The sequence below is a fragment of the Halobacillus sp. Marseille-P3879 genome (genome assembly GCF_900240285.1).
Classification (GTDB): Bacteria; Bacillota; Bacilli; order Bacillales; family Halobacillaceae; genus Halobacillus_A.
Map to the genome: position 1 here is coordinate 746,379 of NZ_OESS01000001.1, position 115,343 is coordinate 861,721.

Below are 115,343 nucleotides of genomic sequence, written 5' to 3' on the forward strand. Positions count from 1 at the left end.
AAAGGATGGGTCGAAATTGATCTAAAGGATATATGGCATAGAACGAAAGAGTTGCTCGGGAAGGTCATTCATAGTGTGGAAAGCACGGGGTCTGTGGATGCAATCTCGCTTTCAACCTTTTGTAACTCTTCTGTTTTTCTGGATGAAGCAGGGGAACCGCTGTGCCCTGGAATCATGTATCTGGATCAAAGAAGTAAAGAAGAAGCAGAATGGATTAAAGAAGCAGTGACGGAAGAAAAAATCTATGACATTACTAAAAACAGGCTTGAACAGGGAATGTACTCAGTGACTTCCCATCTATGGTTTAAGAATAACCGTCCTGCTTTGTATGAACGAACCCATAAATGGGGAAATCTCTCGACCTACATACTGAACAAGCTCACAGGGAGTTTCGTCATGGACTGGACTCAAGCTTCTTTTTCAGGGATGTATAACATTGAAGAATATAGCTGGTCCGAAGCCATCTGTGAACAGGTGGGGCTTGAGATGGAGAAACTCCCTGAAGTCGTAGATCCATGTTCGATTGTAGGCGAGTTAAATTGTTCAGAACTGTCTCTAAACGGTATACCTGTTGCAGCGGGCGGAGCTGATACAGCCAGCTCCACCCTAGCTTTAGGCATCCAGCCTGGAGGAGTCTTTGAATCGGTAGGTACTTCGAATGTACTGACCGCATGCACCGAGAATCCTGGTAATTTAGATAAAAGGTTTCTTAATCGGTGTCATATTAAAAGAAACCAATGGTTATCCCACGGTGCGATGTCTTTTCCAGGAGCGGCCATTCAATGGTTCTATGAAGAATTCCTGAAAGAAGAAAACGAATCCAAACAAATTCTTGAAGAACTTCCCCAGCAATCCCCAATCGGTTCGAATGGAGTATTCTTCCTTCCTTATATGCAGGGAGAACGATCACCGATATGGGACCCTAATGCCCGCGGTACATTCGCAGGGATATCATTGAACACGAAGAAAGCAGATATGATGAGAGCGATTTTAGAAGGATGTTCTTTTGGATTGAGACAAATCCATGACATCCTTGTAGAAACGTATAAAATTGAATTTAAGAACCTTCCGTCTATTGGAGGCGGGTCCACAAATCAAACCTGGGCCCAGGTGAAAGCCAATGTTTTAAATAAGAATATTGAAATGAAAAGTATATCAGAAACGGGCGTTTACGGAGCATGTTTAATAGCGGGAATTTCTGCCGGGTTTTATAAAACATTGGAGGAAGCGTCAAACCTTGTCGCTAACCAAACAACGCAAGTTATCCATCCGAACCTGGATGAAGTGAGCATTTATAACGAGCACTTTAACGTTTTTAATGAATTGTATCCTTCATTAAAGCAATTCTTCGCTAAAAGTATAAACCTCTAATAGTTAAAATTAGAGGATAGGGAGGAGATCACTAGTGAAAAGCTCCATCTATATTACCAGAAGACTGCCTGATTCCATCGTAGAAAGTCTGGAAGCCTACTTTGAAATTAAAATGTGGGAGGAAGATACTCCTGTACCGAGAGAGGTTTTGTTGAGGGAAACTCAGAATGTGGAAGGAATCTATTGTCTGCTTACAGATACAATTGACGAAGAAGTTATCAAAGGAGCTCCAAATTTAAAAGTGATCAGCAACATGGCCGTTGGATTTAATAATATCGATGTAGAAGCCGCTGAACAACGGGGAATCGTTGTCACGAATACGCCCGGAGTATTAACGGAAACTACAGCAGATTTAACATTCGCATTACTAATGAGTACAGCCAGGAGAATCCTAGAGGCTTCCGATTATTTAAGAAATGGAGACTGGGATACATGGTCACCGATGTTACTTACCGGCCAGGAGGTACATGGTTCTACGATTGGAATCATTGGCCTCGGAAGAATTGGAGAAGCGGTTGCGAGAAGAGCCAAAGGTTTCGGGATGAATCTTCTCTATTATAATCGAACAAGAAAAATTGAAAAAGAAGAAGAAATCGGCATTCAATATAGGGAGTTAAATGAGTTATTAGCAGAATCCGATTTTGTGTGTGTGATGATCCCCTACAGTCCCAGCGTTCATCATTTCATAGGAAAAGACGAGTTAGCCCAGATGAAGACCAACGCGATCCTAATCAACACGTCAAGAGGTGGAATCGTTGACGAAGAAGCCTTATACGAAGCGCTGGTGAACAAACAAATATGGGGAGCAGGCTTGGATGTATTTGAAGAAGAACCTGTGTCTCTCCATCATCCTTTGCTGTCTTTGTCTAATGTTGTCACGCTTCCTCACATCGGCAGTGCAAGTGTAAAAACAAGATTGAAAATGGCTCAATTAGCAGCCGATAATATCATTCACGTGTTAAACGATAAATCGCCTCTTACCCCGGTGAATAGCTAGAAGACTATCTTATGTAAGTACAAAAAGCCTGATTCGACCTCAAGAATCAGGCTTTTTTCTCCGTAGAAATCCTTCAATTGATTGGAAAGATAATCTCTTAAATTCATATGGTTAATCTCTTCAGTATGGATCTGATCCCTTCGTTTTACATAATTCTGTCGAGAAAAATCGACCGTATTTCTTTAGTATGGCAGGCTTGCAGCGGAAAATGGTTATTTCTATTTATCTTCCTTTATTTAGGTTTTATCGTCCAGGTTATGGGAATTGAACTACTAACTTTATGGAGGAGGTTTTTAATAGAATGGGCATGACTGTCAGTGAAAGGTTAAATACGCCAGGGGTGGAGAATCTGCGTCAGGCTGCGGTGTTGGAGTTTACGCATGAGGTATTTGAGTCAGATAATTTCCGTTCGTTAGAGGTGCTGACGGCAGATCAGCATCAGCTTTTTATTGTGAATCGTAATGACCGCACACTAACCGTTCTCAGCATTGATCCGACCATGAACGTGACCAAGGAAACGTTGCTTACGGATCGAATCATTTCCATGAAGGAATATTTTGAAGAGTACAGCCTGGTTGATAATACGCCGCCTAAGAAGCTGGAAGTTGTGTTGCCTGAGGGCCGTGTCGTAGTGATTGAACCAGGCCTCACACTCACCCAGGAGAAAAGCTACCTGGATCCGGACATACAGAATCAAATGAATGAGGATTTTGAAATGTTGATCAATGCATTAAAGAGTACTGTGATTCTTTAATATGACGAATACAGGAGAAGACGGCAATGGGCCGTCTTCTTTTTTTAGGTTATGGTACATATAAATGACTAAATGTACAATATATGTTGCAAAAAGACGTGAATAGTATATAATGGAATGAGAAGGAAAAAGATGTTCTGCCGTGGTTTTAACTTACATGACCAACAGGAGGATGAGTATGAAATTCTCATGGACGAAAAGGAAAGAACTAGACGAGCGAGTGACGATTTTACAAAATAAAATTTACCGTGAGCTTTATACGCTTGTCGTGATGATTTGTGGAGGTTCGTTAGTGTATAAAATTTTTCAGGGGGAAGCATCGACGGGCAACATTTGGCTGGAAATGGTCATCTTAGTTGCGGGAGGGATCTACTATCTTGCCAGAGCGTCCCACTTAGGAATTTTTACAGATGAAGTGGAAATGCATGATCGATCAAGCAGAATAAAGCTAAACACGAAGAATTTAATTCTCAGCCTTTCATTAGGGGCAGGGATCTCATTATTCTTTGCTGTGAGGAATTCATTAAAATATGGCGAAGGCACCATGGAAACAACGATTTATTTTTTCCTCATTTTGATCACATCTTTCGCGATTTACATTCCTGTCTTATTTGGCCTGATTGTGGTACCCTCTCTCATAGCCAAGCAGAAAAGCGAACGCATGAATGAACGCGATTTAGAATCTGCAGACGACGAAGATGAGCGGTGATCCTAATGAAAAATAAGAAACTGAAAATGGCGCGGGCGGAACACGATCTTTCCCAGCAGGAGCTTGCCAAGAAGGTTGGTGTCTCCCGGCAGACGATTGGTTTGATTGAAGTGGGCAAATACAATCCGACGCTTCAGCTCTGTTTATCGATTTGCTGGGCGCTGGATAAAACGTTGGATGAATTGTTTTGGCAGGAAGAGGCGTAAATGCTGCGCTCTTCCTTTTTTTATGGGTGCTATACAGAGGACGGCCATTGGCTGTCTTCTTTTTTTTCGTGGAGGAAGACAAAAATTTTAAAAAAAGTTTTAGGTTTTTTGACACCAAAAGACCCCCTGCGAACGATTATAGATATGCAGGGGTTTTTCGATAAGCCCTCATACTATAGAAGGAGAGTGGTTGTATGAATTATTTAAAGGAGATCAATGCGTTTCATGATGAGGTGGAGCTGAATTCGCTTACTGCTTTTGCTTCACTGCTTTGGCACGTGCTGATGCAGTTCAACAACAAGACAGGATGGAAGAAGGAGTTTACCGTTCCGACGGCTGTGATTTTAGCGAAATACGGCTTAAGTGAGAGCTCGTTTCTTCGCGCGCGAAAAGAATTAGAGGAGAAGGGATATCTGACCTTTCAGTCCGGGAGCCGGTTTCAGGCACCAACCTATCAAATGATTTCCCAGGTGAAAGAGCAAGTGATGGATGATGGGGAGGATACAGTGAAGGACGATGTGACGGATAGGGTGAAGGATGAGCCGGAGGATAGGGTGGAGGTATTATTTAAAAGAAAAGAAGTGAAACGAAAAGAAAGAGTAGTAGGTGGGGACGCGCCGCCTCACGCCTTTTACGAACAAAACATCGGAATGCTCTCTCCCTTTATCGCAGAGAAGATCACCGATTGGTGTCATCAGCTCTCCGATGAACTGGTGATGGAGTCGATGAAAATGGCGGTGCAGCATAACAAGCTGTTTTTCAATTACTGCGAGGGGATCTTACGACGCTGGGAGAGTCAGCAGGTGCAGTCGCTAGACGATGTGCGGCGGATTGAGGAACAGAAGACGCGATCGAAACAGAAGAAGAAGGAGAAGGAAGACCGGACGTCTGTGTTAAGCCGCATGTTTGAGAATCATCGAAAGGGGAGTCTGATATGAAATATGAAGAAGCTGCAGAAGTACTGGAAACCATCGAAGAATTATTCCCGGAGAAGTTTGTGATTACGGAGCGGAAGATTGCTGTGTTTATCCCTGAGTTGATGAAGATGGATTTCGCTTCTGTGATGGACAAGCTGTTTGGATATGCTGCTCGTTATCCTTTTCCTCCAACACTTGCTGACATCGCCTCCTATCCTCCAAAGCCTAATGATTACCTGGAGAAAAAGAAGCAGTGGGACGAAGAAGCGGCGAAAGTGCCGCAAGAGACGAAGCGTCTTTTTGAAGAGAAGTTCGAGGCGCTGTTGAAGAAGGTGTCGAAATGATTCACAACAGAGAAGCGGAACAGTCGGTCATCGGTTCGGTCCTGCTGAAAGGGGATCTGATTAAAGACGTCACACTCAGAGAGGAGCATTTCTACGAAGCACGCCACCGCCTGATTTACCAGGCGATGCGCAAGATTGATCAAGTGGGCGATCCGGTCAACTTAGTGACAGTAACAACAGAATTATATAAACGCATCAAAGAAGTCGGAGGCGTCAGTTACTTAAGCAACCTCGCTCAGTCCATTCCTTCAACGGAAAGCCTGAAGCATCATCAGCGGCTCGTGCTGGATTCCTACCGCAACCGCAAAACGATGGAACAGGCAAGCCGCTACATTAATGACCCCACCGAAGAAACCCTCGATACGCTCATGAGCCGCCTAGAAGATTACCGCGCGGAAGGCAGAGTCCGGGAAGAACAGACAACGTACGAAGCGTTAAAAGAGATTGCCGGAGAAATCACGAACCCGCCAGCCGACGGAATGACCGGATTTGCCACCGGCTACAGCGAAGTCGACGACATGACCGGCGGCAGTCAGCGCGGCGACTTGATCATCCTCGCCGGCCGCCCGTCAATGGGAAAAACAGCCTTCGCCTTAAACCTCGCCGCCCACCACTGTAAAAGCGGCGGCACCGTTCACCTCTTCAGCCTTGAAATGGGACGCAAATCTCTGCTGAAGCGCATGCTCTCGTGCGAAGCGGAAATCAACGGACAGAAATGGCGCTCGATGAATTTTTCCCACGACGATTACGTTCACTGCCTGGAAGCGATGGGAGAGGTCAGCGACTGGCAGCTTCATATCCACGAGCATGAGCGCACCGTCACCGACATAAGAGCCAGGGTGAGGCAGTCGATCAAGAAGGAAGAAGTCAGCCAGCCGCTGATCATCATTGATTACCTGCAGCTGATGGCCACCACCGGCCGCTACGAACGCCGCGATTTAGAAATCGGAGCCATGACCCGCGAGCTCAAGCAGCTGGCAAGGGAGCTGGATGTACCGATCATCCTCCTCTCCCAGCTGTCGCGAGGGGTGGAGCAGCGCAAAGACAAACGCCCGATGATGGCAGACCTGCGGGAATCCGGCAACATTGAACAGGACGCAGATGTGATCGGCTTCTTCTACCGGGAGGATTACTATAACCGGGAGGCGAACGATAACGAAGAGGTGGAATTTTTGCTGAGCAAGCAGCGTAATGGTCCGGTTGGAAGTGTGAGGCTGAGGTTTATGAAGGAGTATGGGAAGTTTGTTGGGACTCATAAGATCGTAAATAACAAGGAGGATATTTGACATTTTGACTTGAATTATGAAAAAGAGTTGGAAGTATTTTTTGATGTGATCGATATCGAACAATTATCTGTTTTCGGATTATAGTTAAAAAACCACGATTCCTTTACACAGCAATCGTGGTTTTTTCTTTACTCAATTCTTTTTTGCGGGTATGAATATTTTATTGAGTAATAATGATAGCGACCAATAGAGTCAGCTGACATAAGCTCTTCATATACATAGTCAGGTACACCAGAATACTCGTATAAACCATCTTGAAATCGAATCAATAGTTTGCAAGTCACGGGATTATAAGCCACAGCTTTTAGATGAGAAGATTTAACAGGAATCATATTCAAGACTAGCCACCTCCTCCCCTTACTTTAAAACTGAAAAAAATACATTCCACTTTTGAAAATATGTTGGAGATAGTAAAGCTAGAACTTGTTATTTATCATTCATTTGAATTGGAGAGTATTAATGGAAATGGACGAGTGACAGTAATAATACCGTTAACCTTATGAGTTGGCTTAGATCTGAAATTTGAGTCTCTGCCCGTGGACGGCCCAGAAGAAGATTTCGCCGCTTTCAACGTCGGGTTTCCCTGGGGATGAAAAGAAAGAGGATAGGGAGGATTTTATGAAAGTTCCTTTCATTTTTGCAATGTCATAGGAATAACTTTCCCTTTGATTGGGTAGAAGCCCCCTCAGGCTGAGGAGGCTTTTTGAATTATTGCCCGTCCATATCCGGAAGAGCTTTTTGCATGTTTTGAACAGGTCGGCTTTGTCTTGCTCTTTGCGTTAGTTGCTGCATTCCACCATTGCGGTTCATACGAGAAAACCCATACATTGCTGCAGCACCAATAGCCCCAGCTGTACCTAAAGCTAACCATGAAGTTCCATTTCGTCTGCCATTCATTTGTTGATCACCCTTTAATGAAGAAGTTTTAAGGTCCTTGTTAGGAACACGTTTAGTTTATCTATCTAAAGGCTCTTTAAACAGGTGATATTTATCTAAAACATCTGTATTTTTCCAGTTTAGTCCCAACAACAAAATTGATGGTCACCTATACTTTTTAAAATAAAACAGAACCTGGCAGGTTAGAGTGTTTGGCGCAATGAGCCCACACAATGAATAATCTCTCCTGTTTATTGGCACATTATACGGATGGAGAGGTTAGCATGGATAGCTTCCGCATACCATTAGATTCTTCTGTTTCATTGGACGACTAAATGGCCTTTGTGATACTTTCATTCTTCGGCCCTTTCTAAGATAAACGCTTTCATAATTCTGAAAAAAATACTGTCCGGCCGCTTTAAGTCAGGAAGTTAAAGGACTTGAATTCCAAATCTTATAGACCTATTTCTGCACTTCTTTCATTAACTTGTCGATTTTCTCCAATTTGTTCAATTTCTTCTAAACTGCGACCGCGCGTTTCAGGAACACGTGTCCGGATAAATAGAACTCCGAGTAAACAAATAACGCCGAAGATGGCAAACACAGCTTCTTGAGCCATCGAAGCGGTCATAATTGGAAATAGCAGTCCCACTAAGAAAGATCCGATCCAGTTAAAGGAGGAAGCTAATCCTGACGCACTCCCGCGAATGGCCAATGGGAAAATCTCCCCAACGATTACCCAGGTTAAAGGAGCCCACGTGAATGAATAAAGGGCTACATAGATACTTAAAAACACAACCACCATCATAGGGCTGGCATTAGGAATGACTAAATTCAATACGGACGGCAGAATAAAGGACAGTCCCATAATGGTTCCGCCTACGGTTAGTAAAGTACGACGATTAAATTTATCAGCAATCACGAGGAACAGTAAGGAACCCAGTACGAGAATAACTCCTTGAATAATTGGCCACATCAACGCTGAACTAGCTTCATGCCCTGTTGCATTTTCTACAATCAATGGAATGTAATAAAAGATTGCATTTGCCCCCTGGAATTGTTGAAAAGCAGCAACGCCTAAACCGGCAATGACTAAATAACGGTATTTATTACTTAAGAGCGTACTCCATGACACTTTTTGATTACGCTTTTGTTCTTCTCTGGCCATTTCCTGGATTTGTACAATTTCAGAATCAATTTCTTTTTTGTTAGAGCGAAGATAGCCCAACACCTTACGAGCTTCATCAAGTTTATTGTTCTTAATTAAAAAACGTGGTGATTCAGGTAATCTTAACATACCGAAGTATAAGACCAGAGCAGGTACAGCAGCCATACCAAGCATCATCCGCCATGCCATGGTTACCGGCAGATCTTTCAATAAATAATCAACAATGTAGGAAAGTAACATTCCAGAAACAATCATAGTTTGATTAATTCCTGACAGTCGTCCCCGTAAACGGGCAGGTGCCATTTCTGACATATAAGCTGGGACGAGGGCAGAAGCCGCACCAACGGCCAATCCTAATAACACACGAGCAACCACTAGAAATAGGATCCCATTATGAGGAGCTATTCCTGAGAAAATAGATCCAACGACAAAAATAACAGCAGATATTAAAATCATCTTGCGTCGTCCTAAACGGTCAGAAAGCTTCCCGGCCAGGAAACCTCCAAAGATAGCTCCCAACATCACCGAAGAGGTAATCCAGCCAATGGCCCCTGCACTGTTTTCAAGGTTCCAGTCATTTTGCAAGAAGGGTAATGCCCCTGTCATAACACCGATATCATAACCGAAGAGAATGCCTGCGAAAGCACCAAAAAAATATATGAAGCGACTGGAAATTTTCTTTTCTTTTTGCATGATAGTTTCCTCCTCAACCCTCACGTTTTAACAAATTCAATGCTAAAAACATAGTTTCACACCGAAATATGAAGCGTTTTCAACTTTTTTTAAAAAAATAGAATCCCGCTCCCAATTTGAAGCATCTGCTGACTGGAATACTTCTATCTACCTCCAGGAAAGCCGCAGAACTTTCCTGGAGGGTAGAAATTTTACTTGATGGTTACGTAGTCCAGGTCCACCAGTTTTGCGTAAGCAATAATTTGATCTGTTGTCAGATTTAATGAAACCACGGTATGGTGGCCGCCCCCGTTTTCTATCCAGGCTTTCACCCCATCCTGGAAGTTTGGCTTAACATCCCAGAGCACGCGGGCTACTGGAAGCTTTGGAGCTTCAACAGTGGGCTCAAATGCAGAAACTTCGTTGATTAAGAGCTTGTAATGAGTACCAAAGTCAGCCATTGAAACAACGACGCCGTCACCTGCTTTGCCGTCAAACACTAAACGTGCTGGATCTTCTTTATCGCCGATACCTAGAGGAGATACGATGATTTTTGGTTTGCTGCTTGCGAGCGTTGGATCCACTTCAAGCATATGGGATTGAAGAATTGATTCTTGACCAGCTGCTAACTCATAAGTGTAATCTTCCATAAAGCCAGTGGACTGGTTATGGCTCATCACTTTTAGTAAACGATCGAGCGCTGCCGTCTTCCAGTCACCTTCCGCTGCAAATCCATATCCCTGCGCCATTAAACGTTGAACAGCAAGGCCGGGAAGCTGTCTCATCCCGTGTAAATCTTCAAAGTTAGTGGTAAATGCGTTGTAGCCGCCTTCATCAAGGAAACGTTTAATCGCAATTTCATAGCTTGCCTGTACTTTTACACTTGCTTCCCAGTCTTCTTGACTATAAGTTCCATAATCAAACTCATAAAGTTCTGCATATTCGCCAAATAGAGCATCAATTTCCTCGTCTTTAACAGCATCCACGTATTGAACTAGGTCGCCAATGCCATAGTAGTCCACGGTCCATCCAAATTGAATCTGCGCCTCAACTTTATCCCCTTCAGTCACTCCAACGTGACGCATATTGTCACCGAAGCGAGCGACTTTGATGTTAAAACTCTCGTTAAAAGCAACCGCTGCGTCCATCCATTCTGCAATTTGCTTCTGGACTTCCGGACGTTCCCAATACCCGACGACAACTTTATTGTTTTTCTTCAAACGGGCATTGATAAACCCATATTCACGGTCACCATGAGCCGATTGGTTCAGGTTCATGAAATCCATATCGATCGTTTCCCATGGAATACTTTCGTTGAATTGTGTGGCTAGATGGAGCAGGGGTTTTTGTAATAGTTTGGTTCCGCGAATCCACATTTTCGCAGGGGAGAAGGTATGCATCCATGTAATAACACCTGCCACCTCGTCACGATAATTGACTTCTTTCATTACATTTGTAATCTTATCTGCACTCACAGCTAAATCCTGCAACACAACGGGGTAAGGTAAAACACCGCTTTCATTTAAGGCATCTGTCATGGTTTGTGCGTGTGCTTTAACTTCTGCTAATGCTTCCTCCCCATAAAGATGCTGTGATCCTACGACCAACCAAAATTCTTTGTTTTCTATTGCTGACATAGTTATCCTCTTTTCTTTATTTAATAATTTGGTTTACTTCTGCCCGTAATAGGCATTTTCTCCATGTTTTCGTAGATAGTGTTTATCTAAAATCCGCTGTGGCAGCTCTTGAGCAAAATGATTTAATTCGCGTGCAAATAAATTCATTTTCGAAATTTCCTCCAGCACCACACTGTTGATGACCGCTGACTTTACATCTTTGCCCCAGGTAAACGGAGCATGTCCATGAAGTAAGACACCTGGAACTGCTAAAACATCCAGGCCGCGCTCTTCAAAAGTTTCGATGATCACGTTGCCGGTTTCAGCTTCATAACTACGGTCAATCTCTTCCTGTGTTAAGTATCGTGCACATGGGACGGAACCATAGAATGTATCCGCATGAGTGGTTCCCATAGCTGGCACATCAAGCCCAGCTTGAGCCCAGATGGTCGCCCATGTGGAGTGGGTGTGTGCGATACCGCCGATTTGTGGATAATGCTTATAAAGTACGGCATGCGTCGGGGAATCCGATGAAGGATTTAATTCTCCTTCGACCACATTGCCATTTAAATCAACTACCACCATGTCACTGGCTTTCATAGTTTCATAGTCGACACCACTTGGTTTAATCACGAACAGGCCGCTTTCACGATCAATCGCACTTGCGTTTCCCCACGTGTATTTCACCAGTCCCTGCTTTGGTAATTCTAAGTTCGCGTGAAACACTTCTTCTTTTAGTTGTTCTAACACGTCAACCCCTCCAGTTCTCCACTAGATTTTCTACAGCGCTCCGCTCAATCACTAATCCTTCTTTATATCGTTCAATAAATGTTTCAAATCCTTCCACGTCAAATCGATCCGGGTGAATTTCTTGTACTTCAACCTCGGAAAAAACTTTTTGATCGAGGAAATCTTCTAAACTTTCATCATGATCTTTGTTCGTCATATAAGAGGCTAGAACAGCCATTCCCCAGGCCCCTCCTTCTCCTGCTGTTTCCATAACGGAAATCGGAGTATTCATGGCAGCTGCCACGATTTTTTGCCCGACGATAGGGGTGATAAACAAACCACCATGCCCCAGGATGCTGTCCACAGACACATTTTCTTCTTTCATCAGAATATCCATCCCAATTTTTAAAGCACCAAAAGCCGTAAAAAGATGGGTGCGCATAAAGTTGGCTAAGTTAAAGTTACTCTCAGGCGAACGAACAAATAGGGGGCGGCCTTCCTCTAATCCCGTAATATTCTCCCCTGAGTAATAACCGTAGCTAAGCAATCCACCACCATCCGGATCAGCTTTCAATGCTTGATTGAACATCACCGTGAATAATTCATTCGTTTCAACCTTTTGTCCCATCGCTTCATAAAATTCTCGGAACAATCCGATCCAGGCATCGATATCGCTTGAACAGTTATTCGCGTGAACCATGGCAACCGGAATCCCGTTAGGCGTAGTGACCAAATCGATTTCGGGATACACTTTAGAAAGTTCCTTCTCTAACACCATCATGGCAAAAACTGACGTTCCTACTGATACGTTTCCTGTCCGTTTCCGCACACTGTTTGTAGCAACCATCCCTGTCCCTGCGTCTCCTTCAGGCGGGCAGAAGGGGATGCCTGGTTGTAAATTTTCTGATCGATCTAGAATTTTTGCTCCGATATCCGTCAATTCACCGGCTCTTTCGCCAGACAGATAAACGTCAGGCAGAATGTCTTTCAGCTTCCAGGAGTAGCCTTTGGGCGCGATTAACTCATCAAACTGCTTCACCATCGATTTATTGTAGTTCTGCGTTGATTCATCAATCGGAAACATTCCCGAAGCATCTCCAATCCCAATGACTTTCTTACCAGTCAGCAACCAGTGAATAAATCCAGATAATGTGGTGATGTAGTCCACGCGTGGTAAATGTCTCTCTTCATCTAAAACCGCTTGATAAAGGTGGGCAATGCTCCAACGTTCCGGGATATTGTATTGAAATGTATCCGTTAATTCATCTGCTGCCACACTGGTTGTTGCATTACGCCAGGTCCGAAATGGAACAAGCAGCTCCCCGGTCTGGTCAAAAGCCATATAGCCGTGCATCATCGCCGAAATTCCGATCGAACCGATTTTCCGAATCGTCATTCCGTAATTGCGTTCCACTTCTCGTTTTAATTCACTATAAGCGGTTTGCAGTCCAGTGATTAGATCTAATAAGTTGTACGTCCAAATTCCGTTTTCCAATCGGTTTTCCCAACCATAACTACCCGTTGCAATTGTTTTAAAATTTTTATCGACCAACACTGCTTTAATACGTGTCGACCCTAATTCGATTCCAAGTGTTGTCTCGCCATTAGCAATCTTTTGTTTATTTTTCAAGGTAATCTCCTCTCTGGCAGCGGTTTCAATTTCTTTAATAATAAGAAGACGCTTTCCGTTTTTGCTGAAGGTTAATTACAGATTCAGTATAATTTCTGTACGTACATATGTCAACAAACAAAAAAATATGTACTTACAATTGATCCTGGAATGGTCCTGTTAACTTCTCGTTTATATTTGAACAGTAGTGAATCATACACATGGGGGACGTATAAATTCATTTAAAAACATGGTATAATATGTACGTACAAATAATCAGAACAAACAAAATGGAATCGCGATCAAATAAGAAATAGGTGATTGAAATGAAACCGAAATATCAGGTCCTCATTGATGATATAAAAAGTAAAATCCTTGCAGGAGAATACGACATTGGAGAACGAATCCCTACGGAAACCGGGCTGCAGGAAATATACAGTGTGAGTCGACAAACCGTTCGAAAAGCTATTCTGGAACTGTCAAATGAAGGATTCTTAAAAAGTGAAAAGGGATCAGGGACGTATGTAAGTAATCAATATCAGTCAAAATCCAGTGGGAAATCCACTAATAAATCCATAGGGGTCATCACCACTTATATTTCGGATTACATTTTTCCCTCTATCATTCGAGGTATTGAAGGAAGGTTAAACGAGGAAAATTATTCGTTGCTGTTAGCCAGTACAAATAACGATGTAGAACAAGAAAGAAAAGCTCTGGAGATGATGTTGTCATTCGGAGTGGATGGGCTGATTGTGGAACCTACGAAAAGTAATTTATACAATCCTAATATTGCTTATTACCTATCGTTTAAGGAGCAGGATGTGCCTTTTACCATGATTAATGCTTATTATGAAGAATTAGAGGTGCCTTTCTTCTGTCTTGATGACGTAAAGTCAAGCTATCTCGCAACAAGCGAGTTGATTTCCAAGGGCCACACGCAAATTGGATTAATTTCAAAAAGTGATGATTTGCAAGGGAAATATCGAATGAAGGGCTATATCAAAGCGCTTGGAGAAGCCAAACTACGGTTTCAACCAGAGCACGTGCTTTCTTTCGATACTGAAACAAAACTGGACTTATACACTAACTTAAAGAAGTTTCTAACCGAGAATAGAGACGAGTTGACTGCCATCGTCTGCTACAATGACGAAGTTGGGTTAGAAGTAGTAAATGTATGCAACCAACTTGGCATTTCGATCCCTGATGAATTGTCAATCATTGGCCAGGATAACTCTTATATTGCCAGAAATGCTAATATCAAACTAACCACCCTCACACACCCCCAGGAACAAATGGGGCGTGAAGCAGCAGATTGGGTGATTAAAAAGCTACAGGGAAACAAGGATTTACCCAATGAAACTTATTATCAGCCAGAGTTAATAGAAGGCGTTACTGTAAAAAAGTTAAACTAATTGATAATCGGCAGCAGAAGTAATACAGTCTTGAAACTACTAAGACTGAATGAGGGCTGAGTCGTATGTTCTTAGATAAATAACCCATCCTTTTCCTGATTGGGTAAAAGGCTGGGTTATTTCTATTCTCAGGTGGATCAATTTTATGAGGCTTGAATAAGTCAGATATACTAACCATCTCATCCACTCTTTGAGGGGCATTACTACAAAAGTAAATACTAGAGCTTCTTTTGCAGGAAATGAGAAGGACGATTATAAGGATGCTCCCTAAAACCAAAGGAACTGGGGTATAAGTAAAGCAGTGATGTCAAAAACGAACGCTCGTATAAACGCAGGTCATTAGCGTAGTCAAAATTCGCAGACTCCTGTGGGAATAGCGCGAGCGGAAGATCCCGCAGGAAAGCGCTCTTTGCTTTCTGAGGAAGCTTAAGGCCGTGCCCACTTAAAAGCGAAGTATTTTGACGAAGCGATGGTGTGAATTCTCTTTATCAGCAATAATCCGAATGATTTATTCAGTTTTGTCCCAGCCTGCTGACTTTTACTCTATGCTTTTAATGAATTATAAACACGAACTCATAAGTTAAACTTTTTCAATCTGTATTGTAAGCTTTGCCTGCTGATGCCAAGAATTTTTGCAGCCCTTGAGATATTATTGTTATTTTTGGCAAGAACCTGCTGCACGTAATATTTTTCAACCTCTGTCATCTTTTCGCGTAGTGTTTTAGTGCTTTCGGATGGTTCACTTTCCTCTATAGATGGCTCTTTCTCCCCCTGGTACTTGGTTCTAAATCTTCCAGGCAGGTCCTGGATGGTGATTACTTCTTCCCCCATAATTAAATTCATCGTACCTTCTATGGTATGTTCCAGTTCCCTGACATTGCCCGGCCATTCATGTTGCTGCAGCAATTGGTTGACTTCTTCGCTGATCCCTTTGATATCCATATTAAATAAGTCATTATATTTATCTATAAAACTCTGAGTCAACTGCGGAATGTCTTCCTTTCTTTCGCGGAGTGGGGGAATGAACAACGTGACTACACTAAGCCGATAGTATAAGTCCTTTCTCAGCCGGTTGTTGGCAACGGCGTCCACGGGATCCTCGTTAATTGTAGCAATGATACGCACATCCACCTCTTTATCTTTCATATCTCCGACTCTTCTAATCGATTTATCCTGAATGACTCTTAATAGTTTGGCCTGAAGGGCAGGCTCTAATGAGTTGACTTCGTCTAACAGCAGTGTACCTCCGTCCGCCTGTTCAAACAGACCAGGTCGATCGATTGCTCCGGTAAAAGCTCCTTTTTTTGTACCAAACAATAAACTTTCCATTAAGCTGTCAGGAATGGCGGCACAGTTTTGAGAGATGAAAGGGGCCCTTGATCGGTCACTGCCATTATGGATACTCTGAGCAAATAACTCTTTGCCTGTTCCTGTTTCCCCGACTACCAGCACAGATGATGAGGTTCGTGTTGCTCTTTTTGCCTCATCCACTACCGTATTTATCAAATGGCTCTGGCCGATAATTTTATCAAAGGTAAATTTCCCATTTTGCTTATTAATCACGTTTTCTTTAATGACTCTTTCTAATTGTGTAACGTCTTTCGCGATTTCAATAGCTCCGGTAATTTTCCCCTCCTCTTTTATAGGAAAGGAATTATTGATGGTGGTAATTTCTTTTCCTTTGTTATTGAAATAGGTTTGTTTCACGTTTTGGGTCGTTTTCCCGGTTTTTAATGCATTCACAAGGGTACTATTTTGGCTGTCGCTGAATTTAAAAACATCCAGTAGATCTTTGTCGAGCACATCTTCGCTCCCCATAGCTTCAATCTCCATCATTTTTTTGTTGTAAATGATGGTCTTTCCTTTGTCATTAATCACGTGAATCCCGACGTCTACTTCATTTAATAGATTTTCATATAATTGATTCATTCTAGCTAATGATTGGACATCTTTGGTGTTCATGTTAACCATCATATCCCGCCCTTATATGCTTGATATGTTTATTTTAATAGAACGAGCGTCTGACTGCAAAATAAATTGGCGGGTGTTTCAGCTCTCCTCGCAGACTTCGCAAAATTATTTTGCGTTATTAGTCTTCCTTTTTTATAAAACGCTTTCAAATCAAAGTTTATGAAGTTGGCATGAATTTTGCATTAAAAGCAGGTGAGAGCAAAATAAAGGAGGAGTACGATGAATACGGCAATTAAAACAAATGAGGTTATAAGTCAAACGGCACAATATGGGGCCAATAACTATCACCCCCTTCCTATCGTTATATCAGAAGCTGAAGGGGTGTGGGTTAAGGATCCTGAAGGAAATACCTACATGGATATGTTAAGTGCCTATTCAGCAGTAAATCAGGGTCATCGACATCCTAAGATTATTGAAGCCTTAAAAGCCCAGGCAGACCGGGTGACCTTGACTTCACGCGCCTTTCATAATGACCAGCTGGCCCCATTTTACAAAAAAGTCTCCGGATTAACGGGCAAAGACATGGTTCTGCCTATGAATACAGGGGCAGAGGCTGTCGAGACCGCTGTAAAAGCAGTTCGCCGCTGGGGTTACGAGAAGAAAGGAGTGGCCGAAAACAAAGCCGAGATTATCGTTTGTGAAGGCAACTTTCACGGCAGAACGATGACAGCCGTGTCTTTATCATCCGAAGAGGAAGGCAAACGCAGTTACGGACCTGTCCTGCCGGGAATAAAGCTGATTCCTTATGGGGATATCACGGCTTTAAAAGAGGCGATTACACCCGATACAGCCGGATTTTTACTCGAACCGATCCAGGGGGAAGCTGGAATCGTCATGCCGCCGGAAGGGTTCCTGAAAGAAGCATTTGAACTGTGCAAGAACGAGAATGTTTTATTTGTGGCCGATGAAATTCAAGCAGGACTCGCTCGCTCTGGTAAAATGTTTGCCTGTGACTGGGAAGACGTGAAGCCGGACATGTATATTCTAGGAAAAGCGCTTGGCGGCGGCGTTATGCCCATTTCATGCGTCGCAGCCAATAAAGATATTTTAGGAGTGTTCACTCCAGGGTCACACGGCTCTACTTTCGGCGGAAATCCACTCGCAAGCGCTGTAGCGGTAGCCTCATTAGACGTAATTGAAGAGGAAAAATTAGCTGACCGTTCTCTCAGGCTCGGGCAGTATTTTCAAGGTAAATTAAAGGAAATTGATAATCCGGTCATTAAAGAAGTACGGGGAAAAGGTTTGTTTGTCGGCGTTGAATTACATGAACACGCACGTCCATACTGTGAAAAACTCAAAGAAGAAGGTTTGCTTTGTAAAGAAACTCATGAAAATGTGATCCGCTTTGCGCCGCCCCTTGTGATTAAGGAAGAAGACCTTGAATGGGCTGTTGAGAAAATTACTAAGGTGCTATCCAAATAACAAAATTAACTTATAATCCCGCGGAGGTATAAAAAATGGCTGCGACAGATCTATCAAATGACCAACAGCAAAAACACAGGCAGGAAGAAGAGTCGCTTGAACTCTTCGAATCGACACAGGTTGTTATTAAGGAGGCTCTCAGTCATTTAGGTTATCCAGGAGAAACCTTTGAACTATTGAAAGAGCCGATGAGAATGCTTACCGTCCGCATCCCTGTTCGAATGGACGATGGAAAAATAAAAATCTTCACCGGCTATCGTTCACAGCATAACGATGCGGTCGGTCCTACAAAAGGTGGCGTTCGATTTCACCCCGAGGTCAATGAAAAAGAAGTAAAGGCTTTATCGATGTGGATGAGCTTAAAATGCGGCATCGCTGATTTACCTTATGGTGGCGGAAAAGGCGGGATTATTTGTGATCCGAGAGAGATGTCTTTTCGAGAGATTGAAGGGGTAAGCCGCGGCTATGTCCGTGCTATCAGCCAGATCGTTGGACCGACAAAAGATATTCCGGCTCCCGATGTGTTTACCAATTCGCAGATCATGGCATGGATGATGGACGAATACAGCCGCATTCGCGAATTTGATTCCCCGGGATTTATTACAGGGAAACCAGTAGTCCTCGGTGGTTCCCATGGTCGGGAAACCGCTACGGCAAGCGGTGTAACCATTTGCGTAGAAGAAGCCGCCAAAAAAATGGGTATTCAGTTAGAAGGCTCCCGAGTCGTTATTCAAGGATTTGGAAATGCCGGCAGTTTCCTGGCTAAATTCTTGCATGATGCGGGTGCCAGGGTCGTTGGCATTTCTGATGCTCATGGTGCCATATACAACGAGAACGGTCTTGACATTGACTATCTGCTTGACCGTCGCGATAGCTTCGGCATGGTTACCAATCTATTTGAGCATACGATCACAAATAAAGAACTTCTTGAAAAAGATTGTGATATTCTCGTGCCTGCTGCGGTTTCTAATCAAATTACTCTCGAAAATGCTAAGGATATTAAGGCATCCATCGTTGTAGAAGCGGCAAATGGGCCGACTACCCTTGAAGCGACTAAAATCTTAAGCAAACGCGGGATTCTGCTGGTTCCCGATGTTCTTGCCAGTTCCGGCGGTGTCACGGTCTCCTATTTTGAATGGGTGCAAAACAATCAAGGATATTACTGGACGGAAGATGAAGTTTCAACAAAGCTGCGCCAGGTGATCGTAGATTCATTCGAGAAGGTTTATTCTGCAGCCGACAAACACCAGGTCGACATGCGCTTAGCTGCTTATATCATCGGTGTTCGAAAGATGGCGGAAGCTTCTCGTTTTCGTGGATGGGTATAAGCATCGGAACGAAAAAAAGTTTGTGTTCAACATCATCCTATCAAAGGAGTGAAAACGATGAAGGAAGTGCTTCAAAATGTTTACAGCCCTTGTGATGGAACCATTAAAGAAGTTTTTGTAAACCGTTCCTCTTATGTGTATGAATGGGAACCTTTGTTGCTGATTGAAACAAAAGAACAAAAAGAAATAGAAGTATCGGTAGGGGTCAGTGGAACCGTTACATCAGTGGAGTTTTCCCAGGGTCAGAGCGTTACTTCAAATACGATTGTAACCACACTGTTAGATGACATGGAAATCACCGGTAGTGACTAAAGGATCCGTTCTAACGGGGGAATCTTATCTCTACTTTCCCCCTCCCATTAATCTATAGTCACTGTAAGTTGGCATGAGTAGAAATGATTACGCTTACAAAAAAGGGGGTTCTTCATGAACGATTCTGCCCAAAGGAAAGAACAATATTATTCACCAAGCCATGAAACGAAAGCATTAGAGCAGAGTAACACCTTGAATGTTCTGAAATTCATGATTCCTTCTCTGATTGGAATCCTCTTGTTTATGGTACCTTTACGTATCCAGGGCGAAATTACAATTCCAGTCGCTTTACTTGCAAGCTGGGTCCAAAGTACATTCACCGGGGTGTTACCGGGGTTTATAACGGTCATTATCGTGTTCACGGCAGTACTTACGGTGGTGACAAAGGCGTATAAACCGCCATGGATTCTTAACAGCCCTTTTTTAAAAGGACTATTTAATATATCCAGGGTCTGGGTTTTTGCAAGAATAGCAGCCGCGGTTTTTGTTGTGATCACCTTTTATGAAATCGGTCCCGAGTCTATTTGGTCAGACGCGACAGGCGGCTTACTCTTTAACGATCTTATCCCCGCCTTATTCGCCGTGTTTCTATTTGCCGGTATACTCTTGCCGCTGCTGTTGGACTTCGGACTGCTGGAACTATGCGGAGCTTTATTAACAAAAATTATGAAGCCTGTCTTCACGTTACCTGGTCGATCTTCTATCGATTGTCTTGCTTCCTGGCTGGGAGACGGTACCATCGGAATCCTTTTAACCAATAAACAGTACGAAGGTGGTTTTTATTCAAAGCGAGAGGCTGCAGTGATCGGGACAACCTTCTCCGTTGTTTCCATCACATTTACTATTGTAGTGTTAACGTTAGTGGAGCTGCAGCACATGTTTTTCCAATACTATCTAACCATTATTGTAGCCGGACTGGCTGCTGCGTTGATTTGTCCGCGCATACCACCGCTGTCAAAAAAAGAAAATCAATACTATGAACAGGCTGACAACCAATATGATGAAAAAATTCCGGGCGATATCTCCTCATTCAAATGGGGAATCAATCAAGCCGTAGGAAAGGCCAAACATACTAGGTGGGCCCACGTCTTAAAGGGTGGAATGCAAAACGTACTGGATATGTGGATGGGTGTGATTCCAATAGTTATGGCCATTGGAACGGTGGCGTTAATCGTCGCCGAATATACACCATTTTTTGAATGGATTGGCGCGCCGTTTATCCCTCTTCTTCAATTGATGCAGGTTCCTGAGGCTGCGGCTGCAGCACCATCCATGGTCGTTGGATTCGCGGATATGTTTCTGCCGGCAGTCTTAGGAAGTGGTATTGAGAGTCCGTTAACAAGATTTGTGATCGCCTGCGTATCGGTCACACAATTGATTTACATGTCTGAGGTAGGCGGACTGTTACTGGGTTCGAAGCTTCCTGTTACATTTATGGATCTGGTCATCATCTTCCTTGAGCGTACGCTGATTACCCTGCCAATTGTTGTGCTTATGGCACATTTATTCTTTTAATTAAAACTGGATGATGTACTTATGGATCCAGAAGAATAAGTCGAGGGAATGACATGGGTTCTAATGACAGGCATTGTTGAACGTCTGGAGAATATGATGTAAGAGGGATGAACAGCTGATGAACATCAAGAAAAATAAAGTAAGATTCGTAGTGACTCACGATAAATCTATTAATTTAATTGACATGAAATATGTAAGCGGTTACTCTAATAATAGTTATTTAGTTTTTAGAAGAGAGTGAATGTTAATGCTTTTGCAGGTGGACCGGAGAATAGGCAAGCAGGCGATGTTATTGGTGCTGAACGAACCAACTGAAAACGATCCTGAGTTTAATAAGCATATTGAACGCCAAAATTGGCGGTATTGCACAGGGAAAGTAGGTTCGATGGATTCTCACAAGGTCGTTGCAGCCATTGAAACAGCGGCGAAAAAGAACGGTATAATCAAGACTGATTATTACCGTGAAACGCACGCTCTGTATCATGCGATCCTCGAAGCGTTTCACGGTGTGACCCGCGGGCAAGTCCAGCTGGGTACTATATTACGGACAGTCGGATTGAGATTCGCACTCGTACGGGGAAATCCATACGATAACGAAGAGGAAGGCGAATGGTTGGCTGTAGCACTTTATGGAACGATTGGTGCTCCTGTTAAAGGATTGGAGCACGAAACCATTGGCCTGGGAGTTAATCACATATAATGAAGCCCATAGTCATTAGCGAATAGGGGGCTATATCGGTGAAATCTTTTTGATTTCTTCGATATAGCCTCTTTTTATTTTCACTTTATTATGGTAAAGGAGAGGAGCATACAATGATTACATTAGAAGGACATTCCTTAACATTAGAAGATGTCAAACATGTGTTGTATGAAAACGAAAAAGTGCAAGTTTCAAAAGAGAGTTGGGAACGTGTCAACAAAAGCCGCCAGGCCGTAGAGAATGTAGTCAACGAAGGAAAAACGGTTTACGGCATCAATACCGGATTTGGCAAGATGAGTGACGTATTAATCGAAAAAGAAGATGTCGAAGAGCTTCAATTGAACTTGATTCGAAGCCATGCTTGCGGAGTCGGCGAGCCGTTTCCTGAAATCGTCAGCCGGGCCATGGTGCTGCTGAGGGCAAATGCGCTTTTAAAGGGGTACTCGGGTGTAAGAAAACCATTGATTGAGAAATTGTTAGCCCTGCTGAATGAGGGCATTCATCCCGTTGTTCCTCAGCAAGGTTCACTTGGAGCCAGCGGTGATCTTGCTCCGCTTTCCCATTTGGCATTGGTCTTAATCGGAGAAGGGGAAGTCTTCTATAAAGGTGAGAGAACGTCGACCATGAAAGCTTTTGTCACTGTTGGAATCACACCGATTACTCTAACTGCTAAAGAAGGCCTGGCGCTGATTAATGGTACGCAAGCCATGACAGCGGTAGGAGTGGTTTCTTACTTGGAAGCGGAAAAACTCGCTCGGCAAACTGAAGCTGCGGCTTCCATGACGATGGAAGGGTTACGCGGAATCATTGATGCCTTTGACGAAGATATCCATATTGCAAGAGGGTATCCAGAACAAGTTGATGTGGCAGAACGGATGCGTCGGTATCTTGATGGAAGTAATCTCATTACCAGACAAGGGGAGGTCCGTGTTCAGGATGCTTATTCACTACGCTGTATTCCTCAGGTCCATGGCGCAACATGGCAAACTCTTAACTATGTGAAAGATAAGCTCGAAATCGAAATTAATGCAGCCACAGACAACCCGCTTATTTTTGACGGCGGGAAGAAAATCATCTCAGGAGGCAATTTCCACGGTCAGCCGATTGCATTAGCCATGGATTTTCTAGGCATTGCAGTCGCCGAGCTTGCCAACATCTCAGAGCGCCGTATTGAAAGGCTGGTTAATCCACAGCTGAATGATCTGCCTGCGTTTTTAAGCGCCAAGCCGGGCCTGGAATCTGGCGCGATGATTATGCAATACAGTGCGGCTTCCCTCGTGTCAGAAAACAAAACACTGGCCCATCCAGCCAGCGTCGATTCAATTCCGTCATCAGCTAACCAGGAGGATCACGTCAGCATGGGAACGATCGGAGCCAGACATGCGATGCAGATCATAGCTAATACAAGAAGAGTGGTCGCGATTGAAATAATCTGTGCAATGCAGGCTGCCGAGTTTCGCGGTGTCGACCTCATGGCTCCACATACCCAGAAGTTACACAGAAAAGGGCGTGAGGTGGTTAAAGCCATTACAAAAGACCGCGCTTTTTCTAAAGATATTGAGGCCGTGGCGCTATGGATGAAGCAAGGAAAATGGGATTCAATTCTACATCCAGTGTTAAAAGAAAAACAATTCATATAAAGGGAGAGAATCATCATGGCAGAGGTAAAGACAAACATTCGTGCACCAAGGGGAACTACATTAAATACGAAAGGATGGATTCAGGAGGCTGTTTATCGGATGCTGATGAACAATCTTGATCCAGAAGTGGCTGAAAAACCGGAAGAACTTGTAGTATATGGCGGGATCGGAAAAGCGGCCCGCAACTGGGAAAGCTATCACAAAATTGTCGAAACGTTAAAGACATTGGAAAATGATGAAACGATGCTAGTGCAATCCGGAAAACCGGTGGCCGTTTTTAAATCACATACCGATGCACCGCGTGTATTGCTGGCCAATTCTAATATTGTTCCAGCGTGGGCAACCTGGGAAACGTTCCGGGATCTCGAGAAAAAAGGCTTAATGATGTACGGTCAAATGACAGCCGGAAGCTGGATTTATATCGGCTCCCAGGGGATTTTACAAGGAACATATGAAACGTTTGCGGAAGCAGCACGCCAGCATTTTAACGGCTCACTTAAAGGGAGGTTAACAGTTACGGCAGGACTCGGGGGCATGGGTGGAGCTCAGCCTCTTTCCGTCACGATGAATGAAGGGGTAGTCATTGCTATTGAGTGTGATAGAAAGAAAATTCAGCGCCGAATCGATACGAAATATTGTGACGTGATGGCAGAGTCGTTGACTGAAGCGCTCGCGATGGCGAAAGAAGCGATGAACGAAGGAAAGCCGCTGTCGATCGGTCTTCTAGGAAATGCGGCTGAAATTCTGCCTGAACTCGTTCGTCGTGGTGAAATTCCGGATCTTGTGACAGATCAAACCTCTGCCCACGATCTATTAAACGGTTACTTGCCAAAAGGGATGTCTTGTGAAGAAGGCGAAGAGCTTCGTCAAGCCAATCCTGACGACTACTTAATAAGAGCGAAATCAAGCATTAAAGACCATGTTCAAGCGATGCTCGAGCTGCAAAAGGCGGGAGCTGTTACGTTTGATTACGGCAACAACATTCGACAGGAAGCTTACAACGAAGGTTTAAAAAACGCGTTTGATTTCCCAGGGTTTGTTCCGGCATTTATCCGCCCGCAGTTTTGTGAAGGAAAAGGGCCTTTCCGCTGGGTGGCACTTTCAGGAGATCCAGAAGATATTTATAAAACGGACGAAGTGATCTTAAGAGAGTTTGCTGACAATGAGCATCTCTGCAAGTGGATCAAAATGGCAAGGGAGCAGGTATCCTTCCAGGGGCTGCCTTCGAGAATCTGCTGGCTCGGCTACGGAGAAAGAGCAAGGTTTGGCAAAATCATTAATGAAATGGTCGCATCTGGTGAAATTTCAGCACCGATCGTCATCGGCCGCGATCACCTTGACTGTGGTTCGGTTGCATCACCGAATCGGGAGACAGAAGGGATGAAGGACGGCAGTGACGCTATTGCCGACTGGCCGATTTTAAATGCAATGATTAACAGTGTGAATGGGGCCGGCTGGGTTTCCGTCCACCACGGCGGTGGTGTCGGAATGGGGTATTCGATGCACGCGGGAATGGTTATTGTGGCCGATGGAACGGAAGAAGCGGCGAAACGGCTGGAACGCGTTCTTACCTCAGACCCGGGTATGGGTGTTGCCCGCCATGTTGATGCCGGCTATGATCTTGCCATTCAAACCGCGAAAGAAAAAGGTGTTCATATACCAATGATGAAATAGACATTACGGGTGTGCAGGCAGGAATACTGTCTGCTTCCCATTATCTTTTACAGGGAGTGGAGAATAATGACACAAGAAGCAGATGTACTATTATATGGAATCGGACAATTGTTAACGATGGATCGCAGCGACGGTCCGGTAAAAGGCGAGAATATGAGCAAGCTCGATGTTTTGGAAGATGGAGCTGTTGCAATCAAAGACGGCAAGGTCCTTTCTATTGGAAAAACGCACAACTTGAAACATATGGAGGCAGAAGAAAAAATCGACTGCAAAGGAAAACTAGTGACACCAGGACTCGTCGAGCCGCATACGCATCTCGTTTTCGGCGGCTCGCGTGAACACGAAATGGCATTGAAACAGCAAGGCGTCCCCTACCTTGATATTTTAAAACAGGGCGGAGGGATACTTTCGACCGTCCAATCCACGCGTGAAACGCCAGAGGAAGAGCTTCTCGAAAAAGCGAGATTTCACCTCAACCGGATGATGTCCTATGGGATTACAACAATGGAAGCAAAAAGCGGATACGGACTTGACTACGAAACAGAAATGAAACAAATGCGGGTGGCGAAACAACTTCAGGAGGAACACAAACTTGATATGGTTTTGACCTTCCTTGGGGCCCATGCGATTCCTGAAAATTATAAAGGCAACCCTGATGCTTTTTTAAATGAAATGATAGCGATGCTTCCTGAGATTAAAGAAAAGAACCTCGCTCAATTTGTTGATATCTTCTGTGAAACGGGGGTTTTCAGCGTTGAGCAGTCCCGTGAATTTTTACTAAAAGCAAAAGAGGCCGGGTTTGACGTCAAAATTCATGCTGACGAAATTGATCCTCTCGGAGGAGCAGAAATGGCTGCGGAGGTCGGGGCGATATCAGCCGATCACCTCGTCGGTACAAGTGACAAAGGCATGCGAATGCTGGCGGAAAACAACGTGATTGCTACATTGCTTCCCGGAACCTCGTTTTACCTTGGGAAAGAAAAGCACGCAAGAGCGAGAAACATGATAGAAGCAGGTGCATCAGTTGCACTTTCGACCGATTTCAATCCGGGCAGTTCCGTAACCGAAAACTTGCAATTCATTATGAATCTGGCTGCCTTAAACTTGAAAATGACGCCTGAAGAAATTTGGCATGCGGTGACGGTAAATGCTGCTCACGCAATCGGACGTGGGGATCAAGCAGGTAGAATTGCTGTGGACAGGGCGGCTGACATCGTCATATGGGATGCGCCTAACTACTTATATATTCCTTATCACTATGGTGTGAATCATGTGAACACGGTGTTTAAAAATGGGGAAAAGGTGGTTGAAAAAGGTGGGTGATTTCCCCCATTTATATCCTGCGGGAAAAGCGACGTTCAAAGATAGTGGAGTGACAAAGGCACACGAACTCCTCGTGCCATGGAAGGGTTTTGGTATTCTTGGTGCTCCGCTTTCCAATCCGTCTATTAGTCATTCTGGTGCGTCGAGTGCACCAGGGGCCATTCGGTCTGCTTTTTCTTCCTATACCACCTATGCCATTGAGGACAAATCAGTCGATATGGACGTATTGGATCAGGCATTTGCACCGGGGGACCGGGAGGCATGGACAGTGAAACACTTCTGCAAGCGGCTGCATTTCTTGGAAGCGAAAAAATGGTAGAAGCCATTGATAGAGTTTGAAATTGATCCTGCTATTGATTTTCGCAATATGACAAGCCGGTTGCAGCGCATGTAGTATTACAATTTTTGAAGGGGGAACATTGATGGAATGGGTTGTTATTATTTCAGTGCTTGTCCTCGTAATGTTAAGTTTACTGAGGGTGAACGTCATTTTAGCTCTAATTGTAGCTGCTGAGGTAGCGGGTCTTCTGGCCGGCCTTTCCTTAACAGAGACAACGGAGCTTATGATTTCCGGTATGGGCGGCTTAGCCGACACTGCATTAAGCTATATTTTACTGGGGATTTTCGCTGTCATGGTCGGGTTCTCAGGAATCATAGGTTTCTTGGTGAAAAGACTTGTGAAACTAATGAGTGGAAAGCGTTCGATCCTTTTACTAGTGATTGCAGGAGCAGCGTGTTTATCTCAGAATGTCATACCTGTACATATTGCGTTTATTCCCATACTCATTCCACCGTTACTGCACCTGTTTGATAAGATGAAGGTGGACCGCCGTGGTGTAGCGGCAGCGTTAACTTTTGGTCTTAAAGCACCTTATTTAACGATACCAGCAGGGTTTGGTTTGATTTTTCAGGGGATCATCGTAAGTGAAATGTCGGCTAACGGCATGGATGTAGCTCTTTCAACTGTGACGAAAGCGATGATCTTTCCCGGTATTAGTATGGTAATAGGCCTGCTATTCGCCATATTTATTACCTACAGAAAAGACAGGGAACCTGGTGCCATGAGCAATTTCACATCTGCAGAAATGGAGAGTGCGGCATCAGCGGAACACGAACACCTTGTATTTTCAAAACATCATTTCCTTACATTGATCGCCATTGCCGCCGCCCTCGTTGTTCAATTAATTACGGAGTCCCTTGTTTTGGGGGCGCTTACAGGTATTATTTGTATGTTTGTGCTTGTCGTTGTGCCGTTTAGAGACGGAGAACGTTTTGTAAACGAAGGCATTCAGATGATGGGTATGATTGCGTTCGTCATGCTGATTGCTTCCGGTTATGCAAAAGTATTGACAGATACAGGGGCAATCAAAGGACTTGTTACTTCGGCCTCCGAACTTTTGGGTACCAGCCACCTTGTTATTGCGTTTGTAATGTTGCTTGTTGGGCTATTGGTCACCATAGGGATCGGCTCTTCATTCGGAACCATTCCAATTATTGCTGCCTTGTACGTGCCGATTTGTTTAGAAGTCGGCTTTTCACCGATGGCTACTGCTGCTTTGATTGGGACGGCGGCAGGATTAGGGGATGCAGGATCACCGGCTTCCGATAGTACGTTAGGACCTACCTCCGGGTTAAATGCGGATGGAAAGCACCATCATATTTGGGATACATGTGTTCCGACATTCATGCATTACAACATCCCGCTGTTTATATTTGGTGTGTTGGCTGCAGTGGTGCTTTAATAAATTCACGGTAGATTAAGTGTTTTTTAAATCAAGAAGAGGGGAGTAGGTTGGCCAATGGAAAAATATATATTATGGAACGGAGACATCATTGACTCTAAGGAAAAGGACGGACTGATCTCATTCGATGACCGTGGCTATCAATTTGGTGACGGAGTGTATGAAGTCATTCGTATATATAAGGGTGCCTTGCATTTGCTTGATTTACACCTGGATCGTTTATTTCGTTCGATGAAGGAATTAAACATTACGCCTCCGATTTCGAGAGAACAATTTATTGATGAACTGGGGAAGCTCATCGGGCATAATCAATTTGACCAGGACGGCAACCTGTATGTGCAAGTGACACGCGGACTTCAGCCGCGAGCTCACATTTATAACCCGGGATCAAAGGCGGTCTACTATGCAAAAATCGACCACTTCCAAAAGCCTGTGGAAATACTCCAGAACGGTGTGAGCGTTACGGTGCAGGAGGATATTCGCTGGTTGCGCTGTGACATTAAATCTCTGAATTTACTCCCGAATATTATGGCTATGACGAATGCCTATCATAACGGTTTCTATGAACCCCTTTTTGTCCGTGATGGCATTGTTCGCGAATGTGGAGCTTCTAATTTCTTTTTAGTGAAAGATGGTAAGGTCATCACACATCCAGCTAACCACTTCATCTTAAATGGGATCACAAGATTGCACGTTCTGCGTTTAGCGAAAGAATTAAACCTCCCCGTGGAAGAACGTGAAATCGACCGAAATGAACTATATACCGCAGACGAGTGTTTTTTGACGGCCACCCCGCTTGAGGTTGTTCCCATTACCCACATTGATGAACACAAGGTGAACGGGGGAGAAGTCGGGAGAATAACCAGAAAACTTCAGAAACGGTATGAACAAAGCATTTCCAACGACTTATATACATTTTAATTATAGTTTTTCGGAGGATTCCAGCCAATCGAGAGCTAAGGCTTGAGTCCTTCCTTTCCCCACATGACTCCTTACGCGGAGGTGGAATCAAGTATTAACGGGAGTAGAACTACCGAAGAAGAGCCTTAACCCCTCTTTTCATGTTTGAACTGCGTTGAAGAAGTTTCTTATATCGACTGAATTGTTCATAACAGGCTTTCAAATATTGATATTTTACTCAGAATGTGCCTATATATTTCCATTCCCATCTTGCAGGAGCACGTGATTTTAATAACTCCCACCTTTATATACATCTGCCCGGACCCCATATTGCAATAGCTGGCTCGACTCCGGGCAATTTTTTCGTCCTTGTATTCGTGTTACCGTGCATTGGTTTTTTGTAGCTTTGAAATAAAGTTTGATCATTTTCTTCCTACGTTGTTCCACAATCGCGCCCGTTAGTGGTATTAAAAAAACAAATAAGAAGCCACAGGATCATTTAACCTGTGGCTGATTTACAAAGGTGTTTAGTCTGTGACAGCCCCTTTCGAAGCTGAAGATACATGCTTGGCATATTTGGAGAGAATACCTCGCTTTGCCTTCAATTCCGGCTCCCGCCAATTTTGCCTACGTTGCTCAAGTTCTTCATCGGAAACATTAAAGCTGATTTCAAGCTTTTCAGCATCGATTGTAACCATATCGCCTTCTTCGAGTAATGCCATGGGGCCACCAACTTGCGCTTCAGGAGATGCATGCCCGACAACAAGACCATGAGAGCCCCCAGAGAAACGCCCATCTGTCAACAGGCAGACCGATTCGCCAAGGCCCTTGCCTACAAGAATTGAGGAGGCCGAAAGCATTTCCGGCATACCAGGTGCCCCTTTGGGTCCAGCATAACGGATAACAAGGACATCGCCAGGTTTAATTTCATTATTTAATATGGCATTCGTTGCTTCTTCCTCTTTATCGAAGACGCGAGCTGGCCCCGTGATGTGAGTAACACTCAATCCAGAAATTTTTGCGACTGCCCCCTCAGGTGCAAGGTTGCCTTTTAAAATGACAAGGGGACCTGTGGCATGTTTGGGATTATCAAAATCGATGATCTCCTGGTCGTCAAAAAGAGACGGTTGATCGGCGAGATTCTCGGAGATGGTTTTACCGGTCACAGTCAGGCAATCTCCATGAAGCAAGCCTTTATCGAGTAACAACTTCATGACTGCGGGCACCCCGCCTATATCGTGTAGATCCGCCATAACATACTTGCCGCTCGGACGAAGGTCTGCAATATGTGGCACACGCTTGCGGGCATATTCAAAGTCATCTAGACTTAGATCAACATCAATAGTGTGTGCAATCGCCATCAAGTGCAGAATGGCATTTGTCGAGCCACCCAATGCCATGACGACAGTGATGGCATTTTGGAATGCTTTTTTCGTCATAATGTCTTTCGGATAAATGCCTTTCTCAAGCAGGTTATAGACAGCCTGTCCGGCTTTTCGGCTATCCCTAGACTTATCCGCTGAAACTGCAGGGTTAGAAGAACTGCCAGGCAGGCTCATCCCCATTGCCTCAACAGCGGAGGCCATTGTGTTTGCAGTAAACATCCCCCCGCAGGAACCCGCCCCGGGACAAGCAGCACATTCAATTTGATGCAATTCATCTTTGTCAATTTCACCATTGTTGTATTGCCCTACACCTTCAAATGCAGAAACAGCATCAAGATTTTTCCCGTGCAATTTCCCAGGCAAAATCGTGCCACCATAGACAAACACCGATGGTAGGTTCAAACGAGCAATCCCCATCATACAGCCAGGAATGTTTTTATCACAACCACCAATAGCAACAACAGCATCAAGATTTTCAGCACCGACAACGGATTCAATTGAATCGGCTATAAGATCTCGACTTGGAAGGGAATAACGCATTCCATCCGTACCCATGGAAATCCCATCAGAAACTGTTATTGTATTAAAAATGAGCGGTGCTCCCCCAGCCTCACTAATTCCTCGTTTGGAATCGCGAGCAAGATCCCCAATATGTATATTACATGGGGTAACCTCGCTCCATGTGCTTGCGACACCAATCATTGGTTTTTTGAAATCCTCGTCTTGAAACCCAAGAGCGCGAAGATAGGCTCGGTTCGGTGTACGGTTTTCACTCTCACTAATTGCTTTGCTTCGAATTCGCAGGTCTTGTTTTTCTTCTGTAGATTCTTTCCTCTCCCGACTCATAATGATAGCCTCCTATAATAAAAGACACCGATAAATGGTTTACTCATCTCTTCTTCTTCCACCCCTGCCCGCAATAAACTGCGGTGCCTCGTTTTACTATTCAAATGAACCATCTCGATTTTATTTAATAAATGCATACAGTTCGTGCATGGGCCGGATAATGTTTTGTTTCATCCTCACGGCCGCTTCTTCCGCGTTTTGTTGCTGTAAAGCATTGATGAGGGAATTATGTTCTTCGACAGACGCCTTCGTTGCGTGCCACTTTTCTTTTAAGAACACATACTTGAATCTGCGAATGTGAATTTGCAGCGATGCGCTAAATGAAGCAACATATTCATTTTCAGAGAGTTCTACAATCAGGTTGTGGAACTGCTCATCGGTTTCCATGGCTTCGAACGTAAGTCCATTTTCGATCGCTTGCTCGAACTGTATATTCAGCTTTTTCAATTGATCAATGTGGTCTGACGAAACACGTTGGGCAGCGTAATCGGCTCCCAAAGCGTGAAGGGATGCCAGGGTTGGATACAATTTTAGAATGTCGTCTTTTTCAATTTGTTTCACCCGGGTTTCTTTGCCGGGATACATCGATACCAGCCCTTGTATTTCCAAGAGTTGTAATGCTTCCCTGATCGGCGTTCGGCTTACGGCAAGCGTTTCCGCAAGTTCTACGTCCATGATTTTCTCCCCGGGTTGAAGAGTGCCGTCAATGATCCATTTTTGAATTTGCGCGAATGCTCTTTCTTTTGCTGATGTTCGTGCCGGTAATGCAAAATTTTTGGGTACAGGCATGGTGACCTCCTTTTTTAAAATATATTATATGCAATATATCGCATACGGAATATTTTTTCAAGCGTTCTTAAAGAACTACTCAAATACGGTGCAACTTTTTTACAAACAGTTAAACTTTATTTTAAATCCACACGTACCAACATAAATACTGGTGGCTGAACTAGAAATCTTTTATTGTATTCATATCACTTCTCTACATATAATAAGAACAAAAGTTCCCGTGGCCATCTTTCATGATGCCAGAACACATAGAAATACTTAAAGAGATGTGGATAGAAGACAAACGGATAGAAAAGCCTGTCATGGATGAACAACAAATAGAGGAAAACAGCTTTGCATTGCAACGATCCATGGCTGACGGATTGACTGTAAAGGTTAAATATCATAATGGCTTTGATTTTAGTTACGCAGCTATCAAAGTCACGGACATGAATCCAAGTACCAAGAAAGTGAGAGGCATTGACCCAAAATCGAAAGAGGTCATCTATCTTTTATTTGAGGATATTGCCGAGGTTGATATTCTTTGATTCAGCATCTTCCAAGCACTCTGACTTGTAAGGGGAAAAGTCATAAAAAAGACTTACTATTTATTAAAATAATAAGTCTTTTTGTTTTGCTGGTTACTTTGCCTTCTCGTTAATACAGTTAAGGGGTTGCGAAGAGAGGATAAGAAAATTAAGTGGCCAAGATAATAGGAAATGTATCTTTGAGAAAAATCTTTTGATCTGCACTCACTTTTGCTGAGTAATAAAGCATACCGTCAACTTCTATGCGCTTTCCGTTTTGTATAGAGAAATGGTGTTGTCCCGTTCTCACTGTAAAAATCACATCTGCACGCTTATTTCCTTTTTCGTCAAGAACTAACCAAGTTAACGTATGAGAGTTGTCAGATATGTTGACCGGCTTAGCTATAAGTTTCGGGTCATCTTTAAACATAATCCCTTCAGCTAATGTTTTAAATTGCTGTATAATGTCCTCTCTCCAGTTTATAAAAACTCCAAATGTTTCTTCGTATAACATTAATTAATCCCTCTTTCTTCACGTATTTGATCAAGTGAATATTTAGCGTAATTATCCATTTTTATTAATTATTAGCAACACACTTTTCCTTACTTCGTATGTAAGCTTGAACTTCATGTACAGACAGACCTAACCTCTTTGCTTCTTTGTATGAGCTCGATCCACTCTGGATCTAATAAAGAAAGTTGTATTTCAATCGAAGACTTCTTCTCTCCTTATCTGGAAAAATATAGCTAATAATAGCACAAGGAAATAATCAAATTTTGTTGCTTTTTGTAAATCAATTAAAAAAATATATTATTTTACACTTGTTATTTGCTACTAGAACGTAAAAGCACTAGTACTAGTAAAAGTATTAGTGCTAGCAAAAGCATTAGCAACAGTAAATGCTAGCACTTGGATAGTGCTAGCAAAACAAAAAGGAAGTGATTTTAACATGCAAGTCTTTATTCTATACATTGGAGCTCATATCCTTGGAATGTTCATCCATATATAGTTGGATCCAAGATGACTTTCCCATTGTGAGGAATGTTCGTGTTAAATGACTTCCCCTAAAGACAGCAATTGCACTCCCTAACCAAAAAATCCAGGATGTGGTAATTTGACACACAATGGATTTTGTCTATCGTAGTGAGTTTAAAAAAGGTACCTTAAAACTAATACCACCGCAAGCAACTGATCGTACAGTTTTAATATAGAAAAAAGGAATGTGAGTCCTTCCTTTTTTCTTTCTGCTTATTTGAAAAGTTTGTTTTAGAGCATAATATACGCTTATTTACAAAGAATAATCATGATATAGCCTTAGGGGGTTAACATGATGAATCAAAATAAAATCTATTTAACTTCAGCTGAAATCGGTTCTCTTTGGACTTCGTATATGAATAGTAGTATGGCTACATGTATCTTAAAATTTATGCTCAAACACATAGAAGATACAGACATAAAACCTGCTGTTCAATTTTCCTATGATCTTTCATCGAGTCATTTGGATTTTTTGGTCCATCTTTTTGAACAAGAAAAGTATGCCATTCCTAACGGTTTTACTGAAAAGGACGTGAACATGGACGCTCCTTGGCTATTTTCTGACATTTTCTGTTTAACCTATGTGAATCATATGTCAAAAGTGGGCATGCTGTCATACAGTGGGTTTGTTGGTATGAGTGCAAGAGAGGATATTTGTGATTTCTATACCCAAGGGTTAATGGATATATCCACGCTCTATAATCAAACCAATAAAATTGCTAATTCAAAAGGGGTACATCCCAGACATCCTTATATTGAAGTTCCAAATGAATCGGATTATGTGGATAGTAAGAAGTATTTAAGTGGATTAAATCCCTTTACAAACAAAAGACCATTAAACGCTATTGAAATCGCTCACTTATATATGAATGTCTTAACCAATTCCGTGGGAGTAAAGTTGTGTTTGGCTTTTGCTCAAACCTCTCCATCTAAAGAAATTCAAGATTATATGTTACGCGGCAAAAAAATTTCTAATAAACATATCAATGCCTTTCATTCGATTTTGCTTGAAAATGATATTGCCACTCCTCGATTGCCGGATATCAGTGTAAGCCATTCGACGACTAAAACCTTTTCAGACAAGTTATTAATGTTTCATATGACTCTTTTAGCTTCGGCAGGGATCGGGAATTACGCCACGGCTGCTGCGGCCAGCCAACGAAGTGATTTAGTGGCTAATTATGAAAGGTTCTCCTTAGGAATCGCCCAATATGCCAAGGATGGGGCTGATATCATGATTAAAAACCATTGGCTTGAACAGCCACCTGGAACAAAAGACCGGGAGAAGCTAGCCAGAAAACAGACATAACACAAAAGAGGGAATACCATGACAAAGGAAAGGCAAATGGAGATAATCCTTTGGAGTATTGCTTTCCCTGGGTTTTTGTCAATTTTTAAATGGTCAGTTTCTCAAGGGACTGCTTTTCATTCTATTAGAAGTTGTCATCAATATTCAATACAACTTCAACCAAGTGATTATATACAGCTTTCAGGGGGATATTCAATCGGCGATTGAGTATACCAATTATCAATGGTTAATGTTTTATCCGTATATTTATATGTTTGCCATATGGGATGCCTATAAAGACGCTGGTGGTGCCTTTAGTGCTTATTTCCTCACTGTAGGATTGATCTATTCATCCAGATTGGAGCTATTTTTAAGATTTATTACGCTTGGTGACCGCCAATTTTAGTATTACTTTTAGGTATAATGTCTCCTCTAAAATTACTTCTTTGTATTTTCGGGTCTATGATCTGATTTTGTCTAGTCATGACTAGTCTTGTCTAAGCTATTTCAATTAAAACTAAATCCCTCCATAATAAATCTCATGTTATCTCAAGAAAACAGGAGGATTTTATATTTTGAAGAAGGCAGAAGAAAGGCTCTTGCAGGACATAAATAAAAAAAGACAGAAAATGATTAATTTAGCTTTACACAAGGGATTCACAAGTAAAGAGGCTGTTAAATGTAGTCAAGAGTTGGATCAGCTATTGAATTTATACAGGCCCATTTATCAAAATGTATATTATGGGCAGGCAAGCAGTTAAACACTACTACATAACCTGTTTACTTTTAAATTGCAACATAGACGCTCTGAGAAACAGTCACATTTAGAACTAAATCCAATTATTTTATATAGGAAAGGAGAAACCTATTTATGAAAAGTAGAGATGAATGGATAGAGAAAACGATAGACTCTCTTTTTGAATTATTACCTGACGAATCTGTCATGGGGGAACCATTCTGGACAATTATGGAGAAGGCTTCAAGTTATGAACAGGGTGTGAACGGTAATTATATTCGAATGGAGGGTAATGTTATCCCCTTATTTTTTTCTAAGAAAATGGCAATTGAGGCCTCTAAAAGGTTAAGAAAAGAAGGGGTAGTTAGGGGAGTTTCTCAAACCCATTTGAAACATCTTATTGCACTATCGGAGGAAAAAACAGGAGACATGAAACTCTGTTTAATATTATTGGAAGAAACAAAAGCGATGGTAGTAGAACCCAAGTTTCTAACTGATTATTTTTTGCTTGATCAGCATGAAAGCTTTCAAAATTCTGCCTATCCATTCAAGAGAAGAGCTTTAAAACAAACCCTCAAGGAAGAATATTGGGCTTTAAATCAAAAGTTTATCTAAACACTTAATCATGTAGCAGGTTTTTATCGATCACAAAACATAGATCCCCAAGAACTTTACCATCCTTTAAAAGACCCTAAACTCGGGTCTTTTGAAGGATGGTAGCATGGTTAATTGACCAATAGGTTTGTTAAATCAATAATTTTGTGAAAAGCTTTCTCTCTAGCTGTTATAGATAAATTTTCATCCTGAAATTGCGAAATCCAACTTTGAATTTCCTTAACAAGGCATAAATCATCCATATTGTTGAGTTGGTCCTCTTTTTCCTTCGAAAAATGAATTAGACTATCTCGCATAGGAATCCCCCTAGGAAAATCACTTCTGTTTATTTTATGCTTCATATCCCATAAGAATAAACATTCTTGGCTAGTCACCCAGCGTGTCGATGTTAAATTTTTTATTTATGTATTTTATGAAGGAAGTATTCCCGTTTTACAGATCTTGTAATTTTATGATATTTGGTTTCTCCTATTTTGTAAATATAGTTTCTGAAAATTAAGACTAAAGACCAGATTCCTGATAATTTAAATTGTTACAGTTCTTCCTTTTCTCCTGTTACTCAAGTTGTTCAATCTGAGTACACTCTGTACAGACAAATTGAAACACTGTAATATCAAGGTGTAAAGTGTACATTCAGGGGTGTTCAACCCGATTGAGATGAGCTGGAAAAGTGAATTAGATAAAGGAATTTACAGAAAAGTATTCTATAATTAAAGTTTGGCGATTATATAAGAATTTTAATTTTTAATGTAAAGAAACTTGGGTTTAAAAACACTTTATCTATAAAGAAGGTGCTTAATATAGATTATAAACGGATGGAGATACCAAGAATTGATCCTTCAATGTTTCGGATGGAAATCCCAAAGATTGATCCTTCAATGTTTCGGTTGGAAATCCCAAAGATTGACCCCTCAATGTTACGGATGGAGATACCAAGAGTTGATCCCTCAATGTTTCGATTGGAAAGCCCAAAAATTGATCCTTCATTATTTCAGGTGAAGATGCCGAGAATAAATTCCTCTTTTTTTGAAATGAAAAAAGTCGTGAATTCAATACCATCTTTTGATAACCTGGATTTTTCTTCTTTAGAGCACGACTTAGGTGAGACATTTGTTAAGGAGAGTACTAAAGACGAGCCATATAATGTGGTATCCAATAAAATATTTGTATTTATTTTACTGTTGCCCTATGCTTTCTTTTATTATGGAAATTCCATTAACTGGGATTTAACTTCTGCTTGGGGAGATGTTTTATTTGCTTGTTTACTCCATATGGCTGGAGAAGTAAAAAAGGATTATATGAAAAAAAGCGAAGAGTAATCCTATCTTCTAGTAGGGGTACCACCAGCAAAATGCGGAATTAATAAAAAATAGTAAAGGCATAATCGTAATATAGGATTGTGTAATTGAACTATTGTTTCTTTCTTGTTCCTAAATAACGGTAGAACGTAGCTCTTCCTATACCTGTGGCATTTAAAATTTCATTTATGCTATATTCTTTACTATCATACATGCGAAAGGCCATATCCAACTTGGATTGGTCTTTTTTTGGCCGTCCACCTTTTCGTCCCCGAGCTCTTGCAGCATCTAATCCTTTACTTTACTTGACGGTACTAATAACACGGGAACGAAGCAAAGATGGAATGTCCCTCGAAGATCAAGCTAGGCTGTTTGAACGTTTAAAAACAGAAAAGTTGAAAAAAGACTTTTTTGTTCTTTACCTAGATGAAAAAGCCATGGAAGATATGGAGGTTTTAATTGGACCAAGAGCAAATTACGTCCAAAAACTAATCATAGAAAGTATTTTCAATGGTTTGAATCCAACTACCTTAATAAAAGAAAGTAGTCTTAGGATACATTAAGTCTGGAACTTCAAGGCTTATAATTTTTACTCCTAATCCAGCTTCTTTTTGGGCTTTTCCTTATGCTTTCTATTTTTAACCTCGGTAAACAAGTTATCCGAGGCACCGGATTGAGCATTCGACGTATCATTTTGTGGTTTAGCCTGCCGGGCTTCAATCAACGATTTGAGCATTTGAATATCCTCCTTCGTCGCATAATCCTTATCAGGCTTCAGCATATACCCTAACTGCCCATTGGATTCTATGGTCGCCCATTGCAAATCAGAAAAATGCTTGATGTTCTGCTGTCGCATACGTACCTCAAGCATATCGACCGTTAAGCGCAATTTTTTTAAATTTGCTTCATTAATCTGGCCGTTTTCGACGACTAGAAGTGACTTTCCATAGATGAGGGTTTCCAAAGTATTTGATCTCAGAACCACATACTCAATCGATAGAAGAGTCAAGACCATGAGAAAGGTGATCGCCATGGTAATCCAGATGTTCCGGTCGCCAACCGGCTGAATAATCAAGGATCCAACCGCAATCATCATGACCGTCTGGGCTACCGTAAGCTGGGAGATGGACTTTCGGCCGGCTAACCGTAAAATAAGGACACCGCCAACCACCACGACAATGGCTTTCCATATGAAGTTAAAATCCATAAGCATCTACCTCCTTGGCCATCCATTTGGCTTTTTATTTTTCTCCACATTTTCTAGCGTTTTTCCCGGGGGAATACGATATAACCTGCTCTTAAGGCCGTAAATTTTTTGAGAAGACCATAGTCCGTGATGTCCTGAAAAAAGATAACTGACTAAACAGGCCACCAAAAAGAACTCCAGTCCTTTTCCGTCAAACATCTCCATCGCTAAAAGGAATGCGGCCAAAGGGGTGTTGGCCCCTGCACAAAAGGCCGAAATTAATCCTAGGGCTGCAAGAAAAGACAGGGGCAAGTCAACAAAGGCATGTAAAGCATTGCCCAGTGTGGCACCAATGAAAAATAAAGGAATTGCTTCCCCGCCAACAAATCCGCTGCCTAAAGTTACCGCCGTAAATACCAGCTTCGCCAGGAAGGCAAAGGGAGGAACGTCCTCCTGAAAAGATTGTTCAAGCATCTGTAATCCCCGGCCGTTATAATCTTGGGACCCCGCGAGGAGTGTGAGTCCTACAACAATCAGTCCTCCCACGAAGGCTCGTTTCACATGATTTTTATTAAAAAGTTTCTCAGAAATATTCTGGATTCCGTTCCTCAGCTGACAGTAGCATACGCTAACCAGGCTGAATATGACAGCTAATAGAATCACCTTCATAAAAGTAATCATCGATCCTTCCGGCACGCTCTGGAGGATGAATGATTCGTGCTCATGTCCCCATGCTGCCGTCGTTACATAGTGGCCGACGAAGCTTGCCGTCAGACAAGGAACAAATGCTTCCAATCTCAGTTTTCCTAATGCCGTCATTTCCATGCCAAATACAGCACCGGTGATGGGTGCCCCGAAGGCAGCTCCAAAGCCGGCGCTTATTCCGCTCATCAGCAGCGTTTTTCTGTCCAGTTTGTTTAACTTAAAGAATTTATTGACGGTAGCCGCTACACTGCCGCCCATCTGGATAGCTGCGCCTTCCCTGCCCGTTGATCCGCCAAACAGAACGGTTATAAAGGTACCGAGATAGACGATTCCCCCCATCCGCCGCGGCACTTCTTTTTTCCCATGAATGGAATCGATCACCAGATTATTTAATTCCGCCGTGTCATTTAAGGTGTTATTCAGAAACACCTTGCCGTAGTTCATATACACATATCCTATGAGAGCTCCTCCAAGGGGGAGGAAGTAGATGAGCCAATCTCTTTTTAACCGAACCTCATCTCCAAGAAAATCGTTCACTTCTAAAAGGAAAGTGGTTGCCGAGCCGACGATTAAACCAATTATGCTCCCGAAGAAGATCCATAATCCCAGAATTGAAAAGAAGTTTTTATACTTTAGAAGCATCCACCAATCACCTCATTTGCATCTAGTGGGAATGTCGGTTCTAGTTTTGCCTAATGGAATAGAATTATGAAAACATGGGTGGAATAAATGGGGGTTAGAGACTGCGATTTCGAAGATCTGGGCCAGGCATAGGATGACCGAGAAGGAATTGATTTAGCTATGCAGAAAGGATAGAAGTTTGGTCGTCCAAACGCACAAATTACCGATGCTTTTATGGAAGCTTATAATGGGGTAGCATCAGGAAAATGCGTATTTACAACGCTAAGCATATCAATTTCCCTTTACACATCCAACACCATGTTTTATCTGCTTTATCTCGAAAGTGAGTCTTCTACTTAAGGGCAGTTATCTGGAAGACTTGAATTTAAGATAATCACCAATTTTGAAACTAAACTGTATTGAATTCGTATGTATAATATTGAGGTTTTAAATAGAGGAACAAGGAAGGTAATTGAAATTCTATAATGGAGATGCTAAATCGTCTGTGAATAATGGAAATCAGCATAAACCAAAGAGGGGAATTGTAACACAAGGGCAATTGCTTGGTTCGTTCACAAGCGTTTTTAGACTTATATTATTTAAGGGTGTAGTAGTAAAACGTTTTAATCAGGAGGTATTAAAGTTTTTACTTGTAACTACTCAACTATCAATTTGGTAAGGTGTATTGCGTTGAGACAATAGAATTGTGAATGATTATAAAATTCTAAATCACTTAAAGTGTTATATTCACGATATATTTCCTGAATTTAATTTAATCCTATGTGTACTAATAAATGGAAAAATATGGTATATTAAACTTGTAAATTACATATAGGAGGAAGATGTTATGTTAAAAAAGTCCTTGTTCGTTTTATTAGCTATGATTTTGGTTTTTTCGACAGTAAGTCCTTATACTGCGCTCGCTCAAAAGGGAGGAACAAGTCAACCAACACAAAAATTAATTAAGGAAGCAGATGATGAAGTAATTTATCAATTAGCTATCGATGAAAAGACTTACGAATTTCATGAAAGAGTTAAGGAAGTAGGTAATAACAAAGAGAAAGTGAAAATAAAAAAGTATGAATTGGTGGGAGATAAAAAGAAACTAGTAGATACGGAGGTTCAATTTATTGAAGATGATGGAGAAGACATAAAAGTCACAGATGATAGTAAGAAAGAGATTACAAGTGTACCATCCAACCCAGAGGAGAATAGTGGTTTAGTAAGTGCTGCTTCGTATGTAACAAGTTCAGGAGGTTCTTATGTGGCCGATATTAGATGGAAACAGTACTCAGATGGTGATGCTGTGGCTATTATTCCTACGGATCACAAATTTACTAGGACCACTAATTATAAGTATAGAGACTTTAGGGCAGCAGCAAATAACGTGAGGTCGGCTGAATATGACATTATATCCCTGGGGATTACTGGTCTTCTCGACGCAGTAGTAGCTGCCGTAAGAGGTGGAGATTTGCTCTCATGGACAGTTGCTAAAAGGATAGCGGGTAAGTTTGCTAAGGCTATCCCTGGAGTTGGAACGATTTGGACAATAATTACTTATAGTCAAAAGGTAAATGCAGCACATAGAGAATTTAATCAGATTTAAAATTAAGTAGTTGGGGCTATACAGTAGTTCCGACTACTTTGCTATTATAAGGAAAAGGAGTTGATGAGTTGGGACACTTAGTTATTGGGGTAATATTAATAATTACGTATTTACTTATAGTGCTTATTCTCTCTAAAAACGTTAGTGGGAAACTTAGATTAAAAACTGACGATAATTTAATTAAGAAATTTCCAGTGTGGCTTTTGGTGTTTGCTCTCTCATTGGTCTTTTTAACTCTATCTAAAGTATTAAATACTACTGGTGGATTAGTTTTTGAATTTGCTACTTATTTGATGGGTGTAATTATTATATGCGGTATAATTCTTTACGTTTTAGTTCGCCCTCTAAATCGAAAAGTGTATCAATCAATTACAAGTCGATTATAAAGGTTAGCTGTCAAAAATAGTTAGTTATGTGTTTTAGCACTCTAAAAGGAGTGCTTTTTTATTGTGTTTTTTTATGGAATGTCTTATTATCTATTCTTAAAGTAATGGGGACTTTAAATGGATTGATTGTCTCTGATTAATAAAAAACGACATTAAATTTTTCCAGTGAAATGATGGTTGAAGATGATCATTTTCGTACCATTAACTATTTCTATATTATTGTTGGCTTTGAAAGTCGGAAATACAGAACAAGGAAAATAATAATATACAATTTACTTTTTTTCAGCAATGCAAGGTAATAGTAGTGACTTGTACTAAAGTGATATTATCTTGACTTCAAGTCTTACATAATCGGGAGCGATAGTTGCATAGTGGCTATCGCTTATTGTTCTAACGGATCAGGTTACTACCCTTCAAAACATTGATGTAGACCTATATGTATATAATAAAAGGAGTAAAACTCTAATCGTAGAAATTAATAACCAATGTTACTGTTTAATTTGGCCATTGTTTTTTAAAACTTGTTCTTTTGCAATTTGATACACTTCTTTTTCTGAATTGTTTTTGTTAGCTATTACATTGGTTTGATAAATTTTTCCCTTGATTGTTACTTTGATTATATACTCGTACATTTTGTTCTTCCTCCTTCCTTGATACTTATATTGTAAATGTGATTTTTTAAGTTTTGATAGATTTTACGTAAAGGTTTATTGAAAATTACCGTCCAAAGTGTGATCTTTTTATAAAAGAAGTTCGTTCATTGTATAAAATAAGAGTGTGTTTTTATGTTTTGTACATTCCACATTCCTTTTTAGGTATCTTAATTCGGGAAATGCCAAATTTTTGATCTGGCTTTAACTGTTGATTAAGTCGAAGGCAGAAATAGTAAGAATCGACTTCGGTTACCACGTAATAAGGGGAGCCTTTAAAACAAATCACTTTATTCAAAATCATCACCCTTTCTCCTAAATAACAATTCATTATATGCAAATCTCTTTCTGTTATAATCTCTACCTTCCCAGATCAAAAAAAGTAGGGTCTTGAATATATAACCTTTAATTTGATGGGTATAAAGTTATGAGGTAGTGAAGATAAGCCGAAAATTATCCTATATAGGTACATTAATCAATTTCATGGATTCACTAATCGTTTTGATCATACTAAACATTATTAATGGAAATCTATACCTTCTACAGAACATCTATTCAAATGTCATAAAATAACAAATTTGAGCGATTGTTCAATTTGGAAGACCGTTTTTTATTTACGAGTAAGTAGAGGTAAAATATAAGAAGTGAAAAGGTGGTATAAAAAATGATTAAAGTGAAATTCGGAATATAGCAGATGGAAAAATAATTCATTTTGCTATAGGGGATCATGTGAGGCAAGGTTTCGGACAGGAATTTGAGTGCTCGATGATTTACTTATTAAAGCAATAGAGAAATCTACGGTTTAATTCAGTTTAAGAAAAACCTTCTTTTTTCAGTAAAGCTTAACTGGCAGGCAGCCTCACAAGCCGATATAATGGTTGTAGAATAAAAAACAAAGGGTGATGATGGCTATGATGCCTTATATTGCAGCAAATCATGCAAAGTCTATTGGTTAGACGGGCGATGCTTTGCATGAGGTGATCATTCGCTTAGGATCGCTTTTACAACACTGACCACAGACTTTGTACCTTCCATTTATGTATGTAAGTAAAGAGAAGGGGCTGTCTGTATGAATTATGTAAAAGCTAACGAGGTCCTGCCGCAGGAGCTCATTGAAGAAATCCAGAGATATGTCCAGGGAAAGACTCTCTACATTCCAAAGCCGAAAGGTGCTTATGAAAAATGGGGAGCTCGTTCTGGGGCGAAAGCTTTTATGAAAGAGCGCAATCTTTCGATAAAATCAGACTTTAAAGCTGGGATCTCCATCGATGAACTTATGGAGAAGTACTATCTATCCGTAGAAACAATAAAGAAGATTGTTTATACGAAATAAAGTGGAAGACCTGCTGTCAGGGTCTTCTTTTTTATGTCATTTTTAATTCTAAAGGAAAGTCTGCATAGGAGCTCTAGGGAATTTTTCGTAAACTTAAATGTATCACAAAAATAAAGGTGGAGTTTGTATGGAACCGTTTTTGGCCCCTTATCAATATCATTTTCTAAAGTATCAAGGTCTTAAACTAGTGAATGCACGGATCAGCTCCACAGACACTAATGTCATCAAAGCGGTCCGGGGAATAGTTGAGGACAGCATTTTGCATCAATTTCAGCATTGTGCGAAGGAAGAGATGCAGCTGGTGGAACGGATGAATGCTGTTAAGGATGAGCGTGAGGTTGAGCAAATATTAGCAGAGATGCATCCATTCATAATTCCTTTTCAAGCGACAGAAAAGCAGATCAAAAAGCTTTTTCCTAAAGTAAAAAAGCTTAAAGTCCCTGATTTGGACGGTATGGATACAAAGCTGATCACATATCTTACGTGGTGGGACCCGGGTACCCATAAAAAGTTTATCGTCACAGTAAGGGAAGGAAAACTGTGGGGTGTGTATGGAACTTTTCAGAAAGCAGCACAGAAAGGGATTTGCTCGATTTGCGGGCGGTATGAAAAGACCGGGCTTTTCTTAGTGGAACGAAAGGGAAAAGAAATAGGTACGTACAAGAAAAAAGGAAATTATATTTGCAGTGATGGAGAGGCTTGTAATCAAAATCTGACTCGTCTTGATAAGCTGGATGAGTTTCTGTCTCATTTAAGTCGTTAAATGTTTGATTATTTAGAAGCAATTAAATTCGATCGAAAAATTGGTGAATTGCATTAAGTCAATCAAAAAAGCTGAAGGTATCTACATGTAAGAGTATACTCCTTTTGAAAGGGAAGATATTGTAATTAACGGTTATGATTAGACAATAAGATGAATGATGACTTACATTAAAAGAATTGATGATGGCTGGACCACTATTTGGGGAGAATGTTGCATTTGGAATAGTTGCAGGTTGTTTGTTTAGATGGGGTGGCGTCAGGAAAATGCGGATTTACAACGCTAAGTATCATTTTTCTTTTCCTTTTGGTGTTTTAGGTAAGTAAAGTACGGTTTTGGACACTAATTTCAAATACAGATTGTAGTGTTCCAACACCATAATTTATCTGCTATATCTTGAAATCGATCTTCTAGTATAGGGCAGCATTAGTTGAAGACTTGAATTCGAGATAAGGCTAGTTTTGAAACTAAATTGGGTTAGTATCGTATGTGAAATAAGAGCACTGATTTTTGGTGGAATTAGAGAGTGGGAAGTACTGGTGAAAATACTTAGAATGATTTTGGCGACTGTTGTAGTAGCTTCTATGTAGTTATGGTTTGATCACTGGAAAAACTGGATTAATAATACCTTATGTTTTGCTATTACTGGGTGGATTACTTCTTGTTATGGGGATTACTGAATTTCAAAAACGAAAACCAATCGCTTTCACAGCTTTACTTGCAGCTGGATTTAGTTTTTTTGTTGGTATTTATACTTTATAAAGCAAGTGAAAAATGTTTATAATTTATGTTCTGTAATATTGGAGGGTGTCATCTTGAGGACTTATTCAATTCTGTTTATTGTTGTTTTTTTAATGCATACCATAACCCTGGTAAATGTAACGATATTTAATGGGGAGTGGAACGGGTTTGTGTTGCTCTTTTCTAATATCTTATTTCTGATTGCTGTTTTCTATTTTGGAGTAGAATATCGAGCAAATAGAAAAACTGAAGCTTAGATGTCTCGAACACAAGCCTTTCGTTAACGGGAGCGATTGTTCATTATGAGCAATTTCGCATTTTTGGCTAATGGGGAGAATAGTTGAATACTCAGTTTCGAAATAATAAACTAATTTTGCTTGGTGTCGTATAGCCCATGGCATAGCTAATTTAGCTTAACTTAACTAACTAGCAGGAGTGGGAAGACTTGAATTCGAGATGATAAATAAGCAACTTGCTAAGACTCAAGTTGCTTATTTAATAATAATCCTTATTAAGTTACATTTCTCTTATCAATAAACTATAACTATTTTTCTGATATAGATGTTCTGTTATTGGTTTGTCTTATCAATTCAATAAGTATTAAGAGAAAAACAATGGCCATTATTGTACCATCAAAGTAACTATGGTTTAAAAAATTTAAGACTGATACATAAACAGATAAAATCATGGAAACAATTAGTAATAATTTTCGCAAATTCTCACCCCTTATCTTTAATCCAAAGATGTGTCTTTTTTTATATTATCGCGTATACAATCCCTTGGGCAATATAACCACAGCTAGTAGCAACCCAGTCCCAAACGTATGGCTTTAAAGAATTAGCAACGTTAGTTTTAACTTCATCTAAAGGCCCCATTAAAATATATGTATTCCAAATACCTACCCATTTTGCCTCACTAACATCACTTTTAAGGGCTTTAGGGAAAGCTTTGTATATTTTTTTGGGTAGTTTTGATTTGACATAACTTTTACCAAAATGTTTGGTAAGCTTTAGAAGTAGAGTACCTCCTGCCATTGTTGTAAATTCGCCATTATCTACTCTTGGGGCTTCCAAATTAATTTCATGGGCTGTTTCCTGAATTATTTTATCCATTTCTTCTTTACTTAATTTTTCTTCACTTTGTAGTTCGGCATCTTGATTTACAGTTGCACTAACTGAAGGCGCTGATGCAGAGAATAAAATTACAGCGGCACAAAAAATAGAAATTATTATTCTCCAATTACCGTTAATTATTTTCTTCATTATTATTCCTCCCTATAATATATTTACAAAAAACATAATAGAAATACCATGAACCGTGTCCAACCTTACTATATTTCATAGAATTTTTCATCGAATTTATGTAAAATAAGGAAAAATATACTATTTTTGTTTTTATAATTTTTACCACGGTATCTTATATACTATTTTTAGTAAAAGGTGAAGATTACTAAATAATCATAGAGCCCCACTTCTATAAATATGTTGGTAATAGAACCTTGAAACTGAGTCTTAAACAAACGGGGATCGATTGCTCAATATCAATAATTGTAGAAGGAGGTGAAGGTTGAGAAATAAACAAGTTATGTTCTGAAGTAAAATAGCTGTGATTCTAGTATTGGTATGGCTCTTCTTAAAGTAATACATAAACAATTTAGAATTTTATAAGCGAAGGAAAATATCTCGAAATCAAGTCTTATAAAAACGGGGGCTATCCTTGAATAAAAGGGGTAGTGCTCTTTGCTTTTAGAGGACCAGATTGTGGAATATGGAAGGAATTATTAGAGAGTAAATCGAAACTTAAGTTAATGGTACAAGATCATAAGGTGCTAAAATTGAGGTGTTATCAATGATATTAGTGAGTTCTTGTTTAGCAGGGTTAGAGGTAAGATATGACGGCAGACATAGTTTAGATCATAAGATCAGTAAACTAATAGAAGAGAATAAGGCAATACCTGTATGCCCGGAATTACTTGGTGGATTTTCAACCCCCAGAGAACCTGCTGAAATAATAGGGGGTAGCGGGGGAGATGTATTGGATGGGAAAGCTAAAGTAGTCGAGAAGTCAGGTAGAGACGTTACGGAATTATGCATAAAAGGAGCTTACACTACTTTAAACAAAGCTAAAGATATTAATGCAACAGTAGTTGTTCTTAAGGAGAATAGTCCATCCTGTGGAAGTTCAATGATTTATAATGGTGAATTTATAGGAGAGAAAATTGCAGGAAATGGAGTTACAACTGCTTTGCTCAAAAGAAACGGTTTACGAGTAATTTCAGAAGAACGGTTTGCCGATAATTTTGATGAGATAATATAGTTTATCTTCAATTAAAGGGGAGCGATAGTTCAATAAGAGCAATTAAGTCCACGATTCTGGATTCGAGATAATTAATTGTTATAACATCAAGAGGACTGGTAATTTATTTCTCCATTCAAAGTAGCCAGACAGGATGAATTTTTCACCTTTAAGAAGCATTCATAAATGCTCTCGGCACAGCTGTAAGCTGGTTCCTTCCTGGATTATAATGTTACCAGCTCTAGGACTTTTAGGAGGTAATAAGTCATGAATAATAAACCTATTTCTTTTCGAGCATTTGAAACGAAAGATATTCGCGAACTCCACCGTTGGTTTAATGATCCAGTGTCCTTACAAACGGTTGGGAGAACGCCACTAACATACGAAGAAACGGTAACGCACGTTGAACAAAAAAGGCAAAATGGTGATCTTTTATTATCGATTGAGGATAAAGATTGTGAACTAGTTGGATGGATCTTCCTTCAAAATATCGAATATGGCCATGGTAGAGCTAGCTTAGGAATCCTACTTGCCCCTGAGTCTAGAGGTCAAGGAGTAGGTAAATATGCGATAGAAGAAATTCTTAATATTGGGTTTAACCAACTTCGCTTAAACAAGATCTATTTAACAACGAGAGGAAAAAATGAACAAGCTTATGGTTTATACAAAAAAATTGGTTTTGTAAAAGAAGGGGAACTAAGGAACCACACTTATATCGATGGGAAATATTACGACACCTATTTTATGGGCCTATTAGCATCGGAGTGGAATAAGTAACATTTTCCAGTAGGGGCTAGACTTCAATATAATATTTAAGAGGGAGAGTGGCTTATGGCTCGATGTGCAAGCTGTAATTTCAAGTGGTCAATATGTGATATTTAGTCATTAGGGTTTTCGAAGAGCGGAAAATCCTACCCTACTGTGGTAATTCTTAATACATTTCAGGGCAGACACAAAAGATTTTCACTCTAGGATATTGGAATATGTCTTTGATTGTATTATTGCCGTTCTTCATTACATTGAGTAATGTTCAAGAGGACTTATATAACTAAAAAATACACTGAGATGAAGGAGAATCCTGTTAATAACTTGGAATCGAGTCTTTCCGTAAAGGGGAGCTACTGTTTAATATATTTAATTCTGCTTACGGTAGTAAAGGAAGGTGTTTAAAGTGGAAGACGACTTTTATTTAATTAATGCATTTACAAAAGATCCGTTTAAGGGAAACCCCGCGGCAATTGTTTTATTGAATGAAGAAAAGTCAGATGAATGGCTGAAATCCTACGCGCAAGAGATTAATCAACCAATAACTACCTTCGTAAAAAAGGATCAAGAAGGTTACAACCTGAGATGGTTTACACCCATAAGTGAAATTGCTTTATGTGGACATGGAACCTTGGGAGCAGCAAACGTATTATTTGAAGAATGTGTAAATAGTTCTATTATTCAATTCAATACGGAAGCAGGTACACTTTACGCAGAGCAAGTAGAAAACAAAATTAAACTAACGTTTAAGATTAAATATGCAGAATCAGTAGAGGCTGCTGATCATTTTAAATATGTAATAAATCATCAAATTAAAAAACTAGCCTGGGCAGAAGATCGTTATATTATTGAATTGGGATCAGATACGGAGGTTAAAAGTGCTATTCCTGATTTAGAAAAAATTAAAGAATTAGATGGTACAGGTTTGGTAATAACAAGTCGAAGCTCCGAGCCATATGATTTTGTCTCAAGATATTTTGCTCCTAAGATTGGCATAAGTGAAGACTATGTCACTGGGTCTGCACATTGCGCATTAGCCTCCTACTGGAAGGATATTCTACAAAAAGATAGGTTCTTAGCATTTCAGAATTCTTCCCGTGGTGGAGAAATTGAAATGAACGTCACAGGAGACCATGTAGAGTTAATTGGTGACTGTGTAACTTTAATTAAAGGGCATTTTCACAAAAGAGTTAATACATAATCGGGGGCAATTCTGTATTACGAATTGATAATAAATAGAATAATCGTTAATCGAATATTTAAGCGATGTGTAGAATTAATTTGGAGGTCCTATATGCTAAAAGAGGCGACAATATCAGAAGTAAAAGAAGTTGCTCACCTTGCCTTACTGCTTTGGCCAGATCACACTTTGGAGGAATTTATACAAGAAATAACGCATCTTATTGCTCAGCCTGAGGCAACGGTTATTTTAGCTTATCATAGCAGTGAAGCAATTGGGTTTGCACAATGCCAACTGCGCTACGATTATGTTGAAGGGACCAGTTCAAGTCCGGTAGGATATTTAGAAGGACTTTACGTAAAAGAAGCCTTTCGTAAACAAGGCTTTGCTAAAAAATTAGTTAGTGCTTGTGAGAATTGGGCTAAGAAAAAAGGTTGTGATGAGTTTGCTAGTGATTGTGAATTAGAAAATGAAGAAAGCGTAGCAATGCATCTTAAATTGGGATTTAGTGAAGCAAATCGAATTATTTGTTTTAAAAAGCTGTTATAAGACGGATGTAAATTGAGGTTTCTTCAATCAACCAGCTAATTATTGTTTATTCAAGAAACGTGAGCGATTATTTAATAAGAGGTGTCGCCAATCCTTGTTGACACTTTGTCGATAAGGTCGTGAACCTTGGATTAACTCTTTTGGAATGAGCTGTGACTTCCAATTGATCAATTGTTACATAAGGAAAACGTTCGTCTGTTTCTTTTTGACGGTGATGAATTCATTCTGATATTATCAGTTGGTAACGAAGACCACGTTGAGGAAATCGCAAGAAGACTTAATAATAAAATCTATAAATATAATTCTAAAGTTTCTCTATCATTCGAAATCACCCAAATAGTTGCATCAGACTTTCCTAAAAAGTTAAATATCGACCATTATATTTAAGATACGAGAATGTACAAGTATAAAATCCAGTATAAGGAGAAACGGCGTTATTAAACGGAACTGATTATTCAATTATGGGGCTGATGGACCGGCCTCAGTAGTTAAAGCAGCGAAATCTATATACATTTTGTCCAAAGTCAAAAAGTGAATGCTCTAGAAATAATACATAATAATACTGAAGAAACTACCAGCAATATATAAGTCTTTTGTCTTTTGCTGGTAGTTTCTTTTTAGTATTATTATTTACTTTTAACTAATACAGTCGCATGGGCGGGAACTTTTAGAAATGATTGGACTTTCTTTGTACCTTTTTCACTTGTAAAAACCAATTTATCCTTTTTATCCACGGATAGTTCAGCAGGATCATTTGAGATATTGTGGTAAACCTTCACAGTTTCGTCTTGATAGGTACGTGTATAAGCAATAACTTGAGATGTATCCGTTTCTAATGGTTGGAGATCTCCTTTTTCTAATGCTACGTAATTCTTGCGTTCGCGAATCAGTTCGCGGTAATGATTCAATAAAGAGTCTTTGTCTTTATCCTGTGCTTCAACAGATCTACCGTCATTACCCGTATTATAGACAGGCTCTTCCCAACTCGTTTGCCCTTCACCATCTCCTTCATACCAACGGAAGGGTTCACGAATAAGTTCATCTGGTTTTTCCCCAGTCATTCCTATTTCTTCACCGTAGTAGATAAAAGGATTGCCTGGAAGGGTTAATAAAATAGAAGCAGCGGTTTTCGCTTGATCAACATCGCCGCTTAGCTCACTCATTACACGATTTTGGTCATGATTTGTTAAGAAAGTAGCATCAATCTTATTTGGATTATACTCCTTGTACAATTCATCTGTAGAATTGACAGCTTGAACAACCCCTTGATCTTCGCCGTTCTTTACAGAGTTTACAATCGTGTCAGCTAAATCAAAGTTAAATAAAGAATCTAAAGATTGATAGTATGGAGCAACTACTTCTGGCTCGTCCCATACTTCACCAACTAAATAAGCATTTGGGTCAGCTTCTTTCATTGCATCTCTAAATTCATTCCACCACTCGATATTTTTCTCTGCACCTTCTTCCGTTTCACCCTCAAAAATGTGCAAAGCGGCATCTAACCGGAAACCATCTGCCCCTTGATCTAGCCAAAATCTACCGATATCTTTAATTTCTTCTTTAACTTCTGGGGAATCAAAATTTAAATCAGGCATTCCGTGCCAAAATGTACCGTAGTAATATCCTTCTCCATTTGGGTTTTTATGCCAAACTTGTTGTCCCCACGGACCTTTTTCATCGAGATCTGTATCTTCATCTGCCCAAACATAATAATCACGATATTTACTGTCTGGATCAGCACTAGCACTTTCAAACCAAGGATGTTCAGTGCTTGTATGATTAATCACTAAGTCCATAATCACTTTCGTATCCTGTTCATTAGCTTCTTCTGTTAGTTTTTGGAAATCTTCAAGAGTACCATAATCAGGATCTATACTATAGTAATCGGTCACATCATATTTATGGTAGCTAGGTGAGGGATTGATAGGCATTAACCACATACCATCAACTTGTAGGTCTTTCTTGTTATTAGGGTTACCATCATTTAAATAATCCAACTTCTCTGTAATCCCGTTTAAATCACCATGTCCATCTTCGTTTGAATCATAAAAAGAATTGACATAGATTTCATAAAAGACACCATCAAGACTATCTTCGGATACTTTAGGTTTTGGATCGGCTTGGACAACAGACGACAGACAGGCAGCTAGCATAAAGGACGCAGCTGTAGCTGACCATTTCTTTCTGTCCATTTCTCCAACTCCTTATTAAAATAATGTGCAACCGTTTGCGCAAACTAATTACACCGTTAGTATATTATTTTTTGTAAACGATATCAACAATTAGTTTGAATTTTTAGATATATCGGTTGATAATACCCAGTTGAATCTCAGCTCGTAAGACTTTTAACTTATAATATAATCAAAAAACCTGATAACAGTGTAGTGTTAACAGGTTTATTGTTTTTCATTTATATTGACAAGTTCAATAAATTGCCTGCTCCCCACTGTACTAAAGCATTAAATAAGGAGTCAGCGTTTGTATCTAAATTGAAAGGGCGATTTATATTAATTCGTTCATTCAAAATAACTTGAAAGCAATTCTTTCTTTATCGGGGGCAAATCTGCAACAAAAGGGTTTGCTCCTTTTATTTAGGGCCAGATTTGTGAAGACACTTTTTGAGATCAATCTATTGAGTGGTTGTGAAAGAACCATTCCCTTATATACTCCTCCAACCGGGGGGAGAAGAAACCGACATCAGGAGCTGCGATTTATCCGATAGCTGTTTTGTTGAAATTAGTGGAAATTAAAATGATATAGTTCATAATTAGATTTGAGTTGTATGAAACATGAAGGGGAGGATCTTTGAATGGCACAGCTTGAATTACAATTGTATAACTATAATGAATGGGCAAACAAACAAATTTTTAACCGACTAAAAGAGCTTCCAAAAGATGTTTATCGTCAAGAAGTTCAAAGTGTATTCTCATCGATATCTAATGTATTAGCTCATGTTTATCTATCTGATCTTGGATGGATAGAGGTTTTTTCTGGTAAAAGTATGAACTATGCATTGGAGTTGGCTTCTCAACAAAGAGAAACAGAGGCAAAAGGAATTGATGAAATGGAAGAAATGTTTTTTAAGTTATCAGAAAAATACAAGTTGTTCCTAAGTCAAAAGGGGAATTTAGATAAACCTATTGAAATTGAGAATCCATTAGGTGGATTAATGAAAACGAATGTGTCCGAGTTAGTGACTCATGTTGTCAATCATGGAACATATCACCGTGGGAATATTACAGCTATGTTAAGACAAATGGGTTATGTTTCTGTAGGGACAGATTATGGACTTTATTTATTTTTAAGACAAAGGGAGAATAAATAAGGATACCGTATCAAAAATTCCAAATAATGGTTTAAACCCAACTAGAGTAGCCCATTTATTCAGTAATAGGGGAGCGATAGCAAAACAGTTGCTGTCGCTTATTTTGCTAATGGAGCAGGTTAGATAAAGATGGCTTTGTTCATGGAGGTTTAAGTTAATGATTATAAAAAGAATTTCTTGCAAAGTGAAAGAAGGTTACAAAGAAACATTTTATGAATATCAAAAGCAATGGAACCCCCTAAGTAAAGTGAAAGGCTTTTTAGGGCAAATTGGTGGTTGGAGTATAACACAACCATTAACGGCTTGTGTTTACTCATTTTGGGAGAATCAAACAGATTATAATATATTTATGGAAAAGGAACATGACTCAATTTTTATTGATTCTGGCCAAGAAACCACCTGTGACTCAATAGATGTGAGTGTTTTCCATCAGAAGCTAAGGGTTCCAGGGGTGGAAGAAAACATTGGAAATATTGTTAGAATTGCTAAATATATACGAGTTGCCATGTCAAAAGTTAAAGAAGATAAGCTCATTCACTTTGTAAATATGCAAGAAGAAGTTTGGAACACAGGAATGCAGAAATCTGAAGGGATACTTGGGGGGACATGCGCATTATCTCAAAAGCAAAGCAATGAATTCCTTGTACTAACTGGATGGGAGAGTAAAAGCTATCATCAACGCTATATGGTAGAACACTTTCCTGGATTATTAAAAACAGCCAAACCTAAGAATGAGGTATTAGAACTAACAGGAGAACAATTCAAAGTTGAAGAAGCGTGGCGTGTCTGTCCAAAAGCCTATTAGACTATAGGATGCATTTTTATAATCTACTCCAATATATCTTGAAATCAAGTGTTCTTGTATAGGGGAGCTATTCTTCAATAAAGACGATAGCTTTTTTACACAGAGAAGGATAGTTGAAGAAGGGATTTGATATTTACGAGGGGGCTTAAAATGATCTTTGAGGAAATTGATATAAAGAAACATCGAGATACAGTAGTTGAATTTCGGAAAGATTCATTTTATGTAAGTTTTGGAAATACTATGGGTTTCGGTGAAGAAGAGGAATATTTAAGCTGGTTAGATGAAAAAATCAAAGATTTTCCTGAAGGTTTTGTTTTAGCCAAAGAAGATGGTAAATATATCGGACAGCTTGAATTAACTATTCGTGAATACGAAGGCAATAAAATTGGGTATGTAAACTTGTATTATTTAACACCCGAAATGCGTGGACAGGGTAAAGGGAAAGCTTTACACCAATATGCAAAGCAATTCTTTAAAAACAATGAAGTTAGTGAGTATCATCTAAGAGTCTCTCCATCAAATAACAACGCGATCAAGTTTTATCGTTCATTCGGAATGGATGAAGTCGGTACAGAAGTTGATGGAAAAGTAATTAGGATGAAAGGTTATTTATAAGATTTCATATAGTTCTAAGGGATGCGTTAGTTTAGGATAAACTTCAAGATATCTCGAATTCAAGTGTTAAACAAACGGGGAGCATTTCTTTTACAAGATTTGTGCTCTTTTCTTACTAAATGGTTTGAACAAAAATGTAAGGATTGTGCGGAACGAAGTCTATTTGAAAGGTGAAAATTATTTTTACAAATATTTCATCCTCTAATGTGCAACAATAAGGTTGCTCGTAAGTAATAATATGTGCTACACTTTGGTTGCACTTATAAAAAGGAGGAGTAGTAATGGATAATGATCAAATTAATAGAGAAATTTTTATTAACGCTCCTATCCAAACAGTATGGGAGTTAATTAGCCAACCAGCATGGTGGGTGGGTGATGCACCTGGTCCAGACAAGGTTCAGGTAGATGGATCACGTGTGACGGCGGATACGAAGTACGGACAATTCCCAGTGTTGATTAAACAATCAGAACCGCCAAACTACCTTGCATGTAGGTGGGCAAGCTCATTTCCTGGAGAGGAGCCAAAAGGAGAAAACTCTACGGTAGTTGAGTTCAAGTTGACTTCAAAGGACGGGGGAACTTTACTCAGAGTAGTTGAGAGTGGCTTTTCACATCTTGCAGTATCCGAACAAGAGCAAAGAAAGTTCTTTAAAGGGAATGTCCATGGCTGGGAGATGCAAATGGAAGTACTGCGGAAGCGTGCTGAGAAATAAATTGGCAACTACAGATATTAGTAATTTCGAAAATGTCTTGATCGCCTTAGCAGACCCCACACGTCGAGAGTTACTTGACGTAATCGCTTTAAGAGGACAAGTTACAGCAACAACATTAGCAACTATGGTAACTGTATCTCGTCAGGCAGTTGTTAAACATCTAACAATCTTAAAAGATGCTAGGCTTGTATCCAGTAATCGTGTTGGGCGGGAAGTAAGATATAAGGTGTGTCCACAGCAACTGTCTTCAACAGCAGAATGGATGGCAAATCTAGCTGCGGATTGGGATAGAAAGTTAGAATGGATTAAGAGCATAGCAGAAGATAATAAATGAAAGTTAAATACCTTATGAAAGACAAAGTTTGATCAAGCTGTGCACTAATTCCAAAAGGATTTCCTTGAATGGGGAAACTCTTTTCTTTACAATAATTTACATCGCCTTTTATTCAAGACAAGATGGGTGAAGTAATAAAAGCCTAATTTCTCGATGACATATTGAAAAAATTAGGCTTTTTAGGATTTCTTAGCGTAGGATTTTTTCGAAATGTCGGTGAGATCCTATATAGAATTAGAAATATAATAAAAAAGATTATCTTGAATTCGAGTCTTAATGCAACGTGGGCGTTTGTGAATACTTTCTATTTAACAGAAAAACTGAGTTTAGAGAATAAACTCAGTTTTTCTTAACAGTTCTATTGTTTTATGCTTTCACTAAAGCTTCCTGACCATAGAATGACGCTTTATAGAGGTTCTTCATTTGCTCCACTGTGGTTTCACGTGGATTGGTACTGGTGCATGGATCTTCCATTGCATTTTTCGCCATGGTGTCGAGGTGTTCGTTGAAAGCTTCTTCAGATACGCCAAACTCCTGAAGGGTGGTGGCCAGTCCAAGGTCATTATTTAATTGATAGATATACTCCACAAGGGCATCCGTCAATTCAGCGTCGGTTTCTCCTTTAAGCCCAAGGCGATTGGCAATTGCCGCAAAACGATCTTCAACTACAGCACGGTTAAACTGAATCACATATGGTAAATAAATCGCATTGGCATAGCCGTGAGGGATGTTGAAAGTAGGGCCGCTTTTATGAGCCAGACTGTGAACATTTCCTAGCACTGCATTCGCAAAAGCCATTCCAGCCATAGCTTGAATACTATGCATCTTCTTGGCTGCTTCTTGATCGCCTTGATAAGAAGCAAGTAAGTTATCTTTAATCACTTCTGCACTGCCAAGAGCAAGGATATCCGTGTACATGGTTCGTGGCTTGGCAACATAAGATTCGATTGTGTGTGTAAACGCATCCATGCCGGTATAAGCAGCGATGTGTTTTGGCAGGCTTTCGATCATGACAGGATCAATAATTGCTATATCAGGCGTTAGCTCAAAATCAGCCAATGGGTACTTAATATTCGTCTTTTCATCGGCTACCACGGAAAGGTTGGAAACTTCAGAAGCACTTCCGCTTGTAGTAGGAATGCCGGCAAATTTTGCTTTTTTACGAAGACGTGGAAGTTTAAAAGGCTTGGTAGCGTCCTCAAATGACAGATCCGGGTGCTCATAAAAGAGCCAGATCGCTTTCGCAGCATCCATTGCGGAGCCGCCTCCGATGCCAATAATCCAATCAGGCTGGAACGATTCCAACTCTTTAGCTCCTTGTTTGACCATTTCATCCGTAGGCTCCGTGTTGTATCCTTCCAAAACTTCTGTTTCAATATTGGCAGCGGCCAAATGTTCCTGAATTCGTGTAAGGTTTCCGTTTCTTTTAACAGAACCTCCCCCAATGACAAGCGCGGCCTTTTTTCCTTCAAATGACCGTAACACTTCCAGGGCATTATCTTCAAAATAAATATCACGTGGGATCGTAAATCGACTCATAGTAATAAAAGCCTCCTTATTTGTATAAGAATTTGTTACGGTTTCCATTGTATAGCTTTTAGGACTATAATGTTAGTACGCACTTTAAAAGCACATAGTACCCTAAATGATACTATTGAAATAATTTACGATTGGAGGAAAACAAAATGACTAGAGAATCAGTGCAAGAATTCAATTGTGAAAAGGAACTTACATTGGCTTTAATAGGTGGCAAGTGGAAAATGATTATCCTTTGGCATTTAGGAAAAGAAGGGACAAAGCGATTTGGTGAATTAAAACGGAAATTGCCTAAGATTACGCAGAAAATGCTAACAAAACAGCTTCGAGAATTGGAAGAAGACGAACTCATTCACCGTGAAGTCTACCCAGTCGTACCTCCAAAAGTCGAGTATTCTCTTACCGAACATGGAGAATCACTAATCCCTATTTTAGAGTCCATGTACCAGTGGGGACGCACATATATAGATACAGTTGGAAAAGAAAAAGACGATGTCCAGTATTCGATTTTGTAGATCCGTTGGCCACTGTGGTTACTAGTATGGCTTGAATCTAATAGGCATCGTCCAAATGACAAAAATCTTATATAAATATCTCTCGGGGATTAATCAAATCCATAAAATGAAATTATCTGGATTTCGAGTCTTAAATAATCGAGGAGCAAATCTGGAACAAAAGGGTTTGCTCCTTTTACTTATTTTCATGGGCAGAATAGAAGGCTCAGTCTTGAGATAAATTAAGCTTTATTTGTAAAAAGGTTGAGTAAACAGGGTCGTTTTGAAATAATTGGAACTAATGAGAAATGCTAGGGGTAAAAGAAATGTATAATACCCTAATTAATAGGAAAGGAAGGTCCAATTGGATTCCTCGAAATTCAGTATTTGTCGGTTGATTGTATACTTTCTACTCGTATCATTATTGCTGTTTGTAGCGGGTAATGTTGGGCAATATTTGATAGAAACTCAAGATATGGATCGACAAATAGGCATGCTTTTACAAGGAGTGATCTTTACTGGGTTAACGCTTTTTGTACTTTTTATACTTAAAAGAAAAAACCCAGAAGTGATTAAAAATATTGGTCTAAAGGGTTTTAATTCACCATCCAGGTTGATCGTCGGAATTGCGTTACCCTTTGTTTTAGTCACGTTAGGCATTTTAACAGCTTATTTATTTGGAGGCATTGAAAATGTCCGCTTCAACTTGACAACAAGTGTTATAACTGCCATTTTAATCAATGGAGTGACAGCATTTATGTATGAGGCATTTCCAGAAGAAATTTTCATCCGCGGACTAATATTTGAAGAGTTGCAAAAGAGATTTCGCTTCATCATCTCATTAATTTTGCAACCGTTAATCTTCACAAGTGTCCCGGTTACGGTAATTGGATTAGAGTCAATATTCTTAAGTGAGCCATTTGCAATAACTATAGATTATATTATACTGCTTTTTATCTTTGGAATTGCCCTGCAACTATATAGGAAGTATACAGGAACAATCTGGATGAGTATTATTTTTCATATTTTTTACCTTGAAGTGGCTAGATATATTTCCATGGGTGGCACATATGATCCAGATGTCGCTCTTTTGGTCTTTGAGGAGACGTTTGGAGGATTCATGACTCTATACTTGTCATTTCTGTGTATAGTGGTATTAAGTGTGGTGGTGTTGTCGCTTCTATTACTAATTAATAAAAGAAAAAATAAGTTGAAATAGCTAAAATAAACGGCTATTTCCAGTCAAAAATTATAAAACATTTAGTTTGTGGAAGAATTGTTTTTAATTAATAGGGAGCAAATCTGCAACAAAAGGGTTTGCTTCTTTTTCTTATTTTATGGGCACCTATACTGGAATAAGATGAAAGCAAATAGGGAGCAAAAACACTCCCTATTAATTAGATAGGCAAATGCAAAACATGTTGAGGACCTTTAGGGCCATCATAAGTTTTGTTTTCATCTACAAACCCTGTCTTTAAGTACAGATTTATTGCCACAGTATTTCTTTTGTTAACCCCAAGAACTACTTCATCGACATCGGGGAAAGTTTCTCTTACAAAAGAAGGTAGTAATCTTAATCCCTCTTTAGCGATCCCCTTGCAAAACTCTGGCTTTTGGATTGTTACTATATCTCTTAACTTTCTCGCCGTCTTCCAATGCGAAATACCCTGCTGGTTCATTATTAGCCAGGATTAATACGTGAGAAGAAGTGTTCGGCACATTCGAATTATGAATTTTTTCTAATGGGAGACTTGTAAAGTTCAGTTGCTCTTCGGGTAAGTAGTAGTCGGATAATAGATCCTTGTATGTATCCTTATACTCAACTAACGTTATTGATGGATTTATAGTATTGTACTCCAAAAGCAAACCTCCAGTTTTTGTAATTAAAATTTATTATAAGACACTGAGAAAATTTAGACAAAGGAATAGTGTTAAACAAGAGACTTGTTTTAATGTCACATAACTCAATTTGGAGTTTTCCGCAAACAGGGAGCTTTTATGGAATAGGGAACTGTTTTGTAGAGAATTTTTATTTAGCAGTTACTGTTCTCGCCCCGATCTAGATCTTAAGAATGAGGAATTAAGTTGTAAAATTATTGGTTTTTTTCATAAAATTGGTACTAGTTTCACTAGTGAAACTATTTGTTCTTCTTTACTATAAACATAACAGGGTACAACAAATTCAAGAAAAAAGTAAAGGAGGAAAATTTTTATTTTACAAAAGAGAGTTTTTGTGTTTCTTACAATGACCACCACTTTATTAATTGGGCTGATGTTATTCCCGATGGCATTTTTGGCAGCTGATGAAACAAAAAAACAAGACTCCATCGAAGATCTTGAAACTATGACCTATAAAGAAAAAGAAAATTTTTTTGATAAGGAAACAAAAAGAATTAATAATTCGTATGAAGTTAATGAAGTTTTCTCTGAAAAAGATGAGAAGATAATAAAGGCTGCTGCCAGATTTGAAGAAAACAAAATGAAGCCTCAATTTGTCGATCAGGAATGGCGATTTTTTGGTTCAAGAATAAATGACTCTATTGGAATTTCGGGACAAGTGTCAGGGAACGTATATATTGATGTAGGTTGGTGGAACCACACTCTTTCAGTCAATGGAACTGTGGACGGTACAAATGGAGTAGATCAATCTCGTGTTCGTGTCCATTTTGTAAGTTATGGTCTTATTGGAAGTAGTGGGGTGGGTAAAACAAACGATTTTTGGTTGAATTCTGGCTGGGTAAAAAACCACTATGCTACCCTGAATACGTCTCACGACTTTTCTGGTAATATCGTTTATACCACTACAGATGTTTATGGGGAGCTACAAAATAACAGAGGTACACTGGTGATTCCAGGAAGAGTCAGATAGAATCGGAAAAATTTAGACGTTGTTGTCAAGTAACATGAACCGTTTTGCCCCTTTGGATATGCCTTGTCCGAAGGGGTTTCTTAGGGTGAAATTTATACGAGGTTATACTACAATCGGGTGTTTTAACGTAATAAAGATTTCTCTTTCAAAGAGATGGAAGTCCTTGGTTTAATTGGATTCAATAAGAGGGGTGGCCAAATGATAAAGCAAAGAACATTGCCCATTTATGCAGGACTTATTTGGATGCTTTTATTTGCGGCGATGAGCTTTTATTGGGCGACTGGAGGAAGGGTTGGGGTCAAGTCTGTAGGCGGAGAGATTTCCCGAAAAGTCCTTAGTGGAGATCAGGATATTATTGCAATTGTCTGGTTGACGGGCTTTGTCAAATTGGGAGGAGCCATTATCCTATTATTAATGTTAAAAAAATGGCGTCATGTGAAAATGAATAAAATATTATCGTCTCTTACAATAGTGGCGGGAGTATTTATGCTTTTATACGGGCTTGTTAATTTTATTACGATTTCGTTAGCTGGACTGCATGTGTTGGATTTTGATTTAAGTCCTTTTGCTCTCAAGTGGAGGCTTATTTTCTGGGAACCGTTTTGGATGGCCGGCGGTGTTCTATATCTCATGGCAGGCATCAATGGTCGCCAGATCAAATTAAAGCGAGATTAGCTCTAACAATTCTTAGGCTTGAAAAACTGTATGAGTAAAAATCTATCAATTGGGGTGAATTTATATCTTTCCGGTTTATATCAAACGGGCGCAATTCAAGAATAAGGAATTGGGTCTATTGTTCCGTAATCAGGGGCATTTATTAAGTTATAAAATTTAGCTCAAAAAAACGAGATAATAAGCATATTACCTTGGTATCGAGATTTCAATTAAAGGGAGCAAATCTGGAACAAAAGGGTTGCTCCTTTAACTTATTTTTATGGGTAGTTATCTGGAGTAAGAGGTTTCTATGTTTAATCCACAAAAGGGCCATTATCTTGAATAACTTAACACCTGACTCTTTCTTAAAAATACTATCCTTCGATTTTGAAGCCGGCAGTTTGTATTGGTCCTTGGGTGATGAGTTTGGAGAGCTGGTTGGCCATCTCTTCAGGTGTAGGCTTCTCCTCTTGGTTTAACCACCATTGGATGACAGCTACGAAGGCAGCACTGATAAAATGGAGAAGGAGATCTTTCGGGATTTGGAATTGGGTTGAATCCTTCACCACTTCTTTTATGTGCCTGTCGAACTTCTCACGAATCACTTCTTCTAAATTGTTCCTGAAACCATTGATTCCATTTTTACCGAACATGACTTGATAGAACATCTGATGTTTTTGTACACATTGGTAAACATTGGTGACACTGCCTTTTAACCTCTGAATAATCACTTCTTGATCTGCCTGGTGGAAAGGCGGATTGATGACGCTGATCAATTCCTGGATGACGTCAGCACTCATTTTTTCCAGAAGATCATACTTGTCATCATAGTGAAGATAGAAAGTTGCGCGGTTGATTAACGCTTCATCTGCGATCTCTTGAATGGTCATTGCCTCAAAGCCCTTCTCTTCGATAAACTTCAAGAACGCGTCGTTAATGAGTTTCCTCGTTCTTTTTACTCGTAGGTCTGTTTTCTTAGCCATTTTTTCATCCCTCTTTTATCAAATAAGCAACACATTTAAATCAGGTGTCGTTTATCATACATATCGTAAAACATTGGTTATTGTAAGTTTCTTGTATTCTTCTATAATGGCATTGTAAACAACATAGTGTTAATTAATCAAAAAGTTGTCTATTAAGGCGGATGTATAGGATGGATCTCTTCCTGAATTGGATTGGATATGCAACAGCGCCGATTTTTGTTCTTCTTCTCGATGCCGGGCTTGACCCTGCCGTCTGAAATGTAAGCTGGGATGACAAAATACAAGGAGGATTTCTATATGACATATTCAGACAAAACCATTTTAGTGTTGGGTGCCACGGGAAAACAGGGGGGTGCAGTTGCCAGGAAGTTGTTAGCTGATGGATGGTCCGTGCGCGCGGTTTCGCGGCGCCCGGATCAACCGGCTGCACAACAACTGCAAAAAAAGGGCGCCACAATCGTTCAAGCGAACATGGATAATCAGCAATCTCTCTTGGAAGCTATGCGAGGGGTTTACGGTGTTTATAGTGTTCAACCTTTGTATTCAAAGGATACCGAAAAAGAGATCCAACAAGGGAAAACAGTAGCGGATGCTGCCAAACAGGTCGGCGTCTCACATTTTGTATATGGCTCGGCCGGGGGCGCTGAAAGAGATAGTGGAGTTCCCCATTTTGAAACAAAGTGGGAAATTGAGAAATATATACGTGCTATTGGTTTACCTTTTACGATTCTCCGTCCAGCTGGTTTCATGGAAAACTTTATAGGATTTAGTCAAGCTCATGAACAAAAATTGATGATACAGGGATTTATAGATGTGAATACGAAATTACAAGTCATCTCTGTGCAAGATATTGGGGCGTTTGCTGCAATTGCCTTTAACAACCCGGAAAAATACAAGGGAATGGCCATTGAAATTGCCGGGGACGAAGTGACGCTTTCAGAAGTGGCGAAAGTGTTTAGTCAAGTATTTGATAAGCCATGTGAAGTTTTGGAGTCTGCCAGGGTTCAATTTCAGAAAAATAAAATGTTTAAATGGTTAGAAACTGATGGGTATCAAGCTGACATCCCTTCACTACGTAAAGTTCATCCGGATTTGCTTGATTTATCAACCTGGGTTAAAAATTCGGGATGGGATCCATTTGTTTAAGAAGAAAAAGGTGCTAATCGATAGTTGTGTGCTCTTATTAAGCAACAGAAAAGGTAAGGGTATCTTATGAACAGACAAGAAATGCATCAGATAACAAAGAAAAAAAGGAATTGAGTGCGGCAGAACAGTATCCGGTTAGTGTTGCCATTACAAATGCTTTCGTAAGAGAGGATTGTTCACAGGGCAAGAAATTCTAATAATGTAATTGTGGGATCAGGATGGTCAGTCACAAAACCGCCTCGACTGGACATGGGTTGTTAACCATTCAACCGTTTTGAAAACGGTGCGAAGGTTGGAAGAACTTCTATCCCCCTTGGGATAATGTCCGTTTTTGCAGGTAACAATTGAAGCCGGAAAAGTACTATACAAAATTGAGAGGGGCAAATCTGAAACAAAAGGATTTGCTTCTTTTATTTATTTTTATGGGTAGGTTAGTTGAAAAGCTTGTCATTTTATTTTTTTAATCTTTAAAATATATTTGAAGTAAAAGATTGTTACTTTACTAAGAACGAGGTATGTAAATGAAAAAGAAACCAAAGTTAATTATTTTTATCATCCTGTTTTCTACTAGCTTAGTTTTGAATCTCTATTTAGGAATAGATCGTTATATTAAAAGTACCTATACCCCTAATTTAGAGGACCAACAAATTTTAGGAGAAATGACAAAAATGGTTTTAGAAAATGAGCAATATCAAGAAATTGCCTCAAGAGAGACGGTTTATGCGATTAAACAAGGCGTTAGTCGATTCAATGTGGCTGACCCATCTTCTGTTTTTCATTATGAAATTTATGTTCAAACCGAGAAAGAATCTTACATATTTAGCTGTACTGATGAGGGTTGTTCAGATGTATCAAATGAAGGCTGGACGTATTCAAGATATAGTGAAGAAGAGCCTATACTTCCTATGGATAATAAAAACTAAATATATACTAATATCAAATTTATTCAACAACCGGGGAGCGATTATGTAATTAAGAAGCAACTCTCGTAATCAAACCAAAACACAGACCAAAGAAAAGCATTGGTCTGTGTTTTCGCGTTAAGTCTCAGCTTTAGAAGTAATATAAGTCTTAACTTTCGGTGGGGCATAGGAATAAAATTGGTCTAATAAACGAGCTGGGTTCGGGTCTGATAAAGCTATAGACAAGTATTTTTCATTTAGGAATTGCTCTTTTGTCATGTGTTTTAAAAAAGCTAAAAGAGGATCAAAATAACAATTAACATTCAGAAGGCCGCATGGTTTTTGGTGAAGGCCTAATTGTGCCCAAGTAAAAATTTCAAAGTACTCTTCTAACGTTCCTGGGCCACCTGGTAAAGCAATAAATCCATCAGCTAGATCTGACATTTGGGTTTTTCTTTCATGCATAGATTCAACAACAATCAGTTCAGTTAGGTGCTTATGTGCGATTTCCCTCTTTTCTAGAAAATCGGGCATAACACCAATCACGTGTCCGCCTTCCTCTAAAATCGTATCTGCAAGAGCTCCCATCATTCCTACACTTGCCCCTCCATAGACGAGAGTAATATCTCTTTTAACCATTTCTTTCCCGAGCTTTTTTGCCCCCTCTATGTAAGCTTCAGATGCTCCAGGGCTTGAACCGCAGAATACAGCTATTTTTTTCATTTTATCCCTCCTAAATTCACCATGAGTATTATACAAAACTTAGAATCCTTTGTTAAACTATGGCTAATGTAAGGAGGAGTGAAAATGGATGTTACTGAGTTTCAACAATGGATCAAAGAATATTATGAAACTAGAGGGTGGTCAGAGTTAGATATTTTTATACGGATTGGCTTTCTAGCTGAGGAAACGGGAGAGGTAGCCCGGGCCATACGATCGCTTGAGATAGGAAGAGATCGTCCAGACGAAAGAGAGGGGTCTTATACCAAAAATAAACAAGAGTTAACAGAAGAATTAGGGGATGTATTAGGAAACCTCATCATTATTGCAAATAAATATGAGATTCCCTTAGAAGAAGTGTTCCAAGCACATAAAGAAAAACTTTCAAACCGTTATGATGGTTAACTTTAAGTACAAGCAATATTCATCGAAGTTTACTTAGAATTATGTCTCTCTAGTATAATGCGAGTATATTTACATTAATAGATTAAAATTCTGTCTGTTAAGAGGTGTATAAATGGATGTAACATTGGTTTTATCTTATTTAGGTGTTGTAGTATTTCTTACATTAATGCCAGGTCCGGATATTTTATTTGTTATAGCTCAAAGTATCTCTCAAAACAAAAAGGCTGGAATTGCTACTGCAATGGGACTCTGTTCTGGTTTAATCGTCCACATAAGTGCGGCTGCTTTGGGAATATCTGCAATTATTTATCAATCTGCAATTGCTTTTGCCATTGTAAAATACGCTGGAGCTATTTATTTATTATTCCTGGCTTTTCAATCATTTAGAGAAAAAGATACGAATCTCAATGGAACTAATAATAAACGATTGTTCAACTATAAGGCATTGTACAAGAAAGGGATTCTGATGAATATTTTAAATCCTAAGGTTTCCCTTTTATTTTTAGCGTTGTTACCGCAATTTGTAAATGAATCCATAGGGAATGTAACAGGGCAAGTATTTATTTTGGGAATGATTACAATGGTTCAGGCGTTGGTTATTTTTGTTGGAATTAGTATTTTATCTGACAACGTACGCTATTTATTTGAGCGCAACTCTTTTATTGCGAAAAGGATAAACATTATAAAAGGGTCAATATTAGGCGCTATAGGGTTACAGATAGCATTTAGTGAGAAATAAACCAAAAGTTATAGAGTACTCAGGAAAGCCATTGGTCTAAATGATGAGGTAAACCCTGGTAGTTATTTAGAGAGATTATCTCGAAATCGATTTTTCAATAATCGGGGAGCGATTGTTTAAGGGCGGTTCCATAATCAAGGGGGGAGAGGCGTTATGAACTTTATGGATATACTGATTGGAGTCGGTATTGTTTTCTTTATTTTATTTACATTAGCTGTGTCCTCAACTTTTCGAAAATAAGCCTAGAGAGATAGAATCAATGGGAAGTAAAAAACTAGGTTCACTAGTAGAGCAAGGTAAATTTATCTTGAATTCGAGTCTTTAGCTAACGGAGAACGATAGTTGTACAGTAGCTATCCACTTATTGTGCTGACAGAGCAGGATTCCATAAGAGAGTTATCAAAAATAGGTAACAAAAAGGTGAGGGATTATGGACAAGATACTGCATAAGATAGCTAAATGGGTTAGTAATAAAGAAAGAGAAATTATTATAGGTATTGCTGGTCATGGCGCTTCTGGAAAGACAACGTTTGCAAATAACCTTATAAAACTATTAGGACAAAATGATGTGAACTATATTAATACTGACCCTTATATTATTGGCTCATCTAATATAAGGAAGTACGCTGTTATTAATTACGAATATAAAAACGAAAATCATCATTATAAAATGACAGCTTGTCACCCAGGGGCTCATAATATAACAGCCTTAGAACGAGACATACATATGATTAGAGATGGTTTAGATATTTATACAATAGGCACCCATTATAAGGAGAGTCATTTAATTTCTTCCCAAAATAAAGTACATGTTATAGAAGGTATGAGTGTTACATTTGCTAATCCAAAGTTATTTGATTTAAAAGTTTACTTATATACGGATGGAGAAACAGAATTTATGAGACGGTCTTCTCGTGATGTTGCTGAGAGAGGAATGGATATAGATTTTTTAAGGCAATCCCATGAAGAGCGTAGAATTCAATATGAATTATTCATGCATCCCTTTCATCAAAATTTTGATATTGTTTTAAAAAATTCCGATGAAGAGTATTTTCTTGAAAAAAATGATTTATATTAAAGGCGCGTTAATTTGGGTTTATTCAAGATATTTCAAAATCAAGTCTTCCGCATAAGGGGATCCATTGTTCAATATAAACGATCGCTTTTTTAACTAACGTAGCGGATTAGTTTAAGTAGGTCAGGGTTCCTGCAGTAAAATTATACAAGAACATCACAGGGAGATATTAAATGAGTAGAGGAATATATGAACTTATAAATGAAGCACAGTTAAAAAAGTATGCAGAACTTGCTGTACGGGCTGGTGTAAATCTGCAGAAAAATCAATTATTAATTATTCATAGTGATATACAAAATGCTACGTTTGCACGTCTAATCCAAACGGCAGCCTACGAGGCAGGAGCTTCAAATGTATGTATAGATTGGACAGATGAACAGTCCACCAAAGAATTTTACTTACATGCAGCAGATAGCGTCATCGATCACTTTCCTGATTGGCAGGCTGCCCGTTTTAAGGAGTGGGACGATGCAGGTGCTGCTTACATCCATATTATTTCTGAAAACTTAGAGGTCTTTAACAAGGTTCCTAAAGAAAGGATAAATCGTTTCCAAAAAGCTTCTCGTACCAAATTGAGGAATTATTATGCGAAAATTAGATCTCACGAGGTACGCTGGTGTCTTCTAGCTGTCCCTAGCGTTGAATGGGCAACTAAAGTATTTCCCAACCTAAGTAAAGAAGAAGCTTTACAATCATTATGGAAATTAATTTTACAAGGAGCTCGGGCGGATGGGAAGAATCCTATAAAAGATTGGGAGAGTCACAATAGAGCCTTCGAGTCTCGAAAAAAGTTCCTAAACGAGAGCCAATTTGAATCTCTGCATTTTACAAATAGACGCGGAACTGATTTATCAGTTGGTCTACCTGAGAATCATCTCTATATCGGTGGGGGTGTCAAAGATAAAAATGGAGTATCTTTCTTTCCGAACATTCCTACGGAAGAAATATTTACAGCTCCCCATAAAAATAAGGTGAATGGCAAATTGGTAGGTACTAAACCTCTTATCTATAGGGGGAGTGTCATCGATGAATTTTATCTAATCTTTAAAGATGGACGGATTACCGACTATTATGCCGCAAAGGGACAGGAAGTGTTGCGAAATCTCATCGAAACAGACGAAGGTTCACATTATCTAGGTGAAATTGCCTTGGTTTCTAATAAATCTCCTCTTGCTCAGGCAGATACTCTTTTTTACAATACCTTGTTTGATGAAAATACGTCCTGTCATATTGGAATCGGAAATGCATCTCCCTCCAATATACATAATGGCATTGATCAATCTGAGGAAGAGTTGAAGGAAGCGGGTCTGAATACTTCACTTTTATCAGTCAATGTTACCTTTGGTACCGAAGATATGAAAGTAGTGGGCATTAAAGAAGGTGGAACTGAAGTCCTGCTAATGAAGGATGGGGATTTCCAATTCTAAATCGTCTACAACTTAAAAACAGAGAAAACTGATTTCTGGTGGATTATACTTAGTGCTAGTGATAGTGAAAACAAACTGGGCAGCATTCCTGTGACAAATGAAGATTATGGGGTATGTTTGTGAAAGAATGGACTTAAACAAACGTGTGCCTTGATAACACTGTTAATACAAGTAAAGAATAGTAATCTCGTCAATAATCACCCTTTTCAATTTGACTAGGGTGATTAATTATTTGATCGTGAACATACCTACATAAGTTACCTATGAGTTAAAAAACCCTTCACTGAAGATAATTTGCTTTTCTCCCCAACCGGATTATGGGTATCCGCCTTCTTTCCTGCAATTAAAACCAACATATTAGGATCATCGTTCGCAAAGCATAGGTATTTAGGGTGAGAGCAGTAAGAACCATTTCGACATTATTCCCAAAATTTATAATATTTTCGATTTATTGTTTGTTATAATAAACATGTTTTCAAAGTTTTGGAGCATATATAAGAAAAGTGGAGGGGTTCAATTGAATTAATTACTTGTTGTTTTTTTACTGCTTTTGGACTGAACATTTTTATGAAATCTATTAAAAAAGGATGAAGAGTTTATTATACATAGGAAATTTAAATGGAAGATGTCGGCCGTAATTTTGTTCGTACTCCTGGCTATTTTTTCGCTGAATGACGGAAGCTTAAGCGCGGAGGAATCTGCGAAAATATTTATTGATCCGGGACACGGCGGTTCAGATTCGGGAGCTGAGGGGAATGGGCTTCAGGAGAAAGACCTGACGCTGGAAATAGCCCTGCAAACCCAGGGCATTTTAGATCATGAGTATGAGGGGCATTCTCTTCAGCTGTCACGCACGACGGATCAGAAGGTGTCTTTAGATGACCGAACGGATATGGCGAATAACTGGGGAGCCGATTATCTTGTTTCCATTCATGTGAATGCTGGCGGAGGTACTGGCTTTGAGTCTTATACATACAATGGAAGTTATCCGGGGAAAGATGAAACGAACCGTTTAAGCGGAATTGTGCATGATGAGATTGTGAACCAGACGGGATTCAATGACCGTGGAAAGAAGGAAGCAGATTTTCATATGGTGAGAGAGTCGGCCATGCCGGCTGTCCTTACGGAAAATGGCTTTATTGACAATGGAACGGATGCGGAATACTTAAAATCGGAATCATACTTAACCAACATTGCAAGAGGGCACGCGCAAGGGATCGCAGATGCTTTAAACCTTACACGCCGGCCGCAGGCATATGTGGAAATTGTGGCAGATTCCTTGTGGACGTATAATTCCCCGGACTGGGATGATCGTGGCTCGATCGTGAATAAAGGTGAAGTCTATACAGTTACTCGGGATAAGTTCCCGGTCGGTGACGGGGAAATGTATCAGCTTAAGAGCGGTGTTTACATTTCAGCGCATTCAGAATATGTAAGGTACTTTAGAGAATAGTAGATACTCTATATAATATTGGTTCATAATATTAGAATCGTGAGTCGTATTTTCATAGATAAATAACCCATCCTTTTACTAAACGAGCGAAGGATGGGTTATTTTTTTATTAGTGATGGTATCTAAGGCGGTCGCCCATCTCCACTCTATCGTATGAGGTGAGAATTCTAGACGAATATAGGGAATTCGTGACTGTGAATAGGCTGCTCCAGCGATTAATTAATGGAGACACCCGCACTTGCGGCACCTGTTAGAGTGACAGCGAGCGGAAGACCTTCTGTAATTTCTGCAGAAAAAACCAGGAGTAATCGTTCCCCGGCCGTGACAGGGATGGATAAAGTATCATTAATTCCGCTGCTCGTTTCATTAATATCGATAAGGCCTGAATAGGACGGTGATAAAGTAACCGAAGCGTCGGTTGGACTAAAAATATTACTATTTTGAGGGGCGCTATATAAATCTGCCCTTACAGTAGCCGTCGACCCTATAAGGTCGATTCCTACGGTCGTACTGAAAAATGCAGACATCGCAGTGATCTCACCATCTCTGGGAACTGAAAAAGCAAAGTTAGGTATACCTCCCACGTTTCCAAGATCGATGACCCCACCGAGAACTTCTACGCCAGCAATCGAATTTCCAAAACCGACGATGCTTGTCGTTCCAATTAATCCATCTGCCACCGTAGTTAGTTCAGCTGGAATTGTTCCCGTTGCATAGGGAATAATGGCACTTGCCCCGGCAATGCCTTGTTCCCCTTGAGGTCCTTGTTCTCCCTGTGGTCCCTGCTCTCCTTGTCTTCCTCTAGGTCCGCGGGGTCCAGTACAATTGTCTTTCGCTTTTGGCACGGGGTAAATGGGACAGCACCCGCGATAAGGTCGAATTTTTGCCAATCATATCACCTCATAACATATTTGGATTATCGTATGAGGACGAATGACTAATGAGTAGGCGCTTGCACCATATGTGCTTGTTATAAGGAAGAAAAATCCAACGATCAGTCATGAAGTAAAACATAAGTCAGGAATAGCGCCGGTGAAATCGAGGAGAGAGCTTTATACTTGAAATACCATCTACTATTGTTATAGTAATTATTATGTAAAACACATCCTTATAAAGGAGACTTAAAAAAGGAGAGAATAGGCGGATGCCAATATATATTGCAAATGATTATTTAGTGAAAGATGGTAAAGTCGTTTCCCCGGGACATGAAATTGAAATTACTGAGGAACAGGCGGAGAGGTTAGAAGACAAGGTTAAAACTGCACCCGTTACTTCATCTACTAGAGATGGGAATCATTCCTCTATATAAAACAGACAATAGAAGCAAGCGGCAGCTGATAGAGGCGTATGATGGAATGAGTTCGTTGGAAGAGAGGATATTCTCTATTGGATTGGCGTGTTTATTTAAGTGGAAGCATCCCTGCGGGGGTGCTTTTTAATTTGAGATTGGAGCGTAAGGGGGGATTTTCCCTCTCTATGTTGCTTTTAGTAATGGGTTATCTAGTAGATACTGCCATGCTCAAAGGTGCGGCTGTAATGTTTTTTAATCTTATCAAATGTAAGAATAATCTTTGGAAATGTAAGAAAAGCTTTTTGAAAGGTCGGAAAAGAAGAACCGAATGTCAAAAAAATACTTGAAATGTAAGAAAAACTCTTTCAAATGTAATAATTAGCTCATTCAGTAAAGCCCTTTGCCGATGTTTAAACTAAATTTTTAATAGATAAAATTTCTAGTTGTGGTTAATTTTACATAAAACAGGGAAGGGGAAAATAATCCATATATTCTAGAGAGATAGAAAGTAAATTAATACGGGAACAGTAGGGGATATTGATATTCTAGCTTTTAAGATAATATAAGGATACCCCTTGTTTTCTCATAAATAGTACTCCATTACTTTGTGAGGCCTGAAGGTACAATAATGACTGGAAGAGAAGACATTCCATTTTGAAGAGAGGAGGAGTTTAATGGTGAAAAAGGAATTATTACCATTACAGCTGGAATGCACGATGTTATTTCAAACCAATCCTACTATGGTTGAAACACTGGCAGGCATAGGAGTTCGCTTAGGCAGAAAAACAGAAGACCTTCAATCCATCGTAGAAGCACTGGTGCAACAGGGCATTTTACAGAAGTTAGGAGATGAAGCGTCTCCTTTATTTTGCTACAAAGAGCCTGTTGTTACTACAACATTATACAAGCTGAAAAACTTGGTGTTGGAATGGTTAAGGTTTTACGAGTTCAAACAGAGGATATACGTGAGCAGAGGCGGCAAAGAGCAGAAGAAGCAGCTATGAAGGCGCCAATTAAGATGATGTTTCCGCTGGTTTTGTTTATATTTCCTACCTTATTTATTATTTTACTTGGACCGTCCATACTGCAGTTTATCGATGCGTTTTAAGAGTTATTCCTGATCATATATTATTAATAGTAAGGGTTACTTGCCAATCATAAATTGAACTAAAAGCTTAGGAATTTTTCAGTATACGGGATATTCAGGAACTATATTTCTATTAGCAGATTCACCACCGTCTAAAGGTTCTAGGCGGTTTTTTTTCGGTTTTATGGGAGTTGTAGATGAAACCAGCGCAACTACCTATTTGTGTATATGGTATTTTTTACTTTCCTTTTATAGTAAATAAATTATAGTTATTTCCTTATTTAACAATCTATTGATATATATCTGTTTCAATAATCCAGCGGAGTATTGCTTATAAACTTCTTTTGTAGTTAAAAATATCCGCCTAACATTTACAATATTTAAAATAATCTTAATATTTCCTTAAAAATACCTAGGTATGTATATGTTACACTTTCGATATATCAAAATCATGGAGGGAGAGTACATATGTTAAAAAAATTAAGTATTATTACAGTGGGCGCAGGTCTCATTTTTGGTGCAGGAGGGAGCTGGGTTCAACAGGCTGATGCCCAAAAGCCGGATTGGGCTGGAGAAGGAAAACCTGACCATGCAGGTCCTCCCCAAGGAAAAGTTGAAAACGTCATTTACATGATTCCGGATGGTTTTAATGCAGATGACGCTACAAACTACCGCTGGTACAAGGGAGAAGATGCCGTTTGGGACGAGCATTTAAAGGGGCTGCACAAAACTTATTCAGATGATTCTAGAGTAACTGATTCCGCAGCTGCTGGAACTGCAATGGCGTCTGGCGTGAAAACGAACAATGGTACGGTAGGATTGGATGATGAAGGAAATGAAGTTGAAACCATTCTTGAATCCTCAGAAGAGAAGGGCAAATCTACTGGTCTAGTTGCCACATCTACCATTACTCATGCCACACCTGCTGTGTTTGCCTCGCATGTGGAATCTCGTGATAATGAACCTGAAATTGCTAAGCAAATGCTCGCGAACGACGTAGACGTTATGCTTGGTGGAGGTAAGGATTTCTTCCTGCCAGAGTCTGAGGGGGGAGAACAAGATGAGAATCTACTAGAGCAAGCTGAAGAAGCAGGGTATACAAATGTGGAAACGCGTGATGCCTTAATGGAAGCTGATGATATTGATGTAGAAGAGGGAGAGAAGCTGCTTGGTTTATTTGCGGATGGTCCTTTAACTCCTGAAATGGAGCGTGAAGGTACAGAACAGCCTAGTCTATCAGACATGACCGAACGTTCGATTGACGTTCTGGAGCAGGACAAAGATGGATTCTTCTTAATGGTTGAAGGCAGCCAAATTGACTGGGCCGGCCACGATAATGATCCAACCTGGGCAATGAAAGATACAGAAGCATTTGAACAAGCTGTGGAAAAAGCCATCGAATTTGCTGAAGAAGATGGAAATACCCTTGTCGTTGTAGCTGGTGACCATGAAACTGGTGGAATGACGGTTGGATCTAATGGCGAGTACGATACGAAGCCGGAGCTTGTCAAAGATGTAACAGCTACTGGTGCAGCGATGGCTGATGAATTAAATGAAGACCGTTCCAATGTGGAAGAAGTAGTCGAGAGTCATACGCCGTTTGACCTGACAGAAGAAGATGTTGAAGAAATCCAGGAAGCTGAAGATCCAAAAATGGCCATTAACCATTATGTCAGTGATCAAGCCTTAGTCGGCTGGACCAGCGATGGACACACAGGGGTAGACATTCCGGTTTATGCTTACGGCCCGCAGTCCGATTCTTTCAGCGGCATGATTGAGAACACCGACCTTCCTAACCTTATGGCAGAAGCCATGAAAGTTGATTTAGGGGATAAATAAAACTTACCTTAAAAAAGAGCAGTTCTGATAAAGAAGATGAATAAATAGGAGAAACGGCAGTCATATGGCTGCCGTTTTTTAGTTAGGTGAGGGTATAGGGCACGCTAAATCGGTCTTTTAAATTAAGAAATTCCGTATATATCTTTGGTACATCACTTTTATCAGAGGTTTTTTGCATGGTCAAAATTTCCTTGTGAAAAAGCTGAATTGTTGGGAATGCAGGGGTTTTGTGTTTTTATCCCGCATTAGTATCACTCTCTTTCTTATTAAAGTTCAAAACATTTTAGTTACCAATTCAAGAAAATGTTGGTAAGTTACTCTTAAAGAGAGGTGTTTTTATGTTTAAGAAACTTATATTTTCTGTAATAATTTTAGGAACTGCGATCGTGTGGTTTTTGCCTAATGGGGAGGAAATAGTCTCTGAAACGACCGACGAGGACTGCTCAGGCGAAAGGTTTTGCTCATTTGAGGAGTTGAATGAAGAGTATGAAGAAGGGAAGGATTGGGAAATTTTAAAAAGTACAGACGGGGATGAACAGTGGCTCGTAAGCGCCATCCATGGTGGAGGGATTGAAGAAGTGACTTCTTCCCTGACGGAAGCTGTAGCAGGCTCTTCTTATCCTTTTTACACTTTTAAAGGAAGACTAACGTCGAATAATTTCAGCAATTTACACATTACTTCCACGCGTTTCGATGAACCACAGGCATTGGAAATGGTATCAAACACCAACCACCACATAGCTATTCACGGTGCATCTGGAGAGGAAGCGAAGACAATGATTGGGGGGATGGATAAAGAACTGAAAGAGGCCGTCCGGAAGCATTTAGAAGAAAAGGGGTTCAAGGTAACTGAAGCTCCTGACCACCTCAATGGCGATCACCCTGATAACTACACCAACCAGACGAAGAAAGGTCAAGGCGTACAAATCGAGATTACAAGAGGGCAGAGAAAAGAGTTTTATAAAAACGGCGATATTAGCTTTTCCTCTCGAAACGATCCCTCCAATGAAACAAAAACGTTCAAAGTATACGTGGAAGCCTTACAAGCAGCGATGAAAGATTATTAATAAAAACGAGGGCTTCCCCCTTCTGCTTTTTCAAAAAATGAAATTAGGGGATAGTTTATTTAGGTAGAGTGCCACTTTACTAAATAATCATTCGAGGAAAATAAATGAGGGATAATTTTAAAAGAACAGAATTGTGTTCTTCTAAGTAAAAGAGCTTATCCAGAATGTGATAAGCTCTATAGTAAATAATCATCTTATTTTCATTAAATCTTAATCGACCGGTGATAACTCTTTTTCTGTAACCCACTTATGATTTTCTACTTCTTCTCCAGTTGTAGTTGTAAAATCAACCATATATACAGTAGTATCTACAGCAGCTTCAATCACAGCTGTCGCTCCATCCATTCCTTCCATATGGTCCGCATTTAGGTTCACTTCAGTCCCTGGTTCTAACGGAGCTTCACTTGGATCTTCTAATTCTTCATGAATAACCCATTTATGATTCTCTACTGGTTCTCCACCAGTCGTAGGGTAATAAGTAACAGTATAAGCGGTAGTCTCAAAAGCCCCTACAATTGTTGCTTCAGCTCCACTCATAGATTCCATGCCCATATGCTCTGCTTCAATGGTGGCCCTGCTGCCTACTTTATAGGTTGGATTCTCAGCTTCTTGTAATCCTTCAGGAATTTCCCCGGTACTGGACATTTGATTTGCAAAAATAGATTGAATCCTTTCTTCGACCTCTAAAATGCTGGCTCGGACATCATTGATTCTTAATTCAATCTCTTTAGCGGAGGCATTCGGATCTTCATATTTATTAATAGCATCCAACTGGTTTTCAGCAGCGTTTAAACGATTAAGTAGAGAATTCAATTCTTCCTGATATTCTTGATAGGACTGTACTTCTTTAGCTGTTAAAGGGGGTTCCTCGAGGGATTTTTCGATTTCCTCTGTTTCAGATTGAACAGCGTTAGTTTTAATTTCAACTTTATCCACTCGTTTTTCAGCCTTTGTTTCTTTTTGTACTTGTACGGTTGCTTGTGAAGACGAGTTCACTGGATCTGCAGAAACTTGCCCTATTGAAAAAGTCATTCCAATCACAGCTAAACTAGGAGCTGCTATTTTTGTGAGCCTTTTATTCATTTTATATCCCTCCCTGAAGTTTTTAATCATGGATATATATACCTTAGACTGGAATTCTTAAAACATCGTTTACTACTGAGTTCTTTAAGAAGTTTATCTACAAATGAGAAATAACAAGCACAGGAACAACAGTAGCAACAGTGGCAGAGTATGAAGGTTTGGAGGTTATTGGTATTACGCTGAAAATTGACAATTGACTTTTAAGAAGCTAGAGAGTTAATAAACTTTGCTTTTGAAAGTTTTGAACCTGTCTCTAATGAGCTCGATTACGTGAAACTAAAAGATCACAAAATAGTGGAAATCATTACGAATGGCGGTACAATTAAAAGAGGGACACAAGAAACGGAGGAGGACGTTGAAACAGGGACAACCGCTGAAAATGAGTCAGATAAGGACTTAGCTTTTGTTTATAAAGCAGTTTGTAAACATTTGGAGAACGTCTGCAACTGTTACCTGTGCACCAACCAGGGACGCAGTAAATATAATGAAAAAGAGGTGACTGAAATGTGCGTTTCCAATCATACATTTGAAATCCAGGCTTATCGCATGTTTGAAAAAATAAAAGCATGTTCCATTTATTCACCTGTTGGACTCATTTATATGGGAAATGAAACTGTAGATTTAACCGTAGAAGCACCTGAGACGATAAAACTAATCGATAAAATCGTATTAAGAGGGAGAGATGGGACTCTTTATGAAGTAGAACCGAGCGAAAATGGATTGAAATTTGCTCAGGGTGAGCTTACTTATGAGGAATATGTAGAGGAGAAAAAAACAACTAACAGAAAAGTTATTACGTACCTTTCTCTCATCACAAGCGCTTTTTTTGCAACGGGATGGGCTTTTATTGAATTATTTGTCTAGGTCTGCTGGTTTTCAGTTATATCTTGTTACAAAATAGTCATAGAAACGGCATACTCTTTTTTATTTTCTCCATAGTTCATTCAAATTTCTTTTTTACTATAAAAAGTATAAAAGTAAAGGGGGAATTATATTGAAAAGGTATGCTGGTCTATTTTTATTAGCCTTATCACTTTTAGCAGCTTGTGCTGGTCAGGACCCGGCTGACCAAACCGAAGAAAAAAGTACGTCAGAAGACAATGTGGAGAGAAACAATAATAATATTACAGTTAGTCTTGAAGCTGAGGAGTCAAAATGGTCGATTAGTGAGAATTTGTCTATAAATGGCTGGTTATATAACGATTCTCTTCCAGGAGAAGAAATTCGTGTGACTGAAGGAGATCAAGTGAAAGTGAATTTCACTAATTCTCTTGATGAACCAACTGCTGTCCACTTTCATGGGGTACCGGTTGACAATAAGATGGACGGAGTTCCCGGGGTAACTCAGAATGTGGTGATGCCAGGCGAAAGTTTTACATATGAAATTGATGCAACTTTGCCTGGCACGTACTGGTACCATTCTCACCAGAATGGTGCGGAACAAGTAATTGATAAGGGGCTTTATGGATCCTTTATTATAGAGGAAGAAGATAATAACTATGATACTGATGAAGTAATTATGTTAAGTGAAGTCTCTTCTATGATGAATAAGATGGATGAGGCAGGTATGGAAAGACACGGAATGGATAGCGAAGGCGGATCTAGTCATATGTCCGAAATGGATGAAAATATGGCCCACCATGATCAAATGAAGGAAATGTATGACACGTTAGTGATTAATGGAAAATCTGATCCGAAGCTAAGTGAAGTAAATCTGAGGGAAGGAGAGAAAGCGAAGTTACGATTCGTAAATTCAGGGTTAGCAACAAAGGTGATTGCGATCCCTCATGATTTCAAAGTGACCCACTACGATGGACAACCAGTGAATGAACCTGAAACCATTACAGATCATACTGGAATTCGGCTTGGTTCGGCAGAGCGAGTAGATATAGAGATAGATGCAAGTGATCCAGGAGCTTATGGTATTGAAATTTTTTCTAATGATAATCCAGAGAATCTTCAGGCTGTTGTGCCATTAAGATATGAAGGGGAAGAGAAAGAAGAGTTAGTAACTCAAGAAGTGAGCGATTATTTAGACATCAGTTCTTATGGCACTTCCAAAGATCAGGAAGACATTCTTCAAGATATTGATAATGAAGTTGAAGCTGTTTTGGGTACAAACGATGGAGGCCACACTTACACCATCAATGGAAAGCAGATGGAAACTGACACTGCAGACGGACATGAAATATATGAGATAGAAGATGGGGATATCGTAAAAATGAAAATTACAAATGAAACGGACGTAGACCACCCGATGCATCTTCATGGCAGCTTTTTTAAGGTTATGGCTAAGAACGGGGAAAAAGTATCTGGATCTCCTATTAAAAAAGACACATTAAACGTAAGACCAGGCGAAGAATATGAAATTGTTTTTAAAGCAGATAACCCTGGGAATTGGCTTTTTCATTGTCATGAATTCCACCATGCTGGTGGAGGAATGGTGAGTGAAATCAAATACAAGGGATTTGAGCCAGCAGAAACCATTGATCCTGGTGCTCCTAACCAACCAGAATGAGACTAGAAGCAGCACCCATGCCGTAGATATAGAAAGGACATGGGTGCTTTTTATTAGGATTATATCACTTTAAAGGTGCCAAACATTCCGGCTTCTTTATGACCCGGCAGCGTACATATAAATTGATAAGTGCCCGATTCAGCAGCTATGAAGGAGACAGTCTGACTTTCACCGCCGTTGGTATGTAAATGTATATTGGGGTTGGCATTGTCATGTGAATGTCCACCAGCCGTCATCTCTTTTGCGGGTAAATTAATAATTTCCAGGTCGTGCTCTAATTTACCTGTATTAACTAGAGACAAGTTCACCACCTCACCAGCCTCTATACTTACATCACCGGGGGTAAAAGTGAATTCGCCAGCTTCCACAACGATCTCTTTTTCTTCAAGGGAAGGGGAAGAAGGGTTGGAGAAAAAAGGGCTTAAGGAATGGACGGAAAGGAAAACAAATCCATAAAGAACCATGGTGAACAGCAGGTTATTAAAATTTTTCTTCATATTTATCTGAGCTTGTATTAATCCAAGTAATAATAATATAGTGGAAAAGCACATAAAAAATAATATCTTTAACAGAAGCTCCTGATCACGCGGATTTATCATTTCTCCAAGCATGGCACCCATCATGCCACCCATTATCCCAGAGAACATCCCCTCTATAACTGTAAGTAACCCTGAGGGTAATCCTGACAAGAAGCCAGTGATCATTCCTAGGATCATTCCTAGAATAGTAGAAAAAAATAAGTCTCCACTGAATAAAACACCAGAAATATACCCAATAAATAAGCCAAAACTCATAGATAATGCCATTGCAATTACCATGCTTGTCATCTGGGGTATGAACTCGCGGTATTTAATTTGGATGGTGATGACAAAGAGAACACCTAAAAACGTAAAAGTTAATAACATATGCAATGAAATTTGCTCCATTATTCAGAGTCCCCCCTTGCTGCCTTGTCCATAGTATCTTATGCTGGGCTATTAGGAATAATACCTTTAACAGAGGTGGAACGCTACGAACAATTTTAAGCTCAAATTGTTCATTCTAATAGTTGTTTGACAGTAATTAACTGGATGATGCTAGAGATTTATCTAAATACATTAAAAAAAGCCTCTCTTAATAAGGGAGGCTTTCATACTTAGTGCTATTTAAGATTCGTTGATAACGGTTCAATACTTTATCCAGTTGTTGAGACACACGCAGAACCCTCTGCCCCTTGGGGTTTCTTCTGTATTCTTCATGCATCTCGTTACGTAAGCGTTCAATTTGAACTTTAAGCTCCCTGGCATTATTCATGTAACCATCCTTATGTATTTTAAATTTTGATATATTGGTTTGTAAAGACACACTCAAACAATATAATAAATGGAATACATAAATGCAAGAATTTTAAAGAAAAATTTACACTAGTTTTACAAATTAAGCTGTCGTTTTATACTTCTTGAATCATATATGCCGGGATCGTCACCTCTTCCATCATATCAATAAATATGTTGACTAAGTTCCCGTCAAATAGAGACCATGCACTTCGACGTAATTCGTTAAAAGCTTCTTCATAACTTAAAGTCTTCCTCTTATAATGACGTTGATCTATTGTCATCGTATCAAAAGCGTCACAAATAGAAATAATTCTTCCCTGGAGAGAGATTTCATCACCCACTAAGCGGCGCGGGTACCCTGTTCCATCCCATCTATGATCCCTGATATACCTGGCTGCTTTTGTTAATCCGAGGTGCTTACGTACGATGACATTGCCTATATGAGAGTGGCTTTGAATGATGGTGAATTCTAGTTCCTCAAACCATTTTTCAAGAATAATAACTTCTTTTTTTATACGAGTAGATATTTCTTGAAGTGTATATTGTGTCACTAAGAATCCCTCCTTTAATTACAGAAAATTCTTTTAAATTGTACCATGATTAGTGAAGTTCGAGGAAATATATGATTTACTCCTATAATGGTCCCGAATTATTTGGAAGCTGTTTTGTAAACAAAAAATGTTTAGTGTCGATATTAAGCAAGAAAGCAAATCTGCTATTAAATATAATTTATATTTTACGAGTTAATATGCCATAGGGAGCGGGTGGACAAAGTGTATAAAAAAGCAGTGGACTATTTTTACTTATAATTTTATTACTATTAGGTTGTAGTAAAGATGAATCTAGTGAAGAACATCCTGGGAAGGAAGTGAATGACCAAAAACACCGTTATATGAAAATCAGGAAAACAGCTTTTGGGTTTCTGAAACCCCAGGATGGAAACTAGATAAAAAGAATCTCAGGAACAAACTAAAGGGAAGGGAACCAACAAAAGAAGGAATGAAGAGGGACGAAAGCCCTCCCACCTCTAAGGACTTTTCTTAAGCTCATTTTCCTGACATCATGAAAAGCAACAGGATTGAGCGCAGAGCCATCCATATTTTGCACTTTTCCCCATCTAGTGCCCTATCAAAGAAGCGGACTCGCAAACTGCGTATTCTTAGCTCAATAACAAAAAAAGCCCCCTTCACCAGGCTGTGATGCCAGGGAAGGGGGCCTTTGATTATTCTTCTAATTCTAAATGATCTTTTAAGGTACTGGAGAGTTCCTCTACCTTTTCTTCATCCGGCTCATAATAATAAGTATCATCGATTGTATTGTCTTCACCCTCGATTTCATGCTGTTCGATAGTTTCACGGGCGTCTCGATAGTTGGATTGAATGTCCCAAATTTCTTTTAAGCTGTAATTGGTTCGTATATTGTCCTCTAAGACGCCGAAGATCTCTTCTACTTTTGTAATAGAGGAGAAGTCTGCGCCTTTGTCCATAATTCCTTTAATAACTTTACGCTGTCTCTCCTGGCGGCCCAGGTCACCGCGCGGGTCATCCTTTCTCATACGAGAATATTTGACTGTTTCCTCTCCATTTAATTGAATAGGCCCTTCTTTAAAATGTACGCCTTTGTACGTGAAATCCAGCTCATTATCGATTTCCACTCCATCTACGGCATCTACCATATCCTGAAAGCCTCTCATATCCATACGGATAAAATAATCAACCGGGACATCGAGGAAATTTTCTACGGTTCTCAGGGTCATTTCCGTTCCACCGAATGCATAAGAGTGGTTAATTTTATCTTTTTTGTTTTCTCCGATGATTTCAGTATATGTATCCCGGGGGATGCTGACCATATGGGTGGAGGCTTTATCAGGATTGACCGTTAATAGGACAAGCGCATCGCTCCGTTGATTTGTATCCCCTTTACCTCCGGGTTCATCGATACCCATTAGTAATACGGAAAAAGGATCTCCATCCTCAAAGTCGATGGCTTCAAGACGGTCTTCTGATTCCTTTCGATCAATGTCTTCCTGTATGTTGGTAAAGGTGGAAGTTACTAAGTTCCATCCGTAACTTCCTGCTGCCACTGTTAATACTCCTATGCTGGTTAGAAAGACAAGCATAATTCTTTTCCACTTTGTTTTATTCATACGTAACCTCACTTCACTTGCTGGCGGTAGGATAGTGTATCTGATGATGAATCCAGGTTATATTTTCTTCCGGTACGAGAGACCTTCTTCCAATCTTTGTTAAAGAAGTAAGCGATGCTGCCGTACATGACAAAGTACATGGTGACGAAGCGATGTACAAACACATCATAGACAACGGTATTCAACAGAGAAAACCTGTCGCCTTTTTCAAAAGTAAATCCATATTGTTGCACCTGTCTGAGAGCTAATAGGTTATAGATGAAATTAAATAAGAAGATATAAGATAAATAAACAATAATAAAACCTATAAACATAAATGCCATATTCATCAACGCGTTCGCCACAAAAAAACCTGCCGTAATATAGGCAGCCAGAATGCCGACAAAGAAAGATTCAATAATGTAGAAAAAAGAGACTGCTTTCGTAAATACGGTTTTTCCTAAGAATCCTCGAAAGTAAACAAGACAGTCCATATATGATTTCTGCCAGCGAATCCGCTGTTTAAATAAGTCTTTCCACGTCTCCGGCAGTTCCGTATAACTGATGGCGTCCGTAATCAATAACACTTTTTTATCCTTTTGCTTCGCGATGAACCGGTGAATCTTCAGGGTGATATCGATGTCTTCACCAACAGAGGAACGATAACCGCCGACATCAATCAGGACGTTCTTTTTAAAAATGCCGAAGGCCCCGGATATAATCGCTAATGCCTTGAAGCGTGCCAATGATAACTTTGTCACGTAAAATGCCTTAAAGAAATCAAGCATTTGGACACGAATGAGCATTTTGGTTCCAGCTAAAGACAGTTTTTTCAAAGGGTTGGACGTTTTGGTCTGCAGTACGTGCACCATTCCGCCCGCCGCTACCACATTCGGGTCAGCAAATTTATCATTTACTACGTTTAAGGATGGGGCTGTTAATACCGTATCGGCATCAAGGGTCACGACTAACTCCTTAGAAGCATATTCAATCCCTGCATTTAAAGCATCAGCCTTCCCGCCATTTTCCTTGTTGAGCACATAAATGTTGGGGTAAATGCTCGATTGGTATACTTGAACTACTTTTTCGTGGGGAAGCTTACCTAGAGAGGACTTGTCGCAGGGTTTTAGGTGTAACTGTTGGTGCAGTTGAGTTAAAGTGCTGTCCGTAGACCCATCATTGATATAAAGAACTTCAAAATTATGGTAATCCAATTTCTTCATACTACTTACCGATGTTTCAATGATCCCGGCTTCATTGTAAGAGGGAACTAAAATACTGATCCCTTTCTCCGATTGAACGTTTTGACGGGTCGATTCATCCTCTTCCTTGAACCAGGGCAGACAATGAAACAAGTGCAGGATCGGGAAAAATAAACATAGACAAAAAAACACGATTGCAAAAACTTCCAATATTAAGCTCCTCTTCTGAACAATTTACGTTACATATTCCGTCAAACTTCTCCCTATTACAAGGGTTTAATAAAGAAATCTAACGGAAGACTCAGAGAAGGATCCTGTGTTTTAGCTATATTAAAAAGAAATGTATAGTTCCTGATTCTATCTATGCAGGAAAAATAATCTACATTGTTAATAGAGTTAACCTATAACCAACAAGACTTATGTAAAAGTTATTCTATTATCATTTTTGTTTTTGTTACTAATCTTTTAAGTCATTGCAGTTTGACCGTTTTAAGGTTATATAGTATTCTACTAAAAAATAAAAAGTGTCATCACCGCTAGGGGAGCTTTATGCTGAGAGAAGAAATTTCGACCCTTTGAACCTGATCTAGTTTGTACTAGCGTAGGGAAGTGGAGTGAGTCTATTAGTTGTTGAATGTTCATTTTTTAAATTCTTCCTATATAGAAGTCACCCCACGATCTGGGGTGGCTTTTTTGTATGTGAGGAGGATTTTAGAAATGAGACAAGAGGAAAAAAGTACATCTTTGACGGTGGGTGTTGAAGAAAAACTCTCACCGGCAAAAAGCTTTCTTTATGGTTTGCAGCACGTATTCGTTTCTAATGTTTGGCTTGATCCGATTTACGTGGCCGCTTTAATCGGTTTACCACTAGGGTTATCAGCAAATATGGTGAATGCTATCTTTATTGCTGCTGGTCTGGTCACACTTGTCCAGGCGACAAGGTTTGTCCGTTTGCCTGTGGTTCAAGGTCCGTCAGCAGCTTTTGATGCCTTAATGATCAGTGCGGGTAAATCACAGAATTTAGGAGCTGCAGGCGGCGCTATTATTGTAAGTGCATTGATTGTATTCTTACTGGCGATTACTGGTTTGTTAAGCAGGTTAAGGTCATTCTTTACCCCGGTAGTTACCGGGACAGTGATTTTTATTGTTGGGGTTGCGCTTTCTGGTTTCACTTTAGAGTTGTTTTTAGGAGGAGCACCTGGGTCAGAGACATTTCTAAACGGCGGCGTACTCACGATGTCGATCACTTCAGCACTGATCGTTCTTTTGTTATCTGTATTTGGGAGAGGAAAACTGCGCTCTTTTTCATTTTTAATCGCTCTTGTTATTGGAGATCTTATCGGATTGCTATTTGGGTATATTAATTTTTCTACCGTAGCAGAAAGCAGTTGGTTTGGTTTACCACAATTTCTTCCCTATGGGGAGCTTACGTTTGACTGGATTACATTCGGTGCATTCTTCTTCGCTTACCTTGTGGCGGTGATTGAAGCCATGGGGGTTTACCATGCAGCTGCTGAAATGGTTGACGTTAAATTAGATGATAGACGAATTCGCGGGGGATTTGCCGGCGAGTCTTTAGGGTCGCTGGCCTCTACGTTGATCGGGGGATTCCCCACTACAGCCTACGGACAAAACGTAGGGTTATTGCGTTTAACGGGCGTAGGGTCGCGTCACGCTGTAAAAGTAGCCGCTCTTATTTTCCTTATCCTGGGTTTCGTGCCAAAAGCGGGGGCGTTGTTAGCTGTTACTCCCCACGCTGTGGTCGGAGGAATCTTTTTACCGGCAGCCGCATCCCTCATTTTCACGGGACTCAATATTTTAGGAGGGATGAAGAAAACAGACGCGAACTTTATGATCGCCGGTATCTCTATTTTACTGGCAATTGCCTTGCCAGACTTTTTTGAAGAGACGGAAGGCTGGCTGGGGGATTTGCTCGGTAACACTATTTTAGTCGGAGGTATATGTGCGGTTCTATTACAACTTATACTGGTTCAGTTTCCAGACTGGCTCAGTTTAAAAAAAGGAGTAGAAAAACAATGAGACAGCAGACGAAACAGATGATTGAGCAGCTTATTTCTTTTATTATATATCGACGATCGACAGATAAAGATTTTCAGGATTTGGCACTCTCCTTATTTTCTTATCAATTTGAATACAACCTTCCTTATAAAAAGTATTGTCAAAAAAGGAGAAAAACCCCCTTGACGGTCCAGCACTGGCAGGAGATCCCTGCCTTGCCGATCCAGGCATTTAAGGAACTACCTTTAACCTGTGAGTCAACCACAGAACCTGAGTCCGTGTTTTTGACTAGTGGAACGACAAATGTGGAGAAACGCGGGCAGAACATTCATCCTACTTTAGCCGTGTGGGATGTATCAATGATGACCGCTTTTAAACAATTTGTATTGCCGGATCAACAGACTGCGACCATTTATGTGCTTTCTCCTGCGGAAGATTTGAATCAGCAGTCTTCTTTATCCCGTTATTTAACCAACGCAGTCAAGCATTTCGGCACAGAAGACAGCCGTTTCTTCTTTAAAGAAGAGGGACTTGAAATGGCGGCTTTAACTGCCGCTTTAAAAGAGAAGGAAAGCAAACGAGAACCTGTTTTACTGATGGGCGCCTCATCTGCTTATGTTCACTTTATAGACTATTGTATGGAGCGTGATCTTACCTTCCATCTCCCGGAAGGCAGTCGGATATTTGATACCGGCGGATTTAAAGGACAGTCTCGAGAGCTGACTCGTGAAGAAATGTATGAATCTTTTGCCAGGGTATTTGACGTTGATCCAAACAACTTTATTAACATGTACGGGATGACAGAATTAAGTTCCCAGATTTACGAAGTGACCGCCCAGTCTCCGAGATTCGAGAAGGTAAACCCGGATTGGGTAAAGACCCTCGTGCTGGATCCGGATACATTACGTCCCGTAAAAGCCGGGGAAATTGGTGTGCTGGCTCATTATGACTTAGCTAATTGGAATTCCTGTATGGCGGTCTTAACCGAGGATATTGGTTACGAAACAGAGAATGGATTTGTACTACTAGGTCGAGTGGAGGGTTCAGAAGCACGCGGCTGCTCCATCGCAGTGGACGAGCTTATGAAGGCAAATGGAAAGTAGGGATCCTTAATGAACAAAGAACAACAAGAGACTCAGGCATATTTCATTCCTGACACGATTCAATTGACGTCGTTTACTACGAGGGAATTTGAGTCGAAACAAGGGAAGTTAATTTTAAAATCTCCTACCCTTTCAGGAAAAGATATTCAATTCATTACAGACACCATAAAGGCTAATCAGAAAAATTATCTTGACAGGCTCCAGACTACTGAAGTAATCGACATTGTGGACGCAGCGGTCCAGAAATGGCTGGATCCTGATTATCATTTGAGGAAATTTGCAGAGAAATGGCTGCCCGTGATTACAGGTTATGATGCAGAAATGATCCGGCTTGAATTAAAACGATTCCTGCGCACCTTTCGTAAACAAGAGCTGCTTCGTTTTTTAGTGGAGGAATTTGACGATCCAGCTGTACTCGATGATTTTCGTCCCAGAAAAAAAGGGGGTCTCAGCAAAGCCTATGGTCCCAATCTTATCTTGCACTTTTTTTCAGGGAACGTGCCAGGACTCCCCGTTTGGAATTTGGTCATGGGGTTACTGATTAAGTCGGGACAGCTTGGCAAAACGTCTTCATCAGAGCCGCTCATGCCTGTATTATTTGCTAAGTCCCTGGAGGAAGTTAATCCTGAGCTGGCAAAGACATTAGCGGTGCTGCCGTGGAAAGGAGGAGAAGAACAGCTTGAGCAGCCAGCTATAAAAGCAGCCGAGGCTGTTGTGGCCTATGGCTCAAGTGACTCAGTAGAAAATATAAGGAAGCGGGTTCCTGCTCACAAGCGATTTTTAAGCTATGGTCATAAAATTAGTTTCGCAATGGTTGGTCAGGAAGCCCTGACAGTGGATCGCTATAGGGCCTCAATCCACAGGGTAGCTGAAGATGTTTCTGTCTATGATCAGCAAGGATGTGTATCTCCTCAAATCATTTATGTAGAACAAGGGGGAAGTGTGAGCCCGAGAGAATTTGCTCAGCTCTTAGCTAAAGAAATGGACCATTATAATCACAAAAAACCAAGAGGGCCCCTCCTTGAAAATGAAGCCTTAGCTATTCAGTCTTTTCGCAGCCAATATGAATTTCAAATGGAAAGTAGTGTGTACGGCCATCCTGCCGATACAAGCTGGACAGTGGTCTATCATTCAGAACCTGGATTTGAACCTTCCCCTTTAAATCGGGCTGTCCATGTGTTTAGCTGTACACACTTAGAGCAGGTATATCCTAAGTTGACGGCATTCTGTCAATATTTACAAACGGTTGGTGTGGCTGTTAGACCAAACCGGTTGTTTAAGCTATCTGAAGACCTGGGAAAAGCGGGAGTCAGCCGGGTTTGTTCCGTAGGGAAGATGGCGCAGGCCCCTGCTGGCTGGCACCATGACGGGGAATTCAATTTATTAAACCTCATTCGCTGGACAGATATTGAAACCAGTGCTGAACGACACGCCGAACATTATGATGAAGATTCAGAATAAGGAGGTAAGAAAATGGATTTGAAAGGAAAAATTGCATTAGTAACCGGGGCGAGCCGGGGGATTGGTGCTGAGATTGCAAAAGCTTTTGGAGAGGAAGGGGCATTCGTTATTGTTAATTACCTTCAAAATGAAGAAAAAGCAGAGACAGTTGTTGACCATATTAAAAATCAAGGCGGGGAATCCATAGCTTTGCAGGCAGATGTTACTGACGAGAAATCAGTCCAAGACCTGGTCGCAAAAGTAGTCGATTCGTTTGGAGCCATTGACGTCGTCGTCAATAATGCATTGCCTTCTTATACATTCAACCCGAAAACGCGAAAAGCGGCGTGGGCCATGAAATGGGAAGACTATCAGAAACAAATTGAAGGGAGTATAGGCGGAGCTTTCCATGTGTGTAAAGCGGTTATGCCTTATATGAAAGAACAAAATAGTGGACGAATTATCAACTTACTAACGAACTTAATCGATCTTCCTCTAGTCCCTTACCACGACTATACGACAGCCAAAGCTGGGCTTCTCGGATACAGCCGCAACCTCGCAGCGGATCTTGGTCCATTTGGAATAACAGTGAATTGTGTAGCGCCGGGATTGACATACCCAACAGATTCAAGCATGGAAACAAAAGAAGACGTACGTGAGGAAATTGCTCGTCTTACGCCGATGGGGAAAGTCGCTTCACCAGAAGACATTACCGGAAGTGTCCTGTTTTTTGCTTCCGATTGGGCATCGTTTGTTACCGGGCAGTGTATTCGTGTGGATGGCGGATTAGTAATGAAATAGTGATAAAAAATATATTGTGAAGATAGCAGGAGGCTGCGATAAGATAATAGAGACGGTAACCTTCACCTTTCCACAACAATCCTGCAGGATGAAAGAAACCCGTCAAAAAATACAACGGGTTTCTTAAGGATGATCATCTTTTCGTTTTTAATCAGCATACTCAGCAAAAAGGTGGTCTTCAATCCTTACACTCGGTGTTGTATTTGTAAATATCCACTCAGAAGTTGAAGTCTTAGGGTTATAAAAATAAGTAGCACCTGAGGTAGGATCCCAACCCTTCCAAGCATCCTTGACAGCTTGATATGCTGTGGAAGTTGGAATTAAATCGTATTGACCATTATGTACAGGCGTGAAAGCATTCTCCTGATGAATAACTTCTTCTATCGTTGAAGGAAATTCTGAGGAGTGTAAACGATTTTTAATAACAGCAGCTACTGCTACTTGTCCTTCATAGGATTCTCCCCGTGCTTCTCCGTTTACTGCTTTTGCGACTTTTTCGATTTCACCCAGTTGCCTCAATGTTTGCTGGCCTACGGCACCATCGACTGGAAGGTTAAAGTCTTCTTGAAGCTGGCGGATGGCTTCTTCTGTCAACTTTCCATAGTAGCCGGTTGGTTTGACCTCCAGGTAACCTAATAATGCCAGGTCTTCTTGCACTTCAACAACTTGTTGTCCTGAAACCCCTGTCTTAAGAATAGATTCATGAGCAAAGGATTGTTTAGGAAAGTTAGATGAAATTAATAAACATCCCAAAATAGAAAATAAGATTTTTACTTTTAACGACATATAACAGCCTCCTTGAAAAACTAATATGCATTGTTTGAATGTCTCACACTTCCTTACTGAGCAGGCTGAATTATGCCTTCCTATTGCCCTCCGACCTTTCTGCATTACGGAGAGGGACTATCACTAAGTAATGTGGTATTTGTTTCCTGATCATCCAATATTTATTTCCCCATTTTTTTGGTCAAATAAACTTAACTTTCAACCTCGTATAGATAGAGACAGATCATCCTAAAATGCTTCCTGTTTTTCGAATTTCTTTTTGCGCCATGTTAACTTTCTAAATTTTAAGCATTTTAGTTTCTGTTTAAGGAAAATATTGTTACGGTACTCTTAAAAAAAGAGGCGGTGTTATGTATATGAAATTCAGGTTTCAGCGTAAGGGAACGATCTAGCAGCTGAGACAACCGAAGAAGACTGCTCGGGTGACGGATGTTTGAGGAGCTGAATGAATGGCCCTGTCCCGGGTCGGAATTTTTTTAGGTTTTGTAGATGTAAAAAAGAAATCATGGAGGATGGACCGGCATAATGGTCGTTCAAAAGTGTATGAGGAAGAGAAGAAGATCTTGAATTTGAAAGGCGGAATAAGTATGATATGGTTTTTTCTTGCAGTATTTGCTCTGTTAGCCGGCATGGCCCTGCCCACACAATTTAGTATCAACGCGGTTTTACGTTCACAAGTGGTGAGCCCCTATTTAGCCTCTTTGATTTCTTTTTTTATTGGAACGTTTGTACTGCTTGTGGTTACACTAACTCTGGATAAAGGATTAAAAATACATAAAGAATTGTTTCAGCAGCCGTGGTGGATTTGGACAGGTGGGGTATTAGGGGCTTTTTATGTTTTAGCCACGATCGTTCTGATTCCAAAATTAGGAGCCGCCAATACTATTGCATATATTTTAGCCGGACAGATTTTTATGTCGATTGTGATTGACCATTTCGGCCTTATTCATGTTCCCGTTCATGAAATAAGTCTGCCTCGAATTGGGGGAGCGATATTAATTGCAGCAGGTGTTATTCTCGTTCAAAAATTTTAATCGAAGACCACGATCGGAAGCATCCCTAAAGGGGTGCTTTTTAATTTGGAGGAATGTTTATAAACGAAAAAGGATTGACCACAGGTTCAGTTCTTTTTTTATTCAAACAAATTTTTAGTTTGAATAAAAAAAAGTTTGTTGACAAACATCTGAATTAAATTTATAGTTTAGTTACACAATTTTCTAAAAATTAAATCTATTGATCAAAGGCAGGTTATGATCTTGGAACATATTAACGAAGAACTGGATTTTTTGAAGTCTTTTATTAAAGGAATCGCTAATCATTTTGGTGAGAGCTGTGAGACCGTTTTGCTCGACGTTTCCAATCATGAGGAATATGGAAGCGGTTTAATTGTTGCGATTGAGAACGGTCATATTACAGGGAGAAAGGTAGGAGATACGGGGACTAACTTAGGGTTGGAGATTTTAAGAGGGACAGAAAGTTCTGGAGATAAGCACAATTATATGACCCAGACGAAGGATGGAAAGATGCTTCGTTCCACGACGATGTACATAAGGAATTCTGAGGGGCAGCCAATTGGCTGTATCTGTATCAATTTGGATATTACGGATCTTGTTATGGCGGAGAATACCATCAGGCAGTTCACACGAACGGATGATATCAACACAGAAGTGAATGAAGTGTTCGTCAACAATGTCAACGATGTGTTAGACATGCTGATCACAGAAGCCCAGGAACATGTGGGTAAACCTGTGGCCCGCATGAACAAAGAAGAAAAAATGAAAGGTATTCATTATTTGGATAAAAAAGGAGCCTTCTTGATTAAGAAAGCGGGGGATACGATTTGTTCCCACTTCGATATTTCCAAATACACGCTTTACAACTACCTTGAAAAGGCCAGAGATAACGGCTCGGATTAAAAACTTGAATCAGGGTCCTTCATTAAAGGTCCCTTAAAATACATACACCTAAGAACAGCTTGCAGAATAGATAACGCTTCTAAGAAGATTTTTCCTCCACGACGGTTTTTGATGTAGGTTTGCTATGTGAAAACAAATTAAAGGAGAGGTACAGAATGGGAGAAGCGCAGTTGGTGTATTTCTTAGTATTTCTTGGCTTTCTTTTGGCTATGGTTGCTGTCGGGGTTATCGTCAGCCGGAGTGTGAAGAGCGGGGAAGACTTCCTGATGGGAGGACGCGGTTTAACAACACCGCTATTAATTGGAACGACTTTAGCGACATTAGTCGGGACAGGCTCCAGCATGGGGGCTGTGGGTTATGGCTTTGCGAATGGCTGGGCCGGGGCGCTTTATGGGATAGGCGGTTCGGTCGGGATGTTCCTGCTGCTGCTGTTATTTGCTGACGTTCGTAAGTATAATTTTATGACCTTCTCTGAGGAACTCAGCTTTTATTATGGAGCCAATAAATTAGTGAAGGGTTTAACTTCGATTATTCTTTACGTGGCCTGTATTGGCTGGTTGGGAGCGCACATTATCGGCGGGAGTTTGTACTTAAGCTGGATTACCGGCATTGATCCTGTTCTTTCCAAAGTTATTGTGGCGTTAGGATTTGGTTTATACACGTTAATCGGCGGTTACCTGGCAGTCGTCTACACCGATGTTGTGCAGGGGATGATTTTATTTGTTGGATTCATTCTGTTGACGGTACTCTCCGTCGTTGCGATTGGAGGATTTAGTGAAGTGAGTGCGAATGTCACTCCGGAAATGGGCTCCTTCTTAGGTCTTCAGCAGGTGGGCATCATTCCTGCGATTTCTTTAGCCGTTGTGATTGCGGTTGGAGTGTTGGCCACTCCATCTTACCGGCACCGTATCTATTCTAGTAAAAATGCCCTGACGATTAAAAAAGGCTTCCTTATTACGGGTATTCTTTTTGCACTATTCTCTTTATTCCCTGCGATCGTCGGGATGTCAGCCAGTATTCTGAACCCGGGGATGGATTCAGAGTTCGCCTTCCCGTACTTAGCTACGGAAGTTTTTCCGTTATGGATTGGAGCGATTGTTCTCATTGCAGGTCTTAGTGCCACGATGTCTTCAGGCAGCTCCGACTTTATTGCGGCTGTAACGATCCTGCTTAGAGATGTGTTTGAGCTTTTTACCGGGCGGCTTCCAGAAAAAGAAAAAATGGTTTTATATTCAAGAATTTCACTCGTACTTACGCTTCTGCTGGCTTTGTTCTTCACGTTATTTACGAACAACATTATTACGTACATTTCTAATTTTATATCTACTGTCATGGCCGGCTTATTTGTAGCGGCACTGCTCGGTAAGTTCTGGAGCCGTGCAAATTGGCAGGGAGGCATCGCCAGTTTAATCGGAGGCTCTGTGACGTCATTTATTATTTTAAGCAGCGAGAGTATGACAGCCTTTTGGGGAAATCCAATTCTTCCCGCGATTATGGTGGCGATAGCCGCTAACATTGTCGTCAGCCTGCTTACCCCGGCGCAAGCCATTTCAAAAGAAGAGGCGCTTCGCATTCTGGAAGAAGAACGAACGCGACTGGATGAGGGGACCACCGTTATCCCTGATCAGAAGAATGTACAATAGGAGGATTTTATATGGATCACACCCCTTATATCGAAATCGATGAAAAAATTTTACTGAAAAATATTAGAAAAATGAGCAAATTAGCCAGGGAAAATGGGGTGAACTTAAGGCCTCACATTAAAACACACAAAATTCCCCGTATCGCTAAAATGCAATTAGCGGAAGGAGCGGTCGGGATTACCGTTGCCAAAATTTCAGAAGCTCAAGTGATGGCTGAATACGGAATTGATGATATTTTCATTGCCTATCCCGTTGTCAGCGAGGCTAAGGCAGAGGAAATCTGTGCTCTTAATCAAAAGCTGTCTAATTTAATAGTAGGCGTAGACAGCAGAGAAGGAGCAGAAGTACTGAATACATGTGCGCAGAAACACGGGCAAACGTTAAACGTGCGGCTGGAAATTGACACAGGGTTAGCCAGGACAGGCGTGGATCTGCAGCATGCACTTCGTTTAGCTGAACAAATCAACCGGCATGAGGCCCTGCATTTACAAGGAATCTTTACATTTAAAGGGCCTGTTTATAAGGGAGAAGCGACGACCGACACCGATAAGGCAGGCATAGAGGAAGGGGAGGTGATGGCAGCCTTAGCCGCTCAGCTGGAGGAGAGCGGAATCAAAGTAGAAGACGTGAGTGTAGGCTCCACTCCAACCGCAGCTTCGGTCGTTGCAGTAGAAGGCGTAACGGAAATCCGCCCGGGAACGTACGTCTTTAACGATTCGATGCAAGTGAAGTTAGGCGTCAGTGAAAGGGATGATTGTGCAGCGCAGGTAGTGACTACTGTTGTCAGCCGGCCGTCTGAAGATCGTGCAGTTATCGACGGAGGCAGTAAAACGTTTGCCACAGACGTGCAGCCTAATCATGCGCCGCTTTACTTAAAAGGATTTGGCGCAATTCAAGGGTATCCAGAAGCTGAATTTGCTCGCATGAACGAAGAGCATGGGGTGATTTTAACCAATGATCACGAATTAAAAATTGGAGACCAGGTAAAAGTGATCCCTAACCACATTTGCAGCACGATCAATCTTCATAACTATGTACATTTGAAAAAAGAGAACGGTGAGTATGAAAAGGTAAAGGTCGAAGCAAGAGGAATGCTACAGTAAGGAGGCCCAGCATGTTCGATACGTTTATTACCAATGGCAAAATCGTAGATGGCACAGGCAATCCGTGGTTTTACGGAAACGTCGGCATTAAGGATGGAAAGGTCGCTTACGTCGGAAACGATCGTGCGCATCATGCTAAAGAAATCATCGATGCGAACGGAAGAATGGTGTCTCCAGGCTTTATTGACGGCCATTGCCATTCGGACTTAATGCTTCTCGATTTCCCGGAAAGTGAGATTAAGCTGCAACAGGGAGTCACGACAGAAGTGGTAGGAAACTGCGGGTTAGCCCCGGTTCCCGTCAATCCACTCTATAAAGAAGATCTGCAGAGCTATGTCGAGCCTGTGTTAGGGAAAGCCAATAAGGATTGGAAGTGGCAGACGATCAGTGATTACTTCAATGAACTGGATAGCAGCCTGATCTCAGAAAATGTGGCTTCTTATGTTGCTCATGGTTCATTGCGGATTGCGGTGATGGGTTTTGAAAACAGGCCGCCCACGAAAGAAGAAATGGAAGAGATGAAATACATTCTCGAACAAGGAATGAAAGCAGGAGCCATCGGTTTATCGATCGGACTGTTATATTCTCCCGGAAGCTACTCTACGAAAGAAGAGCTCGCCGAACTATGTCAGGTGGTGGCTAAGTATAACGGGCTGTTCTCCACTCATATTCGAGGCGAAGGCAACAATTTGATCCCGTCTGTAAAAGAAGTGATCTGGATTGCTGATCAAGCAAACGTCCCTCTTCATGTCAGTCATTTAAAAGCAGCCGGCAGAAGAAACTGGGGCAAGGTTCAGGAAGCGATGGAATTAATAGAGAAAGCGAGAAGTACAGGAATGGATGTCACCTGCGACGTGTATCCTTATTCTGCGGGATCAACAATGTTGACCACTTTGCTGCCGCCATGGGCTCTAGAGGGAGGACTAACATCCGTCTTAGAAAGATTGAAAAATCCTCGCACGAGAGAAAAAATAAAACAGGAACTCAGCGAAGAACAAGAGGAGTGGGATAACCTTGTGGCTTCCACAGGGTGGGAGAGCGTCATTATCTCCTCCATTCATTCTCCTCAGCTTAAGAAATATGAAGGCAGCTCCGTAGCCTCTATCAGCAAAGAAAATGGCAAAGATCCAGTAGACCAGGCTTGTGAACTATTAATAGAAGAAAACGGAAATATCGGGATTGTTTTTTTCCATATGGATGAACAAGACGTAAAGCACGTCATGCAATACCAGAATGCTTTAATCGCATCCGACAGTTTAACGTGTTACACAGGAAAACCCCACCCGCGGCTTTACGGAACGTTTCCACGAGTGTTCTCTAAATATGTGAAACAGGAAAACATCCTTTCCATTGAAGACGCCGTAAGAAAAATGACCTCTTTCCCAGCCAGAAGGTTCGGGTTAGGAAAGCGGGGGCTTTTAACAGAAGGATACGCCGCCGACGTGGTGATCTTTGACTTCAATGAAATCGAAGATAAAGCTACCTATGGTGACCCGGAAAATTATCCTGAGGGCATTGAATATGTATTCGTAAACGGAAAACTGACGACGAGAGACAAGCAGCATACTTCCGAAACATGCGGCTGCTTTATTAACTCCGCATCCCAAACTATTCTTACGAGGTGAAATCAAAATGATCAATGTAGAAGAAAAAATTAACGAATTAGGCATTCATATTCCTGACGCACCAAAGCCGGGAGCCGTATACGTACCCGCTAAAACAGTCGGCAACCTTGTGTACACCTCTGGCCAGGACTGCCGAGTAAACGGCACCCTGCTCTATGAAGGAAAACTCGGAAGTGACCTGACCGTGGAACAAGGGTACGAAGCGGCCCGGCAAACGATGATCAACTGCCTGGCCGTCCTGCAGGCAGAGATCGGCGATTTAAGCAGAGTCAAGCAGGTGGTCAAGCTGTTGGCTTTTGTGAACTCAGCCCCCGGATTTGTAGAACAACCCTACGTCATCAATGGAGCATCAGAATTGTTGGAAGAGATCTTCGGTGAAAAAGGAGAACATGCCCGTTCGGCGATTGCATCCAATGAATTGCCGTTTAATACACCTGTTGAGATTGAGATGATTGTGGAAATTGAATAGAAGTTGAGAAAAGACAGCTATTGCTGTCTTTTTTCGTGAAAGGAAAGAGTCGTATTTTCCTGAAGATGTTCATATTTCGGCTGAATTGTTCATAAACATCTCGAAATGTTCATAAGTTCTCAATCAATTACTTCCGAACGTATTTCAAAAATCCGATAAAAATAAGCACCGAGCCCGCGACATTACACAGCACCCTAAAACCATGGACAACAAGAAACTCCCGTGCCGTCTTCGTTAAAAACTCCACACTATGAACATTCGCACCTTCAATAAACATGATCTCATTTCGCGGCCATTCAAAGATCATCGATGTCGCTCCCTCAAGGACGATCATCAGCATGCTGGCGAGCACCCACCACTTCACCCGCTGATAACGCCACGCCAGTACGACGGCGACAATTCCTGTTAATATGCTTAAGAAGCCAAGCGGCGGGAAGTAGGTGTTCGGTGCTGCTACTGCCATGAATTCCATCCCGAGTTCAAAGGAATGCGGGATGTCGTGAAATATATTCGGGTACACCATAAAGGTCTGTAATAAGATACTCCCCAGCATAATCAACTGGATCCATAAATGTCCGGCGATCAAACCAAACGTAAATTTCTCTCTCATTTATTTTTCCTCCTTAGTTGATTGCTTTTTTACATCCGGCTGCGATCACACCTGCAGCTGTTCCCCAGATCGCATTGGTTATCAGCACACTGACAATGCCAAACGGATGAGTCAGCGGTCCCTGAAGCTCTCCGGTAACAATCGGCGACATGACCGCACTGATTACGATGGCAAACATTCCATAGGCCACTCCTGCATAAAGCAGCGTAATCACTGGACGCGATACGTTCTTCCATACAACAAAAGCTATCCAGACGACGGTGATCACGAGGGTGATCGCTAGACTGGCGGCTGGCTGGCCAATGAGGTTGAGTAGTCCGAGACTGCTAAGCAGCGGGCGGATGAGCGCGATGGTGCCCAGACCTAAAATTAATTTCCAAGATGGATTCATTGTGTTTCACTCCTTTGCTGTCTCTATCATAGAAAGCTTTTCTAAATAAACTCTTGCTGAATTCTTAACGATTTATTAAATCGCTGATCCGGTCCGTTAAGAAATTCTTAAGATTTATCGTTTAGAATGGAGAAGGAGAGATAAAAATGGAAAGCGAAAGAAGGTGAACGCCTGTGTCGATTCGAAAACGGCTGCTATTATCCAATCTGGGTATGATTGTTCTGCCGATCATTGCCCTGCTGATTATGGAAATTCTATTAGGTCTTCTCATGTTCCGCGTCTTCCATTTAGATGTGGAAAGCAGAATTGAAACCTTTACGCAAATCCGTTTTATCGGGATTATTCTTATTCTCATCTTGACGAACGGACTGTTAACCTACTATGTTGCGAGAACCATTATTAAGCCAGTGCGAGAGCTTTCAGATGCGGCGGGTAGAATTGCCGATGGGGAGCTTGATTTTCAAGTGAAACCTGAACGCCGGGATGAACTCGGGGAGCTGGCGGAAAGCTTTGAAACGATGAGAAGAAAGCTGCAGGAAGCGGAAGAACTGCAGTACAAATATGAAGAAAGCCGCAAAGAACTGATCGCCAGCATATCGCATGATTTGAAAACACCGATTACTTCTATAAAAGGCTACGTAGAAGGGATTGTTGACGGTGTAGCTGATACGCCGGAGAAGCTACAGCGCTACGCGACGATCGTTTATAAAAAGGCTGACGAAATGGATCACCTGATCGATGAGCTGTTTTTATATTCCAAGCTCGATGTGCAGCGCGTGCCGTTTCATTTTGAAAAAGTCGACCTGTACGCTTATTTTGAGGATTATTTAGAAGACGTAAAGCTAGATACGGATGTGGAAGTAGAGCTCCGACCCCAAGGGAAGCGAAGCTTTTTTGTAGCAGCCGACCGGGAGCAGTTGAACCGCGTTGTCACCAACTTGATCAAAAATAGTCTCAAGCATATGGACAAAGAAGATAAGCTCCTGAAGGTCACCCTTAAGGAATACGGCGGCAGGATTGAAGTCACCATCCAGGATAACGGAGAAGGCATACCTAAAGCTCACCTGCCGCACATTTTTGAACAGTTTTACCGGGCTGATGCTGCGCGCGGTAAAGCGGATGGTTCAGGTCTCGGCCTTGCCATTGTGAAAAAAATTGTGGAAGAGCATGGCGGCGACGTGGCTGCCGATAGTGAAGAAGGGAAAGGTGCAACGATAAGCTTTACGTTAGAGAAATGGAAGGAGGAAGAGGATGGAGCGGATCTTAGTCATTGAAGACGAACGGGAAATTGCCGAACTGGAACGCGATTATTTAGAAATGAATGGGTTCGCCGTCGATATTGAAGGGGATGGAGAAGCGGGACTGCAAAAAGCACTACAGGAAGACTACGATCTTCTTTTGCTTGATTTAATGCTGCCGGGGACAAGCGGATTTGAGATTTGTAGAAAGGTAAGAAAAGAGAAGGAACTGCCCATCCTCATGATTACCGCAAAAACGAGTGATATTGATAAGGTGAGAGGACTCGGTCTTGGAGCCGATGATTACATCGTCAAACCCTTCAGCCCCAATGAACTCGTCGCCCGTGTGAAAGCTCACTTAACCAGATATCAGCGCCTTGTCGGTAAAGAAGATAATAAGAAGGACATTCGAGTGAGAGGACTGCACATCGACAGCTCCTCGCGACGGGTTTTTGTTAATGGAGAAGAGAAAACACTCACCGCGAAGGAGTTTGATCTGCTTGAATTTATGGCCCTTCATCCGAATCGGGTGTTCAGCAAAGATGACTTGATGGAGCGGATATGGGGATTTGATGCTCTGGGGGATAACACCACGGTGACGGTCCATGTCAGAAGGATTCGAGAGAAAATCGAAGAGAATGCCTCAAAGCCGACGTTTATTGAAACGATCTGGGGCGTGGGGTACCGGTTTTTGGCATAAGAAGCTGAGATGGGTCGAAGCTCTCGCCTTTTTATAGGGGAGGGTAATAGCGTCAGTTTTTTCTGAAAAAAAGAAGATTATGGTATAATCCAAATCAAATGCAAATTGGAATATATAAGAGCACTTGTCAGAACAAGCATCGGTTCTCACGACTGAGTACACAATTAGAAAAAACTTATGCGGAGTTAGAAGGGTAAAAGGAGGAGAACGGATGAAACCAAAAGTTTATATCGCTAAACCTGTCTCACAGCAAGTAGAAAACTATATCGCCGAGTACTGTGATTACAGGATGTGGCGGGGAGAAGAGAATATCCCTAAAGAGGTCTTAATGGAAGAAATCCAGGATGTAGAAGGGCTGATGATTCCTAAAGCGAAAGTCGATGAAGAATTTATAAAGAAAGCATCCCACTTAAGAATAGTAAGCCATATAGCAGTTGGCTATGACACGTTAGATACAGATCTTATGTCTGAACACAATATCATCGGGACCCATACACCATACGTGCTCGATGATACAGTGGCCGATTTAATCATAGGACTGATGCTGTCTAGCGCAAGAAGGATCAGTCAGCTTGATCACTATGTGAAAGCTGGAAAGTGGGATAAATCAGATGATCCTTTCTTTTTATCTAAAGACGTCCATCATGCCACGCTGGGCATTATCGGCATGGGCAGAATAGGAGAACAGGTGGCGAAACGGGCAAGTCTAGGATTTGATATGAACGTTCTCTATTGTAACCGCAGCCCCCGTCCTGAAGCTGAAGAAAAATATGGAGCGGAAAAGAAAACAATGGAACAAATTCTTAAGCAGTCCGACTTTGTGCTGACGATGGTTCCTTTAACAGATGAAACTCAACATTTAATCGGGGATAAAGAATTCAAGCAGATGAAAAAAGATGCGATTTTCATTAATCCCTCAAGAGGAAAAGTAGTCGATGAGACCGCCCTCATTGGCGCCTTAGAAGCAAACGAAATTGGCGGCGCTGCCTTAGACGTTTTTGAAAAAGAACCCGTTGACCCAGCCAATCCTTTAGTGACGATGGAAAACGTGGTGATGACACCTCATATTGGTTCAGCTACCGCGGATGCACGTGAAGCTATGGCGATGAAAGCAGCAGAGAATCTGGTAGCCGGTGTGACTGGTGGGAAACCTGAGAATGTAGTCAAAGAGTTGAAGCATTTAGTTTAATGGTAATTAAAGAACATTAGATGATCTCTGTTGGGAACAGGGGTCATCTTTATTCTTTATCTAATTCTGCCTGGGCAAGTGGATTTGAGATTTGAAAACCCATACTCATGATTACCGCAAAAACCAGCGTTATAAGGTGAGAGGACTCGAACTTGGAGCCGATGATTGCATCGCTAACCCCTTCGGCCCCAATGAACTCGTCGCCCGGGTGAAAGTTCACCTTACTACTAATAATTCTTAACAAACCCTATAACGCTGTTTTACTTGATCATAGGATGGCATGCCTTGCTGAGCTCCAAAATACTCCACCGAGTAAGAAGCAGCTATATTAGCATGAGTGATCGCTTCTTCTATGACATAACCACTTCCTAAGAAATAAGCTAGAGCTCCATTGAAAGTATCCCCAGCACCAGTGGTATCTGTTACCTTTGATTTATAGGTGGGGATAATCGTGCCATTATACATAGCTCCTCTTGGGCCAAGGGTGGTAATAAGCTTAGAAGAATAATCATTGACTATGTGTTCAATTGAAAATACCTTTCTAGCTTCCTCTTCATTTGGGGTGATATAAGTACAATTTTCGATCAGTGATGATGAAAGAGCCCTGGAAGGTGCAGGGTTTAATATAAACGGTATACTTTCCCTTGCACATAAGTTTGCGCACCATTCTACTGTTTCTATAGGAATTTCCAGTTGAGCTAATATTACATCACTTGTTAAAATGCGGTGTTTGTATTTTTTTATAAAATCAACTGTAACGTTGGAATTTGCGCCTGGCACTACCATAATTCTGTTATCTTTATTATTCAAAATGACATTCGCTATTCCTGTAGAAGCCTCTGCATCGATTTCGATCATTGAGTAATTAAAGTTTTCTTCTTCAAAATAGTTTAGTAGTTTCTTTCCCATTAGATCTTTTCCAACTTTTCCAAGGAAACAGACATCAGCCCCTAATTTTGCTGCAGCTATAGCCTGGTTAGCTCCTTTGCCGCCAGGCGTCATGAAGTAATCTTTACCAAAAATGGTTTCTCCTTGCTGAGGTAGTTCATCTACAGTTGTAAATAGATCCATGTTAATACTTCCAATCACTGTTACTTTAGGTTGGTTCATCCAACATACCACCTTACGCTGCTTCTGATTTTTTATTAAATGCTTTTCTAATGAGGGGAACCAAAAGAGTTAATAAAGCTAAACCTAATAGTATTAGAGAAATAGGTGTTGTAAAAAAGATCATATAAGGCTGCTCATGGTTATTAATAAGAGCTCTCCGGAAATTAGATTCCGCCATCGGACCTAAGATAAGTCCTAAAATTAACGGCCCAAGAGGGTAATCAAGTCTTCTAAAGAGCAATCCAATAAGACCACTAATAAACATAACCCAAACATCGAATACACTATTGTTAAGAGCATAGGAACCAACTACACTAAATAAAATAACGGAGATCCAAATATATTCTTGCTTTAATAGCATGATTCTAGAAAATAATTGAGCGCCAAACAAACCTACTACAATGACGACGATATTAGAAATCAGGAGTAAGCCGAAGATTGTATACACGATGTCCGGGCTCTCCATGAAAAGGTTAGGCCCAGGTTGTAGTCCATACATCATTAAAGACCCAATTAGTATTGCAGTCACTGCATCGCCAGGCAATCCTAATGTCAGCATAGTAGTAAAAGCGCCGCCAATTACCCCATTGTTGGCAGTACAGGTAGCAGCTAGTCCGCCCAGAGAACCGTTGTTGTATTCTTCTTTTTTCTTACCTTTTGCAAAACGCTTGCTTTGTTCCCAAGTCACTATAGATGCAATGTCTCCTCCAGCCCCTGGTATGGCTCCTATAAATGTAGAAACGATAGAAGACATCGCGAAAGGTTTGCCCATTTCTTTGTGTTCTTTTCTAGACGGAAGTATTCTGCCAATTTTTTGCTTTGCTTTTTCTATTTTTTGAGGATTTTCCAATACCTGATTAAAAATTTCTCCTACACCGAATAACCCAATCATAATAGGAATAAAAGATATACCCTCGTAAAGAGCACTCTGGTCAAAAGTAAACCGGGGGGTACTCATAATAGGGTCGAGACCTATTGTTGCAATGAATAAGCCGATAAATCCAGTGAGTAACCCCTTAGTAATCGATTTACCCGATATACCAATCATCATCGAGAGGCCAAAAATGGCTAAAGCAAAGTATTCGGGGGCACCAAAACTAAGGGCAAAACTGGAAATTGGCTGGGCCAATAAAATAAGGAAGATCGTGCTTATAATACCTCCCAGTCCTGAATAGATAGCATTTATACCTAAAGCAAGCCCTGCTTTTCCTTGTTTGGTCAACGGGTAGCCATCAAAAGTGGTCGCCATAGATGCCGGAGTCCCAGGTGTGTTAATTAATATGGCAGGGATTCCACTAGCAAAAATTCCGGTACAATAGATAGAGATTAGCATAGCTAAGCCCTGTTCAGGAGGGAGCCAAAAAGTTAAAGGAGTAAGAATAGCAATCCCCATTGTCGCTGTTAGACCTGGTAAAGCACCAATAAATAACCCTAAGATGCTGCCAATTAATATAAAAGTTATTGTACCTAATTGAAAGATTTCACTTAAAAAAGCCATATAGGTCCCTCCCTCTAAAGAATGATGTTAAATCCCTGGGTGAAAATATAATATACAGAAATACTAAGGATGATAGAGAACAATAGAGAGGGAAGCAGCTTAATTTTTAAAATTATTCCCATTATAAATAAAAACCCTACGGAAATTACAAGAAAAGGAAGAGTGTTAAACAAAGAAATAAATACCAGAAAAGTAAGGGCAAACAATGTTAGACGTTTACCCGAACTTGTGATTGGAATCGCTTCCTTTCTCATTTTTAATGATGTGAAAATTTCGATAAACGTTAAAAGCATTATAATAGCCAATAATACTCTAGGGAAAAAGGAGGGGCCTACTCCTTGCTGGTTAAGAGAATTATTGAATTGAAACGTTTCCCGAAATAAATAAGCACAAATGATAAAGATTGTTATATTTATTCCTATACGTAATTTCTTCATCCTAATGCCCTCCCCGGGGAGAAACCTTATTCTTCCAGCTCTATAGTAGGAATTAATTCGTTAAAGTAGTCATATTGTTCCTGAGCATATTGCTCAAATTCTTCACCAGACTTATAGGCTGGGGTCATACCGCGATCTTCCATAAGTTCTTGGAATTCATCACTCTCTGCTGCATCTTCGAATGATTCTCTTAACTGAGAAAGTGCATTTTCAGGAGTATCTTTCGGTGCAACAAATCCTCCCCACCCAGCGACAGAAACATCATAACCTTCTTCTTCTAAGGTAGGTGTGTCCGGTACGGAAGGGTCTCTTTCCTCTCCCATAACTGCTAACACTTTTAAGTCTCCACTGTCGACTCCACCTTTTACTTCTGAAGGGCTTACAGATACAGCTGAAATATGATCTCCCATTAAAGCGGTGACTGCAGGAGCGGCTCCTTCATAAGGAACATATTGCATTTCAATATCTGTTTCTTGAGCGAAAGCAGCAGCAGCAATATGCCATATTGAACCGGTTCCAGAATTACCTATCTGAATCTCCCCGGGATTTTCTTTCGCATAATCAATGAATTCTTCGATCGTATCGTAAGGAGCATCTGCAGGAACAGTAATAGCGGCAGGAATAGTCATCAACTGTCCAATAAACTCATAATCCTTTGGAGTAATATCTGCTAGTTCTAAGCTCTCTAACATGGACATTTCGACTGGAACGTATCCAACCGTGTGCCCGTCTGGTTTAGCATTTTTTGTTGCAAGCATTCCAGTTGCTCCAGAGCCTCCTGTTTTATTAGTAACAGTAAATGGAACATCGAGGCTCTCTTCCATCTCAGAAGCAATTGTTCTAGATACTAAATCTGAAGCACCACCTGAATCAAACGGCACTACGACTTCTATTTGGTCATCAGGATAATCTGGATCAGTCTCTCCTTGACTAGAACTTGTACTTCCGCAGGCACCTAGAAGCAATGTGAAACACAATAACATGAATACGCTTACTTTTTTATACATAAAATGTATATCCCCTTTTTTAAATGGATTTACATGAATCCCCTTTGATAAGTGTGGGTTTCATGACTTTTTTTTGTGCAGCGAACCTTTCCATTAACGTCAAGCGGTTTTTTAACATAATAGATGCTTCAATACCAATGCGTTTGGTAGGCTGGGTCATTAAAGTTAACTTTGGGTTTACTAACTCCCATTGAGAATTGTCACCAAAAGCGATAACAGATATATCTTCTGGAATTTTCATATCCTGATCTCTTATGGCTTTTAACACTCCTGCTGTCATCGTATTGTTACATGAATATATAGCTGTAGGTGGTGTAGGCTGCATCAATAATTCTATAGTAGCTCGGTATGCCAAATCTTCTTTGAAATCTGCTGGATGAATTAATGAAGGATCTGTTTCGATTGATAGATCCTCTAAGGCTGCTATCGCACCAGTAAAGCGGTCGCGACCAATTGAATTTTTTTGATGTCCATAAATTATACCAATCCGTTTATGTCCTAATTGATATAAGTATTTGATGCTTTCATATGAACCGAAGTAGTTGTCATCGACAATTAAATCTGTCTCTACTTCATCAACTTCCCTATCAATTGCAATCACTGGAATATTCATTTTTTTAATAGATTCGATTAAGTCTCCGTTTTCCCCAGTCGGTATGATGACTAAGGCATCTACTTGCTGCTCTATAATAATTTTTAAAGAAGTTTTCTCGATTTCAGGATTATCATTATGGCTAAGCAGTAGCATGTGAGAATTTAACGAACGAATCATTTCCTCCACATCTTTTGCAATAGACATAAGGTAAGGGTTTGAGATATCAGAAGTTAATACAGCAATTTTATTGGACTTGGCTGCTTTTAAGCTTCTGGCATTTGCGTTTACGCTATAACCAAGTTTGTTTATTGATTGTAAAACAGCATCAAGCGTCGATTTGCTAACATAACCTTTATTGTTTATAACTTTTGAGACTGTTGCTATTGAAACTTGAGCGTCTTTTGCTACATCTTTTATCGTAACTTTTTTCATTTACAGTTAACCTCCGTGAAAATAGTAGTTTCGTATAATATCAAAGCACGGAAGTTCTAATTCTTCAAACATTTTTAAGAGTTTGTATAGAGTTTTTTGTGGATATTCCATTCATTGATCTCTTGTTCCATAGTTTTCATTGTTTCTACGGAAAGGTTCATTTGTGGACTTCTCATCGAACCAGCTAGTATGCCGCGAAGCTCTAAGGCTTTCTTGAAGTAGGACATGTTCGCTCCGGCTTTTAATATTTCAATAATCTGATTGGCATGCTTCTGCATTTCTTGAGCTTTCGTAATTCTTCCATTATAGTAATGCTGTTTAATCTCCACAAAAGGTTCTGGATACACGCCTGAAACCCCTGATACAACACCGTCACATCCCATGGCTAAAGCAGGTAGAAGTAAAGTATCTGCTCCAGTTAAAACAGAAAATTCTCCTGGCTGAATTGATAAGTAATCTTTTAATTTTATGAAATCAGGATAGCTATATTTAATACCCACTATGTTTGTGAAACCTTCAGCTAATTCTTTTACAACTTCAAATGACAAATCATTACCTGAACATTGAGGAATGTTATAAAGATAAATTGGAAAATTGCTAGGAAGAGACTTTGCAATTTGTGTATAGTATTCCTTAATCTCCTCATCGTTTGCATTAAAGAAGCTTGGCGATACTGCACCAATACCATCGGCTCCCGCTTCTAGTGCATGGTGAGCAAGCTCTAACGTATCTTTGGTAGTCATCGCGCCTACATGGATAAAAACATTCACTCTCTTATCCGTAGTCTGTATTACTTTTTCAGCAATCTTCTTACGTTCATCAAGAGTGAGCTTAAACATTTCACCTGTTGTTCCTAATGGGAAAAGACAATCAACTCCTTTTTCTATTAAAAAATTAGTTAGTTTCTCTGTTTCCTCTAGGTTTACATCCTCATTTTCGTGCAGAGGAGTAACCATTGCAGTAGTGATGCCAAATAGTTTCTTCAAATAAAGTCCTCCTATCACATTTAATAAAACGTTTCACTGTTTTATATATTATTAACATAAGGTTTTGACAAAATAATATTTGTTTTTAATAATTAAATAGTAAAACGTTTCACTATTTAGAGTATAAAAAGAAATCGCTTTCAAATCAACCCCATAATTTAATTTTTTAAAAAATATATTTTTTGAAAGCGGTTTCCGGATTAGTTGGGAAAATGTTCTCGCTAGTTGAGTGTGAATAACTGGATTATTATGAACTCAGAAGGAAGGAGGGAATAAAGTGAAACCAAGACAGAGTCAACTGCTCCAAATATTAAAAGAGGCTGAAGGTGATTATGTCTATGGTAATTACTTAAGTGATCAGTTGGAGGTGAGCTTAAGAACAATTAGAAATGATGTAAAGGAAATTAATGAAGTAGTTTTAAAAGATGCACTAATCGAGTCTAACAATCGATTCGGGTACAGGCTTACAGGGACTTTAGGAGAGATGAAAGCTTCTTCCTATCAAAACTTTGAGGAGCGAGCTTTCTTTATAGTTAAAACTCTTATAGAGGCAAAAGATTATACGGTTTATGCAAATCTGGCTGATCAAATCTATTATTCTGCAAGAACGATTAGGCTAGATGTGCAAAAGCTTTCAAAAATATGTGGACAAGATTTTAGAGGATTAGAGATTCAGGCCAAGCCTTTCTATGGGATAAAACTTATTGGTCAGGAGTTGGAAAAACGCGCTCTTTTAGAAGAAATGATTCAGAAAGAGAATCATTCTGAAAGGGAAATTATTCATAATGCATTTCTTATGTTCCGCGAATGGTACAGCAAAGAAGAACTAGAACAAATCTTAAACATTATAAAAAGTACATTGAGAAATTCTTCATTAACCATCTCTTTAAAAGTGTTAGATCAATTATTTATTCACCTACTAATTAACGTACGAAGAGTAAAGAATGGTTGTTTAGTAAATGTAGATTCCCTCGGTAATCATCTATTACCTTTACAAGAGAAAGAATTGTCTCTCCACATACTAGAAAATATTGGACTTAACTTTAATATAACTTTTCCAAAGGAAGAAATAACTTATTTTGCTGTATTTTTAATTAGCAAAAAAGTCTGCAATAGAGAAACTCACATTAACCAAAAAAGTAATGAAAAGAATAAAACTATGATGAATGCTATGAAGCAAGCGTTATTGAGGATAGAAAAACAATTTGGTCACCCTTTATTGACAGACGACCAGCTTCTAATGGGGCTGTACTACCACGTAGAACGATCTATTTACCCCCTTAAATACAGTATGCAAATTGATAACCCATTCATTGAGAAAATTAAAAAGAAATACTTGCAGTCTTATTACATGGGAGTATTTTTTGCACAGGAAATGGAACGGACGATTTGTGTATCCATTGATGAAAATGAAATTGGGTTTATCGCCCTCCATATACAAGCAGCATTAGAGCGAATAGATAAAAAAACTCATGTAATGGAACTTGCAGTAGTTTGCAGCAGTGGGATAGCAACCTCTAGTTTACTTAAACAAAAAATTGAAAAAAGCCTTCCAGAAATAAAAGTACAAGGAATTTATTCAACTACCAACACGGAACTAATTCCGGAAAATGTAAATTTAGTTGTTTCTACTGTACCCATAGATATTAGTCAGAAGAAAGTCTTATTAGTAGAAGAGTTTTTGGAAGAGAAAGACTTAGATTTAATTAAAAAACAATGTACCTTAATTTATTCACGAAAATGATGGGCAGAGAGCGTTTTGCTATCTTTGATGTAAATAACAAAGAAGAATTAATATCGAAATCTTTGATCCATTTTGGTTTAGAACACTGTCAAAAAAGCATACTAGCACGTGAAGCAATATCTAGCACTGATGTAGTAAGTGGTGTAGCTCTGCCTCATCCATTAAGTGAATATTATCAAGAGACAGCCATTTACGTGGTAATCAATAAAAAAGGTATTCAGTGGGGGAAAAACAAAGTTCAGTTGGTGTTGTTCTTGTTTCTGAATGAAGATGACCGCATCAACTATGATCAATTGTTTCGCGAACTTTATTACTTAGTTACGTCAGAAGAAAAATTAACGGAAATTTATGAAGTTAGCTCTTATGAGCAATATATAAAAGTTTTAAATTAATAACATTAGGAGGAATGATGGATGTTAGTAACTATGAAAGAATTACTTCAAGTCGCGTATAAGGAAAAATTTGCAGTTGGATCATTTAATGTTTCTAATAGCGAACTTGTCAGGGCGATTTTAGCTACCGCTGAGAAAAAGAAATCTCCAGCCATTCTGCAAATTCACCCGAATGAGATAGATTTGGTGGGGGATGAATTTGTTTCTTATTGTAAGGAAGCAGCTTATAAAGCGAAGGTTCCTGTAGTTATCCACTTAGATCACGGAGAAAGTATGGATGATGTAATAAGAGCAATTAGAAATGGCTATACCTCAGTTATGATGGATGGATCTCACCTTCCATACGAAGAAAATGTAAGGAAAACTAGAGAAGCGGTAGAATACGCTCACTCTGTAGGTGTTTCTGTAGAAGGAGAGTTAGGCACTATAGGAGATAATGGAAATAGCAGTGAAGGAGGTTCAAGCCAAATTCTCTACACAGATCCAGAACAGGCGATAGATTTTGTGGAACGAACAAATGTAGATACATTAGCAGTAGCTATAGGTACCTCTCACGGATTTTATCCAAAACATCTCGAGCCTAAAATACAAATCGACCGCCTTCAAAAGATCTATAACAACGTTAAGGTGCCTTTGGTCCTTCATGGAGGTTCAGATAATCCTGATGAAGATATTAAAGAAAGTACGAAATATGGAATTGCAAAAATCAACTTATCCAGTGATATGAAGAGAGCTTTTTTCAATCAATTGCGAGACACCTTATCTCAAAAAGCGGAAGATTTTGAACCAGATGTTCTATTCCCAGAAGCAAATGAAGCGGCCAGGAGAGTACTTGAGAATAAAATGGATCTTTTTGGATCTACAGGTAAAGCTGAATTATATCAGCTAAGCAGATTTTAATAAAGGAGTAAATCAATGAATCTATCAAAAGTGATGCAACCCGAAATAATTGACTTGTCTCTATCAGCAACTAATAAAAAGGAAGCAATAGAAGCATTAGCGGATTTGATGTCTACCCATGGTTATATAGGAAGCAAAGAACAATTTGTTGCAGATGTATATGAACGAGAATTACAAGGAAAGACAGGAATCGGTGATCATATCGCTATTCCTCACGGAAAGTCTGAAAGCGTTATCAAAAATGCTATAGCTATTGGAAGGCTGCAGGGTGAGATTGAATGGGAAACGTTAGATGGTGAGCCTGTAAAAGTGATTTTATTATTTGCAGTAAAAAAAGAAGATAGTAATACTCTTCATATAAAAATGCTTTCACAAGTAGCTGGAGCTTTAGCTGATGAAGCTATATGTGAACAGTTGCTTCACTCAAATAATGCTATGGCTATTATTGATGCTTTCCAAACAGAGTACCAATCATGAGGAGGGGAAAAATGAAAATTGTAGGAGTAGCAGCGTGTACAGCAGGTATTGCCCACACTTATTTAGCAAAAGAAAAATTAATTAAAGGAGCCGAGTCTTTAGGTCACCAGATTCGTGTTGAAACTCAAGGCACAATTGGGGTAGAAGAAGAGTTAACGGCTGATGAGATTAAAAGTGCAGAGTTAGTCATTATTGCTGCAGACGTCAATATTAATGGAAAGGATCGATTTAGTGATAAGCCTGTTGTTAAAGTTCCGACACATGTGGTTATTAAATCTCCAAAGAATTTAATCAAAAATGCAGAAAAACAAATGAGACAAAACCAATAGGAGGCTTACTAATGAATGTAGGGGCTGAACTAAAAAAACATTTGTTAACTGGTATATCTTACATGATTCCATTAATTGTAGCTGCTGGGATATGCATAGCCTTAGGTCAAATTATTGGAGGACCTGATGTAGCAGATAATGAAGGTAGTATCGCTTATTATATTAATCAAATTGGCGGATGGGGTATGAGTCTTGTTGTACCTCTCTTCACTGCAGCAATTGCATTATCGATCGCTGACCGACCTGGGTTAGCTCCAGGCTTAATTATTGGATTCATATCTAATGAAATCGAGACAGGATTTATTGGAGGAATAGTTGGGGGTCTATTAGTTGGTTATTTCGTATTGTTCTTAAAGAAAAAGTTAAAAATGCCTCAGTCTATGCAAGGTCTTATGCCTGTCATGATTATTCCAGTTTTAGCCACAGTAGTTTGCGGCCTCATAATGATTCTATTAATCGGACGCCCAGTTGCCGGACTACAAAACGCCTTATTAGAATTTTTATCTTCTATGCAAGGAGGATCCAGGTTTTTTGTAGGAGGAATTATGGGGGCAATGGCCAGTTTCGATTTTGGGGGACCGGTAAACAAAACTTTATCCTTGTTTGCGGATGGATTATTAGTTGAAGGGGTTTATGGTCCACAGGCAGTCAAATTCATCGGATCAATGGTTCCTCCTTTTGGAATAGCATTATCATTCCTGATTACTAGATATAAATATACTAAAATGGAAAAAGAAGCTCTCAAAGCAGCGTTTCCAATGGGAATATGTATGATCACAGAAGGTGTTATTCCTATTGCAGCCAGAGATTTAATTCGAGTTGTCTCTAGTTGTTCTATCGGTTCAGCCGTAGGTGGAGGTTTAGCCATGGTATGGAATGTTGGGAGTCCGGTTCCTCATGGTGGAATGTTTGTAGTCCCCTTAATGGAAAATCCAGTGTTTTTTGTTATATCTCTTCTTATAGGAAGTACAGTCACGGGAGGCATGTTATCTCTTTGGAAACCAGCTGTAACGGCAGAAGATGAATTGGAGAATCTCGAAGAAGAGGAAGAGGAAGAGGAAGATGATATTGGGGAGTTTGATCTCACCAGGGGTGTTCAGTAACCACTTAATCCAAACCGAGAAGGAAGAAGCTAAAGTAATATACTGGATGAAGCAGGTCAAATATTGACCTGCTTTATTTAAATAAATTTTAGTGATCACCGACCATATTAATAAAAATGGAGATGTTTCACTTTGAGTAGGCACTTCTTTAATAACACCTGGAGAACCTTCAGAAAAAACCAAAAAGGAAAACACCTTTTGAGACCATTCCAGCTAGCATCTAGCTATTTCCGTGGCTGTTAACGTCGCAGGACCGACGACAAACAGCTCCGAATCCTCATCCAGCTTCTCCACCGTGATTCCATAGGCCACGGCTTCTTCATCTGTTTCTATCTCATCGACAAACAGGAGAGGGATCGGCTGGCCGAAATCATCTCCGCCTTCGGATTCAATTTCCACGGCGATACTATAAATGATTTCCTCCTGATCGCCCGTGACTCTTAGAATTCTGGCCACGACTGTTCCAGGCTCCTCTGAATTGTTATTTACAAACAGTAAGCCATTAAGAGAGACGACGTTTCCTGCTTTTACACGGTCAAGGAGGACGGTTGCAATCACGCCTTCGTCTTCAAATGGAATCGGTACTTGCAAGGAATAATCCTGGTTATCGTAAGCGAACTGCACGAAGTTGTTCCGTTTTTTACGGGTCTTTGGATTGGGATTCAGCAATGTGTTTAATAGAGACTGCTTATTAAAATGGTTTTTGTTCATAGGGTACACCTTCCCTTCTATTTAAAAAGAGCATTCTCTCTAGTATTCTATGATTTATCCTAGAAAATGCGAGGGATGAGGGACCAGCTGATGCGCACAATTTTTTTTATAGGAAGCGGTTGGTAAGCCCGGGCAGTACCCTGAAGATTATGCTTGTGTAGCCAGGCTGTGAATTCACAGGAGCAGGTCCACGTAGTAAAGCATCCAGTGTGGCGGTTATGTCAGGAAAAATGCTGGGAACGTCAGAAAAACTGCTCCAAATGTCAGAAATAATGCCAGGAATGTCAGAAAAACTGCCCCAAATGTCAGAAAACACCCCTCAAATGTCAGAATAACTCTCCGGCTCTTCTAACATTGACAATATTCTGAATCTATTTTACCTTAAGTGTAAGCGCTTTTATGTATAAGGAGATAAACGAAATGACGTCATCTAAAGATGTAGCAAAACTCGCAGGAGTCTCGCAGTCGACGGTTTCCCGGGTGTTAAATACCCCGGAAAAAGTCGACAAAACCAAATATGAAAAAGTAGTACAAGCCATGAAGGAACTGAATTACCGTCCGAATTCTATCGCAAGATCGTTGGTCAAGAAACAGACGAAGTCGATTGCGCTGCTTTCAGGTCCGCTGCACAACCCGTTTTTCGTAGAAACGACCACGTCGATTGTTAATTACTCTAAGCAAAGGGGGTATAACGTCAACGTTCATTTTGAGAATTTCGGTGATAATATGTCGGTTTATCAGGATGTGCTGGAACGAGAAGTTGACGGGATTATTTTATCGTCGATTTTATACGATGATCCGATTTTTCCGGAGCTGAAAAAGCAAAACGTTCCTTTTATGATGTTTAACCGTAAGCATCGTGAAGGGGGGAACTATGTGGAGATGGATAATGTTCAGGCTGGCAGAATGGCGACGGAGCATTTAATTGCTTTAAATCACAAGAATATTGTTTGTATTGGCGGGCCTTCTACCATGACGACTTTTCAAGGGCGTTACGAAGGCTTCAGGCAGGTGATGGAGGAGAACGGGCTGGAAGTTTCGGATCATAATGCCCGGATCACGGATACGAGTGAAGAGGCGATTCGCGATGTGATTACAGCAATCCTCGCTGAAAAGAATCGGCCTACGGCTATTTTTGCAGCTACCGATTCGATTGCCATTTTCGTTCTGGATGACTTAATCCAGAAAGGGTACAGCGTCCCGGAAGATATCAGCTTAATTGGAGTGGATAATATCGAATTAAGCAGCCACCATTCCTTTCAGCTTACAACCGTTGGTATGCTGGAAGAATCGAATTTAGGTCAGCTGGCGATTGAGAATTTAATTGAACAGATCGAATCGCCGGAGCGGGAATGTATTCAAGAAACCTATCCCGTGCAATTAGTCAGGCGATCCACCACAAGAGAGATTCAGCCTTAATTTGAATACGTATTCAAACGATGCGATAAGGAGGTGGTTGGTGGATTTAAGTCTATGAAGGATTTATGCTGTCCATCCAGTAAAAGGCTTTAAGAATACGTAACCATTGAGGGGAGCTGAATGTTTATGTACATGCTTCAGGAGGCTGACAACATTGTATTACCTGCTCAATGTACTATGGTCTATTATCCTTACGCCGTGTCTGAATGGTCCGTGGAATATAAGCCCCTGCCGATTATGAAAAAGCGGAAAGAAAAGATGAGGGTCGTCTCCAACTTGTTCCATAAAGAAACGACGCTGTTTGAATGGCCGATGGAAAAAATGAAAACGCTGTCAGTTGAGAAGCAGGGGATTTTTTTACCAGAGCAGTATGAAGAAGCGGAGCGCCAGGATCAATCCGCTGATTTGCTGCGTAATCTCTACCTTCATAAAAGAAAAGTCTGGTCGAACCCAGTGATCAAGTGTTTGAATACGTATTCACTGTATGTCACTTATGCGGTTTTTCAAGATGACAGCAAGGGGAAGCAGAGGTATCAAATGATCGAGATGGCTTCCGGGCACAAGGCGGATTTACTTCACCATAAGAGGATCTATGATTACTTAAAAACCAGGGAGGTGATCATATGACGTTCCTATATATTATGGCTGTTATTATTTTTGGGACATGGATCGGGATGGCTTTGGTGCTGTTTAGAACCAATTTCTTAAATAAATAAGGGGGGATTCGAAGTGGATAGTGTTGTGGTTTATTCGTGGATATTTATGGCGGTCTTTATCGGAATTATGCTTGCCATGGGTTTTATCGGAATGAAAAAGACCAGGACTTCGGAAGATTTTGCAACGGCCCGATCCAGTTATGGACCGATGACGATTGCTCTCGTAATCAGTGCAGGGATCTCAAGCGGCTCTACATTTATGGGGATGCCGGGACTGGCCTATGATTTAGGCACACCGAGTTTGTGGTATCCGCTTTTATAT

General features: G+C 40.2%; 117 protein-coding genes, 3 pseudogenes and 1 riboswitch (2 of these 121 cut by a window edge). Of the genes and pseudogenes, 82 read left to right on the forward strand and 38 right to left on the reverse strand.

Translation table 11 applies throughout. The annotated features are described in order from the left end of the window. The 8 genes from C1A12_RS03720 to dnaB all read left to right on the forward strand — a co-directional run. Positions 1-1,371, forward strand: the 3' portion of a protein-coding gene (locus tag C1A12_RS03720) for an FGGY-family carbohydrate kinase (protein WP_101842493.1). The gene continues 117 nt to the left of window position 1, outside the view; 1,371 of the gene's 1,488 nt are visible here — the last part of the coding sequence; the start codon falls outside the window, past its left edge; the stop codon is at positions 1,369-1,371. A gap of 34 nt (positions 1,372-1,405) precedes the next feature. Next, positions 1,406-2,368 (forward strand): D-glycerate dehydrogenase, encoded by a 963-nt coding sequence (locus tag C1A12_RS03725; protein ID WP_200816544.1) that lies wholly within the window; start codon positions 1,406-1,408, stop codon positions 2,366-2,368. A 301-nt stretch (positions 2,369-2,669) separates the two neighbouring features. Then, positions 2,670-3,122 (forward strand): hypothetical protein, encoded by a 453-nt coding sequence (locus C1A12_RS03730; protein WP_101842495.1) that lies wholly within the window; start codon positions 2,670-2,672, stop codon positions 3,120-3,122. 178 nt (positions 3,123-3,300) lie between these two features. Beyond that, positions 3,301-3,831 carry a DUF6773 family protein gene (locus tag C1A12_RS03735; protein ID WP_101842496.1) on the forward strand — a complete coding sequence of 177 codons (531 nt, stop codon included), beginning with the start codon at positions 3,301-3,303 and terminating at the stop codon, positions 3,829-3,831. A 5-nt stretch (positions 3,832-3,836) separates the two neighbouring features. Further along, complete coding sequence (locus C1A12_RS03740) at positions 3,837-4,037, forward strand: helix-turn-helix transcriptional regulator (protein ID WP_101842497.1); 201 nt, start codon at positions 3,837-3,839, stop codon at positions 4,035-4,037. A 194-nt stretch (positions 4,038-4,231) separates the two neighbouring features. Beyond that, complete coding sequence (locus C1A12_RS03750; RefSeq protein WP_101842499.1) at positions 4,232-4,975, forward strand: DnaD domain protein; 744 nt, start codon at positions 4,232-4,234, stop codon at positions 4,973-4,975. Beyond that, on the forward strand, positions 4,972-5,298 hold the full coding sequence (locus C1A12_RS03755; protein ID WP_101842500.1) for a hypothetical protein: 327 nt from the start codon (positions 4,972-4,974) through the stop codon (positions 5,296-5,298). The genes C1A12_RS03750 and C1A12_RS03755 overlap by 4 nt, the downstream gene beginning before the upstream one ends. Further along, positions 5,295-6,584 carry a replicative DNA helicase gene (gene dnaB, locus C1A12_RS03760; RefSeq protein ID WP_101842501.1) on the forward strand — a complete coding sequence of 430 codons (1,290 nt, stop codon included), beginning with the start codon at positions 5,295-5,297 and terminating at the stop codon, positions 6,582-6,584. Before C1A12_RS03755 ends, dnaB begins: the two co-directional genes overlap by 4 nt. Before the next feature lie 128 nt (positions 6,585-6,712). Here dnaB and C1A12_RS03765 read toward each other — a convergent pair whose 3' ends face one another. The 6 genes from C1A12_RS03765 to C1A12_RS03790 form a co-directional block, all read right to left on the reverse strand. Then, positions 6,713-6,916, reverse strand: coding sequence for a KTSC domain-containing protein (locus C1A12_RS03765; protein WP_235001560.1), 204 nt, complete (start codon positions 6,914-6,916; stop codon positions 6,713-6,715). 376 nt (positions 6,917-7,292) lie between these two features. Next, on the reverse strand, positions 7,293-7,481 hold the full coding sequence (locus C1A12_RS03770) for a hypothetical protein (protein ID WP_101842503.1): 189 nt from the start codon (positions 7,479-7,481) through the stop codon (positions 7,293-7,295). A 433-nt stretch (positions 7,482-7,914) separates the two neighbouring features. After that, the gene (locus C1A12_RS03775) at positions 7,915-9,345 is read right to left on the reverse strand and encodes a sugar porter family MFS transporter (protein ID WP_304441613.1); all 1,431 of its coding nucleotides are present in this window, start codon (positions 9,343-9,345) and stop codon (positions 7,915-7,917) included. A gap of 167 nt (positions 9,346-9,512) precedes the next feature. Next, on the reverse strand, positions 9,513-10,937 hold the full coding sequence (araA, locus tag C1A12_RS03780; protein WP_101842505.1) for an L-arabinose isomerase: 1,425 nt from the start codon (positions 10,935-10,937) through the stop codon (positions 9,513-9,515). A 33-nt stretch (positions 10,938-10,970) separates the two neighbouring features. Then, the gene (locus tag C1A12_RS03785; RefSeq protein WP_101842506.1) at positions 10,971-11,666 is read right to left on the reverse strand and encodes an L-ribulose-5-phosphate 4-epimerase; all 696 of its coding nucleotides are present in this window, start codon (positions 11,664-11,666) and stop codon (positions 10,971-10,973) included. 1 nt (position 11,667) lies between these two features. Continuing rightward, positions 11,668-13,275 carry a xylulokinase gene (locus C1A12_RS03790; RefSeq protein WP_235001527.1) on the reverse strand — a complete coding sequence of 536 codons (1,608 nt, stop codon included), beginning with the start codon at positions 13,273-13,275 and terminating at the stop codon, positions 11,668-11,670. Positions 13,276-13,580: 305 nt separating this feature from the next. Here C1A12_RS03790 and C1A12_RS03795 point away from each other — a divergent pair, with 305 nt between their 5' ends. After that, positions 13,581-14,666: a GntR family transcriptional regulator gene (locus tag C1A12_RS03795; RefSeq protein ID WP_101842508.1), complete on the forward strand. Its 1,086-nt coding sequence runs from the start codon at positions 13,581-13,583 to the stop codon at positions 14,664-14,666. A 573-nt stretch (positions 14,667-15,239) separates the two neighbouring features. On the opposite strand, the gene C1A12_RS03800 is transcribed toward C1A12_RS03795, so the two are convergent. Continuing rightward, entirely contained in the window at positions 15,240-16,628 is a 1,389-nt protein-coding gene (locus C1A12_RS03800) for a sigma-54-dependent Fis family transcriptional regulator (protein WP_101843281.1), read from the reverse strand. Between the two features lie 228 nt (positions 16,629-16,856). On the opposite strand from C1A12_RS03800, the gene C1A12_RS03805 reads away from it, so the two are divergent. The 11 genes and pseudogenes from C1A12_RS03805 to dat all read left to right on the forward strand — a co-directional run bounded on the left by C1A12_RS03805 (position 16,857) and on the right by dat (position 29,214). Then, a complete protein-coding gene (locus tag C1A12_RS03805) occupies positions 16,857-18,059 on the forward strand; it encodes an ornithine--oxo-acid transaminase (RefSeq protein WP_101842509.1) in 1,203 nt (400 codons plus the stop codon). A 35-nt stretch (positions 18,060-18,094) separates the two neighbouring features. Continuing rightward, positions 18,095-19,387, forward strand: coding sequence for a Glu/Leu/Phe/Val dehydrogenase (locus C1A12_RS03810; protein WP_101842510.1), 1,293 nt, complete (start codon positions 18,095-18,097; stop codon positions 19,385-19,387). Between the two features lie 57 nt (positions 19,388-19,444). Continuing rightward, positions 19,445-19,699 carry a biotin/lipoyl-containing protein gene (locus C1A12_RS03815; RefSeq protein ID WP_101842511.1) on the forward strand — a complete coding sequence of 85 codons (255 nt, stop codon included), beginning with the start codon at positions 19,445-19,447 and terminating at the stop codon, positions 19,697-19,699. 114 nt (positions 19,700-19,813) lie between these two features. Then, the gene (locus C1A12_RS03820; RefSeq protein WP_101842512.1) at positions 19,814-21,214 is read left to right on the forward strand and encodes a YjiH family protein; all 1,401 of its coding nucleotides are present in this window, start codon (positions 19,814-19,816) and stop codon (positions 21,212-21,214) included. Between the two features lie 247 nt (positions 21,215-21,461). Beyond that, positions 21,462-21,914, forward strand: a complete 453-nt coding sequence (hutP, locus tag C1A12_RS03825) for a hut operon transcriptional regulator HutP (protein WP_101843282.1) — start codon at positions 21,462-21,464, stop codon at positions 21,912-21,914. A gap of 113 nt (positions 21,915-22,027) precedes the next feature. Further along, complete coding sequence (gene hutH, locus C1A12_RS03830; RefSeq protein WP_101842513.1) at positions 22,028-23,554, forward strand: histidine ammonia-lyase; 1,527 nt, start codon at positions 22,028-22,030, stop codon at positions 23,552-23,554. Positions 23,555-23,569: 15 nt separating this feature from the next. Further along, positions 23,570-25,228, forward strand: a complete 1,659-nt coding sequence (hutU, locus tag C1A12_RS03835) for a urocanate hydratase (protein WP_101842514.1) — start codon at positions 23,570-23,572, stop codon at positions 25,226-25,228. A gap of 66 nt (positions 25,229-25,294) precedes the next feature. Next, positions 25,295-26,551 (forward strand): imidazolonepropionase, encoded by a 1,257-nt coding sequence (gene hutI, locus C1A12_RS03840; protein ID WP_101842515.1) that lies wholly within the window; start codon positions 25,295-25,297, stop codon positions 26,549-26,551. A 208-nt stretch (positions 26,552-26,759) separates the two neighbouring features. Continuing rightward, positions 26,760-26,974, forward strand: a pseudogene (locus C1A12_RS21625) (arginase family protein); the annotation flags it as partial. After that, on the forward strand, positions 26,974-28,293 hold the full coding sequence (locus C1A12_RS03850; RefSeq protein WP_101842516.1) for a Na+/H+ antiporter family protein: 1,320 nt from the start codon (positions 26,974-26,976) through the stop codon (positions 28,291-28,293). The pseudogene C1A12_RS21625 and the gene C1A12_RS03850, both read left to right, overlap by 1 nt. Before the next feature lie 57 nt (positions 28,294-28,350). Continuing rightward, positions 28,351-29,214 carry a D-amino-acid transaminase gene (gene dat, locus C1A12_RS03855; protein ID WP_101842517.1) on the forward strand — a complete coding sequence of 288 codons (864 nt, stop codon included), beginning with the start codon at positions 28,351-28,353 and terminating at the stop codon, positions 29,212-29,214. A gap of 506 nt (positions 29,215-29,720) precedes the next feature. Here dat and ilvD read toward each other — a convergent pair. Further along, the gene (ilvD, locus tag C1A12_RS03860) at positions 29,721-31,424 is read right to left on the reverse strand and encodes a dihydroxy-acid dehydratase (RefSeq protein ID WP_101842518.1); all 1,704 of its coding nucleotides are present in this window, start codon (positions 31,422-31,424) and stop codon (positions 29,721-29,723) included. 120 nt (positions 31,425-31,544) lie between these two features. After that, positions 31,545-32,213: a GntR family transcriptional regulator gene (locus C1A12_RS03865; RefSeq protein ID WP_101842519.1), complete on the reverse strand. Its 669-nt coding sequence runs from the start codon at positions 32,211-32,213 to the stop codon at positions 31,545-31,547. Positions 32,214-32,446: 233 nt separating this feature from the next. Here C1A12_RS03865 and C1A12_RS03870 point away from each other — a divergent pair, with 233 nt between their 5' ends. Further along, the gene (locus C1A12_RS03870) at positions 32,447-32,740 is read left to right on the forward strand and encodes a YolD-like family protein (RefSeq protein WP_101842520.1); all 294 of its coding nucleotides are present in this window, start codon (positions 32,447-32,449) and stop codon (positions 32,738-32,740) included. A gap of 148 nt (positions 32,741-32,888) precedes the next feature. On the opposite strand, the gene C1A12_RS03875 is transcribed toward C1A12_RS03870, so the two are convergent. Then, positions 32,889-33,233: a hypothetical protein gene (locus tag C1A12_RS03875; protein WP_101842521.1), complete on the reverse strand. Its 345-nt coding sequence runs from the start codon at positions 33,231-33,233 to the stop codon at positions 32,889-32,891. Between the two features lie 817 nt (positions 33,234-34,050). On the opposite strand from C1A12_RS03875, the gene C1A12_RS03880 reads away from it, so the two are divergent. The 4 genes from C1A12_RS03880 (at position 34,051) to C1A12_RS03895 (ending at position 36,394) form a co-directional block, all read left to right on the forward strand. After that, the gene (locus C1A12_RS03880) at positions 34,051-35,064 is read left to right on the forward strand and encodes a DUF3231 family protein (protein ID WP_101842522.1); all 1,014 of its coding nucleotides are present in this window, start codon (positions 34,051-34,053) and stop codon (positions 35,062-35,064) included. A 58-nt stretch (positions 35,065-35,122) separates the two neighbouring features. Next, complete coding sequence (locus C1A12_RS03885) at positions 35,123-35,449, forward strand: hypothetical protein (RefSeq protein WP_101842523.1); 327 nt, start codon at positions 35,123-35,125, stop codon at positions 35,447-35,449. Positions 35,450-35,618: 169 nt separating this feature from the next. Beyond that, entirely contained in the window at positions 35,619-35,804 is a 186-nt protein-coding gene (locus C1A12_RS03890; RefSeq protein WP_235001529.1) for an aspartyl-phosphate phosphatase Spo0E family protein, read from the forward strand. Between the two features lie 110 nt (positions 35,805-35,914). After that, positions 35,915-36,394 (forward strand): hypothetical protein, encoded by a 480-nt coding sequence (locus tag C1A12_RS03895; RefSeq protein WP_101842524.1) that lies wholly within the window; start codon positions 35,915-35,917, stop codon positions 36,392-36,394. A gap of 110 nt (positions 36,395-36,504) precedes the next feature. On the opposite strand, the gene C1A12_RS03900 is transcribed toward C1A12_RS03895, so the two are convergent. Further along, on the reverse strand, positions 36,505-36,690 hold the full coding sequence (locus C1A12_RS03900; RefSeq protein ID WP_101842525.1) for a hypothetical protein: 186 nt from the start codon (positions 36,688-36,690) through the stop codon (positions 36,505-36,507). Between the two features lie 519 nt (positions 36,691-37,209). Here C1A12_RS03900 and C1A12_RS03905 point away from each other — a divergent pair. Next, a complete protein-coding gene (locus C1A12_RS03905; RefSeq protein ID WP_145997029.1) occupies positions 37,210-37,713 on the forward strand; it encodes a hypothetical protein in 504 nt (167 codons plus the stop codon). Positions 37,714-37,804: 91 nt separating this feature from the next. On the opposite strand, the pseudogene C1A12_RS21630 reads toward C1A12_RS03905, so the two are convergent. Next, positions 37,805-37,987 (reverse strand): annotated as a pseudogene (locus tag C1A12_RS21630) (helix-turn-helix domain-containing protein); the annotation flags it as partial. On the opposite strand from C1A12_RS21630, the gene C1A12_RS03915 reads away from it, so the two are divergent. Continuing rightward, positions 37,926-38,255 carry a hypothetical protein gene (locus tag C1A12_RS03915; protein ID WP_101842527.1) on the forward strand — a complete coding sequence of 110 codons (330 nt, stop codon included), beginning with the start codon at positions 37,926-37,928 and terminating at the stop codon, positions 38,253-38,255. The pseudogene C1A12_RS21630 and the gene C1A12_RS03915 sit on opposite strands and share 62 nt — an antisense overlap. Before the next feature lie 32 nt (positions 38,256-38,287). On the opposite strand, the gene C1A12_RS03920 is transcribed toward C1A12_RS03915, so the two are convergent. Together C1A12_RS03920 and C1A12_RS03925 are read right to left on the reverse strand one after the other, a co-directional pair. Then, entirely contained in the window at positions 38,288-38,899 is a 612-nt protein-coding gene (locus C1A12_RS03920) for a DUF421 domain-containing protein (RefSeq protein WP_101842528.1), read from the reverse strand. Positions 38,900-38,905: 6 nt separating this feature from the next. Then, complete coding sequence (locus C1A12_RS03925; protein ID WP_101842529.1) at positions 38,906-40,225, reverse strand: chloride channel protein; 1,320 nt, start codon at positions 40,223-40,225, stop codon at positions 38,906-38,908. Positions 40,226-41,051: 826 nt separating this feature from the next. Here C1A12_RS03925 and C1A12_RS03935 point away from each other — a divergent pair. Together C1A12_RS03935 and C1A12_RS03940 are read left to right on the forward strand one after the other, a co-directional pair. After that, positions 41,052-41,810 carry a hypothetical protein gene (locus C1A12_RS03935; RefSeq protein WP_101842531.1) on the forward strand — a complete coding sequence of 253 codons (759 nt, stop codon included), beginning with the start codon at positions 41,052-41,054 and terminating at the stop codon, positions 41,808-41,810. Positions 41,811-41,878: 68 nt separating this feature from the next. Beyond that, on the forward strand, positions 41,879-42,196 hold the full coding sequence (locus C1A12_RS03940) for a hypothetical protein (protein WP_101842532.1): 318 nt from the start codon (positions 41,879-41,881) through the stop codon (positions 42,194-42,196). A 488-nt stretch (positions 42,197-42,684) separates the two neighbouring features. Here the strand turns inward: C1A12_RS03940 and C1A12_RS20910 are convergent, their stop codons facing one another. Next, positions 42,685-42,828: a BA3454 family stress response protein gene (locus C1A12_RS20910; protein ID WP_145997030.1), complete on the reverse strand. Its 144-nt coding sequence runs from the start codon at positions 42,826-42,828 to the stop codon at positions 42,685-42,687. 1,087 nt (positions 42,829-43,915) lie between these two features. On the opposite strand from C1A12_RS20910, the gene C1A12_RS03945 reads away from it, so the two are divergent. The 3 genes from C1A12_RS03945 (at position 43,916) to C1A12_RS21310 (ending at position 45,701) form a co-directional block, all read left to right on the forward strand. Further along, complete coding sequence (locus C1A12_RS03945; protein ID WP_101842533.1) at positions 43,916-44,179, forward strand: CD3324 family protein; 264 nt, start codon at positions 43,916-43,918, stop codon at positions 44,177-44,179. A 127-nt stretch (positions 44,180-44,306) separates the two neighbouring features. Continuing rightward, positions 44,307-44,942 carry a FusB/FusC family EF-G-binding protein gene (locus tag C1A12_RS03950; RefSeq protein WP_159462132.1) on the forward strand — a complete coding sequence of 212 codons (636 nt, stop codon included), beginning with the start codon at positions 44,307-44,309 and terminating at the stop codon, positions 44,940-44,942. 663 nt (positions 44,943-45,605) lie between these two features. Continuing rightward, on the forward strand, positions 45,606-45,701 hold the full coding sequence (locus tag C1A12_RS21310) for a DUF3953 domain-containing protein (protein ID WP_235001562.1): 96 nt from the start codon (positions 45,606-45,608) through the stop codon (positions 45,699-45,701). A 734-nt stretch (positions 45,702-46,435) separates the two neighbouring features. On the opposite strand, the gene C1A12_RS03965 is transcribed toward C1A12_RS21310, so the two are convergent. Then, the gene (locus tag C1A12_RS03965) at positions 46,436-46,942 is read right to left on the reverse strand and encodes a hypothetical protein (RefSeq protein ID WP_101842536.1); all 507 of its coding nucleotides are present in this window, start codon (positions 46,940-46,942) and stop codon (positions 46,436-46,438) included. Positions 46,943-47,528: 586 nt separating this feature from the next. Between C1A12_RS03965 and C1A12_RS03970 the strand changes: the two genes are divergently transcribed. From C1A12_RS03970 to aac(6'), 4 genes are all read left to right on the forward strand, one after another. After that, positions 47,529-47,996: a DUF523 domain-containing protein gene (locus C1A12_RS03970; protein ID WP_101842537.1), complete on the forward strand. Its 468-nt coding sequence runs from the start codon at positions 47,529-47,531 to the stop codon at positions 47,994-47,996. A gap of 246 nt (positions 47,997-48,242) precedes the next feature. Continuing rightward, entirely contained in the window at positions 48,243-48,752 is a 510-nt protein-coding gene (locus tag C1A12_RS03975; protein ID WP_101842538.1) for a GNAT family N-acetyltransferase, read from the forward strand. 394 nt (positions 48,753-49,146) lie between these two features. Beyond that, the gene (locus C1A12_RS03980) at positions 49,147-49,941 is read left to right on the forward strand and encodes a PhzF family phenazine biosynthesis protein (RefSeq protein ID WP_159462133.1); all 795 of its coding nucleotides are present in this window, start codon (positions 49,147-49,149) and stop codon (positions 49,939-49,941) included. Between the two features lie 93 nt (positions 49,942-50,034). After that, positions 50,035-50,469, forward strand: a complete 435-nt coding sequence (gene aac(6'), locus C1A12_RS03985) for an aminoglycoside 6'-N-acetyltransferase (protein ID WP_101842540.1) — start codon at positions 50,035-50,037, stop codon at positions 50,467-50,469. A 626-nt stretch (positions 50,470-51,095) separates the two neighbouring features. Here aac(6') and C1A12_RS03990 read toward each other — a convergent pair. Continuing rightward, positions 51,096-52,661, reverse strand: a complete 1,566-nt coding sequence (locus C1A12_RS03990; protein ID WP_101842541.1) for an alpha-amylase family glycosyl hydrolase — start codon at positions 52,659-52,661, stop codon at positions 51,096-51,098. A 617-nt stretch (positions 52,662-53,278) separates the two neighbouring features. Between C1A12_RS03990 and C1A12_RS03995 the strand changes: the two genes are divergently transcribed. From C1A12_RS03995 to C1A12_RS04015, 5 genes are all read left to right on the forward strand, one after another. Next, positions 53,279-53,794 carry a DinB family protein gene (locus C1A12_RS03995; RefSeq protein ID WP_101842542.1) on the forward strand — a complete coding sequence of 172 codons (516 nt, stop codon included), beginning with the start codon at positions 53,279-53,281 and terminating at the stop codon, positions 53,792-53,794. Positions 53,795-53,951: 157 nt separating this feature from the next. Then, on the forward strand, positions 53,952-54,599 hold the full coding sequence (locus C1A12_RS04000; RefSeq protein ID WP_101842543.1) for a YdbC family protein: 648 nt from the start codon (positions 53,952-53,954) through the stop codon (positions 54,597-54,599). A 150-nt stretch (positions 54,600-54,749) separates the two neighbouring features. Beyond that, a complete protein-coding gene (locus C1A12_RS04005; RefSeq protein ID WP_101842544.1) occupies positions 54,750-55,214 on the forward strand; it encodes a GNAT family N-acetyltransferase in 465 nt (154 codons plus the stop codon). Positions 55,215-55,495: 281 nt separating this feature from the next. Then, positions 55,496-55,927 (forward strand): SRPBCC domain-containing protein, encoded by a 432-nt coding sequence (locus C1A12_RS04010; RefSeq protein ID WP_101842545.1) that lies wholly within the window; start codon positions 55,496-55,498, stop codon positions 55,925-55,927. A 1-nt stretch (position 55,928) separates the two neighbouring features. Next, entirely contained in the window at positions 55,929-56,261 is a 333-nt protein-coding gene (locus C1A12_RS04015) for a helix-turn-helix transcriptional regulator (protein WP_200816545.1), read from the forward strand. 366 nt (positions 56,262-56,627) lie between these two features. Here the strand turns inward: C1A12_RS04015 and C1A12_RS04020 are convergent, their stop codons facing one another. After that, the gene (locus tag C1A12_RS04020; RefSeq protein WP_101842547.1) at positions 56,628-57,800 is read right to left on the reverse strand and encodes an iron-containing alcohol dehydrogenase; all 1,173 of its coding nucleotides are present in this window, start codon (positions 57,798-57,800) and stop codon (positions 56,628-56,630) included. Positions 57,801-57,946: 146 nt separating this feature from the next. Between C1A12_RS04020 and C1A12_RS04025 the strand changes: the two genes are divergently transcribed. Further along, entirely contained in the window at positions 57,947-58,312 is a 366-nt protein-coding gene (locus C1A12_RS04025; RefSeq protein ID WP_101842548.1) for a helix-turn-helix domain-containing protein, read from the forward strand. 343 nt (positions 58,313-58,655) lie between these two features. Beyond that, on the forward strand, positions 58,656-59,510 hold the full coding sequence (locus C1A12_RS04030; RefSeq protein ID WP_101842549.1) for a CPBP family intramembrane glutamic endopeptidase: 855 nt from the start codon (positions 58,656-58,658) through the stop codon (positions 59,508-59,510). A 365-nt stretch (positions 59,511-59,875) separates the two neighbouring features. Here the strand turns inward: C1A12_RS04030 and C1A12_RS04035 are convergent, their stop codons facing one another. Next, positions 59,876-60,151 carry a hypothetical protein gene (locus C1A12_RS04035; protein ID WP_101842550.1) on the reverse strand — a complete coding sequence of 92 codons (276 nt, stop codon included), beginning with the start codon at positions 60,149-60,151 and terminating at the stop codon, positions 59,876-59,878. A 373-nt stretch (positions 60,152-60,524) separates the two neighbouring features. Between C1A12_RS04035 and C1A12_RS04040 the strand changes: the two genes are divergently transcribed. Both C1A12_RS04040 and C1A12_RS04045 read left to right on the forward strand, forming a co-directional pair. Continuing rightward, on the forward strand, positions 60,525-61,160 hold the full coding sequence (locus C1A12_RS04040; protein WP_101842551.1) for a hypothetical protein: 636 nt from the start codon (positions 60,525-60,527) through the stop codon (positions 61,158-61,160). A gap of 198 nt (positions 61,161-61,358) precedes the next feature. Next, positions 61,359-61,835: a DUF3995 domain-containing protein gene (locus C1A12_RS04045; protein WP_101842552.1), complete on the forward strand. Its 477-nt coding sequence runs from the start codon at positions 61,359-61,361 to the stop codon at positions 61,833-61,835. A gap of 353 nt (positions 61,836-62,188) precedes the next feature. Here the strand turns inward: C1A12_RS04045 and C1A12_RS04050 are convergent, their stop codons facing one another. After that, complete coding sequence (locus C1A12_RS04050; protein ID WP_101842553.1) at positions 62,189-62,797, reverse strand: TetR/AcrR family transcriptional regulator; 609 nt, start codon at positions 62,795-62,797, stop codon at positions 62,189-62,191. Between the two features lie 297 nt (positions 62,798-63,094). Here C1A12_RS04050 and C1A12_RS04055 point away from each other — a divergent pair, with 297 nt between their 5' ends. Together C1A12_RS04055 and C1A12_RS04060 are read left to right on the forward strand one after the other, a co-directional pair. Continuing rightward, a complete protein-coding gene (locus C1A12_RS04055) occupies positions 63,095-63,943 on the forward strand; it encodes an NmrA/HSCARG family protein (RefSeq protein WP_101842554.1) in 849 nt (282 codons plus the stop codon). 521 nt (positions 63,944-64,464) lie between these two features. After that, the gene (locus C1A12_RS04060; protein ID WP_101842555.1) at positions 64,465-64,866 is read left to right on the forward strand and encodes a hypothetical protein; all 402 of its coding nucleotides are present in this window, start codon (positions 64,465-64,467) and stop codon (positions 64,864-64,866) included. 117 nt (positions 64,867-64,983) lie between these two features. Here C1A12_RS04060 and C1A12_RS04065 read toward each other — a convergent pair whose 3' ends face one another. Then, a complete protein-coding gene (locus tag C1A12_RS04065; protein WP_101842556.1) occupies positions 64,984-65,568 on the reverse strand; it encodes a TIGR00730 family Rossman fold protein in 585 nt (194 codons plus the stop codon). A gap of 84 nt (positions 65,569-65,652) precedes the next feature. Between C1A12_RS04065 and C1A12_RS04070 the strand changes: the two genes are divergently transcribed. The 5 genes from C1A12_RS04070 to C1A12_RS04090 all read left to right on the forward strand — a co-directional run bounded on the left by C1A12_RS04070 (position 65,653) and on the right by C1A12_RS04090 (position 70,664). Continuing rightward, positions 65,653-65,970 carry a MazG nucleotide pyrophosphohydrolase domain-containing protein gene (locus C1A12_RS04070; protein ID WP_101842557.1) on the forward strand — a complete coding sequence of 106 codons (318 nt, stop codon included), beginning with the start codon at positions 65,653-65,655 and terminating at the stop codon, positions 65,968-65,970. Between the two features lie 112 nt (positions 65,971-66,082). Further along, positions 66,083-66,709: a LysE family translocator gene (locus C1A12_RS04075; RefSeq protein WP_101842558.1), complete on the forward strand. Its 627-nt coding sequence runs from the start codon at positions 66,083-66,085 to the stop codon at positions 66,707-66,709. A gap of 430 nt (positions 66,710-67,139) precedes the next feature. Beyond that, positions 67,140-67,787, forward strand: a complete 648-nt coding sequence (locus C1A12_RS04080; protein WP_101842559.1) for a uridine kinase — start codon at positions 67,140-67,142, stop codon at positions 67,785-67,787. Positions 67,788-67,957: 170 nt separating this feature from the next. Beyond that, entirely contained in the window at positions 67,958-69,211 is a 1,254-nt protein-coding gene (locus C1A12_RS04085; protein WP_101842560.1) for an aminopeptidase, read from the forward strand. 625 nt (positions 69,212-69,836) lie between these two features. Continuing rightward, on the forward strand, positions 69,837-70,664 hold the full coding sequence (locus C1A12_RS04090) for an N-acetylmuramoyl-L-alanine amidase (protein WP_101842561.1): 828 nt from the start codon (positions 69,837-69,839) through the stop codon (positions 70,662-70,664). A 215-nt stretch (positions 70,665-70,879) separates the two neighbouring features. Here C1A12_RS04090 and C1A12_RS04095 read toward each other — a convergent pair whose 3' ends face one another. After that, positions 70,880-71,554 (reverse strand): exosporium glycoprotein BclB-related protein, encoded by a 675-nt coding sequence (locus C1A12_RS04095; RefSeq protein WP_101842562.1) that lies wholly within the window; start codon positions 71,552-71,554, stop codon positions 70,880-70,882. Positions 71,555-71,808: 254 nt separating this feature from the next. Here C1A12_RS04095 and C1A12_RS21025 point away from each other — a divergent pair, with 254 nt between their 5' ends. From C1A12_RS21025 to C1A12_RS04115, 5 genes are all read left to right on the forward strand, one after another. Next, complete coding sequence (locus C1A12_RS21025) at positions 71,809-71,973, forward strand: hypothetical protein (RefSeq protein WP_159462134.1); 165 nt, start codon at positions 71,809-71,811, stop codon at positions 71,971-71,973. Positions 71,974-72,629: 656 nt separating this feature from the next. Continuing rightward, positions 72,630-72,959, forward strand: coding sequence for a hypothetical protein (locus C1A12_RS21315; protein WP_235001569.1), 330 nt, complete (start codon positions 72,630-72,632; stop codon positions 72,957-72,959). Further along, positions 72,884-73,063, forward strand: coding sequence for a type II secretion system F family protein (locus tag C1A12_RS04105; protein WP_235001563.1), 180 nt, complete (start codon positions 72,884-72,886; stop codon positions 73,061-73,063). The genes C1A12_RS21315 and C1A12_RS04105 overlap by 76 nt, the downstream gene beginning before the upstream one ends. A gap of 447 nt (positions 73,064-73,510) precedes the next feature. Then, on the forward strand, positions 73,511-74,881 hold the full coding sequence (locus tag C1A12_RS04110) for an alkaline phosphatase (protein ID WP_101842563.1): 1,371 nt from the start codon (positions 73,511-73,513) through the stop codon (positions 74,879-74,881). A 338-nt stretch (positions 74,882-75,219) separates the two neighbouring features. After that, entirely contained in the window at positions 75,220-75,948 is a 729-nt protein-coding gene (locus C1A12_RS04115) for a poly-gamma-glutamate hydrolase family protein (RefSeq protein WP_101842564.1), read from the forward strand. Positions 75,949-76,158: 210 nt separating this feature from the next. On the opposite strand, the gene C1A12_RS04120 is transcribed toward C1A12_RS04115, so the two are convergent. Continuing rightward, a complete protein-coding gene (locus C1A12_RS04120) occupies positions 76,159-76,710 on the reverse strand; it encodes a YdhK family protein (protein WP_235001564.1) in 552 nt (183 codons plus the stop codon). Positions 76,711-77,301: 591 nt separating this feature from the next. Between C1A12_RS04120 and C1A12_RS04125 the strand changes: the two genes are divergently transcribed. Then, positions 77,302-77,895, forward strand: coding sequence for a hypothetical protein (locus C1A12_RS04125; protein ID WP_101842565.1), 594 nt, complete (start codon positions 77,302-77,304; stop codon positions 77,893-77,895). 130 nt (positions 77,896-78,025) lie between these two features. Next, positions 78,026-79,549, forward strand: a complete 1,524-nt coding sequence (locus C1A12_RS04130) for a multicopper oxidase family protein (protein WP_235001531.1) — start codon at positions 78,026-78,028, stop codon at positions 79,547-79,549. Positions 79,550-79,608: 59 nt separating this feature from the next. On the opposite strand, the gene C1A12_RS04135 is transcribed toward C1A12_RS04130, so the two are convergent. From C1A12_RS04135 to C1A12_RS04155, 5 genes are all read right to left on the reverse strand, one after another. Beyond that, the gene (locus C1A12_RS04135) at positions 79,609-80,475 is read right to left on the reverse strand and encodes a plastocyanin/azurin family copper-binding protein (protein WP_101842567.1); all 867 of its coding nucleotides are present in this window, start codon (positions 80,473-80,475) and stop codon (positions 79,609-79,611) included. 187 nt (positions 80,476-80,662) lie between these two features. Beyond that, positions 80,663-80,842: an aspartyl-phosphate phosphatase Spo0E family protein gene (locus C1A12_RS21635; protein ID WP_101842568.1), complete on the reverse strand. Its 180-nt coding sequence runs from the start codon at positions 80,840-80,842 to the stop codon at positions 80,663-80,665. Positions 80,843-80,978: 136 nt separating this feature from the next. Beyond that, positions 80,979-81,416, reverse strand: a complete 438-nt coding sequence (locus C1A12_RS04145; RefSeq protein WP_101842569.1) for an HD-GYP domain-containing protein — start codon at positions 81,414-81,416, stop codon at positions 80,979-80,981. 671 nt (positions 81,417-82,087) lie between these two features. Continuing rightward, entirely contained in the window at positions 82,088-83,011 is a 924-nt protein-coding gene (locus C1A12_RS04150) for an LCP family protein (protein ID WP_101842570.1), read from the reverse strand. Positions 83,012-83,019: 8 nt separating this feature from the next. Then, positions 83,020-84,402 (reverse strand): glycosyltransferase, encoded by a 1,383-nt coding sequence (locus C1A12_RS04155; RefSeq protein WP_159462135.1) that lies wholly within the window; start codon positions 84,400-84,402, stop codon positions 83,020-83,022. Positions 84,403-84,720: 318 nt separating this feature from the next. Next, positions 84,721-84,817: riboswitch (TPP riboswitch) on the forward strand. Positions 84,818-84,909: 92 nt separating this feature from the next. Here C1A12_RS04155 and C1A12_RS04160 point away from each other — a divergent pair. The 4 genes from C1A12_RS04160 to C1A12_RS04175 are packed head-to-tail and all read left to right on the forward strand — an operon-like array spanning position 84,910 to position 89,555. Next, entirely contained in the window at positions 84,910-86,232 is a 1,323-nt protein-coding gene (locus tag C1A12_RS04160) for a uracil-xanthine permease family protein (RefSeq protein ID WP_101842572.1), read from the forward strand. Further along, positions 86,229-87,314 carry a CoF synthetase gene (locus C1A12_RS04165; protein WP_101842573.1) on the forward strand — a complete coding sequence of 362 codons (1,086 nt, stop codon included), beginning with the start codon at positions 86,229-86,231 and terminating at the stop codon, positions 87,312-87,314. The genes C1A12_RS04160 and C1A12_RS04165 overlap by 4 nt, the downstream gene beginning before the upstream one ends. A gap of 9 nt (positions 87,315-87,323) precedes the next feature. After that, a complete protein-coding gene (locus tag C1A12_RS04170; RefSeq protein ID WP_101842574.1) occupies positions 87,324-88,775 on the forward strand; it encodes an acyl-CoA reductase in 1,452 nt (483 codons plus the stop codon). Between the two features lie 12 nt (positions 88,776-88,787). Further along, positions 88,788-89,555 carry a 3-oxoacyl-ACP reductase gene (locus tag C1A12_RS04175; RefSeq protein WP_101842575.1) on the forward strand — a complete coding sequence of 256 codons (768 nt, stop codon included), beginning with the start codon at positions 88,788-88,790 and terminating at the stop codon, positions 89,553-89,555. A gap of 147 nt (positions 89,556-89,702) precedes the next feature. On the opposite strand, the gene C1A12_RS04180 is transcribed toward C1A12_RS04175, so the two are convergent. Next, positions 89,703-90,341 (reverse strand): cell wall hydrolase, encoded by a 639-nt coding sequence (locus tag C1A12_RS04180; RefSeq protein ID WP_101842576.1) that lies wholly within the window; start codon positions 90,339-90,341, stop codon positions 89,703-89,705. Between the two features lie 587 nt (positions 90,342-90,928). Here C1A12_RS04180 and C1A12_RS04185 point away from each other — a divergent pair. The 6 genes from C1A12_RS04185 (at position 90,929) to C1A12_RS04210 (ending at position 97,097) form a co-directional block, all read left to right on the forward strand. Beyond that, positions 90,929-91,375: a DMT family transporter gene (locus C1A12_RS04185; RefSeq protein WP_200816563.1), complete on the forward strand. Its 447-nt coding sequence runs from the start codon at positions 90,929-90,931 to the stop codon at positions 91,373-91,375. A gap of 222 nt (positions 91,376-91,597) precedes the next feature. Continuing rightward, positions 91,598-92,257, forward strand: a complete 660-nt coding sequence (locus tag C1A12_RS04190) for a transcriptional regulator (protein ID WP_101842577.1) — start codon at positions 91,598-91,600, stop codon at positions 92,255-92,257. 155 nt (positions 92,258-92,412) lie between these two features. Continuing rightward, positions 92,413-93,900, forward strand: coding sequence for a sodium:solute symporter family protein (locus C1A12_RS04195; RefSeq protein ID WP_101842578.1), 1,488 nt, complete (start codon positions 92,413-92,415; stop codon positions 93,898-93,900). An 11-nt stretch (positions 93,901-93,911) separates the two neighbouring features. Continuing rightward, a complete protein-coding gene (locus C1A12_RS04200; protein ID WP_101842579.1) occupies positions 93,912-95,003 on the forward strand; it encodes an alanine racemase in 1,092 nt (363 codons plus the stop codon). A gap of 11 nt (positions 95,004-95,014) precedes the next feature. Then, complete coding sequence (locus C1A12_RS04205; protein WP_101842580.1) at positions 95,015-96,628, forward strand: amidohydrolase family protein; 1,614 nt, start codon at positions 95,015-95,017, stop codon at positions 96,626-96,628. Between the two features lie 7 nt (positions 96,629-96,635). Then, the gene (locus C1A12_RS04210; RefSeq protein WP_101842581.1) at positions 96,636-97,097 is read left to right on the forward strand and encodes a RidA family protein; all 462 of its coding nucleotides are present in this window, start codon (positions 96,636-96,638) and stop codon (positions 97,095-97,097) included. Between the two features lie 127 nt (positions 97,098-97,224). On the opposite strand, the gene C1A12_RS04215 is transcribed toward C1A12_RS04210, so the two are convergent. Continuing rightward, positions 97,225-97,707 carry a hypothetical protein gene (locus C1A12_RS04215; RefSeq protein ID WP_101842582.1) on the reverse strand — a complete coding sequence of 161 codons (483 nt, stop codon included), beginning with the start codon at positions 97,705-97,707 and terminating at the stop codon, positions 97,225-97,227. A gap of 13 nt (positions 97,708-97,720) precedes the next feature. Further along, positions 97,721-98,098 (reverse strand): hypothetical protein, encoded by a 378-nt coding sequence (locus C1A12_RS04220; protein WP_101842583.1) that lies wholly within the window; start codon positions 98,096-98,098, stop codon positions 97,721-97,723. A gap of 173 nt (positions 98,099-98,271) precedes the next feature. On the opposite strand from C1A12_RS04220, the gene C1A12_RS04225 reads away from it, so the two are divergent. From C1A12_RS04225 to C1A12_RS21640, 4 genes and pseudogenes are all read left to right on the forward strand, one after another. Beyond that, the gene (locus C1A12_RS04225) at positions 98,272-99,372 is read left to right on the forward strand and encodes a cell wall metabolism sensor histidine kinase WalK (protein WP_101842584.1); all 1,101 of its coding nucleotides are present in this window, start codon (positions 98,272-98,274) and stop codon (positions 99,370-99,372) included. Beyond that, complete coding sequence (locus C1A12_RS04230) at positions 99,350-100,036, forward strand: response regulator transcription factor (protein ID WP_101842585.1); 687 nt, start codon at positions 99,350-99,352, stop codon at positions 100,034-100,036. Before C1A12_RS04225 ends, C1A12_RS04230 begins: the two co-directional genes overlap by 23 nt. A gap of 211 nt (positions 100,037-100,247) precedes the next feature. Beyond that, complete coding sequence (locus C1A12_RS04235; RefSeq protein WP_101842586.1) at positions 100,248-101,225, forward strand: D-glycerate dehydrogenase; 978 nt, start codon at positions 100,248-100,250, stop codon at positions 101,223-101,225. A gap of 133 nt (positions 101,226-101,358) precedes the next feature. Continuing rightward, positions 101,359-101,448: pseudogene (locus tag C1A12_RS21640) on the forward strand (DNA-binding response regulator); the annotation flags it as partial. A 14-nt stretch (positions 101,449-101,462) separates the two neighbouring features. Here the strand turns inward: C1A12_RS21640 and C1A12_RS04240 are convergent. The 6 genes from C1A12_RS04240 to C1A12_RS04265 form a co-directional block, all read right to left on the reverse strand. Beyond that, the gene (locus tag C1A12_RS04240; protein WP_101842587.1) at positions 101,463-102,335 is read right to left on the reverse strand and encodes a ribokinase; all 873 of its coding nucleotides are present in this window, start codon (positions 102,333-102,335) and stop codon (positions 101,463-101,465) included. 13 nt (positions 102,336-102,348) lie between these two features. Further along, entirely contained in the window at positions 102,349-103,833 is a 1,485-nt protein-coding gene (locus C1A12_RS04245) for a tripartite tricarboxylate transporter permease (protein ID WP_101842588.1), read from the reverse strand. A 14-nt stretch (positions 103,834-103,847) separates the two neighbouring features. Next, entirely contained in the window at positions 103,848-104,270 is a 423-nt protein-coding gene (locus C1A12_RS04250) for a tripartite tricarboxylate transporter TctB family protein (RefSeq protein ID WP_101842589.1), read from the reverse strand. Between the two features lie 26 nt (positions 104,271-104,296). Then, a complete protein-coding gene (locus C1A12_RS04255) occupies positions 104,297-105,277 on the reverse strand; it encodes a tripartite tricarboxylate transporter substrate binding protein (protein ID WP_101842590.1) in 981 nt (326 codons plus the stop codon). 19 nt (positions 105,278-105,296) lie between these two features. Then, a complete protein-coding gene (locus tag C1A12_RS04260; protein WP_101842591.1) occupies positions 105,297-106,304 on the reverse strand; it encodes a LacI family DNA-binding transcriptional regulator in 1,008 nt (335 codons plus the stop codon). A gap of 74 nt (positions 106,305-106,378) precedes the next feature. Then, a complete protein-coding gene (locus tag C1A12_RS04265; RefSeq protein ID WP_101842592.1) occupies positions 106,379-107,290 on the reverse strand; it encodes a dihydrodipicolinate synthase family protein in 912 nt (303 codons plus the stop codon). A gap of 277 nt (positions 107,291-107,567) precedes the next feature. On the opposite strand from C1A12_RS04265, the gene C1A12_RS04270 reads away from it, so the two are divergent. From C1A12_RS04270 to C1A12_RS04295, 6 genes are read left to right on the forward strand one after another with little or no spacing between them, the layout of a single operon-like run. Continuing rightward, complete coding sequence (locus tag C1A12_RS04270) at positions 107,568-109,034, forward strand: PRD domain-containing protein (protein WP_101842593.1); 1,467 nt, start codon at positions 107,568-107,570, stop codon at positions 109,032-109,034. Continuing rightward, positions 109,034-109,426, forward strand: coding sequence for a PTS sugar transporter subunit IIA (locus C1A12_RS04275; protein WP_159462136.1), 393 nt, complete (start codon positions 109,034-109,036; stop codon positions 109,424-109,426). The genes C1A12_RS04270 and C1A12_RS04275 overlap by 1 nt, the downstream gene beginning before the upstream one ends. 21 nt (positions 109,427-109,447) lie before the next feature. Beyond that, entirely contained in the window at positions 109,448-110,326 is an 879-nt protein-coding gene (locus C1A12_RS04280; RefSeq protein WP_101842595.1) for a ketose-bisphosphate aldolase, read from the forward strand. A 15-nt stretch (positions 110,327-110,341) separates the two neighbouring features. Further along, positions 110,342-110,803, forward strand: a complete 462-nt coding sequence (locus C1A12_RS04285) for a PTS sugar transporter subunit IIA (RefSeq protein ID WP_101842596.1) — start codon at positions 110,342-110,344, stop codon at positions 110,801-110,803. An 11-nt stretch (positions 110,804-110,814) separates the two neighbouring features. Next, positions 110,815-111,132 carry a PTS fructose transporter subunit IIB gene (locus tag C1A12_RS04290; protein ID WP_101842597.1) on the forward strand — a complete coding sequence of 106 codons (318 nt, stop codon included), beginning with the start codon at positions 110,815-110,817 and terminating at the stop codon, positions 111,130-111,132. An 11-nt stretch (positions 111,133-111,143) separates the two neighbouring features. Next, positions 111,144-112,235, forward strand: a complete 1,092-nt coding sequence (locus tag C1A12_RS04295; RefSeq protein WP_101842598.1) for a PTS fructose transporter subunit IIC — start codon at positions 111,144-111,146, stop codon at positions 112,233-112,235. Between the two features lie 213 nt (positions 112,236-112,448). Here the strand turns inward: C1A12_RS04295 and C1A12_RS04300 are convergent, their stop codons facing one another. Beyond that, positions 112,449-112,946, reverse strand: a complete 498-nt coding sequence (locus C1A12_RS04300) for a hypothetical protein (protein WP_101842599.1) — start codon at positions 112,944-112,946, stop codon at positions 112,449-112,451. A gap of 420 nt (positions 112,947-113,366) precedes the next feature. On the opposite strand from C1A12_RS04300, the gene C1A12_RS04305 reads away from it, so the two are divergent. The 3 genes from C1A12_RS04305 to C1A12_RS04315 form a co-directional block, all read left to right on the forward strand. Continuing rightward, positions 113,367-114,365 carry a LacI family DNA-binding transcriptional regulator gene (locus C1A12_RS04305; RefSeq protein WP_101842600.1) on the forward strand — a complete coding sequence of 333 codons (999 nt, stop codon included), beginning with the start codon at positions 113,367-113,369 and terminating at the stop codon, positions 114,363-114,365. Between the two features lie 120 nt (positions 114,366-114,485). After that, the gene (locus C1A12_RS04310; protein ID WP_101842601.1) at positions 114,486-114,992 is read left to right on the forward strand and encodes a hypothetical protein; all 507 of its coding nucleotides are present in this window, start codon (positions 114,486-114,488) and stop codon (positions 114,990-114,992) included. A gap of 102 nt (positions 114,993-115,094) precedes the next feature. Continuing rightward, positions 115,095-115,343 carry the beginning of a sodium:solute symporter gene (locus C1A12_RS04315; protein ID WP_101842602.1) on the forward strand. Its footprint extends 1,257 nt past the window's final position, so only the first 249 of its 1,506 coding nucleotides appear in the window; its start codon is at positions 115,095-115,097; its stop codon lies beyond the right edge, outside the window.

Coding starts and splice junctions, on each gene's coding strand:
- C1A12_RS03995 (WP_101842542.1), top strand. CDS start 53,279: ATGGCACAGCTTGAATTACAATTGTATAACTATAATGAATGGGCAAAC.
- C1A12_RS03990 (WP_101842541.1), bottom strand. CDS start 52,661: ATGGACAGAAAGAAATGGTCAGCTACAGCTGCGTCCTTTATGCTAGCT.
- C1A12_RS04020 (WP_101842547.1), bottom strand. CDS start 57,800: ATGAGTCGATTTACGATCCCACGTGATATTTATTTTGAAGATAATGCC.
- C1A12_RS04065 (WP_101842556.1), bottom strand. CDS start 65,568: ATGAAAAAAATAGCTGTATTCTGCGGTTCAAGCCCTGGAGCATCTGAA.
- C1A12_RS03795 (WP_101842508.1), top strand. CDS start 13,581: ATGAAACCGAAATATCAGGTCCTCATTGATGATATAAAAAGTAAAATC.
- C1A12_RS03970 (WP_101842537.1), top strand. CDS start 47,529: ATGATATTAGTGAGTTCTTGTTTAGCAGGGTTAGAGGTAAGATATGAC.
- C1A12_RS03810 (WP_101842510.1), top strand. CDS start 18,095: ATGGCTGCGACAGATCTATCAAATGACCAACAGCAAAAACACAGGCAG.
- C1A12_RS04070 (WP_101842557.1), top strand. CDS start 65,653: ATGGATGTTACTGAGTTTCAACAATGGATCAAAGAATATTATGAAACT.
- C1A12_RS04160 (WP_101842572.1), top strand. CDS start 84,910: ATGAGACAAGAGGAAAAAAGTACATCTTTGACGGTGGGTGTTGAAGAA.
- C1A12_RS03900 (WP_101842525.1), bottom strand. CDS start 36,690: ATGCGAGATAGTCTAATTCATTTTTCGAAGGAAAAAGAGGACCAACTC.
- C1A12_RS21635 (WP_101842568.1), bottom strand. CDS start 80,842: ATGAATAATGCCAGGGAGCTTAAAGTTCAAATTGAACGCTTACGTAAC.
- C1A12_RS04010 (WP_101842545.1), top strand. CDS start 55,496: ATGGATAATGATCAAATTAATAGAGAAATTTTTATTAACGCTCCTATC.
- C1A12_RS03820 (WP_101842512.1), top strand. CDS start 19,814: ATGAACGATTCTGCCCAAAGGAAAGAACAATATTATTCACCAAGCCAT.
- C1A12_RS04025 (WP_101842548.1), top strand. CDS start 57,947: ATGACTAGAGAATCAGTGCAAGAATTCAATTGTGAAAAGGAACTTACA.
- C1A12_RS03730 (WP_101842495.1), top strand. CDS start 2,670: ATGGGCATGACTGTCAGTGAAAGGTTAAATACGCCAGGGGTGGAGAAT.
- hutU (WP_101842514.1), top strand. CDS start 23,570: ATGGCAGAGGTAAAGACAAACATTCGTGCACCAAGGGGAACTACATTA.
- C1A12_RS04290 (WP_101842597.1), top strand. CDS start 110,815: ATGAAAATTGTAGGAGTAGCAGCGTGTACAGCAGGTATTGCCCACACT.
- C1A12_RS04235 (WP_101842586.1), top strand. CDS start 100,248: ATGAAACCAAAAGTTTATATCGCTAAACCTGTCTCACAGCAAGTAGAA.
- C1A12_RS04110 (WP_101842563.1), top strand. CDS start 73,511: ATGTTAAAAAAATTAAGTATTATTACAGTGGGCGCAGGTCTCATTTTT.
- C1A12_RS04245 (WP_101842588.1), bottom strand. CDS start 103,833: ATGGCTTTTTTAAGTGAAATCTTTCAATTAGGTACAATAACTTTTATA.
- C1A12_RS03815 (WP_101842511.1), top strand. CDS start 19,445: ATGAAGGAAGTGCTTCAAAATGTTTACAGCCCTTGTGATGGAACCATT.
- C1A12_RS03805 (WP_101842509.1), top strand. CDS start 16,857: ATGAATACGGCAATTAAAACAAATGAGGTTATAAGTCAAACGGCACAA.
- C1A12_RS04175 (WP_101842575.1), top strand. CDS start 88,788: ATGGATTTGAAAGGAAAAATTGCATTAGTAACCGGGGCGAGCCGGGGG.
- C1A12_RS04295 (WP_101842598.1), top strand. CDS start 111,144: ATGAATGTAGGGGCTGAACTAAAAAAACATTTGTTAACTGGTATATCT.
- C1A12_RS03880 (WP_101842522.1), top strand. CDS start 34,051: ATGAATCAAAATAAAATCTATTTAACTTCAGCTGAAATCGGTTCTCTT.
- C1A12_RS03765 (WP_235001560.1), bottom strand. CDS start 6,916: ATGATTCCTGTTAAATCTTCTCATCTAAAAGCTGTGGCTTATAATCCC.
- C1A12_RS04305 (WP_101842600.1), top strand. CDS start 113,367: ATGACGTCATCTAAAGATGTAGCAAAACTCGCAGGAGTCTCGCAGTCG.
- C1A12_RS04275 (WP_159462136.1), top strand. CDS start 109,034: ATGGGCAGAGAGCGTTTTGCTATCTTTGATGTAAATAACAAAGAAGAA.
- hutI (WP_101842515.1), top strand. CDS start 25,295: ATGACACAAGAAGCAGATGTACTATTATATGGAATCGGACAATTGTTA.
- C1A12_RS04250 (WP_101842589.1), bottom strand. CDS start 104,270: ATGAAGAAATTACGTATAGGAATAAATATAACAATCTTTATCATTTGT.
- C1A12_RS03975 (WP_101842538.1), top strand. CDS start 48,243: ATGAATAATAAACCTATTTCTTTTCGAGCATTTGAAACGAAAGATATT.
- C1A12_RS04285 (WP_101842596.1), top strand. CDS start 110,342: ATGAATCTATCAAAAGTGATGCAACCCGAAATAATTGACTTGTCTCTA.
- C1A12_RS04085 (WP_101842560.1), top strand. CDS start 67,958: ATGAGTAGAGGAATATATGAACTTATAAATGAAGCACAGTTAAAAAAG.
- C1A12_RS21310 (WP_235001562.1), top strand. CDS start 45,606: ATGGGGATTACTGAATTTCAAAAACGAAAACCAATCGCTTTCACAGCT.
- C1A12_RS03870 (WP_101842520.1), top strand. CDS start 32,447: ATGATGCCAGAACACATAGAAATACTTAAAGAGATGTGGATAGAAGAC.
- C1A12_RS04260 (WP_101842591.1), bottom strand. CDS start 106,304: ATGAAAAAAGTTACGATAAAAGATGTAGCAAAAGACGCTCAAGTTTCA.
- C1A12_RS03770 (WP_101842503.1), bottom strand. CDS start 7,481: ATGAATGGCAGACGAAATGGAACTTCATGGTTAGCTTTAGGTACAGCT.
- C1A12_RS04300 (WP_101842599.1), bottom strand. CDS start 112,946: ATGAACAAAAACCATTTTAATAAGCAGTCTCTATTAAACACATTGCTG.
- C1A12_RS04220 (WP_101842583.1), bottom strand. CDS start 98,098: ATGAATCCATCTTGGAAATTAATTTTAGGTCTGGGCACCATCGCGCTC.
- C1A12_RS03850 (WP_101842516.1), top strand. CDS start 26,974: ATGGAATGGGTTGTTATTATTTCAGTGCTTGTCCTCGTAATGTTAAGT.
- C1A12_RS04280 (WP_101842595.1), top strand. CDS start 109,448: ATGTTAGTAACTATGAAAGAATTACTTCAAGTCGCGTATAAGGAAAAA.
- C1A12_RS04150 (WP_101842570.1), bottom strand. CDS start 83,011: ATGAATAAAACAAAGTGGAAAAGAATTATGCTTGTCTTTCTAACCAGC.
- C1A12_RS03755 (WP_101842500.1), top strand. CDS start 4,972: ATGAAATATGAAGAAGCTGCAGAAGTACTGGAAACCATCGAAGAATTA.
- C1A12_RS03735 (WP_101842496.1), top strand. CDS start 3,301: ATGAAATTCTCATGGACGAAAAGGAAAGAACTAGACGAGCGAGTGACG.
- C1A12_RS03935 (WP_101842531.1), top strand. CDS start 41,052: ATGTTAAAAAAGTCCTTGTTCGTTTTATTAGCTATGATTTTGGTTTTT.
- C1A12_RS04210 (WP_101842581.1), top strand. CDS start 96,636: ATGATCAATGTAGAAGAAAAAATTAACGAATTAGGCATTCATATTCCT.
- C1A12_RS04080 (WP_101842559.1), top strand. CDS start 67,140: ATGGACAAGATACTGCATAAGATAGCTAAATGGGTTAGTAATAAAGAA.
- dnaB (WP_101842501.1), top strand. CDS start 5,295: ATGATTCACAACAGAGAAGCGGAACAGTCGGTCATCGGTTCGGTCCTG.
- C1A12_RS03965 (WP_101842536.1), bottom strand. CDS start 46,942: ATGAAGAAAATAATTAACGGTAATTGGAGAATAATAATTTCTATTTTT.
- C1A12_RS03920 (WP_101842528.1), bottom strand. CDS start 38,899: ATGGATTTTAACTTCATATGGAAAGCCATTGTCGTGGTGGTTGGCGGT.
- C1A12_RS04215 (WP_101842582.1), bottom strand. CDS start 97,707: ATGAGAGAGAAATTTACGTTTGGTTTGATCGCCGGACATTTATGGATC.
- C1A12_RS03945 (WP_101842533.1), top strand. CDS start 43,916: ATGAATTATGTAAAAGCTAACGAGGTCCTGCCGCAGGAGCTCATTGAA.
- C1A12_RS03750 (WP_101842499.1), top strand. CDS start 4,232: ATGAATTATTTAAAGGAGATCAATGCGTTTCATGATGAGGTGGAGCTG.
- C1A12_RS03875 (WP_101842521.1), bottom strand. CDS start 33,233: ATGTTATACGAAGAAACATTTGGAGTTTTTATAAACTGGAGAGAGGAC.
- C1A12_RS04060 (WP_101842555.1), top strand. CDS start 64,465: ATGAAAAAGAAACCAAAGTTAATTATTTTTATCATCCTGTTTTCTACT.
- C1A12_RS04055 (WP_101842554.1), top strand. CDS start 63,095: ATGACATATTCAGACAAAACCATTTTAGTGTTGGGTGCCACGGGAAAA.
- C1A12_RS20910 (WP_145997030.1), bottom strand. CDS start 42,828: ATGTACGAGTATATAATCAAAGTAACAATCAAGGGAAAAATTTATCAA.
- hutH (WP_101842513.1), top strand. CDS start 22,028: ATGATTACATTAGAAGGACATTCCTTAACATTAGAAGATGTCAAACAT.
- C1A12_RS04240 (WP_101842587.1), bottom strand. CDS start 102,335: ATGAACCAACCTAAAGTAACAGTGATTGGAAGTATTAACATGGATCTA.
- C1A12_RS04005 (WP_101842544.1), top strand. CDS start 54,750: ATGATCTTTGAGGAAATTGATATAAAGAAACATCGAGATACAGTAGTT.
- C1A12_RS04205 (WP_101842580.1), top strand. CDS start 95,015: ATGTTCGATACGTTTATTACCAATGGCAAAATCGTAGATGGCACAGGC.
- C1A12_RS04135 (WP_101842567.1), bottom strand. CDS start 80,475: ATGGAGCAAATTTCATTGCATATGTTATTAACTTTTACGTTTTTAGGT.
- C1A12_RS04045 (WP_101842552.1), top strand. CDS start 61,359: ATGATAAAGCAAAGAACATTGCCCATTTATGCAGGACTTATTTGGATG.
- C1A12_RS04075 (WP_101842558.1), top strand. CDS start 66,083: ATGGATGTAACATTGGTTTTATCTTATTTAGGTGTTGTAGTATTTCTT.
- C1A12_RS04170 (WP_101842574.1), top strand. CDS start 87,324: ATGAACAAAGAACAACAAGAGACTCAGGCATATTTCATTCCTGACACG.
- C1A12_RS03895 (WP_101842524.1), top strand. CDS start 35,915: ATGAAAAGTAGAGATGAATGGATAGAGAAAACGATAGACTCTCTTTTT.
- C1A12_RS04050 (WP_101842553.1), bottom strand. CDS start 62,797: ATGGCTAAGAAAACAGACCTACGAGTAAAAAGAACGAGGAAACTCATT.
- C1A12_RS03950 (WP_159462132.1), top strand. CDS start 44,307: ATGGAACCGTTTTTGGCCCCTTATCAATATCATTTTCTAAAGTATCAA.
- C1A12_RS04180 (WP_101842576.1), bottom strand. CDS start 90,341: ATGTCGTTAAAAGTAAAAATCTTATTTTCTATTTTGGGATGTTTATTA.
- hutP (WP_101843282.1), top strand. CDS start 21,462: ATGCTTTTGCAGGTGGACCGGAGAATAGGCAAGCAGGCGATGTTATTG.
- C1A12_RS03905 (WP_145997029.1), top strand. CDS start 37,210: ATGGAGATACCAAGAATTGATCCTTCAATGTTTCGGATGGAAATCCCA.
- C1A12_RS21025 (WP_159462134.1), top strand. CDS start 71,809: ATGCCAATATATATTGCAAATGATTATTTAGTGAAAGATGGTAAAGTC.
- C1A12_RS03865 (WP_101842519.1), bottom strand. CDS start 32,213: ATGCCTGTACCCAAAAATTTTGCATTACCGGCACGAACATCAGCAAAA.
- C1A12_RS03800 (WP_101843281.1), bottom strand. CDS start 16,628: ATGAACACCAAAGATGTCCAATCATTAGCTAGAATGAATCAATTATAT.
- C1A12_RS04115 (WP_101842564.1), top strand. CDS start 75,220: ATGTTTAAGAAACTTATATTTTCTGTAATAATTTTAGGAACTGCGATC.
- C1A12_RS03740 (WP_101842497.1), top strand. CDS start 3,837: ATGAAAAATAAGAAACTGAAAATGGCGCGGGCGGAACACGATCTTTCC.
- ilvD (WP_101842518.1), bottom strand. CDS start 31,424: ATGAGTCGGGAGAGGAAAGAATCTACAGAAGAAAAACAAGACCTGCGA.
- C1A12_RS04090 (WP_101842561.1), top strand. CDS start 69,837: ATGTCGGCCGTAATTTTGTTCGTACTCCTGGCTATTTTTTCGCTGAAT.
- C1A12_RS04230 (WP_101842585.1), top strand. CDS start 99,350: ATGGAGCGGATCTTAGTCATTGAAGACGAACGGGAAATTGCCGAACTG.
- C1A12_RS04310 (WP_101842601.1), top strand. CDS start 114,486: ATGTTTATGTACATGCTTCAGGAGGCTGACAACATTGTATTACCTGCT.
- C1A12_RS21315 (WP_235001569.1), top strand. CDS start 72,630: ATGGTGAAAAAGGAATTATTACCATTACAGCTGGAATGCACGATGTTA.
- C1A12_RS04185 (WP_200816563.1), top strand. CDS start 90,929: ATGATATGGTTTTTTCTTGCAGTATTTGCTCTGTTAGCCGGCATGGCC.
- C1A12_RS04195 (WP_101842578.1), top strand. CDS start 92,413: ATGGGAGAAGCGCAGTTGGTGTATTTCTTAGTATTTCTTGGCTTTCTT.
- C1A12_RS04000 (WP_101842543.1), top strand. CDS start 53,952: ATGATTATAAAAAGAATTTCTTGCAAAGTGAAAGAAGGTTACAAAGAA.
- araA (WP_101842505.1), bottom strand. CDS start 10,937: ATGTCAGCAATAGAAAACAAAGAATTTTGGTTGGTCGTAGGATCACAG.
- dat (WP_101842517.1), top strand. CDS start 28,351: ATGGAAAAATATATATTATGGAACGGAGACATCATTGACTCTAAGGAA.
- C1A12_RS04200 (WP_101842579.1), top strand. CDS start 93,912: ATGGATCACACCCCTTATATCGAAATCGATGAAAAAATTTTACTGAAA.
- C1A12_RS04165 (WP_101842573.1), top strand. CDS start 86,229: ATGAGACAGCAGACGAAACAGATGATTGAGCAGCTTATTTCTTTTATT.
- C1A12_RS04255 (WP_101842590.1), bottom strand. CDS start 105,277: ATGTATAAAAAAGTAAGCGTATTCATGTTATTGTGTTTCACATTGCTT.
- C1A12_RS04105 (WP_235001563.1), top strand. CDS start 72,884: ATGGTTAAGGTTTTACGAGTTCAAACAGAGGATATACGTGAGCAGAGG.
- C1A12_RS03925 (WP_101842529.1), bottom strand. CDS start 40,225: ATGCTTCTAAAGTATAAAAACTTCTTTTCAATTCTGGGATTATGGATC.